The sequence below is a fragment of the Pseudomonas sp. MPR-R2A5 genome (genome assembly GCF_058793055.1).
In genome coordinates this window covers 1-114,201 of the sequence record NZ_JBXAFK010000004.1, presented here as the reverse complement: position 1 = coordinate 114,201, position 114,201 = coordinate 1, and the positions used below count along the sequence as shown (strand labels likewise).

General features: G+C 61.6%; 103 protein-coding genes and 2 pseudogenes (1 of these 105 only partly in view). 53 read left to right on the top strand and 52 right to left on the bottom strand.

Going from position 1 to position 114,201, the window contains the following annotated elements; genetic code table 11:
• The 4 genes from AC1Q6I_RS04540 to AC1Q6I_RS04525 form a co-directional block, all read left to right on the top strand.
• Nucleotides 1–185, top strand: the end of a protein-coding gene (locus AC1Q6I_RS04540) for a response regulator (protein WP_024075447.1). 562 nt of this gene lie to the left of the window's left edge; only the last 185 of its 747 coding nucleotides appear in the window; its start codon lies beyond the left edge, outside the window; its stop codon occupies nt 183–185.
• Nucleotides 182–1,258: an ATP-binding protein gene (locus AC1Q6I_RS04535; protein WP_024075448.1), complete on the top strand. Its 1,077-nt coding sequence runs from the start codon at nt 182–184 to the stop codon at nt 1,256–1,258. Before AC1Q6I_RS04540 ends, AC1Q6I_RS04535 begins: the two co-directional genes overlap by 4 nt.
• A 253-nt stretch (nt 1,259–1,511) precedes the next feature.
• The gene (locus tag AC1Q6I_RS04530) at nt 1,512–1,910 is read left to right on the top strand and encodes a hypothetical protein (RefSeq protein WP_024075450.1); all 399 of its coding nucleotides are present in this window, start codon (nt 1,512–1,514) and stop codon (nt 1,908–1,910) included.
• Nucleotides 1,883–2,803, top strand: coding sequence for an ABC transporter six-transmembrane domain-containing protein (locus AC1Q6I_RS04525; RefSeq protein ID WP_024075451.1), 921 nt, complete (start codon nt 1,883–1,885; stop codon nt 2,801–2,803). The genes AC1Q6I_RS04530 and AC1Q6I_RS04525 overlap by 28 nt, the downstream gene beginning before the upstream one ends.
• Nucleotides 2,804–2,815: 12 nt before the next feature.
• Here AC1Q6I_RS04525 and AC1Q6I_RS04520 read toward each other — a convergent pair whose 3' ends face one another.
• The 9 genes from AC1Q6I_RS04520 to AC1Q6I_RS04480 all read right to left on the bottom strand — a co-directional run bounded on the left by AC1Q6I_RS04520 (nt 2,816) and on the right by AC1Q6I_RS04480 (nt 12,285).
• Nucleotides 2,816–3,757, bottom strand: a complete 942-nt coding sequence (locus AC1Q6I_RS04520) for a helix-turn-helix domain-containing protein (RefSeq protein ID WP_024075452.1) — start codon at nt 3,755–3,757, stop codon at nt 2,816–2,818.
• A 77-nt stretch (nt 3,758–3,834) separates the two neighbouring features.
• A complete protein-coding gene (locus tag AC1Q6I_RS04515) occupies nt 3,835–4,614 on the bottom strand; it encodes a 2-keto-4-pentenoate hydratase (protein WP_102623362.1) in 780 nt (259 codons plus the stop codon).
• Nucleotides 4,611–6,218: a bifunctional 3-(3-hydroxy-phenyl)propionate/3-hydroxycinnamic acid hydroxylase gene (locus AC1Q6I_RS04510; protein WP_024075454.1), complete on the bottom strand. Its 1,608-nt coding sequence runs from the start codon at nt 6,216–6,218 to the stop codon at nt 4,611–4,613. The genes AC1Q6I_RS04515 and AC1Q6I_RS04510 overlap by 4 nt, the downstream gene beginning before the upstream one ends.
• 61 nt (nt 6,219–6,279) lie before the next feature.
• Nucleotides 6,280–6,882: an amino acid synthesis family protein gene (locus AC1Q6I_RS04505; protein ID WP_024075455.1), complete on the bottom strand. Its 603-nt coding sequence runs from the start codon at nt 6,880–6,882 to the stop codon at nt 6,280–6,282.
• 14 nt (nt 6,883–6,896) lie between these two features.
• Nucleotides 6,897–7,355 (bottom strand): VOC family protein, encoded by a 459-nt coding sequence (locus tag AC1Q6I_RS04500; protein WP_024075456.1) that lies wholly within the window; start codon nt 7,353–7,355, stop codon nt 6,897–6,899.
• A gap of 11 nt (nt 7,356–7,366) precedes the next feature.
• Nucleotides 7,367–8,407, bottom strand: coding sequence for a WD40/YVTN/BNR-like repeat-containing protein (locus AC1Q6I_RS04495; protein ID WP_041160939.1), 1,041 nt, complete (start codon nt 8,405–8,407; stop codon nt 7,367–7,369).
• A gap of 12 nt (nt 8,408–8,419) precedes the next feature.
• Complete coding sequence (locus tag AC1Q6I_RS04490; protein WP_024075458.1) at nt 8,420–9,214, bottom strand: SDR family NAD(P)-dependent oxidoreductase; 795 nt, start codon at nt 9,212–9,214, stop codon at nt 8,420–8,422.
• Between the two features lie 27 nt (nt 9,215–9,241).
• Nucleotides 9,242–10,732, bottom strand: coding sequence for an aldehyde dehydrogenase family protein (locus tag AC1Q6I_RS04485; protein WP_024075459.1), 1,491 nt, complete (start codon nt 10,730–10,732; stop codon nt 9,242–9,244).
• 11 nt (nt 10,733–10,743) lie between these two features.
• Nucleotides 10,744–12,285, bottom strand: coding sequence for an acetolactate synthase large subunit (locus tag AC1Q6I_RS04480; protein ID WP_102623361.1), 1,542 nt, complete (start codon nt 12,283–12,285; stop codon nt 10,744–10,746).
• Between the two features lie 248 nt (nt 12,286–12,533).
• Here AC1Q6I_RS04480 and AC1Q6I_RS04475 point away from each other — a divergent pair, with 248 nt between their 5' ends.
• The gene (locus AC1Q6I_RS04475; RefSeq protein ID WP_024075461.1) at nt 12,534–13,292 is read left to right on the top strand and encodes an IclR family transcriptional regulator; all 759 of its coding nucleotides are present in this window, start codon (nt 12,534–12,536) and stop codon (nt 13,290–13,292) included.
• A gap of 10 nt (nt 13,293–13,302) precedes the next feature.
• Here the strand turns inward: AC1Q6I_RS04475 and AC1Q6I_RS04470 are convergent, their stop codons facing one another.
• The 3 genes from AC1Q6I_RS04470 to AC1Q6I_RS04460 all read right to left on the bottom strand — a co-directional run bounded on the left by AC1Q6I_RS04470 (nt 13,303) and on the right by AC1Q6I_RS04460 (nt 17,589).
• Entirely contained in the window at nt 13,303–14,628 is a 1,326-nt protein-coding gene (locus tag AC1Q6I_RS04470) for an alginate export family protein (protein WP_172831350.1), read from the bottom strand.
• Between the two features lie 3 nt (nt 14,629–14,631).
• The gene (locus tag AC1Q6I_RS04465) at nt 14,632–16,062 is read right to left on the bottom strand and encodes an aldehyde dehydrogenase family protein (protein ID WP_102623360.1); all 1,431 of its coding nucleotides are present in this window, start codon (nt 16,060–16,062) and stop codon (nt 14,632–14,634) included.
• 78 nt (nt 16,063–16,140) lie between these two features.
• Nucleotides 16,141–17,589, bottom strand: coding sequence for an APC family permease (locus AC1Q6I_RS04460; RefSeq protein ID WP_102623359.1), 1,449 nt, complete (start codon nt 17,587–17,589; stop codon nt 16,141–16,143).
• Between the two features lie 343 nt (nt 17,590–17,932).
• Between AC1Q6I_RS04460 and AC1Q6I_RS04455 the strand changes: the two are divergent.
• From AC1Q6I_RS04455 to AC1Q6I_RS04445, 3 genes and pseudogenes are all read left to right on the top strand, one after another.
• Nucleotides 17,933–19,126: pseudogene (locus tag AC1Q6I_RS04455) on the top strand (PDC sensor domain-containing protein); the annotation flags it as partial.
• Nucleotides 19,127–19,168: 42 nt separating this feature from the next.
• Nucleotides 19,169–19,984, top strand: a complete 816-nt coding sequence (locus tag AC1Q6I_RS04450; RefSeq protein WP_404943039.1) for a methyl-accepting chemotaxis protein — start codon at nt 19,169–19,171, stop codon at nt 19,982–19,984.
• A 64-nt stretch (nt 19,985–20,048) separates the two neighbouring features.
• Complete coding sequence (locus AC1Q6I_RS04445; RefSeq protein ID WP_069076068.1) at nt 20,049–21,542, top strand: MFS transporter; 1,494 nt, start codon at nt 20,049–20,051, stop codon at nt 21,540–21,542.
• On the opposite strand, the gene AC1Q6I_RS04440 is transcribed toward AC1Q6I_RS04445, so the two are convergent.
• Together AC1Q6I_RS04440 and AC1Q6I_RS04435 are read right to left on the bottom strand one after the other, a co-directional pair.
• The gene (locus tag AC1Q6I_RS04440) at nt 21,539–22,987 is read right to left on the bottom strand and encodes an APC family permease (protein ID WP_102623357.1); all 1,449 of its coding nucleotides are present in this window, start codon (nt 22,985–22,987) and stop codon (nt 21,539–21,541) included. The genes AC1Q6I_RS04445 and AC1Q6I_RS04440 overlap by 4 nt on opposite strands.
• 222 nt (nt 22,988–23,209) lie before the next feature.
• On the bottom strand, nt 23,210–24,184 hold the full coding sequence (locus AC1Q6I_RS04435; RefSeq protein WP_024075468.1) for a helix-turn-helix domain-containing protein: 975 nt from the start codon (nt 24,182–24,184) through the stop codon (nt 23,210–23,212).
• Between the two features lie 192 nt (nt 24,185–24,376).
• On the opposite strand from AC1Q6I_RS04435, the gene AC1Q6I_RS04430 reads away from it, so the two are divergent.
• From AC1Q6I_RS04430 to AC1Q6I_RS04420, 3 genes are all read left to right on the top strand, one after another.
• Nucleotides 24,377–25,753 (top strand): aspartate aminotransferase family protein, encoded by a 1,377-nt coding sequence (locus AC1Q6I_RS04430; RefSeq protein ID WP_102623356.1) that lies wholly within the window; start codon nt 24,377–24,379, stop codon nt 25,751–25,753.
• A gap of 27 nt (nt 25,754–25,780) precedes the next feature.
• Nucleotides 25,781–27,235 (top strand): aldehyde dehydrogenase family protein, encoded by a 1,455-nt coding sequence (locus AC1Q6I_RS04425; protein WP_024075470.1) that lies wholly within the window; start codon nt 25,781–25,783, stop codon nt 27,233–27,235.
• A gap of 82 nt (nt 27,236–27,317) precedes the next feature.
• A complete protein-coding gene (locus AC1Q6I_RS04420) occupies nt 27,318–27,881 on the top strand; it encodes a cytochrome b (protein WP_024075471.1) in 564 nt (187 codons plus the stop codon).
• Between the two features lie 65 nt (nt 27,882–27,946).
• Here the strand turns inward: AC1Q6I_RS04420 and AC1Q6I_RS04415 are convergent, their stop codons facing one another.
• Nucleotides 27,947–29,284 carry an alginate export family protein gene (locus AC1Q6I_RS04415; RefSeq protein WP_069076114.1) on the bottom strand — a complete coding sequence of 446 codons (1,338 nt, stop codon included), beginning with the start codon at nt 29,282–29,284 and terminating at the stop codon, nt 27,947–27,949.
• 237 nt (nt 29,285–29,521) lie between these two features.
• On the opposite strand from AC1Q6I_RS04415, the gene AC1Q6I_RS04410 reads away from it, so the two are divergent.
• From AC1Q6I_RS04410 to AC1Q6I_RS04355, 12 genes are all read left to right on the top strand, one after another.
• Nucleotides 29,522–29,914, top strand: coding sequence for a DUF6152 family protein (locus AC1Q6I_RS04410; protein ID WP_069076113.1), 393 nt, complete (start codon nt 29,522–29,524; stop codon nt 29,912–29,914).
• A gap of 64 nt (nt 29,915–29,978) precedes the next feature.
• Nucleotides 29,979–30,761: a hypothetical protein gene (locus tag AC1Q6I_RS04405; RefSeq protein WP_069076112.1), complete on the top strand. Its 783-nt coding sequence runs from the start codon at nt 29,979–29,981 to the stop codon at nt 30,759–30,761.
• A 35-nt stretch (nt 30,762–30,796) separates the two neighbouring features.
• Nucleotides 30,797–32,287 (top strand): alpha/beta hydrolase domain-containing protein, encoded by a 1,491-nt coding sequence (locus AC1Q6I_RS04400; RefSeq protein ID WP_081329199.1) that lies wholly within the window; start codon nt 30,797–30,799, stop codon nt 32,285–32,287.
• A 21-nt stretch (nt 32,288–32,308) separates the two neighbouring features.
• Nucleotides 32,309–32,800: a DUF6644 family protein gene (locus AC1Q6I_RS04395; RefSeq protein ID WP_069076111.1), complete on the top strand. Its 492-nt coding sequence runs from the start codon at nt 32,309–32,311 to the stop codon at nt 32,798–32,800.
• A gap of 32 nt (nt 32,801–32,832) precedes the next feature.
• Entirely contained in the window at nt 32,833–33,321 is a 489-nt protein-coding gene (locus AC1Q6I_RS04390) for a DUF6644 family protein (protein WP_069076110.1), read from the top strand.
• On the top strand, nt 33,321–34,025 hold the full coding sequence (locus AC1Q6I_RS04385; RefSeq protein WP_102623355.1) for a DUF6162 family protein: 705 nt from the start codon (nt 33,321–33,323) through the stop codon (nt 34,023–34,025). The genes AC1Q6I_RS04390 and AC1Q6I_RS04385 overlap by 1 nt, the downstream gene beginning before the upstream one ends.
• Entirely contained in the window at nt 34,022–34,954 is a 933-nt protein-coding gene (locus tag AC1Q6I_RS04380) for a metal ABC transporter solute-binding protein, Zn/Mn family (RefSeq protein ID WP_069076108.1), read from the top strand. The genes AC1Q6I_RS04385 and AC1Q6I_RS04380 overlap by 4 nt, the downstream gene beginning before the upstream one ends.
• A gap of 23 nt (nt 34,955–34,977) precedes the next feature.
• A complete protein-coding gene (locus AC1Q6I_RS04375; RefSeq protein ID WP_223817865.1) occupies nt 34,978–35,658 on the top strand; it encodes a metal ABC transporter ATP-binding protein in 681 nt (226 codons plus the stop codon).
• Nucleotides 35,655–36,560 (top strand): metal ABC transporter permease, encoded by a 906-nt coding sequence (locus AC1Q6I_RS04370; protein ID WP_069076106.1) that lies wholly within the window; start codon nt 35,655–35,657, stop codon nt 36,558–36,560. The genes AC1Q6I_RS04375 and AC1Q6I_RS04370 overlap by 4 nt, the downstream gene beginning before the upstream one ends.
• Entirely contained in the window at nt 36,557–37,552 is a 996-nt protein-coding gene (locus tag AC1Q6I_RS04365; protein ID WP_256581232.1) for a metal ABC transporter solute-binding protein, Zn/Mn family, read from the top strand. The genes AC1Q6I_RS04370 and AC1Q6I_RS04365 overlap by 4 nt, the downstream gene beginning before the upstream one ends.
• A gap of 29 nt (nt 37,553–37,581) precedes the next feature.
• Nucleotides 37,582–37,905 (top strand): hypothetical protein, encoded by a 324-nt coding sequence (locus tag AC1Q6I_RS04360; RefSeq protein ID WP_069076105.1) that lies wholly within the window; start codon nt 37,582–37,584, stop codon nt 37,903–37,905.
• A gap of 8 nt (nt 37,906–37,913) precedes the next feature.
• Nucleotides 37,914–38,738, top strand: a complete 825-nt coding sequence (locus AC1Q6I_RS04355) for a DUF4198 domain-containing protein (protein WP_069077404.1) — start codon at nt 37,914–37,916, stop codon at nt 38,736–38,738.
• Between the two features lie 112 nt (nt 38,739–38,850).
• On the opposite strand, the gene flgG is transcribed toward AC1Q6I_RS04355, so the two are convergent.
• The 3 genes from flgG to AC1Q6I_RS04340 all read right to left on the bottom strand — a co-directional run bounded on the left by flgG (nt 38,851) and on the right by AC1Q6I_RS04340 (nt 41,829).
• A complete protein-coding gene (gene flgG / locus AC1Q6I_RS04350; RefSeq protein ID WP_024075475.1) occupies nt 38,851–39,636 on the bottom strand; it encodes a flagellar basal-body rod protein FlgG in 786 nt (261 codons plus the stop codon).
• A gap of 80 nt (nt 39,637–39,716) precedes the next feature.
• Nucleotides 39,717–41,033 carry a flagellar hook protein FlgE gene (gene flgE, locus AC1Q6I_RS04345; protein WP_102623353.1) on the bottom strand — a complete coding sequence of 439 codons (1,317 nt, stop codon included), beginning with the start codon at nt 41,031–41,033 and terminating at the stop codon, nt 39,717–39,719.
• 169 nt (nt 41,034–41,202) lie between these two features.
• Complete coding sequence (locus AC1Q6I_RS04340) at nt 41,203–41,829, bottom strand: dTMP kinase (protein WP_102623352.1); 627 nt, start codon at nt 41,827–41,829, stop codon at nt 41,203–41,205.
• 297 nt (nt 41,830–42,126) lie between these two features.
• Between AC1Q6I_RS04340 and AC1Q6I_RS04335 the strand changes: the two genes are divergently transcribed.
• The 6 genes from AC1Q6I_RS04335 to AC1Q6I_RS04310 all read left to right on the top strand — a co-directional run bounded on the left by AC1Q6I_RS04335 (nt 42,127) and on the right by AC1Q6I_RS04310 (nt 48,896).
• Nucleotides 42,127–42,978 (top strand): sugar phosphate isomerase/epimerase family protein, encoded by an 852-nt coding sequence (locus AC1Q6I_RS04335; protein ID WP_024075478.1) that lies wholly within the window; start codon nt 42,127–42,129, stop codon nt 42,976–42,978.
• A 13-nt stretch (nt 42,979–42,991) separates the two neighbouring features.
• The gene (locus AC1Q6I_RS04330; protein WP_102623351.1) at nt 42,992–44,044 is read left to right on the top strand and encodes an isopenicillin N synthase family dioxygenase; all 1,053 of its coding nucleotides are present in this window, start codon (nt 42,992–42,994) and stop codon (nt 44,042–44,044) included.
• 77 nt (nt 44,045–44,121) lie between these two features.
• Nucleotides 44,122–44,925, top strand: coding sequence for an ABC transporter substrate-binding protein (locus AC1Q6I_RS04325; protein WP_102623401.1), 804 nt, complete (start codon nt 44,122–44,124; stop codon nt 44,923–44,925).
• 115 nt (nt 44,926–45,040) lie between these two features.
• Nucleotides 45,041–46,549 (top strand): amino acid ABC transporter permease/ATP-binding protein, encoded by a 1,509-nt coding sequence (locus AC1Q6I_RS04320; RefSeq protein ID WP_102623350.1) that lies wholly within the window; start codon nt 45,041–45,043, stop codon nt 46,547–46,549.
• Nucleotides 46,550–46,786: 237 nt separating this feature from the next.
• Nucleotides 46,787–48,277 carry an arginine-ornithine antiporter gene (gene arcD / locus AC1Q6I_RS04315; RefSeq protein WP_102623349.1) on the top strand — a complete coding sequence of 497 codons (1,491 nt, stop codon included), beginning with the start codon at nt 46,787–46,789 and terminating at the stop codon, nt 48,275–48,277.
• Nucleotides 48,278–48,353: 76 nt separating this feature from the next.
• The gene (locus AC1Q6I_RS04310) at nt 48,354–48,896 is read left to right on the top strand and encodes an Hsp20/alpha crystallin family protein (protein WP_024075483.1); all 543 of its coding nucleotides are present in this window, start codon (nt 48,354–48,356) and stop codon (nt 48,894–48,896) included.
• 87 nt (nt 48,897–48,983) lie between these two features.
• Here the strand turns inward: AC1Q6I_RS04310 and AC1Q6I_RS04305 are convergent, their stop codons facing one another.
• From AC1Q6I_RS04305 to AC1Q6I_RS04275, 7 genes are all read right to left on the bottom strand, one after another.
• A complete protein-coding gene (locus AC1Q6I_RS04305) occupies nt 48,984–50,165 on the bottom strand; it encodes an ABC transporter permease (protein WP_256581233.1) in 1,182 nt (393 codons plus the stop codon).
• Nucleotides 50,123–51,610 carry an efflux transporter outer membrane subunit gene (locus AC1Q6I_RS04300; RefSeq protein ID WP_102623348.1) on the bottom strand — a complete coding sequence of 496 codons (1,488 nt, stop codon included), beginning with the start codon at nt 51,608–51,610 and terminating at the stop codon, nt 50,123–50,125. The genes AC1Q6I_RS04305 and AC1Q6I_RS04300 overlap by 43 nt, the downstream gene beginning before the upstream one ends.
• Nucleotides 51,610–52,497, bottom strand: coding sequence for an efflux RND transporter periplasmic adaptor subunit (locus AC1Q6I_RS04295; RefSeq protein ID WP_024075486.1), 888 nt, complete (start codon nt 52,495–52,497; stop codon nt 51,610–51,612). The genes AC1Q6I_RS04300 and AC1Q6I_RS04295 overlap by 1 nt, the downstream gene beginning before the upstream one ends.
• A complete protein-coding gene (locus tag AC1Q6I_RS04290; protein WP_102623347.1) occupies nt 52,494–53,213 on the bottom strand; it encodes an ABC transporter ATP-binding protein in 720 nt (239 codons plus the stop codon). The genes AC1Q6I_RS04295 and AC1Q6I_RS04290 overlap by 4 nt, the downstream gene beginning before the upstream one ends.
• Before the next feature lie 115 nt (nt 53,214–53,328).
• Nucleotides 53,329–53,583 carry an Lpp/OprI family alanine-zipper lipoprotein gene (locus AC1Q6I_RS04285; protein ID WP_024075488.1) on the bottom strand — a complete coding sequence of 85 codons (255 nt, stop codon included), beginning with the start codon at nt 53,581–53,583 and terminating at the stop codon, nt 53,329–53,331.
• Nucleotides 53,584–53,685: 102 nt separating this feature from the next.
• Nucleotides 53,686–55,506 (bottom strand): DNA polymerase/3'-5' exonuclease PolX, encoded by a 1,821-nt coding sequence (polX, locus tag AC1Q6I_RS04280; protein WP_102623346.1) that lies wholly within the window; start codon nt 55,504–55,506, stop codon nt 53,686–53,688.
• On the bottom strand, nt 55,503–56,141 hold the full coding sequence (locus AC1Q6I_RS04275; RefSeq protein WP_256581234.1) for a c-type cytochrome: 639 nt from the start codon (nt 56,139–56,141) through the stop codon (nt 55,503–55,505). The genes polX and AC1Q6I_RS04275 overlap by 4 nt, the downstream gene beginning before the upstream one ends.
• Before the next feature lie 141 nt (nt 56,142–56,282).
• Between AC1Q6I_RS04275 and AC1Q6I_RS04270 the strand changes: the two genes are divergently transcribed.
• A complete protein-coding gene (locus tag AC1Q6I_RS04270; RefSeq protein ID WP_173903833.1) occupies nt 56,283–57,650 on the top strand; it encodes an erythromycin esterase family protein in 1,368 nt (455 codons plus the stop codon).
• Between the two features lie 17 nt (nt 57,651–57,667).
• Here the strand turns inward: AC1Q6I_RS04270 and AC1Q6I_RS04265 are convergent, their stop codons facing one another.
• From AC1Q6I_RS04265 to groL, 5 genes are all read right to left on the bottom strand, one after another.
• Nucleotides 57,668–58,375 carry a phosphoribosyltransferase gene (locus tag AC1Q6I_RS04265; RefSeq protein ID WP_069076096.1) on the bottom strand — a complete coding sequence of 236 codons (708 nt, stop codon included), beginning with the start codon at nt 58,373–58,375 and terminating at the stop codon, nt 57,668–57,670.
• 57 nt (nt 58,376–58,432) lie between these two features.
• Nucleotides 58,433–59,317 (bottom strand): universal stress protein, encoded by an 885-nt coding sequence (locus tag AC1Q6I_RS04260; protein ID WP_069076095.1) that lies wholly within the window; start codon nt 59,315–59,317, stop codon nt 58,433–58,435.
• A 114-nt stretch (nt 59,318–59,431) separates the two neighbouring features.
• On the bottom strand, nt 59,432–59,971 hold the full coding sequence (locus AC1Q6I_RS04255; RefSeq protein WP_306661580.1) for a Spy/CpxP family protein refolding chaperone: 540 nt from the start codon (nt 59,969–59,971) through the stop codon (nt 59,432–59,434).
• Nucleotides 59,972–60,162: 191 nt separating this feature from the next.
• Nucleotides 60,163–60,720, bottom strand: a complete 558-nt coding sequence (locus AC1Q6I_RS04250; protein WP_102623345.1) for a nitroreductase family protein — start codon at nt 60,718–60,720, stop codon at nt 60,163–60,165.
• A 92-nt stretch (nt 60,721–60,812) separates the two neighbouring features.
• A complete protein-coding gene (gene groL, locus AC1Q6I_RS04245) occupies nt 60,813–62,432 on the bottom strand; it encodes a chaperonin GroEL (RefSeq protein ID WP_024075496.1) in 1,620 nt (539 codons plus the stop codon).
• Between the two features lie 244 nt (nt 62,433–62,676).
• Here groL and AC1Q6I_RS04240 point away from each other — a divergent pair, with 244 nt between their 5' ends.
• Nucleotides 62,677–63,174, top strand: coding sequence for a BCAM0308 family protein (locus AC1Q6I_RS04240; RefSeq protein ID WP_024075497.1), 498 nt, complete (start codon nt 62,677–62,679; stop codon nt 63,172–63,174).
• Nucleotides 63,175–63,185: 11 nt separating this feature from the next.
• On the opposite strand, the gene mgtA is transcribed toward AC1Q6I_RS04240, so the two are convergent.
• A complete protein-coding gene (gene mgtA, locus AC1Q6I_RS04235; RefSeq protein WP_102623344.1) occupies nt 63,186–66,773 on the bottom strand; it encodes a magnesium-translocating P-type ATPase in 3,588 nt (1,195 codons plus the stop codon).
• Between the two features lie 234 nt (nt 66,774–67,007).
• Here mgtA and AC1Q6I_RS04230 point away from each other — a divergent pair, with 234 nt between their 5' ends.
• Nucleotides 67,008–67,577, top strand: a complete 570-nt coding sequence (locus AC1Q6I_RS04230; RefSeq protein WP_102623343.1) for a GNAT family N-acetyltransferase — start codon at nt 67,008–67,010, stop codon at nt 67,575–67,577.
• Here AC1Q6I_RS04230 and AC1Q6I_RS04225 read toward each other — a convergent pair.
• From AC1Q6I_RS04225 to AC1Q6I_RS04190, 8 genes are all read right to left on the bottom strand, one after another.
• Complete coding sequence (locus tag AC1Q6I_RS04225; protein WP_102623342.1) at nt 67,555–69,285, bottom strand: HAD-IIB family hydrolase; 1,731 nt, start codon at nt 69,283–69,285, stop codon at nt 67,555–67,557. The genes AC1Q6I_RS04230 and AC1Q6I_RS04225 overlap by 23 nt on opposite strands.
• 77 nt (nt 69,286–69,362) lie before the next feature.
• Complete coding sequence (locus AC1Q6I_RS04220) at nt 69,363–70,061, bottom strand: dienelactone hydrolase family protein (protein ID WP_069076090.1); 699 nt, start codon at nt 70,059–70,061, stop codon at nt 69,363–69,365.
• A gap of 178 nt (nt 70,062–70,239) precedes the next feature.
• On the bottom strand, nt 70,240–71,346 hold the full coding sequence (locus AC1Q6I_RS04215; protein ID WP_102623341.1) for an NAD(P)H-hydrate epimerase: 1,107 nt from the start codon (nt 71,344–71,346) through the stop codon (nt 70,240–70,242).
• A gap of 14 nt (nt 71,347–71,360) precedes the next feature.
• Nucleotides 71,361–72,395, bottom strand: coding sequence for an alcohol dehydrogenase AdhP (gene adhP, locus AC1Q6I_RS04210; protein ID WP_024075503.1), 1,035 nt, complete (start codon nt 72,393–72,395; stop codon nt 71,361–71,363).
• A 64-nt stretch (nt 72,396–72,459) separates the two neighbouring features.
• Complete coding sequence (locus tag AC1Q6I_RS04205; RefSeq protein ID WP_102623340.1) at nt 72,460–73,896, bottom strand: NAD(P)(+) transhydrogenase (Re/Si-specific) subunit beta; 1,437 nt, start codon at nt 73,894–73,896, stop codon at nt 72,460–72,462.
• Nucleotides 73,897–73,905: 9 nt separating this feature from the next.
• A complete protein-coding gene (locus AC1Q6I_RS04200; protein ID WP_024075505.1) occupies nt 73,906–74,247 on the bottom strand; it encodes an NAD(P) transhydrogenase subunit alpha part 2 in 342 nt (113 codons plus the stop codon).
• Nucleotides 74,244–75,380: an NAD(P) transhydrogenase subunit alpha gene (locus AC1Q6I_RS04195; RefSeq protein ID WP_024075506.1), complete on the bottom strand. Its 1,137-nt coding sequence runs from the start codon at nt 75,378–75,380 to the stop codon at nt 74,244–74,246. Before AC1Q6I_RS04195 ends, AC1Q6I_RS04200 begins: the two co-directional genes overlap by 4 nt.
• A gap of 63 nt (nt 75,381–75,443) precedes the next feature.
• Nucleotides 75,444–76,826: an NAD-dependent succinate-semialdehyde dehydrogenase gene (locus AC1Q6I_RS04190; RefSeq protein ID WP_102623339.1), complete on the bottom strand. Its 1,383-nt coding sequence runs from the start codon at nt 76,824–76,826 to the stop codon at nt 75,444–75,446.
• Nucleotides 76,827–77,224: 398 nt separating this feature from the next.
• On the opposite strand from AC1Q6I_RS04190, the gene AC1Q6I_RS04185 reads away from it, so the two are divergent.
• Nucleotides 77,225–79,078: a response regulator gene (locus AC1Q6I_RS04185; RefSeq protein ID WP_102623338.1), complete on the top strand. Its 1,854-nt coding sequence runs from the start codon at nt 77,225–77,227 to the stop codon at nt 79,076–79,078.
• A gap of 299 nt (nt 79,079–79,377) precedes the next feature.
• Here the strand turns inward: AC1Q6I_RS04185 and AC1Q6I_RS04180 are convergent, their stop codons facing one another.
• The 3 genes from AC1Q6I_RS04180 to AC1Q6I_RS04170 form a co-directional block, all read right to left on the bottom strand.
• Entirely contained in the window at nt 79,378–80,067 is a 690-nt protein-coding gene (locus AC1Q6I_RS04180) for a BON domain-containing protein (RefSeq protein ID WP_024075509.1), read from the bottom strand.
• 121 nt (nt 80,068–80,188) lie between these two features.
• Complete coding sequence (locus AC1Q6I_RS04175) at nt 80,189–81,571, bottom strand: MBL fold metallo-hydrolase RNA specificity domain-containing protein (protein ID WP_102623337.1); 1,383 nt, start codon at nt 81,569–81,571, stop codon at nt 80,189–80,191.
• Between the two features lie 35 nt (nt 81,572–81,606).
• Entirely contained in the window at nt 81,607–82,527 is a 921-nt protein-coding gene (locus tag AC1Q6I_RS04170) for a universal stress protein (RefSeq protein WP_102623336.1), read from the bottom strand.
• Between the two features lie 295 nt (nt 82,528–82,822).
• Between AC1Q6I_RS04170 and AC1Q6I_RS04165 the strand changes: the two genes are divergently transcribed.
• From AC1Q6I_RS04165 to AC1Q6I_RS04155, 3 genes are all read left to right on the top strand, one after another.
• On the top strand, nt 82,823–83,470 hold the full coding sequence (locus AC1Q6I_RS04165) for a BON domain-containing protein (RefSeq protein WP_024075512.1): 648 nt from the start codon (nt 82,823–82,825) through the stop codon (nt 83,468–83,470).
• Nucleotides 83,471–83,550: 80 nt separating this feature from the next.
• Nucleotides 83,551–85,392, top strand: coding sequence for an ATP-dependent zinc metalloprotease FtsH (ftsH, locus tag AC1Q6I_RS04160; protein WP_102623335.1), 1,842 nt, complete (start codon nt 83,551–83,553; stop codon nt 85,390–85,392).
• 8 nt (nt 85,393–85,400) lie between these two features.
• Nucleotides 85,401–85,826, top strand: coding sequence for a potassium channel family protein (locus AC1Q6I_RS04155; protein ID WP_024075514.1), 426 nt, complete (start codon nt 85,401–85,403; stop codon nt 85,824–85,826).
• Nucleotides 85,827–85,837: 11 nt separating this feature from the next.
• Here AC1Q6I_RS04155 and AC1Q6I_RS04150 read toward each other — a convergent pair whose 3' ends face one another.
• On the bottom strand, nt 85,838–88,207 hold the full coding sequence (locus AC1Q6I_RS04150) for a phosphoketolase family protein (RefSeq protein WP_102623334.1): 2,370 nt from the start codon (nt 88,205–88,207) through the stop codon (nt 85,838–85,840).
• A 260-nt stretch (nt 88,208–88,467) separates the two neighbouring features.
• Between AC1Q6I_RS04150 and fnr the strand changes: the two genes are divergently transcribed.
• Both fnr and AC1Q6I_RS04140 read left to right on the top strand, forming a co-directional pair.
• A complete protein-coding gene (fnr, locus tag AC1Q6I_RS04145) occupies nt 88,468–89,208 on the top strand; it encodes a fumarate/nitrate reduction transcriptional regulator Fnr (protein WP_041161215.1) in 741 nt (246 codons plus the stop codon).
• Nucleotides 89,209–89,223: 15 nt separating this feature from the next.
• Nucleotides 89,224–90,207, top strand: coding sequence for a zinc-dependent alcohol dehydrogenase family protein (locus AC1Q6I_RS04140; RefSeq protein WP_024075517.1), 984 nt, complete (start codon nt 89,224–89,226; stop codon nt 90,205–90,207).
• 38 nt (nt 90,208–90,245) lie between these two features.
• On the opposite strand, the gene AC1Q6I_RS04135 is transcribed toward AC1Q6I_RS04140, so the two are convergent.
• From AC1Q6I_RS04135 to AC1Q6I_RS04125, 3 genes are all read right to left on the bottom strand, one after another.
• Nucleotides 90,246–90,500 carry an Lpp/OprI family alanine-zipper lipoprotein gene (locus AC1Q6I_RS04135; protein ID WP_102623333.1) on the bottom strand — a complete coding sequence of 85 codons (255 nt, stop codon included), beginning with the start codon at nt 90,498–90,500 and terminating at the stop codon, nt 90,246–90,248.
• Nucleotides 90,501–90,606: 106 nt separating this feature from the next.
• Nucleotides 90,607–91,527 carry a universal stress protein gene (locus AC1Q6I_RS04130; protein ID WP_024075519.1) on the bottom strand — a complete coding sequence of 307 codons (921 nt, stop codon included), beginning with the start codon at nt 91,525–91,527 and terminating at the stop codon, nt 90,607–90,609.
• A 47-nt stretch (nt 91,528–91,574) separates the two neighbouring features.
• Nucleotides 91,575–92,489 carry a universal stress protein gene (locus tag AC1Q6I_RS04125; RefSeq protein ID WP_024075520.1) on the bottom strand — a complete coding sequence of 305 codons (915 nt, stop codon included), beginning with the start codon at nt 92,487–92,489 and terminating at the stop codon, nt 91,575–91,577.
• A gap of 210 nt (nt 92,490–92,699) precedes the next feature.
• On the opposite strand from AC1Q6I_RS04125, the gene AC1Q6I_RS04120 reads away from it, so the two are divergent.
• Entirely contained in the window at nt 92,700–93,602 is a 903-nt protein-coding gene (locus AC1Q6I_RS04120) for a GGDEF domain-containing protein (protein ID WP_024075521.1), read from the top strand.
• A gap of 9 nt (nt 93,603–93,611) precedes the next feature.
• Here AC1Q6I_RS04120 and AC1Q6I_RS04115 read toward each other — a convergent pair whose 3' ends face one another.
• Nucleotides 93,612–94,568, bottom strand: a complete 957-nt coding sequence (locus AC1Q6I_RS04115; protein ID WP_102623332.1) for a class I SAM-dependent methyltransferase — start codon at nt 94,566–94,568, stop codon at nt 93,612–93,614.
• 176 nt (nt 94,569–94,744) lie between these two features.
• Here AC1Q6I_RS04115 and AC1Q6I_RS04110 point away from each other — a divergent pair, with 176 nt between their 5' ends.
• The 10 genes from AC1Q6I_RS04110 (at nt 94,745) to AC1Q6I_RS04065 (ending at nt 106,574) form a co-directional block, all read left to right on the top strand.
• Nucleotides 94,745–95,491 carry an ABC transporter permease gene (locus tag AC1Q6I_RS04110; protein WP_102623331.1) on the top strand — a complete coding sequence of 249 codons (747 nt, stop codon included), beginning with the start codon at nt 94,745–94,747 and terminating at the stop codon, nt 95,489–95,491.
• Nucleotides 95,481–96,737, top strand: coding sequence for an ABC transporter ATP-binding protein (locus tag AC1Q6I_RS04105; protein WP_102623330.1), 1,257 nt, complete (start codon nt 95,481–95,483; stop codon nt 96,735–96,737). Before AC1Q6I_RS04110 ends, AC1Q6I_RS04105 begins: the two co-directional genes overlap by 11 nt.
• Nucleotides 96,738–96,754: 17 nt before the next feature.
• A complete protein-coding gene (locus AC1Q6I_RS04100; protein ID WP_102623398.1) occupies nt 96,755–98,041 on the top strand; it encodes a polysaccharide pyruvyl transferase family protein in 1,287 nt (428 codons plus the stop codon).
• Nucleotides 98,038–98,763 carry a 2OG-Fe(II) oxygenase gene (locus AC1Q6I_RS04095; protein WP_102623329.1) on the top strand — a complete coding sequence of 242 codons (726 nt, stop codon included), beginning with the start codon at nt 98,038–98,040 and terminating at the stop codon, nt 98,761–98,763. The genes AC1Q6I_RS04100 and AC1Q6I_RS04095 overlap by 4 nt, the downstream gene beginning before the upstream one ends.
• A 167-nt stretch (nt 98,764–98,930) precedes the next feature.
• Nucleotides 98,931–100,805 (top strand): glycosyltransferase, encoded by a 1,875-nt coding sequence (locus AC1Q6I_RS04090; RefSeq protein WP_102623328.1) that lies wholly within the window; start codon nt 98,931–98,933, stop codon nt 100,803–100,805.
• A gap of 4 nt (nt 100,806–100,809) precedes the next feature.
• A complete protein-coding gene (gene wecB / locus AC1Q6I_RS04085; RefSeq protein WP_102623397.1) occupies nt 100,810–101,922 on the top strand; it encodes a non-hydrolyzing UDP-N-acetylglucosamine 2-epimerase in 1,113 nt (370 codons plus the stop codon).
• On the top strand, nt 101,913–103,007 hold the full coding sequence (locus AC1Q6I_RS04080; protein ID WP_102623327.1) for a glycosyltransferase family protein: 1,095 nt from the start codon (nt 101,913–101,915) through the stop codon (nt 103,005–103,007). The genes wecB and AC1Q6I_RS04080 overlap by 10 nt, the downstream gene beginning before the upstream one ends.
• Before the next feature lie 48 nt (nt 103,008–103,055).
• Complete coding sequence (locus AC1Q6I_RS04075) at nt 103,056–104,021, top strand: glycosyltransferase family 2 protein (RefSeq protein WP_256581236.1); 966 nt, start codon at nt 103,056–103,058, stop codon at nt 104,019–104,021.
• Between the two features lies 1 nt (nt 104,022).
• Nucleotides 104,023–104,892, top strand: coding sequence for an NAD-dependent epimerase/dehydratase family protein (locus AC1Q6I_RS04070; RefSeq protein WP_102623326.1), 870 nt, complete (start codon nt 104,023–104,025; stop codon nt 104,890–104,892).
• A gap of 359 nt (nt 104,893–105,251) precedes the next feature.
• A complete protein-coding gene (locus tag AC1Q6I_RS04065; protein WP_024075532.1) occupies nt 105,252–106,574 on the top strand; it encodes an OprD family porin in 1,323 nt (440 codons plus the stop codon).
• A 48-nt stretch (nt 106,575–106,622) separates the two neighbouring features.
• Here AC1Q6I_RS04065 and AC1Q6I_RS04060 read toward each other — a convergent pair whose 3' ends face one another.
• From AC1Q6I_RS04060 to AC1Q6I_RS04045, 4 genes and pseudogenes are all read right to left on the bottom strand, one after another.
• The gene (locus AC1Q6I_RS04060) at nt 106,623–107,207 is read right to left on the bottom strand and encodes a methyl-accepting chemotaxis protein (protein ID WP_256581238.1); all 585 of its coding nucleotides are present in this window, start codon (nt 107,205–107,207) and stop codon (nt 106,623–106,625) included.
• Nucleotides 107,208–107,258: 51 nt separating this feature from the next.
• A pseudogene (locus AC1Q6I_RS04055) lies at nt 107,259–107,456 on the bottom strand (PAS domain-containing protein); the annotation flags it as partial.
• The gene (locus AC1Q6I_RS04050; protein WP_256581237.1) at nt 107,393–107,977 is read right to left on the bottom strand and encodes a PAS domain-containing protein; all 585 of its coding nucleotides are present in this window, start codon (nt 107,975–107,977) and stop codon (nt 107,393–107,395) included. The gene AC1Q6I_RS04050 and the pseudogene AC1Q6I_RS04055, both read right to left, overlap by 64 nt.
• A gap of 124 nt (nt 107,978–108,101) precedes the next feature.
• The gene (locus AC1Q6I_RS04045; RefSeq protein ID WP_024075534.1) at nt 108,102–108,590 is read right to left on the bottom strand and encodes a winged helix-turn-helix transcriptional regulator; all 489 of its coding nucleotides are present in this window, start codon (nt 108,588–108,590) and stop codon (nt 108,102–108,104) included.
• Between the two features lie 107 nt (nt 108,591–108,697).
• On the opposite strand from AC1Q6I_RS04045, the gene fabF reads away from it, so the two are divergent.
• The 3 genes from fabF (at nt 108,698) to AC1Q6I_RS04030 (ending at nt 112,479) form a co-directional block, all read left to right on the top strand.
• Nucleotides 108,698–109,966 (top strand): beta-ketoacyl-ACP synthase II, encoded by a 1,269-nt coding sequence (fabF, locus tag AC1Q6I_RS04040; protein ID WP_024075535.1) that lies wholly within the window; start codon nt 108,698–108,700, stop codon nt 109,964–109,966.
• Nucleotides 109,967–110,038: 72 nt separating this feature from the next.
• A complete protein-coding gene (locus tag AC1Q6I_RS04035) occupies nt 110,039–110,419 on the top strand; it encodes a RidA family protein (protein WP_024075536.1) in 381 nt (126 codons plus the stop codon).
• An 80-nt stretch (nt 110,420–110,499) separates the two neighbouring features.
• Nucleotides 110,500–112,479 (top strand): peptidase U32 family protein, encoded by a 1,980-nt coding sequence (locus tag AC1Q6I_RS04030; RefSeq protein ID WP_102623325.1) that lies wholly within the window; start codon nt 110,500–110,502, stop codon nt 112,477–112,479.
• Here AC1Q6I_RS04030 and AC1Q6I_RS04025 read toward each other — a convergent pair.
• Nucleotides 112,457–113,359, bottom strand: coding sequence for a DMT family transporter (locus tag AC1Q6I_RS04025; RefSeq protein ID WP_102623324.1), 903 nt, complete (start codon nt 113,357–113,359; stop codon nt 112,457–112,459). The two genes, AC1Q6I_RS04030 and AC1Q6I_RS04025, sit on opposite strands and share 23 nt — an antisense overlap.
• 109 nt (nt 113,360–113,468) lie before the next feature.
• Here AC1Q6I_RS04025 and AC1Q6I_RS04020 point away from each other — a divergent pair, with 109 nt between their 5' ends.
• Nucleotides 113,469–113,912 carry an Lrp/AsnC family transcriptional regulator gene (locus tag AC1Q6I_RS04020; protein ID WP_069076117.1) on the top strand — a complete coding sequence of 148 codons (444 nt, stop codon included), beginning with the start codon at nt 113,469–113,471 and terminating at the stop codon, nt 113,910–113,912.
• Nucleotides 113,913–114,201: the final 289 nt, after the last annotated feature.

The window sequence follows — 114,201 nt, the reverse complement described above, 5'->3', positions numbered from 1 at the left end:
AGGCGCCCAAGCGCGTCTTCAGTCGCGCTGAATTGCTGGCCCTGTGTTCGCCCGAGAGTGACAGCCTGGAGCGTACGGTGGACAGCCATATCAGCAAGTTGCGGCGCAAAATCGAAGACCTGGGTCTACAGGGCGTACCGACCAGTATCCGTGGGGTCGGCTACCGGTTCGGGAACAACCCATGAAGATCGCCAACAGCTTGAGCCGACAGATCATCTTGTCGATGTCTACCGTGGTGCTCTGCGTGATCGCACTGTCGGTGGTCGGTTCCTACGTGTTTTACGCGCTGCTCTGGATGTTCTGGCCGCCGTCGGATCTGGACATGGACGAATGGCTGCCCTCCGGCATGGAGTGGGCATGGATGGCACTGATCACCTGCATCAGCCTGGCGGTGGGGGCCGTGGTGGCGATCAAACTGTCCCGACGCATTCTGATGCCCTTGAACTCGGTCGCGGCCAGCCTGCGCCGCCTTGCCGACGGTGACCTCGATGCCCGGGCGACGGCCTCCGACCGCTCATTGGCTGAGGCCTCCCTGTTAGTGGATGACTTCAACAGTATGGCTAAACGCTTGAAACGCATGGCTGAAGAACAATCTTTCTGGAACGCCGCGATTGCGCACGAACTGCGCACCCCGCTGACCATCCTGCGTGGCCGCTTGCAAGGGTTGGCAGAAGGCGTGTTCACGCCGGACCAGGCGCAGTTCTACAGCCTGCTGAACCAGGTGGAAGGCCTGACGCGCCTGATCGAAGACCTGCGGGTCGTGGGCTTGGCGGACAACGGCTACCTCGAAATCCAGATCCAAAGTGCCAACCTGGCCGAGGAAATCGAGGCAGACGCCCGCCTGTTCGAACCAGGCCTTCTTGCCGCCGGGTTCGTGCTGCATCTGGACCTGCTCGAACGGCCCATCCAGTGTGATCCGGCCAGGATCCGCCAAGCGTTACTGGCCATGCTGGACAACCTGAAACGGCATGCAACCCCAGGCAATGTCACGGTGCGCCTGAGCAGCCAGGATGGCCTGAATGCCCTGAGTGTCGAGGACGAAGGCCCAGGGATTGAAGAAGCGTTTGCAGCGCACATCTTTGAGCCGTTCCAGCGCGGGGAAAGCTCGCGATCCCGCGCCCAGGGTGGCAGCGGCCTGGGGCTCGCCGTCGTGCGCGCAATTGCCCTGTCCCATGGGGGCAGCGTGACCTGCCGGAACCTGGACAACGGCGGCACCTTATTCGAACTGAGCTGGCCCGACCAACTGGTCGCCATCTAAACCCAACCGTCCCGGGTGACGACATGCGCTTGTCTATTTTTAGAGTCAATAGCGTTCAGCAGTACCGCCACTTTGCCTTACTCGACACACAGGGACGCTGTATCGCTTTCAAGAGCTGCGAAGGGACTCCACAGAACGGCGAATGGGTGCAAGTCAACGAAGTCAACCTGGCCTGGTTGTACAAGGCGCTGCCTGCGCACGCCTTGGCCAAGTCAAACACCCGCACTTTGTAGTTCAGCCTGGGATTGCATGTATGTCTACTAACTATCGCGATCGAAACTTGATTGACGTGACCCTGCTTGAAGACTCCGTACGGCTCTATAGCGCGAAGCTCAGGAGGCTGCAACGTTTCTGGATTCCCCTGCAGAAACAGGCGCCCCGGCTGGTGCTGTCACTGTGGATCCTCGGTGTTATCGCCTCGCTGGTCAGCCAGTCCTATTACCACTGGCTGTTTACCGCGCCTGCCATTTGCCTGCTGATCATCCTGGAAATCGTTATCGAAGAAGTGCAGATCGACTTGTTACTGATGACCGAGGAGACGCGTTATCTGCTCGACGTCACCCACGGTCTGTATGCCGGAACCCTGAGTTCCCACCCCCGTACTTTGCACAAACCAGGTGGCCCATGCCCTCCGTCACACCTCCACTACTGATTGAGCACAGCCGCAAGCTCGGTCAACAGTCCGCCAGCCAGACGCTCAAGGCGATCGCCAAGGCCTATCCCGGTAAGTTGTTTTGTACCCTGTCGCTGGTGGCGTTGGAAAACGCGCTGCTGCTGGCCTACCCGTTGTTTGCTGGGTTTGCCGTAGACGCCATGCTCCGTGGCGACGCCGGCAACGCCTTGTTCTATGCCGCCGTGGTGTTGGGCTTCTGGGTAGTGGGCGCGGCCCGACGCGCCCTCGACACCCGCACCTTTACGCGTATCTACGCTGACCTTGCGGTACCGGTGATTCTTAACCAGCGCCTGCAACGTCATAGCACCTCGAAGGCCGCCGCACGGGTGGTATTGGCACGGGAATTCGTCGATTTTTTCGAAAAACACGTGCCCACGATTGCCACGGCGCTGGTCTCGATCATCGGCGCGGCCGCGATGTTGCTGGTGATTGAGCCTTGGGTCGGCCTGGCGTGCCTGGTGGCGCTGGGGCTGTGTCTCGCGGTGGTGCCAGGCTTTGCGCGGCGCAACCAGCGCTTGCATGAGCGCTTGAACAACCGCCTGGAAAAGGAAATCAGCCTGGTGGAAAAGGTCGGTGCCCACACCTTGCGCCGTCACTATCAGGTGCTGTCACGGCTGCGTATCTGGCTGTCGGACCGTGAGGCCATCGCCTTCCTCACCATCGGTATCCTCGCGGCCTTGCTGTTTGTGGTCGCCATCAGCCAACTGGCACTGGCGCCTGCGGTGAAGGCCGGGCATATCTATTCGGTGATGACTTACCTGTGGACGTTCGTCAGTTGCCTGGATGAAGCCCCCAGCGTGGTCGACCAATTGGCTCGGCTCAAGGACATCGGCAAACGCGTGGATCCGGGGTTGGATGAGGCGTCTACCTGATCCTTCGTCTGTTCAGACGATCGCCCGCTGGGTTTCCGACGGTGACTGGCCAAACAGTGCGCGGTAATGCGCGGCAAAGTGGCTCAGGTGGAAAAAGCCCATCGTCACCGCTACGTCGCCGACGTTTTGGCTGCAGGCCGGCGTAGCGATCAGGCGTCGACGCACCGCATTCAGGCGCAGGTTTCGCAGGTACTCAACCGGGCGCATGCCGGTCACCGCCTGGAAACTGTTCTGCAGGGTCCGCCGGCTCACCCGCAGCTGTTCGCACAGGTCGAGAATGCTCAATGGCGTATCGCCGCTGGCATCGATCAACTCCTGACTACGCTTGACCAGGTAGGCACTCACGGCGAAATTGCCGCGCCGGCAACGCACCTCATCGGTGGCGTTGCTGAACAGGTCCAGGAAGGCGCCAAGCAGTTCGTCTTCGAGCATCTTTTCGGCGCTCGTGCTGATAGCCTCCGTCTGTTGCAATAGGTGACGAAACAGTGGGTAGATACGCCGCCGTATCCGCAGCAGTAACGCATCGTCCACGCAAATCTGAGAACGGGTGGTTATGCGTTTGAGCTGGTCACTGGACAACTCGAAGGCCGCCAGTTTGGCAAAGCGTACGGTGTCGACGTTAAGCGCGAAGAAATCTGTGCCTTCGGGCGCATGCAACACAAACTCCTCGCCGTCACGCAACAGCACCACGTTGTGCGCCCCCACCTGCTGCCCCTGTACGACCGGCGCACTGCCCAGCGACATGGCCACGCACAGTCGCCCTGTGGGGGCAAAACCGCGCTGCACCACGCGTTTGTCCAGCACTTCCTGGAAGATCTGAAAGCGCTCGGCAGACAACTGGCGCAGCCCGCTCGTCAGGCAACCACGCCCCAGTTGGTCATACACTTGCCGCCAGCCCTGGATGGAGCCGGCATGCAGTTGAGGGTCATTGAAGGTTCGAACTTCAGCAAGCATGGTCGTCGTTCCTCGGGGGCCCCGTTGTCGTCATTGGCCTGAAGGGGACTGAAGTCATCCTTGACGGCAGCGATGGTTCACACCGCGGTTTTGTCCGTGGTGAAAAGCAAAGCCAGTTCCGTGCCAAACATATGCAGGCGGTACGTGGCAGGCTGGATATCCATCGGCGCCAGCAACGCACCGGACAGCACCACCTGCCCGGCCTCCACCGGCTGACGGTCGGCCAGCAGGCGGCGAATCAGCCAGCAAAGGTTGGTCAGCGGCGGGTCCTCGCGGCCCTCGGTATCGCCTTCGCCACAGAGCGCGCCGGTACATTCGAGGCGGTACGCCACATTGGCGTGCTTGACAGGGTCGAACGCGATTCTGGGGCCCAGGCAATAAAGGCCCGCCGCCGCGTTATCGGCGAGAAAGGCCCCCACCCCGAACGTCCAACCCTGCCAACGGCAGTCGGCAATCTCGAACGCCGGTGCCACCTCGGCAATCGCGTCCAGGATCTCCTCATCGCTGTACTCGCCCGGCGCCAGGCTGCGCCCCAACACAATCGCCACCTCGATCTCCAGCTTGGGCTGGATCAACCGCGACAGCGCCACCGCTGTGTTCGGCTGTACGCACATCTGGTCGGTCAGGCCGCCATACACCGGTTCGTCAATGCCGAAGCGCCGTTGCGCGGCGCTACCGGCGAAGGCGATCTTCCAACCGCTCAGTTGTTCGCCCGCGGCCTGGCGCAAAGCCAGCCCCTGGCGTTGCAGCGCGTACCCGGCGTTCAGGTCCAGCGCCTCGGGGGGGAGCGGCGCAATGGCTTGCACCCTGCGTGTGGCCTGGTCCAACTGGCTCAATACGCGATGATCGGCAGTCATGACAGCTGCTCCGCTAACTTGCGCAACACCGATTCAAGCCGCTCAGGCGTGGTAATGGCGGCGACAAACCGATCCGGACGCACCACAACGACGCAATCGCGCACCCTCGAGAACCATTCGCCGAGGCGGTTATCCACGTCCTCCACGCTGATGGCATCCGTGGCCGTCAATGGCTGGTTGCGCCCCATACCACTGCGCGAACGGTTGACCTGGATAAAGCGCGTGTCCCAGCGTGCCCAGAACGTGGCCATTTCTTCGCTCAGTTGCGCGCGCGGATTGACCCGATAACCCAGCACCGCATAGGAATTGCCAAGCACATCATCAAGACGCCGACGCTGCCCCTGGGCATCTTCGATATACGGCTGCACAAACAGCTGGCCGACCAGGTCGTCTTCGCGCAGTTCGGCACGTTCGTGATAGACCAACCCTTTGGTGATGGTGGCCTTGGGTTTGAACTTGAACTCCAACAGGTGCGAGCGCAGGTTATCTACGCTGTTCACCGCCTGGAACAACCAGTCACGCACGCCGGCCATCAACGGGTTGGTCAGCCCCAGTACCGTGCCCATATTGTCGGCCAGGGCGACCAGTTCGGTGGCGTGCCCACGACGTTCCTGGTCATAGGTGGCGAGGATCCCATGGGCAGCGCGCCCGTGGATGATCGCCGCCAGTTTCCAGGCCACGTTGGCCACGTCACGCAGCCCGGAATTGAGGCCCTGCCCGGCCCACGGTGGCGAAATATGTGCGGCATCGCCCACCAGCGCCACGCGCCCTTGGACGAACCGCGCCGCCACGCGGGAATGGTGGGTGTAGGCGCGGATACGGATGATGTTCAACGTGTCCACCGCGTCGCCGATATGCCCACGAATCAGATCGCGGATGGTGCTCTCTTCGCACATCTTCGCCTCGTCTTCGCCCTCCATCAGCATGAACTCCCAGCGCCGCTGCTGGTACGGCAGGTAGATGCATACGAATGGCCGCTGCGGGTCAGCGTGCAGCGCGGTATAAGGCGCATCCAAGGTGTCATTGGCGGTGTCGACCACTACCCATTTTCGCGCATGGGTCAGACCGATCAGTTCAACACCGAGCTTTTTGCGTACGGTGGAGCGCCCGCCATCGGCGCCGATCACATAATCGGCGCGCAGTTGGTAGACCTCGCCCTGGGCATCGCGCACCTGCAAGGTCACGCCCTCCCCATCCTGCTCCAGCTCGAGCATTTCATGGCCTTGGCGCAACACCACACTGCTGCGCTGCCCGAGCGTTTCGCGCAGCGTGCCTTCGAGCAACTGCTGCATGAAGATGTTGCGCATCGGCCAGCCGTAATGGGCGGTACTCGGTTTGACCTCGGCAAAACACACGCCGCGTGCGTTGTAATAGCGCAGCGGCACATCGCAGATCATGTCGCGCACCGCCAGTTCAGCGATGCCGATTGCCTGGAGAACGCGCAGCGCTTCATCATCCATGCCCACCGCGCGGGGGTAAGGCAATATGCAGTCGGCAAGCTCAAGGACGACGCAGTCGACACCGTACATTCCCATATAGTGCGCGGCCGTAATGCCGTTGGGGCCACCGCCCACGATGACAACTTGGGTCTTCTCCTGCTTCATCGCTATTCACCGCTTTTTTTGTTGTGGTTTGAGTCCAGCACCGCTTGATCCTGCGCGCTTATCAGTGCAGACCGTCAAGGCCTTTTACGTCTTCGGCTTTCAGGCCGCCCAAGCGTGCATGCAGGCGTCCGCGCGTGGCGAAGGCCCAGATCACGACGATCTCATCCGGCGAAGGACCGTCGCCGAAGGTCAGCGAGAAACTGTCGTAGTGCGAGCGCACGTACAACGCGTCCTTGTGCGCCAACGGCACGTCGATGGTCGAACCTGGGCCACCACGCTTGCCGGTGGACGGCACCCACGATTTGCCGCCGCCCAGCGCGACGCGAATCGGATCGGCGGCCGGGTTGGTCAGGAACGCATTACCGTGCTCGTACTCGCCTGCGCTGCCCACCAGGATAGCCTTGCCATAGCTTTGAATCTGGCGCGAACCGGCCAGTGCCTGGATGCGCCGGCCAAACTCTTGACCCAACAGCGGCGACGGCTCGATCAATTGCGACAGGTCTTCACTGTAGCGGCCGGCATATGGGTTGGCGATCACAGCAGCGACGGCGTATTTGAACACCGGCTCGCCATCGGCCAACTGCCCGGTTTCATTGGCCAGGGTCTCTTCAACGAAGCTGTACCATTTGCGGATGTGATAGCTGGCGAAATTTGCGGTTTTCATCAGTGTGCCTCTGTTCAAAGGGGTTCGAGTGGATCAAGCGTGATGTTGCGACTCGGCGCACCGGCGGCCTTGAAGCGGGCCTTGCCACACGCATCGTCATGCTCGGTTTCAAGAAAGAATTCCATGCGATTGCAATCGGGGTCGTTGAAATACAGGCCGTTGCCGATTTCGTGATCGGTGATCTTCACCACCTCGACGCCCTTGCTCAGCAACATCCCGTACAGCTGACGCAAGGTTGTCATGTCCCCGGCGATTTCCAGGCCATAGTGTTGCAACCCGAGCCCACCTTGATGGGCACCCGGTTCGGCACGAATCAAGGCGATATCGTGGTGCTTGCCCCCAAATGCCATCATGACCCAGCTCTCGCCTCGGGCACTTTCGTGCATGCCCAGGATGTCGGCGTACCAGCGTGCCGATACGTCAGGGTCACTGACCCAGAGCGATAAGTGAGTACGCAGGATCTCGACCTTCATGGCGGTATTCCTCAGTGTTTTTTGACGATGGATTGGTGCCCGGACTTGATCTGCGCAACCGCAGGCGTCCAGAGCACATCAGCGATCTCGCTGAATTCCCGCCAATGCTTCTGCCAGCCGTCACCGCCGTTGTCGGAGGTGAACAAATGCCCGTACTTGGTGCCCGCCACGATCTGGCGCGGGTTGGCCGGGTTGAAGGCAATCGCCCAGACGCAGGAGTTGGGCTGCTGTGGCAGCGGCAGCACGGTCCAACTGAGCGCGGCATCACGGGAGACCAGAATCTTGCTGGTGGTGCCCGGCGTACCGTCGGAAATACTCAGGTACAGCTCGTTCTGTGTGCCCAACGGCGCGTTCATGGCGCGTATGTAGTACAGGCCGAAGGCTTCCCGGCCGATAATGCCGGTCCAGGTCAGTCCTTCATCCAGGCTGCGATAAACCGCATTGACACAGACCACCACGATGACTTTCTCGCCGTGGTTGGGCAGTACCAGGATGTTGTGGATGTCCGAGTTGTAGTCCCACAGCAGCCGGTCATCGATGCGTGCCCAACTGTCACCGCCGTCGCGGGAATGAAACAACCCGCCCTCCTCCAGGCCGAACCACACCTGGTTGCGGTCGGTGGGGTCATAGGCGAAGGCCAGCAGGCGTGGACGGCTGACGCCGTCGCAGAACTCGGGAATCTCCACCGGGGCGCGATCCCAGCTGGTGCCGCCGTCCAGGGTGCGCCAGAGCACAGCGCGCGAAGGCGCACCCGTGCCGACGAAAATCCGCTGTGCATCCTGGGGATCCACCGCCACCTTCCAGACGGTCTCGCCGTTGAACGGTGAGTCGACCTGCTGCCAGTGCCCGCCGGTGTCATGGCTGACGCACAAACCGATATCGGTGCCGGCATAGATCACTTCCGGCGCGTCGGGGTGCATGCTCAACGAACGGGTGATCGCGTCGAACTCCAGGTCCTGCCCCAGGCCCAGGCGATGCCAGCTCTTGCCGTCGTCGGCACTGCGGATCACCGCTTGGCCGACGGTGGCGACTAAAAGGGTTCCGTTACTCATCACAGATGCTCCTCAGATATAGATGCCACGGGTCAAGCCACCGTCGATACCGATGGACTCGCCCGTCACAGCGGCGGCCTTGGGCGACGCGAGGAAACCAATCAACCAGCCCATTTCAATCGGTGCCAGGGTGCGGCGAATCGGCGTTGCGTCGATGTAGGCCTGTTCGACCTGCTCCGCAGTCTTGCCTTGCTTGACCGCTTCGCGCTCGTACAGCTCTTGGATATGCGGGGTGTCCACCACGCCAGGGTGAATCAGATTGACCGTGATGCCCGAAGGGCCGAGCTGGTCGGACAAGGTTTTAGTCATATGCGCGATCGCCAGGTTGCGCATGCCCGACAACACCTTGCTGCTGCGCCCGGTGAGCCCGCCGATGTTGATGATGCGACCGAAGCCGCCCGCCTTCATGTGTGGGGTCACGGCCTTGGCGCAACGGAAGTAACCGATCACCTTGGTGTTGAGATCCGACAGCAGCTCATCGTCGCCGGCATGCTCGATGTCATTGCGCACGACACCGGACGGCGCCGCGGCACCGTTGACCAGGATGTCGATACGGCCGAAATGCGCGTACGCCGCCTCGACCATCTCCGACACAGCCTTCATGTCATTGGTGTCGCAGAACAGCGGCAGTACTTCATTGCCGGTCTGTGCGCTGATTTCTTCGGCTGCCAGTTGCAGGAACGCCATGCGCCGCGCGCAGATCACCACCTTGCAGCCTTCCTCGGAGAGAAAACGTGCGACTTCCTTGCCGATGCCCATACCACCACCGGTGACAATGGCCACGCGGCCTTTCAATTCCAGATCCATAGCAATTACCTCTTGTGATTATTCAGTTCAGGCCAGATCGACAAACACACTCTTGGTCTCGGTGTAGGCATCGATCACGTTTTTACCCATCTCCCGGCCCCAGCCGGATTGCTTGTAGCCGCCGAACGGCGATGCCGCGTCGACCACGTTCCAGCAGTTGATCCACACTGAGCCAGCCTTGAGCTGCGCCGCCACGCGGTGTGCCGAGCGCAGGTCGCGGGTCCACAGGCCGGCCGCCAGGCCATATGGCGAATCATTGGCGCGCAGCACCAGGTCGTCGATTTCGGTCCAGCTCATGACGGTCAGCACCGGCCCGAAGATCTCTTCGCGGGCGACACAGGCACGCTCGGCGCGGTCAAGAAAAACGCTGGGCGCAATGAAGTGGCCGCGCTCCAGGTGGGCTGGGCGATCGCCACCGCAGATCAGTTCGGCGCCCTCCTCCTGGCCGCGTTGCAGGTAGCCCTTGACCGTGCTGAGTTGGCGCCCCGATACCAGCGGCCCCATGCTGCTGGCCGGGTCCAGGCCGTTGCCGAGCACATGGGCGGCGGCATGCCGCTCAAGCTCTTCCAACACCTGGTCCAGCACGCTGGCGTGCACGTACAACCGCGAGGCCGCGGTGCAGACCTGGCCCTGGTTGTAGAAAATCCCATCGGCGGCACCTTTGGCGGCGCGCACGATATCGGCGTCCGGCAAGATGATGTTCGGCGACTTGCCGCCCAGTTCCAGCGAGACTTTTTTCATGTTGCTGGTGGCCGCTTGCGCGATCAGCCGGCCGACCTGGGTCGAGCCGGTAAAGGCAATCTTGTCGATGTCGGGATGCTGGGCCAGCGGCGCGCCTGTTTCGGCGCCAAGGCCGGTGATCAGGTTGACCACCCCGGCCGGGAACCCGGCGGTCTCGATCAACTGCACCAAGCGAATCGCCACCAGCGGCGTCTGTTCGGCAGGCTTGAGCACCGCCACGCAACCGGTCGCCAACGCTGGGCCGAGCTTCCATACACACATGTTCAGCGGGAAGTTCCACGGCACGATCAGCGCACAGACCCCTACCGGCTCACGCAAGGTGTAGTTGAGCATCGGCGCGCCGCTGGCCGGCGATACCGGCAGCGTGCTACCTTCGATCTTGGTCGGCCAACCGGCGAAGTAACGCAGGATGGTTGCCGCACTGGCGGCTTCACCGCGAGCGGCAGCGATAGGCTTGCCGTTCTCCAGGGTGATCAACTGCGCCAGCTCCTCGCGGTGCTGGTCCAGCAGGTCCGCCAGGCGGAACAGCAACAGGCCGCGCTGGGCGGGAGACTGCAGCGCCCAGGCGCCGGTGAATGCGGCGCGAGCCGCGGCGACCGCTGCATCCACGTCACGCGCATCGCCTTGGGCGACTTCGGTCAGGGTTTCTTCAGTCGCCGGGTTTTCCACGGCAAACCGTCGGCCAGCGGCCGCGTCCTGCCAACTGCCGCCGATAAACAAGCGGCCCGGTTGGGACAGAAAGGCCTGGACAGCGGGTAGCACTTCGAACTGTTTCATCATCGACTCCTTCACAGCGCCATTTCGATCAGGCAAGGACCACCGTCGGCCTTGGCATTGGCCAGTGCCCGTTGCAGTTCGGCATTGGTTTGCACCGTGCAGGCCGGTACGCCGTAGCCTTTTGCCAGGGCTTTCCAGTCAATGCGCGGGCTGTCGAGCACGGTCAGGCGCAGGGCTTGCGGGTCCATTTCGGTCATGCCGAAACGACGCAACTCGTTCTGCAAAATCGCGTAGCGATGGTTAGCGGCAATCAGGATCACCACCGGCAACTGCTCGCGGGCGATGCTCCACAGGGTTTGGATGGTGTACTGCGCACTGCCGTCCGATTGCAGGCAGAACACGCTATTGCCGCGTTCCGCCAAGGCGGCGCCGAACCCCACCGGAATACCCTGGCCAATCGCGCCACCGGTATTGGTCAATACCCGATGCCGCGCGGCACGGGCGGAGGCGGTGAAGAAGGGATAACCGCAGGTGCCGCCTTCAACCGAGACAATGCTGTCGTGGGGCAGTGACGCGGCCAGCACTTGGCCGATGGACTGCGGCGTCAACTCGGCGTGGCCGGGCGGCAGTTCGATACCCTCCGGGGTCGGTACGTAGGCGGGTGCATCGAGGGCATCGGCCAACGCCGTCAGCGCGCCGGCGACATCGTCACCGACTTCGGCCAACGTCAGCAGGCGCTCACGTTCGGCGAGGCGCGACGGGATGCCTTCGTAGCCAAAGTAACTGATGGGCTCGGGCACGCCAGCACACACGACCAGGTCGTACTGCTCAAGAATTTCAATCGCCACTTCCGGGAAATACGGCAGGCGATCCAGATCCGGCAAACCACCGCCACGGTAGCTCAGGCGCGGAAAGGTCTCGGCAAACAGGCGTACACCCGGCAGTTGCGCCAGGCGCCCCGCCGCTTCCAGGCCCGCAACCGACAAACCCTCATCGCCGACGATAAACACCAGCCGCTTGCCGTCACGCAATGCCTGCGCCACGGACTCGACCCGGTCACCGGCAAATCGGCGAACCGGCGCGCACAACGGTGCGAACACACCGTTGTGCGTCACCGCGTGAGCTTGCAGGTCCATGGGCAAAATCAAACTGGCGATCTGACCTTTGGCCTGCCACGCCGCGCGTACCGCTTCCTGCAAATCCTCACCGATACCTGCCGCCGTGCGCGAGGTGCGCACCCAGCCCGAGACAGTGCCGGCCAAGGCCTGGATGTCACTCGCCAACGGTGGGTCGTAGTTCACATGCCATGAGGCGTGATCGCCGATGACGTTAACGATGGGTGTATTGGCTCGACGCGCGTTGTGCAGGTTGGCGATGCCATTGGCAAAGCCGGGGCCCAAGTGCGTCAGGGTCATCGCCGGCTTGCCGGCGATACGGCCATAGCCGTCCGCGGCGCCCGTGCAGACCCCTTCGAAAAGCGACAGCACCGGCTTGAGAGCAGGTGCGCTGGCCATGGCGGCCACCAGGGGAATCTCGGTGGTCCCGGGGTTGGCGAAGCAGTACTCGATACCGCTTGCCGCTGCCGCATTCACTATCAGTTGCGCACCATTCATTTTCAGCCCTCTTGCTTGAGCATTTGCAGTGATGAGATTTATCACACAAAAGCCTACGAGCAACAAGCATTTTATTAGTGTATTTCTCAATAAATGAGATAAATGCAATTTTAATCGGGTAAAACACCTGCCCAAGATTGCGTTTTTCTCTCACTGAGGTAGTGTTGCTCCAGCGCTTGGGGCTCGCGTGGGTGGCCGGATCCCTGCCGGTACGCAACAACCGCCCTTCCCTTTCTTTTAGGAACACAATGAGCAGCCTGAGCAAATTGCTGAGTATCCTGGACCTGTTTGGTCCACAGACGCTGAAGATCGAACCCGACACCATCGCCGAGCGCATGGGCCTGTCACGAGCAACCGTGTACCGCTACGTCAAGGACTTATGTGACGCCGGTATGCTCACCCGCGTGGACGCCGGCAGCTACGGCCTGGGGCCGCGTGTGATTGAGCTGGATTGGATGATGCGTCAGTACGACCCGATCCTTATCGCCGGACGCGAGTTGATGCACGAGCTGTCCGCACAAACGGGCCTGGCGGTGTTTGCCAGCGTGTTTTACGACGGGCGCATCATCAACACCTATATCGCCGAACCCACCGACACCTATCATTTTGCGTTCGGGCGCGGGCAACCGTTGCCGTTTTTCCGCGGGGCGCAATCGAAGGTTCTGATCGCCTTCCAGAAAGGTCGCCGCCTGCAACGCTTGTTCGACGAGCACATGGCCAACGACCCGGACAGCCCGTATGACTGGGCAAGCTTCTCCAAGGCCGCGAAAAAAATCCGCAAGGACGGTTACTGCCTGACCCATGACGAACTCAACCTGGGCCTGACCGGTATCGCCGCGCCGATCATCCAGGCGGACCTGGACGAGGTGGTCGGCAGCCTGTCCGCCGTCGGCAGCAGCCAGAGCTTCAAGCTGCTGCGCCAGGAAACCGTGATCGAAATGGTCATGGATACCACCCGGCGCATTGCCGAAAACATGCGCAACCCGCCGAGCAGCACCACGGCCTAGCCCGTTACGCTCAGAACGGTACGGCCACCGACAACTGGCTATACAGGTTGGTGCCATTGCCGCCGACTTGATTGCCACCGGTGGTCGAGTCCTGGTTGGGTTTGTAGAGCCCCACCAGCGGGGTGATGATCAAGTGCGGGTTGACGGCCCACTCGGCATACACGTCCAACTCGCGGCCATCCAGGTTCAGCGCATTGCTTTTACGCACGGTGGCGTAATCGAAATACAGTGCGCCCAGGCTCAGGTTCTCCAGTGGGGTTGCCTTCAACCCGACATGGTGGATGCGCGTATTGGTGTTGAACGGCCCGGCGTAATTACCGGCCACTTCGCCCTGGAACCAGGTGCCGTAGCCCGTGCTCAAACCGGTGAACAGCGCGTCCCAGTTCTGTGAATAGCGGGTGTAGCGATAAGTCACCTTGGGGGCCCAGGCGGTATCCGCGAAGGTGTAGCCGGCTTCGCCGTACCAGGCCTTCTCAGGCCCCGTATCCTTGTCCTGCCAGGCGTACTCGAACGCCAGGCTGACGTTCTTGATACCTGCATCGCCTTCACCGCGCACGCTGTAGATGTTCATGCCCTTGCGCTGGCGCTGAAAGTCGCTGGCCCATTGATCGTTCACGTCGAGGCCATGCACCCAGGTCAAGCCGAGCGTCCCCGGTTGGGCGGTGTAATCCAGGGTGCCGGCGGCCAATTCGGTCTCGGCCTGGATGCGGTTGTCCGACTTGAGCCACAACACGCTGCCATGCAGGCCATCCTGGCCACCCAGGCGCAACACGGCGGTCTGATCGAACGAGTGCCGGGCCGCCAGGTAGTAAGCGCCACCACGGTTCAAGCTGCCATCGGCCGGGCCCTTGCCCGGATTCAGGCCGTCATCGTTGATCAGGAACCCTCGACCGACCTTGACCACTTGGCGTCCGCCGGAAATATCCACGCCGTCTTTGCCCAACAGCGGAAACAGATCACCGGAGCGCCAGCCCAGGTAGGCGTCTTCAACCGTCGTCTTACGCTCGGTGCCCAGGCTGTTGCCGCCTGGATCCCCATCGCCCCACGTGGCGGAGCTGACCAGGGCGAAAGCCCCGTACGCGGTGCCATTCCCGCCCAAGGCCTGGTCAGCGCTCAAGCCGTACTTGATAAAGCCCTCGCGCCAACTGGAACCGCCCGGCGCGCCATCGTAGTTGTAGCGGCTGTTGAACTGACCGTACACCGCCGTCATGTTGGCGTTGAGATGACGACTGTCATCGCTGTACAGCTCATAAGCGTGCACTTGATTGATGGCGCCAAGCGTCAACAAGCACACCAGTGTGCGACCGAATAGGGGGCGACGTGCTGGATCGTACATGGTTCAAACGCCTTGTTCGTCAGCGCGCTTGCGCACAAACAACAGTTGCTGGCCGGTGAACTCCAGCAGCCCCTCAAGGCCGAACTCGACGCCAAACCCCGACATCTTGCTGCCGCCAAACGGCGTGTTCGGCTGGATCTGTGCGTGGCAATTGACCCACGCAACCCCGCTTTCCAGGCGACTGGCCAAGGCCTGGGCCTGCTCGGTATCCGGTCCCCAGACCGATCCGCCGAGCCCCATGTCACCGGCATTGGCGCGGCGCAGCACATCCTCCACGTCCCGGTAAGCAATCAAGGGCAGCACGGGGCCAAACTGTTCCTCGTCCACCAGGCGATGCCCGTCGGTAACGTCCGCAACCAGCGTGGGCGGATAAAAAAACCCAGGCTTATCCAGGCGCGCACCGCCGCACAACACCCGTGCACCGTTTGCCCGCGCGTCGGCGACCAATGCCTCCACCAGTTCCAGTTGCTCAAGGTTCTGCACGGGCCCGAAGGTCACACCGGCCTCCAGACCATCCCCCACCACCTGGCGCGCGGCAATGTGCGTCAGCGCATCGGCAAAGGCCTGGTACTGCGACTCGTGGATATACAGGCGCTTGAGGGCCGCGCAGGTCTGGCCCATGTTGAGAAAGGCCGCCTGGAAGATTTCCTCGGCCACCGCCTCCACCGACGTTCCTGGCAATACGATTGCCGCATCGTTCCCGCCCAGCTCCAGGGTCAGGCGCTTGAGGTTGCTGGCGGCGCCACGCATCACGCTCTGCCCGGTAGCGGTAGAACCGGTAAAGACAATCTTCTGGATACCGGGGTGCGAGGTGATCGCGCTGCCGAAGCCCTGCTCACCGGTCACGCAGTTGATCACGCCCTGAGGCACGTGACGGGCAATGATTTGCGCCAGACGCAAGGTGCTCAGCGGCGTCAGGCTCGACGGTTTGCTGATCACGCAGTTGCCGGCACGCAGCGCCGGCATGATGTGCCAGACGGCGATCATGAACGGCCAGTTCCAGGGTGTGATCGACGCCACGACACCCAAGGGTTTACGGTGCAGTTCGACGCGTTGCGTGGGGGTTTCCTCCACCAGTTCCACCGCGATCTCCTGAGCGGCCGCGTAGCGGGTCCAGGCGGCAGCTCCCATGACCTCGGAAAACGCCAGCTCCAGCGGTTTGCCTTGCTCCAGCACAATCAGCCGGGCCAGTGAATCGGCCTCCTGCTCGATATCCGCCGCAATCGCCAACAAACGCTCACAGCGGTCAGGGTGGCTGCTGTGGCGCCAGCTTTTGAATGCCTGCTGCGCGGCGTCGACTGCCTGGTCGAGTTGCCCCAGGGATCCTGCCGGGCATTGGGCAAATGCGACACCCGTGGCCGGGTTGATCACGTCAAACTGACCTTGTTCGCCGGCCACTTGAGCGCCATCGATGAGCATCTTGTAGTTGTGCATTTGAAACCTTCCTTTCACGTGCAGACCCACCCTGTCGAGCAACGACAGGCGGTAATTGTCTGATTAACTGGAGCGTTCTTAGAGCTTGTGGCTGCCCAAGGCGAGAAACCGTTGCGGGGAGATCCTTCGCAGCCGCGCGGCGAGCACGATGCCGATGATCAGGGCCGCGGGAATAATCGCGCAGAGGCTGTATGACAGCAGTTGGCTGGCACCGGTCAGTACGTCGAAATGCACCACCGCCAGCACCAGCACCAGGAACAACGCCAGGCAGGAGAAACCGGGCAGGATACGTCCGCGCAAGAGCCCGACGTTAAGCTCGGGATGGCGATGGAAGTAGACGCACACCGCCACAGAGGTCAGTGCCATCAGCAAAATCACGCACAGCGTGGCCAGGTTGGACAGCCAGGCAAACAGTTGCAGGATCGGATCGGCATCCATCGCGGCGAAAATCATTACCACCACCGCTGCGATCAGGCTCTGCAACGCCGAGCCCATATGCGGGCTCTGGTGCACGCGATGGGTCGTGCCCAGCAGGCTGTGCAACAAGCCATCACGGCCGATGGCATAGAAGTAACGCGCGGCGGCATTGTGAAAGGCCAACAGGCCGGCATAGATACTGACCATGAACAGCACGCGAATGATCTGGGTCAGTTGCGGCCCGACAAAGTGGTCGGACATGCCGTAGATAAACGTGGTCGGGTCCTGCAAGGATTGCAGCAGCGGCACGATCTTGTCCGAACCCACGCCCACCACCATCGACCACACCGACAACGCGTAGAAACCACCGATCAGCAACACCGAACAGTAGGTGGCAATCGGAATGCTGCGCTTGGGGTCCTTGGCCTCTTCGCCGTAGATGGTCGTGGCCTCGAAGCCGATAAAGGCAGCGAAACAGAACAACAGGCCGATTGACGGCGTGCCACTGAACACATGGCTGCTGCTGAACGAATCAAGGTTGATGCCGTTGTCGCCGCCAGACTTGAGAATGGCGAAGTCCAGGACCAGGATCGCCAGGTACTCGGCGATCACCACCACCGACAGCACCCGCGCCGACAGGTCAATCTTGCGATAGCCCAGGATCGCGATGCTCGCCATCGCCATCAGCGAGTAAGCCCACCAGGGCAACACCAGGCCAAAGGCGGCTTCCATGGTGCCGCTGACCACCCCGCCGAACATCCCGTACAACCCGACCTGCAGGATGTTGTAGGCAAACATCGCCAGCACCCCGGCGGCACCGCCCGCCAGGCCACCCAGGCCTCGGGACGTGAACGCGTAAAAACCACCGGCATTGGTCACGTGGCGCGACATGGTGGTGTAGCCCACCGAGAACGCCAGCAGCACCAGCAAGGCGAGGATCAGCAAGGCCGGGGTACCGGCACCGTTGCCCAGCATGATGCCGATGGGGAAACCGCCGGCGATCACACTCAGCGGGCTCGCCGCCGAAATCACGAAAAAGATAATGAAGCCCACACCCAGGGCACCACGCTTGAGCTCCGTGGAGCTGTTGACCGGGATAGATACACTCATGTTGTTGACCTTATTCTATGAGGCAGTCGCTTTAGGGTTGGCCCGACCACACCGCATCGGCACCGGTTAGCGTTTTGTTTTAGTTGCGCGCTGAATTTGATCCTATGCCCGCCCTTGAGCCGCTCGCTATCCCAAATCGGTAGCATCCGAAGCCCCGCCCCAAAACAGGTCGAGGCGGCACGCTCAATCCCGGCGCAGTTGCCGATTTGGGATAGCCGCCTGGCCTGTCATGCCTGCAACCTAGCCTCAGCCGTGCTATGCCCGGATGCCGGCAACCAGAATAAGAATGAGGGCTCGCCCCCCAGCCCATCATCGCGAAGCCCACTTGTAGGACGCCCCGACCATGCATCTAGCTCACCTCACCATTCAATGGCGTATCACCCTGCTCAGCGGACTCTGCCTGCTGACAGTAGTGGCGGCCCTGATTGGCGCCAGCGCGTATCAGAATCAAGCCAGTGCAAAGCTGCTTAAAGAGCAGAGCAGCGAGTTGCTCGCCCACGCTGCGCTGGAGCGCTTGCAGGCCCAGGCCATGGCGCATGGCCAACAGGTGGAGCGTTTTTTCAGTGAAACCGCGCTATATGGCGAAGGGTTTGCGCAACAGGTTCTGCAACTGCGCGAGCAAACGCTCAACGGTCGCCTGACGGTCGCGCAATTGCGCGAAGCCCTGATCAGCAGCGCCCGTGAAGCCCTGAAACAGCGCGAAAAAGTGCTCGGCCTGTACGTCATCATGCTGCCGGATGCGTTGGCCGGCACTGACGCCGCCTGGCGCGACCAACGCGCCATGGCAGGCAATGAAACCGGGCGCTTCGCGCTGTATTGGTCACAGAGTCAACCGGGGCAACTGGTGCAAGAGGTACTGAGCGAGGCACAAATCGCCGCGAACACCGCGCCCCCCGGCAGCGAACCGGGAAACGCCTGGTACGCTTGCCCTCAAGCACAAAGACGGGTGTGTGTGGTCGAGCCGTACACCATCGAAGTGGAAGGCCAGAAATCCCTGATGAGCAGCATTTCCATCCCCTTGATCGTCAACGGCAAAGTGCTCGGCGTGGTGGGCATGGATATTAGCCTCGACACCCTACAGAAGCTGGCCGCCGACCTCGGTCAGGACCTGTACCAGGGCAACAACGAAGTCACCATTATGTCGGCCTCGGGCCAAGTGGCAGGACGCAGCGGCAACGTCTCGGGGGACACGCTCGATATACGCCAGCCCCTTCAGCCCGTGGCGGGCAACCCGGCCTGGCAACTGGAGATCAAGGTTGCGCAAGCACGGGTGCAGGCGTCTGCCCGACTGATGCAAAGCGAACTGGACGCTAAAAGCCGCGAGGCCAACTGGCTCAACCTGGGCTTGGGCATTTTTGCCAGCATCCTGGGTATGCTGCTGATCTGGCTCGCCGCTTACGGCGTGACACGTCCATTGATCAAAATGGCCGAGCTGCTCGATGCCATTGTCGAAGGTGACGGCGACCTCACCCAGCGCCTGCCCGCCGGCAGGCGCGACGAGTTGGGGCATTTGGCCACTGGGGTCAATCGCTTCCTGGACACGTTGCAGCCCATTATTCGCGATATCCAGACCGCGTCGATGGACACCCGAAACAGCGCCGATACATCGTCAGGCATTGCCCGCGAAGTCAGTGTTGGCATGCAGCGTCAGTACCGCGAAGTCGAGCTGGCGGCGACCGCTTTGCACGAAATGAGTGCCAGCGCCCAGGAAGTGGCACGTCACTCCCACAGCGCCGCCAACGCAGCTACCACCGCAGAAAGCGCTAGCCGATCAGGCCAGGCGGTGTTCTCAACCGCCGAGCGCGGCATTGAGGCCCTTGATCAGCGCCTGGAAACCACCCTCCAACAAGTCAACGCGCTGGCCCATAGCAGCGCCCAGATCGGCCAGGTACTGGACGTCATCAGCGCCATCGCGCAGCAGACCAATCTGCTGGCGTTGAATGCAGCCATCGAAGCGGCCAGGGCCGGCGAACAGGGCCGTGGTTTCGCGGTGGTGGCCGACGAAGTCAGGCACCTGGCGAGTAACACCCAGAGCTCGGTCGAACAGGTACGCACGGTGATCGAAACCTTGCAACAGCTGAGCCAGGCTGTGGTGCACAGCACCCAACTAAGCCGCGAACAAGCCGGCGGCAGCGTGATCCAGGTACAACAAACCCGGGTGGCGCTGGAGAGCATTTCGAAGGCCGTGGATGTGATCGAACAGATGAATCAGCAGATCGCCAGCGCGGCACTGGAGCAAAGTGGCGTGATAGACGATATCAGCCATCGGGTCAGTGACATTCGTGGCATCAGCGAAACACTCGCCGGCCGGATGAACGAGGCGTCGAAGGCCAGTGATTTACTGCATCAAATGGCCAATCACCAGCAGCAACTGGTCAGGCACTTCCGCGTGTAAAGGGTATGCCGCCTGACTGAGCTACAGTGGCCGCCCTCCCATTCGCCTTCAATGAGCACCACCCATGACTTTTTCACGCCGCTGGCTGATCCTCGCGATTATTTCCAGCGCATTGCTGCTTATCGTCATCGACATGACGGTGCTCTACACCGCCCTGCCCACGCTGACCCGAGAGCTGAATGCTTCAGCCTCGGAAAAGCTCTGGATCGTCAACATCTATGCGCTGATCGCCGCTGGCCTGCTGCTGGGCATGGGGACACTCGGTGACCGTCTCGGGCACAAACGCCTGTTCATCGGCGGGCTCGGTGTGTTCGGCCTGTTCTCGCTGATGGCGGCGTTTTCAACCTCCGCCGCTGTATTGATCGGTGCACGTGGTTTCCTCGCAGTCGGCGCGTCGATGATGATGCCCGCCACGCTGGCGATCGTGCGGGTGACGTTCACCGACCCGCGTGAACAGGCCATGGCGTTCGGCATCTGGGCCTCGGTGGCGTCAGGCGGCGCGGCGTTCGGCCCGGTGATCGGCGGCCTGCTGCTGGAGCACTTCTGGTGGGGCTCGGTGTTCCTGATCAACGTGCCGATTGTGCTGGTCGCGTTGGTCGTCGGCGCGCTATTGATCCCGAATAACCCCGGGGATGCGAGCAAACGCTGGGACTGGCTGGGATCGCTGCAGGTGATGATCGGCTTGATCAGCGTAGCGTATGCGGTGAAGGAACTCGGCAAGCGCACGCCCTCTTTCGAAGGCATGCTGATCGCACTGGTGCTGGGCGCACTGTTCCTGACGTTATTCATTCGGCGCCAGCGCCGCGCGACCCAACCGATGCTCGACCTGGCGCTGTTCAGTTCCTCCGGTTTCAGGAACGCGGTGATTGCGGCGGTTGTGTCGGCTGCTGCGTTGATCGGCATGGAGCTGGTGTTCAGCCAACGCCTGCAACTGGTGCTGGGCCTGTCGCCACTGGAAGCGGCATTGTTCATCCTCCCGCTACCGCTGGGCTCGTTTATCTCCGGGCCGCTTGCCGGTTACTACCTGCCTCGCCTGGGGAACCAGCGGATGCTGTTCTGGACGCTGCTGCTATCCGCGGCGTCGATGCTGGCTTACCTGCTGTTGTATGAGGCGGCGGTGTACCTGCAACTGATCGTTCTTGGGCTGCTGGGGCTTACCATTGGCGCAGCACTGACGGCGTCGTCCAGCACCATCATGCTCAGCGTACCGGCCGATCAGGCCGGCATGGCCGCCTCCGTCGAGGAGGTGTCGTTTGAATTGGGCGGTGCCGTCGGTGTGACGCTGTCGGGCAGCCTGTTGTCGGCGATTTATGCGTACTCGGCGGGCCTGGCGATTCCAGCGTGGCTGAGCCGCAATCCCGCGACATTCGACAGTCTGGACGATGCGCTGGTGGTCGCCGAAACCTTGTCGCCCGAAGGCGCCGCGATGCTGCGCGCATTCGCCCGCTCGGCCTTCGATGCGGGCTTTGTTGCGGTGCTGGTGGCGTCGGCAGCGCTGCTTTTGATCGCAGCGCTGCTGGTCAAGCTGGGCCATCAACCACCGCGGGCCGCGCCTTAGAGCTTGTGGCTACCCAAGGCCAGGAACCGCTCTGGCGATGCCTTGCGCAGCCGCGCCGCGAGGAATACGCCGCCCAGCAAGGCCAATGGAATAATCGCGCAGAGACTGTAGGACAGCAATCGGCTGGCGCCGGTGAGCACGTCGAAATGCACCACGGCAAGGATCAGCACTGCCAACAGGGCCAGGCAAGAGAAACCGGGGAAAATCTGCCCACGCCAAACCCCGACCTTGAGCTGCGGTTGACCTCGGAAGTACATCAGCACCGCTGCCGAAGTGAGCGCCATCAGCAAAATCACGCAGAGCGTGGCCAGGTTGGACAGCCAGGCAAACAGTTGCAGGATCGGATCGGCATCCAGCGCAGCGAAAATCAGCACCACCACGGCCGAGATCAGGCTCTGCAACGCCGAGCCCATATGCGGGCTCTGGTGCACGCGGTGGGTCGTGCCTAACTGGCTGTGCAGCAAACCGTCACGGCCGATCGCATAGAAGTAGCGCGCGGCGGCGTTATGAAAGGCCAACAGCCCGGCGTAGATACTGACCATGAACAGGACGCGGATAATCTTTGTCAGGTGCGGGCCGACAAAGTGGTCGGACATGCCATAGATAAAGGTGGTCGGGTCCTGCAAGGCCTGCAGCATCGGCACGATTTTATCCGCGCCCACGCCCACCACCATCGACCACACCGACAATGCGTAGAACGCCCCAATCAGCAACACCGAGCAGTAAGTCGCAATCGGAATGGTGCGCTTGGGGTCCTTGGCCTCTTCGCCGTAGATGGTCGTGGCCTCGAAGCCGATAAAGGCAGCGAAACAGAACAGCAGGCCGATTGACGGCGTGCCACTGAACACATGGCTGCTGCTGAACGAGTCAAGGTTGATGCCGCTGTCGCCGCCGGACTTGAGGATGGCGAAGTCCAGGACCAGGATCGCCAGGTATTCGGCGATCACCATCACCGACAGCACCCGCGCTGACAGGTCAATCTTGCGATAGCCCAGGATCGCGATGCTCGCCATCGCCATCAGCGAGTAAGCCCACCAGGGCAACGCCAGGCCGAAGGCAGCCTCCATGGTGCCGCTGACCACCCCGCCGAACATCCCGTACAACCCGACCTGCAGGATGTTGTAGGCAAACATCGCCAGCACCGCGGCGGCACCGCCCGCCAGGCCACCCAGGCCTCGGGACGTGAACGCGTAAAAACCACCGGCATTGGTCACGTGGCGCGACATGGTGGTGTAACCCACCGAGAACGCCAGCAGCACCAGCAAGGCGAGGATCAGCAAGGCCGGGGTACCGGCGCCATTGCCCAGCATGATGCCAATGGGGAAGCCGCCGGCGATCACGCTCAGCGGGCTTGCCGCCGACACCACGAAGAAGATAATGAAGCCCACACCCAGGGCACCACGCTTGAGCTCCGTGGAGCTGTTGACCGGGTTAAATACACTCATGTTGTTGACCTTATTGTATGAGGCAGTCGCTTTAGGATCGGTGCAGCCGGCTACGCAGCGTCACCAAACAGCTTGTCGTTCTTATTGCACGCTGGCACTGATCCTATGCCTGCGCCGCAATGCCCCGATATCCCAAATCGGTAACTCAAGCACCCACAGCGAAGCTCCTGCGCATTCAGAGCTGATGACGCAGGCTATTTCAGGTCTTTCTAGCGTTGTTTGTCAGGCCCGCACACAACTCGTGATGGCGGCGCGGGCAGTCTGGGATGGCAATTCCGCGAACAGCTCTTGGTATTCCGCGGCAAAATGGCTCAGGTGATAAAAGCCCCACTGGGCCGCGGCATCGCCAATCGACAGCTCGCAGGCGCGGGTAGACATCAAGGCTCGACGGACACCGTTAAGCCTCACGGAGCGCAAGTAATTCAGTGGAGTGGTCTCGGCGACCGAGCGGAAGCTGTTCTGCACCGTGCGTCGGCTCACCTGAAGGCGTTGGCATAAATCGATCACGCTGGGCACATTGATCATTTCGCCGGTTGCCAGGCGGTGGCATTTCTCTACGATAAAACTGCGCGTGGAGCTGGGACTGCGCTGTTGCTTGTCGCAGGCTGGGTCGATCATCAGTTGCAACAACTCGCTGAGCATCGCCTGCTCCAACGCTGCCTCGCGCTCTTGATCCAGCGTGCTATCGAGATCTTCGTACACCAGTGCCTGGGAGAAAAGCGCCAGCAATCGGCGCCGGGCCTGTGCAAATCGCTGGGGAGAAACCCTGATCACCGGCTGGCGCAGCAACCGGTTGAGTTCCTTGGCCGAAGCGGTCTGCTCCAACGCCTCATCGAATAATTCACGCTCGAAGGTGATGGAAAGCAGCTCCATGCCCATCGGCATATGGAACATGAATTCCTCGCCGCCATGGAGAAAGAACAGGCTGCTGTCATCTACCTCGCGCCCCTGCATGCGAATCGATCCCGGGACGTTGATCGGCACGGCAAAGCACATCTTGCCTTTAGGCGCCACGCCGTTCTGTACCACGCGCTGGTTGATCTGTTCGAGAAACAGGTGGCAACCCGAGGTTGTCAGTTGCATGAGCGTGCTCTCAGCGCAGCCCGAGGTTAACTGGCTGTAGTCCTGGTTCCACTGCTGGATGGTGGCTGCATGGACATGGATATCGCGAAAATGGCTGATCGTTTGGTTTTTCATTGGGGCATGCCTCTACCAATATTTTTGTTTTTTTTAGATCGGCGATCCAATTGATAGTCGCACATCGCAAAAGTCCTGCAAATTGTTTATGTGCTGGAATGCAAGCAAACCATGTGCCGATTCGGGATACCGGCCTGGAACGCGCGCCGGAGATGATCGGCACACTTAAATAGACATTCCAGAGAGACCGTCATGAGTGAAGCCACATTTCAATCCCTGCACTTTGCAGATGCCCCGCAGATTATTTCCGGCGAACTGCCCGGCCCCAAGACCCGCGAAGCCCTGGCGCTGTCGGCGCGCACCGAGTCGATGGCGCGCGGCGGCGGACGTATGCCGGTGGCCATGGACCGTGCCTTCGGTGCGACCTTCAAAGACCCCGACGGCAACACCTACATCGACCTGTCCGCAGGCGTCGGTGTCAGCAGCGTGGGCCGCTGCCACCCCAAAGTGGTGCAAGCGATTCGCGAACAGTCCGAAGTGCTGATGCATGCCCTGGAAATCAACAGCACCCGGCGTACCGAGTTGGCTGCCAAGCTTTCCGAAATCGCGCCCGAGGGTTTGCGTGGCGACTGCGTTACCTTCTTCACGCAAAGCGGCAGTGATGCGTTGGAGGCGGCGATCAAGTTCGCCAAGCGCGTCACCGGGCGGCACCAGATCATCGCCTTCCACGGCGGCTACCACGGCGTGTGGCACGCTTCCGGTTCGCTGACCACCGGCACGGCCTACCGCAAGGGCTTTGGTGCCCAGATGGGTGGGGTGATTCACGCGCCCTACCCTTACGCCTACCGCTTCCCTTTCGACACCACCCACAAGAGCGCCGAGCAGATCGCTGGTGAGTACATCGACTATCTGTTGAACACCCCCTACACCGCGGCCGATGACGTGGCTGCCGTGATCGTGGAGCCGGTACAGGGCGAAGGCGGCTACGTGCCACCCTCTGCGGAGTTCCTGCAACTGCTGCGCAAGGCCTGCGACCGCAGCGGCACATTACTGATTGTCGATGAAGTGCAATCGGGTGCCGGTCGCACCGGCAAGATGTGGGCGGTCGAACATTCCGGCGTGAAGCCCGACATGCTCACCTTCGGCAAAGGCATCGGCAGCGACCTGCCCATGGCCGGCCTGATCATGCGCTCGGACCTGGCGGCGCAGATTCCCGACGGTTCCATGCCCAACACGTTCGCCGCCAACTCGTTGTCGGCCGCGGTGGCACTGACCAACATCAGCATCCTCCAGGACCCGGACCTTGACCTCCTCAACCGCGCCCACACCCTGGGCCTGGAGGCACAGGCGCATATTCGCGCCTTCAACAGCCCGTTGGTCGGCGAAGTGCGCGGGCGCGGCCTGATGATCGGTATCGAACTGATCGAAGACCCACTCACCAAGGCGCCCCTGGCGGGCGAGAAGATCGGCCAACTGATGGGCTACCTGCTCAACCACGGTGTGCTGATGATTCCATGTGGCCGCTACAGCAACGTCATGCGCGTCATGCCTTCGCTGACCATATCTCGCGAGCTGTTCTTCAAGGCCCTGGATATCTTCGGCGACGCCCTGGCTTCTCTCAAAGCATGACCTTGCCCATTACTCGAGGACCGCAATATGACTGAGCACTTGAATCATTTCATCGAAGGTGTGTCCTGCGAAGCCTTCGACCGTCGTCGTATCAACCTGGTCAACCCCGTGAATGAACAGGTGTACGGCAGCTCCGCGCGAGGCACCCGCGAGGATGTCGACCGTGCGGTGGCCGCTGCACGCCAGCAACTGGAACGCGGCGAGTGGAGCCAACTCGACGGCGCCGCGCGTGGCCGACTGTTGTCGAAACTGGCCGACCTGGTTGAGCGCGACACTGAACTGCTGGCCGATCTGGACGCCAACGCTATCGGCCGCTCCCCCATCGAGCCGCGCCGGATGGACCTGCCCAACGCGATCGCCAACCTGCGCGCCGCCGCGGGCTGGGCCAACCAGCTTGAAGGTCGCACCATTCCCACCGGGGGTTACTTCGGCACCAAAACCCTGTCTTACACGGTGCGCGAGCCGGTCGGCGTGGTGGGTGCCATCGTGCCCTGGAACTCGCCGTTGATGATCACGGTGTGGAAGCTCGCTGCGTTGCTGGCGGCGGGCTGTACCGTCGTGGTCAAGCCATCGGAAGAAACCCCGCAGTCGGCTCTGCACCTGGCGCTGCTGGCGCAGGAAGCGGGCTTCCCGGACGGCGTGATCAACGTGGTCACCGGCTACGGCAATGAAGTGGGGCGCGCCCTGTGCGAACACCCGGATATTGCCAAGATCAGCTTCACCGGCAGCCCCGAGGCTGGGCGTGAAATCCAGCGCACCGCCGGTGTGTTGTTCAAGCGCGTGGCCTTGGAATTGGGCGGCAAGAGCCCGCAGATTGTGTTCGATGATGCGTCCTTCGACGACGCCCTGCGCGGCTGTACCCTCGGCCTGTTCGCCAACCAGGGCCAGGTGTGTGCGGCCGGTTCGCGGATCCTGGTGCAACGCAGCCTCGCCGACCGTTTTGGTGCAGCGCTGGCCGAAGCCGCACAGGCAGTGAGCGTGGGCGACCCTCGCGAGCCCGGCGTACAGATGGGGCCGGTGGCCAAGAAGGCTCAATTCGATCGCGTCAACCGCTACATCCAACTGGGCATCGACCAAGGCGCCACGCTGCTGGCCGGCGGCGTCTCGGCACCCAAGCAGGGCTGGTTCGTACGTCCGACGATCTTCGCCAACGCCCGCAACGACATGGAAATCGCCCGGGATGAGATCTTCGGCCCCGTCGGCACGCTGATTACGTTCGACAGCGAAGACGAAGCGGTCGCCCTGGCCAACGACAGCAGCTACGGCCTGGCGGCCACGGTCTGGACCAGCGACCTGGTACGAGCGCACCGCGTTGCTGCGGCGGTGAAAGCTGGCGCCGTGGGCATCAACTGCTGGAGCCCATTGGACGCCAACCTGCCTTGGGGCGGCGTCAAGACCAGCGGTATCGGACGTGAAGGTGGGTTCAGCGGCGCGCTGGCCTACACCGAGGAGAAAGTCATCACCGTCCTCCTGCCCGCCTGAGCCTATTCGTTGTCCTGACCGAGCCACCCTCCAACGTTGAGGGTGGCCATTCAACCGTGCATCGATCCGTGGAGAACCTGACATGAACCCAATAGATCAACCGACAATCGATCGGTACCCGACCTCCCTGCGCGTGTTGCACTGGGTGCGTGCCGTGCTCGTGCTGGGCCTGCTCTGGGCCGGCTGGCATATGACCGGAATGAATGATGAGGTGGCGAGCAAATTCGAGCTGTATTACCCCTGGCACAAGTCCTTCGGGGTGTTGACGTTCCTGGTGGTCCTGACTCAGCTCGCCGTGCGCTTTCGCACCCCCAATTTGCCGCAGCCGCTGGAAACCCTGGCGGGCTATGAAAGGTTCCTGTCACGCCTGATTCAGCGCGCCATGTATGTGCTGTTGGTGATCGTGCCGTTGATGGGGTACTCCATGTCGAGCACGTTCACCATGAGCGACGGCGTGTTCTTTTTTGGGGTTAACCTGCCCGAGCTGTTGCCAAAGAATGACGATTGGTTCGTCGTGTTCCAATGGCTGCACAAAGTCCTCGCCTATAGCTTGCTTGTCCTGATCGTGCTGCATGTGGCGGGCGCCCTCAAGCATCGCTTCTACGACCGCGACCCGCGCAACGATGTGCTGCGCCGCATGCTCTGAATGGATGAGGCGTTGACGCAAAACGTCAACGCCTGCCTGGCCCCGCAACAGCCCTCAATGACAACTCAGAACGTCGCCCACACAATGAACTGCATGTACGTGTTGGTCGACGCGCTGCCGCTCTGCCCGCCCCCGTTGCCTAACCACTTCTCAGGCTTATAGAGGCCGATCAACGGCGAAAGCGTGATGTTATCCGTGACCATCCAATCCAGAAACAGGTCGACCTCCCGCGCCGCGAAGTCCCGTTCATTGCGACGGGACAGTTGGTGGTAGTCGAAGGCCATCGCGTTCAGGGTCAATTTCTCGGTGGGCCGGACAGAGAGCAGCACATCGTTGATCTGCATATTCGACGTCACTGAACCGGCGTAGTTGGACGCGACTTCACCCTGGTAGCGTTTGCGAAAGCCGCCCTGGAACAGGAAGTCCCACCCTTCGGAATAGCGCGAATAGCGATAACTGACCGTCGGCTGCCATCGCACATCGGTGAAGGTGTAGCCCGCGTCGAAGAACATCGCCCGCTGTGAACCGGAACGTTTTTCCTGGCGCGCCACCTCGAATGCGAAGTCGGCGTTCTCAATCCCGGCGTTGCCCTGCCCGCGAATGCTGTAGACATTCATGCCCTTGCGTTCAAGCCGATCTGCGAAGGCATATTTCTCATCCACATCCAGGCCGTGTATGTAGGTCGAACCGATCGAACCGATGGCGGTGGTGTAGTCGATAGTGCCCACTGCCAGTTCGGTCTTGGACTGCCCAGGGTTATCGGATTTCAACCATATCAAGCTGCCGTGCAGCCCTTCCTTGCCGCCCAGCTTCAGCACCGCCGTGTTGCCAAACGCCAGGCGTTGGCCAAGGTAAAAGGCGCCCCCCCTGTCGAACCGGCCATCGCGCACGCCCTCGATGGGGTTGAACGCCTTGCCTGGGTTGTAGCCATCATCGGTGATCAGGAAACCGTCCACCGTCACCAACTGGCGACCGAAAGAGAAATCCACACCGTCCTTGCCCAGGGCGGGCAGCAGGTCGCCTGATCTCCAGCCGAGGAAAGCATCTTCCACGTCGGTACGGCGCTCATTGCCCGCGGTGATCGCCCCTGCGTCCCCGTCGCCCCAGGTGCCGCTGCTGAGCAGGCTGAAACCGCCATAGACGGAGCCCGCGATGATCTTGTCGGTCGTGCCGTTGAGACCATATTTGGCGTAGCCCTCCTGCCAGCGCATGCTGCCGGGCTCTTTCTCCGGGTCACCGATGTAGTTACGAGTACTGCCAAACCAACCAAATGCGGCGCCCAGGTCGGCGTTCAAGACGGTTGCACCATCATCTTCGGTGTAGAGCGTGTAGGCATGTGCCTGCACGCCGACCGCACAGAGTGCAACCATCGACAATAAGGGTGCGTAGGGGGGAATGCGCATAACGTCTCTCCTGTTTTTATAGTTCTGAGGTAAAGCCCAAGTGTTTCGGCTTGGGCCGCCAACGCGGTAACCCAAATCAGCATCTGCAAGGGCCTGCGCGCCGATCTGTCGTTACGGGATACCTCATCCGCGCCAAGCGCCTGAAAACCTTCAACGGTTGCCGTTTTGGGATACGCCTCTGAACGCGAGCTCCCTATGCTCGGTTCATAAGAACCATAAAAAACGAGGCCCCCCGCCATGTCCCCTTTGTCACGCTTCCCGTTGCTCCGTCAGGGGCTTTGTCTTCTAACCCTGATCGGCTGCAGTGCCTTACCGCCTGTTGCCAGTGCCCACCATTCATTTGCGCTGTTCGACCAGACCCAGACGATCACGATCAAGGGTGTCGTCGAGCGCTTCGCCTGGACCAACCCCCACATCACGATTTACCTCGACGTTCCCGGCCCGCCGGCACAGCGCTACAAGATCGAGACGGGCAGCGTCAACGCGCTGCAACGCACGGGCTGGACGTCCAGCTCGGTCAAGGCTGGCGAAAGCGCCGAGGTGTCGTTCAAGCCGTTGAAAAGCGGCGAGCCGGGCGGGTTGCTGGTGGAGATCAAGATGGGTGACGTGGTGCTCTCGGGCGGCGGCTGAACGCAGCCCTTTCCGAATGCGGCAACACCAGAACTGGGCAAACCAGCAACGCGGAGACATTTCAATGAAACGAGCACGTTCTTCCAACACAGCCATGATCGTTCTGGGGGTGGTCCTCATGACGCTCTCCGGGATGAGCAGCGCCGCGACAGCCTCGAAAACCCAAGCCGACAAGCACAGCTCGGCCGCCCGGCCTGACATCAGCGGTACTTGGGAAAGAACCCCGGACGACTGGTTCGGCGAAAACCCCGACGACCCGGTACACCCCGGCGGTCCGATGGACCTCAAGGCGCCCTATGACGCCGAGTACGTCGAGCTCAAGAAGAAACAAGCCGTGGCCAACGCGGCCGGGAAGCCGATCGCCACCACCAGTTCAAGGTGCCTGCCCGAGGGTATGCCGACCATGATGGCGGCGCTCTTCCCGATCCAGATCATTCGCGATGACAAGCAAGTGATCATCCTCGGCGAGTACCTCCAGCAAGTGCGACGGATTCTCTTGAACCAGGCCATGCCGCCAACAGACAAGCTCGACCCCCTGTACCAAGGCCATTCGCGCGGCCACTGGGAGGGCGACACGCTGGTGGTCGAGACACAAAGCGTACGCACCGACGTGCGCTTCTATGACGTGCCCCACGGGCCGGCCATGAAGATCACCGAACGCATCCGGCTGCGCGGGCCGGATCGCTTGGAAAACCAGGTCCTGATCGAAGACCCGCAAGTACTCAACACCCCGTATCGCTTTACGTTTGAGTACAAGCGCTCCAACTACGCCATTCAAGAGTACGTGTGCGAGAACAATCAGATCGTGATCGACAGCGAGGGCAAAGCATCTCTGAGCCTTGAGTGATGACGCCTATCCAACCCCCTGCTGGAGCTTTACGAATGGAACGCCTGACCCCTATCAGCATCAGCGTCGTGCTATGGCTGTGCATCGCGGCGAACACGTTCGCCGAGGTGCCACGCATGCCCACGGCGATCGCGGTGCCGCCTTCCGACAAGGCGCCGCTGTCGTCGGCGACGCGCCCTGGCACCGAATACAGCGACCTCAACCACTACGGCTACATCGAGCAAGAGTACTACCTGCAAGGCGTCGCCCCGGCCATCACCGCCGCTGGCAAAACCCTGTTGGAAGCGCCTTACACCACGCGCATTCTGGTGCGCAAACCGGCGGACCCGGCACGTTTCAATGGCACGGTAGTGATCGAACCATTCAGTTGGTTCGGCGAACGTGCCGCCGGTTGGATCCTGACCCGCGACTATCTGCTGCGCCGCGGCTACGCATACGTCGGGTACACGCTGAATGTGAACAAGCCGGCGGTGGACCCCAAGTTCATCTCCGACACCCCAGAGGCCGAAGCCGAACAGATCGCCCAGTACGGACCGATCGTGAACTTCGAGTTCATGCGCCGCTTCGACTTTGCCCGCTACGCGCCGCTGGGCACCTATTACGACCCGGCACACTTCACGCGGGGCGCCGCGCCCGATCCGTTTGCGCCCCAGTCCCAGGGCATCGGTGCGCAACTGGCGCTGCTGCTTAAAACCAAAGGGGCACAGAGCCCTTTGGCGGGCCTGGATGTGCAGCGCGTCTATGTGAATAGCTGGGCCGTCACCGCGCAAGTCTGGATGGACTATCTCGACCAGGGCCGTCACCAGCAATGGCGCATGCCCGACGAAACACCGCTGATCGACGCCTACATGACCGGCCGCATGGCCTACGGGGAAGTAGGCGGCGACGTGATCCGCGTGCCCCGGCAGATGCCCGAAGGCGTGCCGTTCGTCACCGTCTACAGCCAGTCCGAATTGATGCATGACGTGATCGAAGGCATCCCCCTGCCCCCGGACACCGACTCCCCGCAGGTGCGCTACTACGAAGTCACCGGCATGCCCCACCTGCGTCTGGCCGACCTCGGCACGGAGCACACCGAGAAGCTCGCGGCCGATGTCGGCAAGGGCGACGACCCGCGCTGCCAGACGCTGTATGACGAACCGGTGGAACTGGTGGTCTCGGCGCTGCTGGATGGCATGGACCAGTGGGTACGCGACGGCAAGCCGATGCCCAACGCCCCGCGGGTGATACGCGACGGCAAGGCCGCTGCCCGTGCGCCCGCCACCGGCAACCTGCAAGGCGGCGTGCGCCCGCCGTGGATCCAAGTGCCAAGCGCCACCTACCTCACCGACCAAGAGACCGGCTGCGGGCTGATCTACGACACCAAGGTGCCTTACTCGAAGGAAGTGCTCGGCCGGCGTTATGGAAACTTCAGCCGCTATGCACAGAAGTTCGAAGACGCCAAAGCCGTTTCGATCCAGCAAGGGTACTTGCTACCGGAGGATGCGGCGGGTCTGCATCCGATCGCAAACCCTCAAGACTTCTAACCCATTGCAGGAGAAAAGCCGATGTCCTCTTCACTCATCATTGCCTGGATCTACGGGTCTCCCTTAAGCACCGCCATCCGCGACATCCTGTGGGTCATCCCCACGGTGCAGAGCATTCATATCATCGCCATCACCGTGCTCTTCGGCTCGGCGCTGATTTCCGATCTGCGCCTGGCGGGCGTGTTCGCCAGCGATGAGCCCTTGCGCGGCATCGTCCGCCGTTACTACCCCTGGATGCGCAATGCACTGATCGTCCTGTTGTGCACCGGGCTGGTGATGATCATCGCCGAGCCTGATCGGGTGCTCGTCAACTCGACGTTCTGGCTGAAGATGGTCCTCGTGGTGGCCGCGTTCAGCTTGACCTGGCTGCTTCGTCGCCCGCTGCTGCGGCGCCCCGCCGGCAACGTAGACAGTGACGACGCGCCGGGTTCCGTCAAGGCCTGTGCGTGGCTGTCGATCGGTTTGTGGTGCGTCGTGATCATCTGCGGCCGCTGGATCGCCTACACGATCTAAGCGTTTTCAACCAAAGTTCTCAGGTATTCTCCATGGATATTCAACCTCTGCTGCAAGCCGTCCAGGACACTCAGCTCGCGACGTTCATTCGCGAGTCAGGCTCGGTGTTCCCGATGCTGGAATCGGTGCATGTGATCGGCATCGCCATCGTCTACGGCACCATCGCTGTCGTGGACTTACGCCTGCTTGGCGTGACCGCCCACCGGCGCGGCGCGCTGAAACTGATCCAGGATCTGCTGCCGTACACCTGGGTCGCGTTCATGACCTGTGTGATCACTGGCCTGCTGATGTTCTGCGCCAATGGCACGACCTATGTGCAGAACACCGCGTTCCTTTTCAAAATGGGCCTGTTGATACTGGCGGGGATCAACATGGCAGTCTTCCATCTCGGGGCCTTTCGCCGAATTGCCGAATGGGACACGACACTGCCGCCTCCCCGCCAGGCGCGCGTGGCCGGCTTCAGCTCGTTGCTGTTGTGGGCGGGCGTGGTCTTCCTGGGCCGCTGGATCGCGTTCCTCTGATGGCGCGCCGCGACGCTGCAATCACGCAGGTGCGCCCACGCTCCAGCGGATGGGAGTCGCTGGCGTTGGTGCTGGCGACCCTGGCCGTCATCGCCGGCGTGGCAGGCTATGTGCTGCTGCGCCCCGAAAGAGTTGGCCCGCCCACCCCGTTGAGCTGGCAGGTGCGCTCCTTCGATGGCTTGGGCGCGGTCGATCAGGCCATACACAGCGCGTTGTTACCGGCCGGTGAAGAAATCATCTGGAACAACAACGATACCGGCGGCTGGGTCACCCTGGAGCAGGCGCAGACGCTGTTGCTGCCGCCCTTCTACCGGGATGCCTTCTGGAAAACCAATGGCGAGGTGCACTGGCAATTGATCCTGCCTGGCTCCCACCTGGCCCATACAGGTGGCCATGACGATGATGCCGCTGAGGCGAACCCGCCCGTCAACGCTGTGTCCCAGGCCACCCTGGGGCAAGGTGCAACGGTGTACTACGGCTCTGGCGGCCATGCACCGGGCCAGAGCGCCTACCTGCTGGTCATCGGTCACGCCCATGCGGGGGTGATGTGGGCCAACCAAGCGACGATCTGGGTCCACCGTGACCCGAACGCGCCCTACCCCGCCATCGTCAAGCCCGAATCCCTGGTCGGCGAGGGTTGGCGCCAAGTCATCCCGTACGACGGTGCCAGTGAAATCGAACGCGTAAAAGGAACCCAGCCATGACTGTTTCTACGAAACACCGCGCCTTGTGGCGCCGTTGTATCGCGCTGCTGGTGTTGATACCCGCCATCGCGCTTGCCGGCCCTGCCTTCGCCTCGGCAAAGAAGCTCAAGATCGGCATCACCCTGCATCCCTACTACAGCTTCGTGAGCAATATCGTCGGTGATCGGGCCGAGGTCGTTGCGCTGATCCCCGCAGAGGCTAACCCGCACAACTACCAGCCGCAGCCCGACGACATTACCCGCGCGATGAATATCGATGTGCTGGTGGTCAACGGCATCGGTCACGATGAATGGGCCTTCCAGATCATCAAGGCTGCCGGCCGCACGCAAACGCTGCCGATTATCCAGGCGAATGCCACGGTGGCGCTGATTCCCATCGGTGGCGACCAGGAAGGGGTCAAGGTGGTCAACCCGCACACCTTCGTGTCCACCACGGCAGCGATACAGCAGGTGTTCGAGATCGCTCGCCGGCTGGGAGAGCTGGACCCGGACAACGCTGCGGTGTATCGAAAAAATGCCCTGGCGTATGCGGGCCGTATCCGCGAGCTACGCGCAGGCTTCATGACGCGCTTCGCCGCGCTGGACCTGTCTTCGTTCCGCTGTGCGACGACCCATGCGGGCTACGACTACATGATGCAGGAGTTCGGCCTGTTCGTAAGCGCCGTGATCGAGCCGCGCCACGGCGTCGCGCCGACGGCACGCCAGTTGGCCAACACCATCGAGGCGATCAAGAAGGCCAACGTCAAAGTGCTGTTCGCCGAGAAAAACTTCTCCCTCGACTTGGCCAAACCCATCGAAGCCGCCACCGGCGTGAAGGTGTTCGCCCTGTCCCACATCACCGGCGATACCTACAGCGCGGACGAGTTTGAGGTGGCGATGCGCGAAAACCTCGAAACCCTGGCGCAAGCCGTCGAGTTTACGAAGCAATGAATGCGCTAAAGGAGGAATACGCGATGCGCGGCCCCGCCATTGTGTTCGACAACGTCTCCCTGCAACTGGGAGGTACACAGGTGCTCGATCAGGTGAGCTTGCGCATAGAAGCCGGCGCCTTGCATTGCCTGGTAGGCCCCAACGGCGGAGGCAAGACCTCACTGGTGCGTGCGCTGCTGGGCCAGATGCCGCATTCGGGGACGATCCGCTTCGAGGGTGAATGCGTCACGCCCCTGGGGTATGTCCCGCAACTGCCGGACTTCGACCGCAACGTGCCGATGACGGTCAACGATCTCATGGCCCTGTTGGGCCAACGTCGGCCCGCCTTCTTCGGCGCAAGCCGCGCCGCCAAGGCGGCCCATGTCGAGGCCCTGGCGCGTACCGGTATGGCGGGGATGGGGAAAAAGCCGTTTGGCAGCCTGTCCGGCGGCCAGCGTCAGCGCGTGCTGCTGGCCCAGGCCATAAGCCCGATGCCCTGGCTGTTGATCCTCGATGAACCCACCGCCGGGATCGACGAGGCCGGCGTGCGCCTGGTGGAGACACTGGTAGCGGAGCTGAACAGCCGTGGGGTGACCATCCTGTGGATCAACCACGACCTCGAACAGGTCAAGCGTATCGCGCAGTCCGTCACCCTTATCAACCAGCGGGTGCTGTTTCACGGCCCCGCCGATCAGATCGACAGCCGACTGGAGGCCATTCGATGAATGCCTTTTACGATTTCATTCGCGACCATCTCCAGGCGCTCGCCGCGACTCACGTGTTGCCGCAGCCGTTCGAATACGAGTTCGTGATCAATGCGTTGATGTGCTCAGTGCTGATCGGACCGTTGCTGGGTGTGCTGGGCTCGATGGTGATGATCAAGCGGATGGCGTTCTTCAGTCAGTCCGTGGGCAATGCGGCGATGACCGGCGTGGCCATTGGCGTGCTGATCGGTGAGTCCTATACCTCGCCCTACTTCTCGATGTTCGGCTTCTGCCTGCTGTTCGCGCTGACCCTCAAGTACACCCAACACCGCACCACCCTGGCGAATGACACGCTGATCGGTGTGTTCCTCTCCATCTCCCTGGCGGTCGGCGCTTCATTGCTGCTGTTCGTGTCGGCAAAAATCAACACACACGTCATGGAAGGTGTGCTGTTCGGCTCGATCCTGGCCGTCGACCACACCGACATGAACGTACTGCTGGGCGTGACAGTGATTTGCACGCTGATCGGCCTGCCGCTGTACAACGGCATGTTGCTCTCCAGCCTGAATCCGAGCCTGGCCCACGCACGCGGCGTAAAGGTGCGCAGCGTCGAATACCTGTTCGTGGTGCTGGTCACCCTGGTAACGGTCGCCTGCTTGAAGATCATCGGCGCCGTACTGGTAGAGGCCTTGCTGCTGATACCGGCAGCAGCGGCCCGCAACATCAGCCACTCACTGCCAGGCCTGGTCAGCTGGACCGTGGTCATTGCGACCTTTTCCTGTGTGGTCGGCATTCTGGCACCGATGCAGTTCCATATCCCCGTACCCACGGGCGGCGCCATTGTGATCGTCGCGGCCTTGGTGTTTGCGTTCACCACCCTCATCCGAGGCACCGCGCCGCAGTTCAAAGGGGCCAGCGTATGACACGGTTCAACTCATCCATGCGCCGTGGGCTGGCGCTGCTGGCATTGCTGTTGGGCGGCGCGCCGTCGGCGTTTGCGCAGGTCGGCCAGCAACAAGTGCTGGTCGCCCTGCCGGCGGTGTATGCGCTCACCGCTGCACTCGGTCAAGGCACACACATCGAGGTCGTGCGTGTGCCGATGGACGCCGCCGTGCCCATGGAAAGCCAGGCCAACGCGCTGTCACGCCTGGAGCCGGCCGTCTTCGAGAAGGCCGTCGCCGTGGTCACCCTGAGCAGCCTGTGGCGTGCTGATCCGCTGTATGCGACGGCCCGGCGCCACAACCTGCGCATCGTCGAGATCGATGCGTCGCACTCATGGGACAGCTTCAAGCCCGGCGTGGCCGTGACCCGCATGCCTTCGAACGATGTGCCCTGGGCGGGAGCCCGCGATGGCGACGGCGGCCCGTCACCCTACGCCTGGCTGGGCCCGGTCAATGCCATGCGCATGTCGGCGTTGATTGCGGCCGACCTGGCGCGCCTTTCCCCCCCTGATGCGCCGCAGATCGAGCGCAACCTCGCCGCACTCGACGACCGCTTGCGCCAGCTGAAGGCCGACTACGGTGACCGCCTGTTGAAGGTGCCGGACCTGCGCGTGCTGTCGCTGGCCAGCGAGCCGGTCTACCTGTTCGGCGAGTTTGGCGTGTATGTGGACGGCTGGTTCGTGCGCCAGGACATCGACTGGACCGACGCCGACCTTGCGGCCCTGACCCACTACCTGCGCGAGCGGGATATCCACGTGGTGGTCCATAAGTGGGCGCCTGACGCCAGGATTGCCCAGGCCATCAAGGACGGCGGCGCACGCCTGCTGATCCTGGATATCGGCAACCCGGGCATGCTTGCCAACGCAGCCAACGGCTACGAAGCGCTGCTGAGTTCCAACCTGGATGCCTTGCTGGCGGCCTTCGCGCCGGCCGGCGCTCCCGCGGCTGGCGTTCAAGCCGCGACGCCGCAGTGATCAACGTCGACCCTGGAGACTCAAGCCTGATGAAAACCCGAGATCTGGCCCACCCGCTACTGCTGGCAGGTGCCCTGCTGTTCTGCCAGGCCGCCTTGGCCCACGGCCCCGTTTTCGACTGCTATATCGAGCACGACGACTGGGTGAAGTGTGAAGCCGGCTACACCGACGGCAGTTCCGCCGTGGGCCGCAAAATCCATGTCCAGGACACCAGCAACAAGGTGTTGATAGAAGGCACTGTCGGTAACGACAACAGCTTTACGTTCCAGGCCCCCACCGGCGTCTACTCCGTGGAGTTTCTCGGGGGGGAGAACCATGGCGCCACGATCCAATCCTCTGACATAACCAAGTGAAAACCACCATGCCCATCAAACGACTCCTGCTTCACACCCTCGCCGCCGCGACCCTCGGTTGCATGGCCGGTGCCGCACAAGCCCATTTCCAGATGCTGTACGTGGACGAAACGGCGCTGCCGCGCGCGGACAACCTGGAATTCGCCATCGTATTCACCCACCCGTTCTCTGCCGGGCCGACGATGAACATGGGGCAGCCCCTCGTCTTCAGCCAGGTCAGCGCTCACGGCGGGGAGAAAATCGACCTGCGTAAATACCTGCGACCCGTGCAGTGGCAGAGCCGCGATAATCAGGCGAACGCCTATCGTGCATCGATTCCACGGGAATTGGTGCGCTCCCTGGGGGACCATGTCTTTGTTCTTGAACCCGAGCCCTACCTGGAAACCGCCGAAGACGTGTATATCCAGCAGTTCACCAAGCTGATCGTGAACGTCGGTGGCGTACCCGGCAACTGGTCGGAACCGCAAGGCCTGCCGGTTGAAATCCAACCCTTGAACAAGCCCTATGCCAACTGGACCGGCGGCGTGTTCCGCGCCTTGGTGCTGGCCGACGGCGAGCCCGTGCCGTTCGCCGAGATCGAAATCGAATACCTCAACCATGCGGTCGATATCAAAGGCAACGCCTTCGGCCAGCAGGACTATGTCACGGCCCCCCAAGCCTCGTTCAAATCCCTGAGTACCTATTCGGATGCCCAGGGCGTCGTCACCATCGGCCTTCCCCGTGCCGGCTGGTGGGGAATTGCAGCGCTGAACATTGGTAAGACTAAAACCTATAAAGGCAAGCACCTCTCCCAGGACGCGGTGCTGTGGGTGCAGGCCAAGGATATGAAATAACCTGCTCCAGGGCGGGGCTCCTTGACGGCGCCCTGTCCTGCCTGCCGCCCGTGATGCACCTCCAGCATCGCCCCTCGTATTGCGCTGCAACCGTATTCAAATCCAACCACCATCAGAGCTTCTGGGTAAGGTTGCTCAGCATCCCGTCAGCCGCCTTGATCACCTTGGCGTTCATTTCGTATGCACGCTGCGTCGTGATCATGTTGACCATTTCTTCAACCGTGCTGACGTTGGACGTTTCCAGGCTGTTTTGCAAAAGGGTGCCCAACCCCGCCAGGCCAGGCGTACCGACCTGCGGGGCCGAGCTGGCCGCTGTTTCGAGAAACAGATTGCCGCCGATCGCCTGCAGCCCCGCCGGATTGATGAAGTCAGCCGTTTGAATATTGCCGATGACCTGGGTCGCCGGGTTCCCGGCCACACTGATGGAGACCGTGCCATCGCGGCCAACCGTGAAGGTCTGGGCGTTGGCTGGAACCACAATGGCAGGCTCAAGCGCAAAGCCGTTCGCATTCACGATGCGGCCATTGGCGTCCAGGTGGAACGTGCCGTCGCGCGTATAGGAAGTCGTGCCATCCGGTTGCTGGATCTGGAAAAAACCGCGACCGTTGATCGCCATATCCAAGGGTTGCCCGGTGGCCTGCAGACCGCCCGCCGAGAAGTTTTTCTGCGTGCCCACAATGCGTACGCCGGTGCCCGTTTGCAGGCCGGAGGGCAACTCGCTGTTTTGTGTGGACGCTGCACCGGGCTGTCGATGAGTCTGGTACAGCAGGTCCTGAAACTCAGCGCGGTCACGCTTGAAGCCTGTTGTCGAGACATTCGCAAGGTTATTGGAAATTGTAGTGAGGTTGGTGTCTTGGGCGGACAGACCCGTCTTGGCTACGTAAAGGGCTGGAAGCATGTTGACTCCTGAGCGCGCGACTCAGCGCACACTACCTGGCTGATTGATGGGGATTGAGAACGGCACGACGGGTGAGCGAGTTACTTCATCTGGATAACGGTCTGGAGCAATTTGTTCTGGGTCGTCAGGGTCTTTGCATTCGCCTGATAATTGCGTTGCGCTTGGATCAGGTTGACCAATTCATTGGTCAAATCGACGTTGGACGCCTCCAGCGAGTTGGACACGATTACCCCCGCAGAGCCCGCCCCAGGCGCGTCGATTCCGGGAAGGCCCGAAGCGAATGTCTCCTTCCATCGCGTTCCACCCGCAGGTTGCAAGCCCTGCTCATTGGTGAAACTGGCCAGTGCCACTTGGCCAATCGCCTTGGTTTGCCCGTTGCTGAAATTCGCATTCATGATGCCGGTGGCGTCGATCGTCAGGCCGCTGATCTGCCCGCTGGGATAACCGTCCTGCGCCGGCGCCGTATGAGTAGACGCGGCCGCGAACGAAGTGGTCTTGCCAAAATCAAGCGCTATGCCCGGCACGGCCCCGCGAGCGCCGTTAAGGCTCCAGCTCGGTGGATGACCGCTGGCGTTGTTCATCACGCCGGGTCGCCACCCCGTCAACGTCAGCGTGTTTCCGGTTTTGCTCCAGCCTGTCCCCGCCGTCAGCGAGCCGAGGGTGCCGTTGGCGTTAAACGTGAGGTCGGCTTTGAGGCCCACGGGGGGTTGCTGAACAGGATCTGCCGGACTGCGCCCGTCGATGAAGGTGTGTACCGTCCATGAGTTGGCGAGCGGAAGTTTGACGTAATACTGTTCCATGGCGTGCCTGTTGCCTTGTGAGTCATAGACAGGCGTGGCGACCATGTGGTTGTAGCTGTTGGGATCTGCGGGATTAAATGTCGCCACGCTGGGGAGGCGTTGCGCTGAGTTCAGATTCACGGTCTGTTCGACACGCGTGGTGGCGTGAGGTGCAAGGTGGGACTTGTCGATCTTCAGATCAGCCAGCGCACCCTTGGCGATATTGCCGTTGAGATCCGCGCCATAGCCTTGAAGACGGTGGCCGGTGTTGTCGACCACAACGTTCTCGGCATTGACCTTGAACGCACCCGCCCGTGAGTAACTCAGTGATCCATTGTCGCCCAGCACAAAAAAACCGCTCCCTCGAATGCTGAGATCAAGGGCGTTACCGGTATTTTTGAGGTCGCCTTGGTTGAACTGCTGGGAGACATTCGCCAGGCGCACGCCCCGGCCTATCGCACTGCTGACCGTCCCCAGCAGTGTTGTTGAATAGACATCGGCGAATTCAGCACGGGACGATTTGAACCCCGTGGTTGCCACGTTCGCGATGTTGTTGCCAGCCACGTCCAGTTGCTTATTGGCTGCGTTAATACCGCTAAGACCGTTAGTGAAAGACATGAGCCACTCCTCTGTGTAAGGAGCGATTGTACGGATGGGGTGTGGAGACTCGGCTGAGTGCGTGTGGAGGAACGGTGGAGATCAGACGCCGAGCCAGATCATCCAGCAGCCAGCGACCGCCTTTGCCCAAGGCACGATGTGCAGGTGTGCGGTGTAGGTCTGCACGCCGTTATCCGCCTGGCCCCAGCCCTATCAAAGGGTAAATCCTGGAAATCACCCGCCTCGTGGCCTCTTCGATCGTTCCTTCATTGCGGCATAAAACCCAGTCGTTATCGGCCATCGCGCGTTCAAACGCCTGGGTACAGGCACTATGTTCTTCCAGTGTCTGGGTCACTGTACTGCCCAGCCCACGCCGTCGCGCGGCTGCCCTGCCCCATGAAATCTCGGGGGCGGTGACAACGCCGACATGCAGGTCTGGCACTCGCACGTTTCGATCGATGTTCAATTGCAGGATATGTGCAAACGGGATTATCCGGCGAAACGCGGCATCGGAGGGGTACCAGCGGTCTATCAAAATGATGCTGCCTGGCGGCTGTTTATCCAGCACGTGCTGGGAGATCCAGGCACGGCTATCAGCAAAGCGCTCACACACCTCCCATTCCAGATCCCGGTTGGGGTCCCTGACGAGTTGGTTGACGAGGGCCATTGTTTCACCCCTGGAGGGATCGCTTTTTTTCTCGCACAGGCGGATGACCTTTTGGTTGTCTGCCCTCAGTACTTTCGTCACGGCCTCCAGCAACGTGGTTTTGCCGGCGCCCTTGGGGCCATCGAGAGAAACAAACAGCGGACGATTCATTCTTCACATATCGATAGCGGCATGGATGACCACTCTAACCTTGTTTCCGGCGAAGGGGTCTCAAATCAAGCTGGAGCTGCGCGCAATAGTTTAGAAATCTCTGAACTATCTTTTTGCGCTGCCCTATTCTTTTCGCTCCTCGCCCTTCCCTATCATCGACGCCAATAAAGGAGCCCTCCCCTAGAGATGCGGCCCGAAGTTTGCCTTTTCTGATAGTCACTGCCGTTTGTCGTGCGTTTCGGTTTGCGCCGCAACGCCGCTGTGTCAATCACACGAAGGATTCTTTGGGGCACATCGATGAAACTGGAAATATTCCGCACGCTGTGGGGCTACACCGCAAGCAAGGCGCAAGCGCTCGAGGAGTTGCTTGAGGCCGGTTTCGATGGCATGGAAGCTCGCCTGCCCATGACCGCCAGCGAGCGTGCCGAGTTCGCAGCCTTTCTACGCGCTAACCATGTCAGCTATATCAGCACCGTCTTCAGCGCCTACGACGTCCTGCCGGAACAATCGGCGAGTGTCGACGAACACCTCCTGGACCTGGATAAGAAGCTCAGTTGGGCCGCCGAGTTGTCGCCGCGCTTCGTCAACCTCCTGGCGGGCAACGACCGCTGGCCACTGGCACAGCAAGTCGACTTCTTTGGCCGCGCCATGGACCTCGCACGCAAGCACGACCAGGTGTGCGCCTTTGAAACCCATCGCGCTCGCTCGTTGTTCAACCCGTGGGTCACCCTCGAGCTGATTCGTCAACTGCCGGACCTGCGCTTCACCAGTGACATCAGTCATTGGGTGGTCACCTGCGAGCGCCTGCTCAATGATCCGTTCGACGACCTCAGCGCCTTCGTCGAACGCGTTCACCACATTCAGGCCCGGGTCGGTTATGACCAAGGGCCGCAAGTGCCCCACCCCGCCGCCCCCGAGTACGGCCCAGCGCTGGCCTTCCATCAGCAACATTGGGAGGCCGTCTGGCGCGCCCAGGAACTCCGCGGCTATCAAATCAGCACGCTGACACCCGAGTTCGGTGCCGACGGCTATCTGCATCACCTGCCCTTCACCAATGTACCGGTAGCCGATCTGTGGTCGCTGAACGTGTGGATGGCAAACACCGAGCGCGAGCATTTCCGGCGTTTCACCTGCGCCTCAACCCGATAAGGAGCGTTCCCTCATGCCTGACAAAACGCCCAAGAGCGCCAACTTCAGCCGCATTCCGGTGGTGGACATCGCCGGGCTTTACAGCGACGACATCACACAACGCCAGGCGGTCGCCGAAGAACTCGGTAACGCCGCCCGCGCGGTGGGTTTTCTGTACATCAAGAACCACGGCATCGCGTCGTCACTGATCGACGGCTTGCGCCACGCGGCGAAGGCGCTGTTTGCGCAATCGCTTGAGTACAAGATGCAGCATTACATCGGCACTTCCCGCAGCCACAAGGGGTTTGTGCCTGAAGGTGAAGAGGTCTATGCCAAAGGCAAACCGGATCACAAGGAGGCCTTCGATATCGGTTTTGAAGTGGGCGAAGACGATCCGCTGGTCATTGCCGGAACGCCGTTGATCGGCGCCAATGAATGGCCCGACCTGCCGGGTTTCCGCCCCGCGGTCGAAGCGTATTACGCAGCGGTGTTCGCATTAGGTCGTCGCCTGTTCAAGGGCTTTGCACTCGCATTGGGCCTGGAAGAAGACTATTTCGACGCGTTGGTCACGCGCCCACCGTCGAAGCTGCGGCTGATTCATTACCCATTTGATACGGCGGCACAAGACGCGCCAGGCATTGGTGCGCATACCGACTATGAGTGTTTCACCATTTTGCTCGCCGACAAGCCAGGCCTCGAAGTGATGAACGATCAGGGGCAATGGATTGATGCGCCGCCCGTAGACGGTGCGTTTGTGGTCAATATCGGCGACATGCTGGAGGTCATGACCGCGGGGACGTTCGTCGCCACGGCTCACCGAGTGCGCAGCGTCAGCGAGGAGCGCTACTCCTTTCCACTGTTCTACGCGTGCGACTTCCACACCCAGATCAAGCCGCTGCCGCAATTTCTGGCGGGGGGTGAGGATTACGAGGAAATCACCATCGGCGAACACATGTTCGGCCAAGCGTTGCAGACCTATCAGTACCTGCGCCGCAAAGTCGAACGCGGCGAACTCAAGCTGTATGAGAAGGCACGCAAGCCCTCCAGCTTCGGCCACCTGAAGAACCAGGCGCAGAACGCGTCCTGATGCAACCCTCGACCGGTTCCAACAACCCTGTTTTAAAACCCGCCCAGTCCTACTTTACCGACGTGGAGTCATCGATGATGCGCAATCCAATGAATAATGTTGTTCGCTTGACCCTGCTTGCCGTCGCAATCCTGGGTTCGACTGGCGCCCATGCGGCGACCACGGTGACGCCCGGCGTACTCAAGGTCGGCATGGAGATCACCTATCCGCCCTTCGAGTCCTACGACGAACATAAAAACGTCGTCGGCTCCGACCCCGAACTTGCGCACTTGCTCGCCAAGCACCTGGACCTCAAGGCTGACTTCGTTGACACCAAGTTTTCCAACCTGATCCTCAGCCTGAACGCCGGTCACTACGATGCGATCATCTCCGGCATGTACATCACTCCCCAGCGGCAGACTCAAGCGCAAACCATCGCATACGCCAAGACCGGTGCCGCAATCATGGTGCTGAAGGACAGCCCACTGAAACCGAAAGTACCGGAAGACCTTTGTGGCCTGAAAGTCGGCCTGGAAAAAGGCACCACGTGGGTGGCGCAGTTCAACACACTCTCGACTGACTACTGCACCCCGAATAACAAGGGCGCGATTATGGTCAGCGAATTCCCGTCCGCCCCTGAAGTGACCCAAGCACTGCTCTCCGGCAATGTGCAGGCTCAGGTAGAGATCGACGGCGCTGCCGGCATGATCGCAGAACGTACCAAGGGCCGCGTGGTCGTCAGCACCGAGCACTCGATCTACCAACAGACGCTGGGTATCTACGTCAAGAAAGGCAACGACGCGCTCTATCAGGCACTGCTCAAGGCCTTCGATGCGACGAAAGCGTCGGGGGAATACGCCGCCCTGTTGAAGAAATACAACCTGGAAGCACCGACTAACTGACTCAGTACAGCCATGGCCTTCTGTAGGAGCGAGGGGGACGCCTAGTTCCTACAGAAGGCCATGGCTGACTGGCATTGGGGTAAAGCCCCGTCGGCGCGAGCAGTTGGAGATACACATGCAATTTGAATGGCCCTACTTTTTTTCTCTGTTTTCAGTCTCCGACTTCTGGAGCGCCTGCGTTACCGTGGTGCAGCTCAGCACGCTGGCCTGGTTCATCGGCATGCTATTGGGGTTCCTGCTGGCCTCGGCCAAACTCTCGGCCACGCGTTGGGTCAGCGTGCCGGCGTCGATTTATATCTGGTTCTTTCGCAGCGTGCCGCTGCTTGTCCTGGTGGTGTTCGTCTATAACCTGCCGCAGATGTTCCCGGTCACCCGTGAAGTACTCTCCAACCCCTTCTATTCCGGCCTGTTGGCGCTGGTGGTCACCGAAGCGGCGTACATGGCGGAAATTCACCGTGGCGGCTTGATATCCGTTGCCAAAGGCCAGAAAGAAGCCGGCCGCGCGCTGGGCATCGGCCTGCTCGGGCTACAGCGTCTGATCGTGATCCCGCAGGCGTTTCGCATTTCCCTGCCGACGCTGATCAACGAATACATCACCGTGGTGAAACTGACCTCGCTGGTCTCGGTGATTTCCTTGACCGAACTACTGACCGTAGGCCAGCGCCTGTACGCACAAAACTTCCTGGTCATGGAAACCCTGTCGGCGGTGGCGGTGTATTACGTGCTGATCGTGACCGTGCTCGGCTGGCTGTTTCATTGGCTGGAGCAACACCTGGAACTCAACAACCGCAAACCACACACCCTGGATGACATCAGCGTGCAGCGCCTGCGTGCGTCACAGGTGGCCCCGCCTTCCACGGGCGCTCGTACCGCGTTGGGAGCCGGCTCGGCGCCCGCCCTGCAACTGGTCGATATTCACAAGCGCTACGGCCCGCACGCGGTGCTCAAGGGCATCAACCTGAGCATTGATGTGGGTCAGGTGATTTCCATCATCGGCCCGTCGGGATCGGGAAAAACCTCGCTGATTCGAACGATCAACGCCCTGGAGAGCATCGACCAAGGCGAGATCATTCTGTTCGGCGAAAGTTATATCCACGCCGGTGACAACCCCCATGCGCAACAAGTCCGCCGTGGGGTGAAGCGCATCGGTATGGTGTTCCAGAGCTTCAACCTGTTTCCACATCGCACCATTCTCGACAACGTCACGCTTGCACCGCGCTATCACGGCGTCGACACGTTCGTCAGTGAGCAGCGTGCCTACGCCCTGCTGGACAAGGTCGGGCTGCTGGCGCACGCGCAAAAATACCCGCACCAATTGTCTGGAGGCCAGCAACAACGGGTGGCAATTGCCCGCGCATTGGCCATGGATCCCCACATCATGCTGTTTGATGAGCCAACGTCAGCCCTCGACCCGGAACTGGTGGGCGATGTGCTCAAGGTGATCGGCGACTTGGCCAAAGACGGCATGACCCTGTTGATAGTGACCCATGAGATGGACTTCGCCCTGTCAATTTCCGACCGGGTGATTTTCATGGAAAACGGTTTGGTTGCGCTGGATGCGGCGCCCGAGAGCATTCGTGCCGATCAGTGCGGGGACAGAATCAGGCAATTCATGCAGGTTTGAAGTCGACGGTCTAAAACGCGAGACGGTGGGTGGCTTACACCCTGCGCAAGCCAGCGGGACCCAGATCAGCGATTTTTTTTATAAACCCATTCAATCAGTTAGGTATTCCCACTGACCCGACGACACCTACATCTGATTTAAATCAACCAGGCCCTGGCCCTTCACGCAGAAATTAAGCGCAGCAGTCGCACCTTCGTACTCGATGGTGCAGAAACGCTAGTTTCCTGGAGGTTCGTCATGGCTACGCATCTACAAGGCTCCCAACCGATCGCCCCGCCGTCTGCCCAACCCGTTGCGAGCAGTCTGCACAAGGTTGAACCCAAGCGCCTGTCGTTGAGTCTGTTGATCGCCCTGGTGGTCGGCTCGATGATCGGCAGCGGCATTTTCAGCCTGCCACAAAACATGGCGGCCGGTGCGGGCGCTGGCGCGATCCTGATTGGGTGGTTGATCACCGGCGTCGGCATGCTGTCGCTGGCCCTGGTCTATCAGACCCTGTCCAACCGTCAACCGGCGCTGGACAACGGCGTATTTGCCTATGCCCGTGCGCTGGGCGGTGAATACCTGAGTTTCAATTCCGCCTGGGGTTACTGGATCAGTGCCTGGATCGGTAACGTCAGTTACCTGGTGATCCTGTTCGCGGCCCTGAGCTACTTCTTCCCGCTGTTCGGCGATGGCAATAACAAAGCCGCGATCGCCGGTGCATCCGTGGTGCTGTGGGCGTTGCACTGGATGATCCTGCTGGGGGTGCGCACCGCTGCCCGCGCCAACGCGTTGACGACCCTCGCCAAGATCGTGCCGTTGCTGCTGTTCATCGGCCTGGTGATCGCGGCGTTCCAGCGTGAGACCTTCAGCGTCGACTTCTGGGGCGCGCCCGCCTTGGGCAGTACGTTGGATCAAGTCAAAAGCACCATGCTGGTGACTGTCTGGGTGTTTATCGGGATCGAAGGCGCCAACGTGTTTTCTGCCCGGGCTGCGGAGCGCGCGAATGTCGGGCGCGCCACGGTGATCGGTTTTGTTATCACGCTGTTGCTGCTGATCGCGGTGTCGTTGCTGTCGCTGGGCGTTCTCAAACAACCGGAACTCGCTGCCCTCAAGAACCCATCGATGGCGGGTGTACTGCAGGTAGCGGCCGGGCCATGGGGGGCGGTGCTGATCAGTATCGGCTTGATCATTTCGGTGGGCGGCGCCCTGCTCGCCTGGACGCTGCTGGCCGCCGAGTCGGTATTTACGCCGGCCAAGGAAAAGGTCATGCCGGGCGCGCTGGCCACGGAAAATACCCAGGGCGTGCCCGCCAATGCGCTGTGGCTGACCAACGGCTGCATCCAGGTGTTCCTGCTGTTGACCCTGTATTCGAGCGCCAGTTATCTCGCGCTGATCTCCCTGGCCACGTCGATGATCCTGGTGCCCTACCTGTTCAGCGGCCTCTATGCATTGAAACTGACCTGGCAGGGCACCACCTACGCCGGCCACCGCGCCCTGCAACTGCGCGACATGGCCATCGCGGCGGTCGCCACGCTGTATTGCGTATGGCTGCTCTACGCCGCCGGGCCTAAATACCTGCTGCTCAGCGCCCTCCTCTACGCCCCTGGCTCGTTGATCTACCTGGGCAGCATGAAAGCCCGTCAGGGGCAACCGCTCAGCGGCCCTGAAACCGGGCTGTTGATCATCATCTGGGCGGCCGCTGCCTACGCCGGCTGGATGCTGTGGTCGGGGACACTGACCTTGTAAGAGACCCCGTGTTCTGTCCTGGCAGGCCACGCCATGGATCTGCGTTGCCTGCCTTCTATCTGAGAGGAGTATCAAGATGAGCAATTCCGCAAAAAAAATGCCGGTCACGACCGAACATAAATCCGACCGGCTCCCCATGACGACAGACCTGTGGCGGCCACTGGAAAAACTGCGGCAACAGGTCGACCATCTGTTTGAGGACTTTAATCTCGGTACCAGCCTGTCGCCCTTCAGCCGGGGCCTGTTCGACGTTGAACCGTTCTGGCGTCGCGAACTGATAGGCCATGGCATGCCCGCCGTGGACATCACCGAGAAAGACAAAAGCTACGAAATTACCGCCGAAGTGCCCGGTATGGACCAGAAAGACATTGAGGTCAAACTGTCCAATGGCAGCCTGATCATCAAAGGCGAGAAGCAGGAGGACAAGGAAGAAAAACGCAAAGGCTACCACCTTAGCGAGCGTCACTACGGTTCCTTCGAACGGGTGTTCAACCTGCCTAAGGGAATTGACGCCGATAAGATCGACGCGAGTTTCAGCAAGGGTGTGCTGAGCATCTCGTTGCCGAAAAAGCCTGAAGCCATGAAAGCGGATAAGGTCGTGCCGATCAAGGGCGAGTGAATCCCAGGCCATCTTGCCCCTCGCCGGGAAACCGGCCAGGGGCTTTTTTTGTGTACGCTCCGGCGTGGCCACCGCGCTGCATGCGCCTCAGCCGCGAAAGATATCGTACGGCTCAATCCTCAGGACCTTGCGGATCCCCAGGTAACTGGAAAATCCCGCGATCAACAACACCATGCCAAACGCCAACCCGAGGTTCCAGAAGGTGATGATCGCCGCGTAGTTAGGCAAGTAAGTCCGCGTGACGCTGATCAGCAGGGTCACCAGGGCGATGCCCAGGCCGTAACCGGTCATGGCGGTAAACAGTGCCATGAACAGGATCATGTACACCAACTCCCGGCTCTTGGCACCAATGGCTTTGAGGGCGGCGAACTTGTCCAGGTTCTCCAGGATGAAGGTGTAGAACGTCTGGCCGGAAATCGAGAGGCCGACCAGAAAGCTGATGACAGTCATCAGCAGGATGTTGGTACCCACCCCGGTCTGGTAGATGTAGAAATCGGCAATGCGCTGGTTGAATGCCTCCTTGGTCAAGGCGACATAACCCAGGCGGGCCACTTGCTGCTCGATCGCGGCTTCAGCCGCACGGCTCCTGGGCTTGAGCAAAATGTAGGAGACCGTAAAACGGGTGGTCGGAATGTACTCGATGGCTCGCCGGTAGGTGGTGTACAGCGTCGGTACGCCAGTCAACCCGCCGACCAGGACTTTAGCGATGCCCACGATAGTGCCGCGGTGATCGTTGAGTTCGAACGAGGTGCCGATACGGGGGTTGCCCAGCTTCGAAAACTCGGCATCGTGGACCATGATGAAGGCATTCTCGGCGTAGATGTCCTCGATGGCCCCCTGCTCCAACGCCGGGCGGCCAAACAGGCTCGTATCATCCAGGCCGATCACGCTGACGCCCTGGTACGTCCCGTCGGCCAGCCGCACCTGTGCACTGCCAATGAAAATCGGCACGGCATATTCAACCTCGTCCATGCTGCGCACCGCATCCAGCAAATAGTCCGGCAGAGGAATGACGATGGTGGGCGTGTTGACCGACGGATCGATGATCCACATGGGCGCCCCGATGTTGGTGACCGTCGAATACGCCCGATTCAGAATGCCGGCGAACATCGCGGTCATTTGCATCATCAGGAACACCGAAAAGGTGATCCCGACCAGCAGCGCAGAGAACTTGGCGCGATCATTCACCAGCAGCTTGTAGCCGATGCGCAGGATGCCGGCGTACTTCATGGCGCCGGCCTTTTCGTTGCCGCGTCCGGACGGTTCCACCACCCGCCTCCCAGGGCGACGAACAACCCCACCGTGTCCTGGTGACGTTGGGCCAACGCCTGCAAGTAAGCGATGTTCACCTGGTGCAGTTGCACGTCGGCGGCCAACAGCTCCAGGTAGGTCACCAGGCCCGCCCGGTAGTTGGCTTGCAATAAGCGCAATGCCTCCTGCGCCGTGGCTTGTGCCTCGGCTTGTTTTTGCACGGCCTGGGCATCGAACTCCAAGGCCTTGAGGGCATCGGCGACTTGCGCGAAAGACGCCAGCACCACCTGCCGATAATTCGCCGCCGCTTGCTGATACGCATCGATGGCGGCCTGGCGTCCGTACCACAGGCGCCCGCCCTGGAACACGGGGATATCCATCGAAGGCCCGACACTCCAGAAGCGTCCGGCGCCGGCAAACAGGGAACCGGCGGAAGCCCCGGCGGTACCGTAGGTACCCGTCAGGCTGAAGCTGGGGAACATCGCCGCCGTCGCTACCCCGATATTGGCGCTGGCCTGGTGCAGCTGCGCTTCAGCGGCGAGGATATCCGGGCGCTGGCGCACCAGCACGGAAGGCAGGCTGACGGGCAGGTCCTTGGGCAGGGAAAGTCCGCTCAGCGGGATGTCGGGAAGGAACAGTTGGCTGGGCATCGCGCCTTCAAGCGTGGCGAGTAGATGCTCGGCCTGACTGACTTTCTGCTTCAACGCCGGCAATGACGCCTCATTGCTGGCGATCAGGCTTTGCACGCTCAAGCTCGAGGAATACGGCGCCGTACCACTGCGTACCTGGGCCTGGGTCGATTGAAGTTGCTGCTTTTGCAACTCAATCAGTTGCTGCGTGGCTTCGATTTGCGCGGTATAGGCCGCACGTGCGATGGCCGTGTTGACCACATTGGCCGTCAACGTCAGGTAGGCCGCCTGCATCAGCCACTGTTGCTGGTCGACCTGCGCTTGCAGGCCCTCAACGGTGCGCCGCTCACCGCCGAACACATCCAGCGTGTAGCTGATGGTGCCGCTCAAAGTCAGCACATTGAAGACCGAGCCGGGCGTCGACTGGCCTTGCTGAATGGGCGCACTGCGTTCCCGGCCGGCACCGAAGTGGGCATCCAGCTGCGGGTAGAACACCCCATATCCGGCCATCAGCGTGTCCTGGCTTCGGCGCAGACTGGCCTCGGCGCCCTGCAAGGTCATGTTGTGAGCAATCGCCTGGTCCACCAGTGCGTCCAGCGGCGCGGACTGAAACAAACGCCACCAGTACGGTGACACCTCACTGCCCGGCAAAAACCGTTGTTCCTGCCCCTGCGCCGCGACCGACCTCGGCAGCGCATCGCGCAGGTAGCCGGATGGCGTGGGAGCCGGCGGGCGTGAAAAGTCCGGGCCAACCGTACAGGCGCTGCCCAGCATCAGCAGGCTCAGGGCGAGCCAACCGGCGCATACGCGGCCAAACCAAGCGAGCCTGTGCATTATTTCTGACCTATGAAGACATCCACCAACTGTCCTGGATACACCCTCGGCAGGTCTTTTTTATCAAACCGGAAAATCACCGCTAGCACCCTCAGGTCGACTTTTTCCTGGCGCTGATTGGACAACTCGATCTTCGGCGATACGTAAGGCTGCAAGCGCACGAACTCCAACGGAACCTTGATATCCGTGCCGTGGATCAGCATCTGCGCACGCATGTGTTCGGGGGCCGGCAGCCGGGCAATCAGGATCTCGTCCACGTAGCAGCGAACGGCCAGATACGCCTGGTCGGCACTCATGACCACCAGCGGGCTGAACCCTTGGGTGTAGGTGTCGTAGGCACCTTGGGACGACACATAACTGCCAACGGTGCTGTTGATCGCCAGGATGACCCCGCTCCTGGGGGCCTTGATCACGTATTGCGCCAATGCCGCGGCGGCCACGTTGAGCGATGCCTGCGCCTGGGCCGCCGTGCCCTTCGCGGTATCGAGGGTGTCCTTGCTGATCGACTTGGGATCCAGCGCATATGAGGCCAGGCGTTTGTTGTACTGATCCCGCGCCGTGCTCATATTGGCTTGCGCCAGTTCGAAATTGGCGCGGGGCAATGCGTCATCGATCATCACCAACGGTGTGCCGCGCGTGACCGTCTGCCCCTCGCGCACCAGCACTTGCGTGACCGGCCCGGCGACCTGCGGATAGATCACGATATTGCTGCCACCGGACTGCTCGCTTTCGATGATGCCGTTGGCATAGATGGCGCTCTCGTAGCTGCTGCTCGCCGGCGCAAAGGCCGGCGGCAGCGTTTGAGGGGTGCGTCCGAACAGGTAGGCAGCGACCAGCCCGGCGAGCACGCCGAGTATCGCCAGCGCAAACAGGATCGGCTTTTTCACAGCGCAGCCCTGGTGGGCTCGGAGATACGGCCGTCTTCCATATAGATGATGCGATCGGCGTACTCGTTGATCCGCGCATCGTGGGTAACGATCAGGATGCAGCGCTGCTGATTGAGGATTTTTTCCTTGACGAAAGCGATGATCATTTTCCCGGTGTCGCCATCCAGGGACGCAGTGGGCTCATCCAGGATCAATATCTGCGGGGCGCCGACAATCGCTCGGGCGATGGCGACACGCTGCTGCTCGCCGCCCGACAGTTTGACCGGCAGGATGTCCCCGTGGTCCTTGAGCCCGACGACCTCCAGGCTTTGCCTGGCCTGCGCAATTGCGTCATTCCAGTCGTGGTGCTGGAGAATCAAGGGAATGGCCACATTTTCAGCGGCGGTCAGCCGCGCGAAGAGATGATAGTCCTGGAACACGAAGCCAATGCTGTTGAGCCGCAACTCGGCCAACTGGTCGGTGCTCAGGCTCCAGATATCCTGCCCATTGATCGTCACTGTGCCGGCGTCGGGGCGCAATATCCCGGAGATCATGCTTAACAGGGTGGTTTTGCCACTGCCGGAAGGCCCGACGATAAAGACCATTTCGCCAAACTGCGCGACCAGCGCCACCTGATCGACCGCCGTCATGCGCGCACTGCCCTCGCCAAACCATTTACTCAGACCGTTCGACGCGATGGCCGGGTGTGCGGCGGCAGTGGTGGGGACGCTACTCATGACTTCTCCTGCCCTGCCCGGCACCGGTCGGAATACCCAAGCCTGTGTCGCTGCCGCCCGCGTTGGAGCGGCCTTGCAGCAAGCCCGACGAGGCGTCGGGTGCTGCAACCGTTCACTACTTGCGGCTCGCCTTTTCGAGTACCCGGCTGGCACGCTCATTGGCTTGGTCGGCGGTCTGTTGCGCTTGATTGGCGGCTGCCGCCGCCTGTTCGGCTTTGGAGTAGGCTTCATCGGCCCTGGCTTTCGCCGACAGCGCATTGCTTTGGGCCGACTCCAGGCGCGCATCCAGCTCTTTGGCGGACTTACTGCTGCAACCGGCCGACAGCGCCAACAGGATGCTGAGCAACACAACGGGTAAACGCATATTCATGGGAATCTCCTTGAAGGTCATGGCAGGAAAGCACCTGCTGCGGTTCAAGTATCCGGCGCTGTGGTGGTGGCACTCTGATTTTTGTCAACTATCGACCAACAATCAGTCCCTGGCAGCGTCGGCGCGCCCTCCCCGCGCCTTGGCCAATAAAGACTTCAGCGCCCTCAGTGAGCGGGTATTGAGTACGTCATCCTTACCTAGCCAGGCACGCCGGGCTTGAGCGACGCCGTAGCGCAAATACGAAAAATCCGTGGCGCGATGGGCATCCGAATTGATGCTGATAAGCACGCCCTGGTCTTTGGCGTATTGGCATTGCAGATCGAACAGGTCCATGCGCTGGGGTTGCGCGTTGAGCTCCAGGCAGCAGCCGCGTGCGGCGGCGGCCCTGATGATGGCCGACAGGTCCATATTCAACGGCGCGCGTTCATTGATCAGGCGACACAACGGGTGCGCCAGAATCGTGAAATAACGATGATCCATGGCCCTGAGCAGGCGTTGAGTCTGTTGGCGCAGTGTCAGGCCGAAATGGGAGTGGACCGCCCCCACCACAAGATCCAGGCGCCCCAGGACCGAGTCCGGTAGATCCAGGCTGCCATCTTCGAGAATCTCGACTTCCACGCCCTTGAGCACGGTGATGCCTTGCAGGCGGGCGTTGAGTGCATCGATCTGGTCGATCTGCTTCAACAACCGCTCGCCAGCCAGACCATGGGCCACTGCGAGTGCGCGGGAATGGTCGGTGATCGCCAGGTATTCCAACCCGGCTTCCTGCGCGGCCAATGCCATCTGCTCCAGGCTATTGCTGCCATCGGAGTCGAGGCTGTGCACGTGCAAATCACCCTTGAGGTCACTCACCTCCACGAGCCTCGGCAAACGCCCGCTGAGTGCCGCCGCCACTTCACCGCGATCTTCACGCAACTCCGGCGTGATCCAGCGCAACCCAAGTGCCTGATAAACAGACACCTCCGTGGCCCCCGCCAGCCGCTCCTGCCCCTTGAACACCCCATATTCATTCAGCTTGAGCCCTAGGTCCCGCGCCTGCTTGCGGATCGCGATGTTATGCGCCTTGCTGCCGGTGAAATACACCAGCGCGGCGCCCAAGTCCGCGGGTTTGACGACCCGCATGTCCACTTGCAGACCGGAGTCGAGCACGACGCTGGCCCGTGTACGACCTTTCACCAATACGGTGGAAACCTCCGGGTGCTTGACCAAGTGCGCCGTGACACCCACCGAGGGCGCAGCGGTCACCAGGATGTCGATATCCCCCACGGTGTCGCGCATACGCCGCAGACTGCCAGCCAACTGGGCGTCCTCGACCCCGGGCAGTTGGCGCAAGTATTCGATCAACCGCAGCGCCACGGGCTCGACAACCGCCAGCGGCAATCGGCGATCCTTTCCGAGCCCCTTCTGCGCGGCGCTCAATAAGCGCGCCTCCAGCCGTTCGCCAAAACCGGGAACGTGACGGATATGACCCTGCTGGGCGGCCTCGCACAGTTGCTGCGCGGTGGCGATGCCCAGGTCATGGTAAAGGTGCTTGATGCGTTTGGGCCCCAGGCCGGCGATGGACAGCAATTCCACCAGCCCAGGCGGCAATGTCGAACGCAAGCGCTGACGCAGGGCACAATTGCCGGTCGTGGCGATTTCACTGATCTTGCCCGCCAGGTCCACGCCAATCCCCGGCAGTTTTGGCAAGGGTTCGCCACGTGCGATGAGCGGCGCCAGTTCGACCGTCAGCGCCCTCACGGTGCGCGCCGCCACCCGGTAAGCACGGATGCGAAACGGGTTGGCGTCATCGATCTCGAGCAGGTCGGCGATATCGTCAAACACCGCGGCAATCTCATCGTTACTGATCGCCTGCGAGCGTTCGGCCGTGGGGGTCGGCGCGCCGAGCAACGCTTCCCGAGGCGGTACAGCCGTGAGTTTCATGGCCCCAGCCTCGCCATGTAATGCGCGACCGCCTCGGCATCGGCGTCCGACAGCGTATGCGCAATCTGGCTCTCCAGGTCCCCCCGCTCGCGCAGGTCAGCCTGTTGAAACACCTTGATCTGGCTGATCAGGTAGGCGGCATGCTGGCCGGCCACGCGCGGTGTCCGACCTTGGCCCTGCCCCTCGCTGCCATGGCAGGCGCTGCACTGGGCGATACCGGCTGCCGGCACGCCGTGGCGAAAGATCCATTCGCCCCTGGCATCCGGCGTTTCGCTTTCTGCCTGCATGGGCCGCTGCTTTGAAAAATAGTCCGCCAGGTCAGCGATCTGCGCGTCGGTCAAATGGGTGAAGCCCCACATGTACTGAGTCGCGGCCTTATCCATGCGCACATGGCCTTTGAAATCGGTCAACTGCGCCTTGAGGTAGTCTTTTTGCTGACCGGCCAACTTGGGAAACGACGGCGACACCGACTCCCCCGTCAGCCCGTGGCACAGGGAACACACGTCGTTCACCAAGGCAAGCGCGGGCATGGACGCGGTTTTGTGCGATGCCCGATCACGGGTGCCGGAACAGCCCACAAGCACCACCACGCAGACGGCAAGCGCCAGGTGTGATCGGTTGATAGAGCACCTCATGGCACATGCCTCCATGATCAGCGTCGGTTGTCGGCGCGTAGCGGGTTCAAACACCTTCGCTCAAGGTCGTGCAGGCTTTATTGACAAAACTCAATGATTCGCCTGGGTCAGGGTATAGGAATAGACAAACCCTGGATGAGGATGACGGCCGTGAACACACCCGCCCAACGCCTGCTGGATAAACACTATGGCGCGGCCGACAGGGCGGCCATCGTGCCGGTTCTGCGTCAATTTGCCGAGCCACTGCCGGCACTCGATGCGGCGGCGTTTGGTGAACTGTTCGATCGCTATGGGGAGGCGCGGGTGGTGCTGATTGGCGAGGCCAGCCATGGCACCAGCGATTTCTATCGGACCCGGGCCGCCATCACTCAACGGTTGATCGAGCGGCACGGCTTCACCATCGTCGCCGTGGAGGCCGACTGGCCCGATGCCGGCCATGTCGACCGGTATGTCCGAGGGTTGGCCCCGTCGGCGTGGACCCGCCACATCTTCAGCCGCTTCCCGACCTGGATGTGGCGCAACGCTGAGGTCAAGGCCTTTGCCCATTGGCTGCATCGCTACAATCATCAACGCGCCAGCGAAGATCGCGTCGAATTCCGTGGCCTGGATGTGTACAGCATGCGCAACTCGATTCATGAGGTGCTGCACTATCTGGACAAGGTTGATCCGCCATTGGCCGTGGAAGCACGACGGCGCTATGGCTGCCTGACGCCCTGGCAGGATGATCCCGCGTTGTACGGTCACTTCGTCGAACGCAACGGCCTGATGCCCTGTGAACCTCAGGTGGTCGAACAACTCAACGTGATGCTGGCCAAACAATTGGCCGGGCTTATCCAGGATGACGAAGGGTTTTTCAATGCCGCGCAAAATGCCCGGGTGGTGCGGGCAGCCGAGCAGTATTACCGTGCCGTCTATCGTGGTTCGACCGCGTCCTGGAACCTGCGTGACCGCCACATGTTCGACACCCTTCGCGCCCTGCTTGAGCATCGTGGGCCACACGCCAAAGCCGTGGTCTGGGCGCACAACTCCCACATCGGCAATGCCGCGGCGACGGAAATGGGCTGGAAGGGCCAGTTCAACATCGGCCAGCTCTGCCGCAGCGCCTATGGGCGCAATGCGGTGTTGATCGGCATGAGCACCGACCGTGGCCAAGTGGCGGCGGCCGATGACTGGGACGCCGACATGCTCATCAAGGAGGTGCGGCCCTCTCGTCCCGACAGTTGGGAGCATCAGTTCCTCAAGGCCGGTGTGCCGGCGTCACTGACCGACTGGCGCGACCCGCAGCGCAGCGAGCTGCGCACCGCGTTGTCCAATACCCTGCTGGAACGTGCCATTGGGGTGATTTACCGCCCCGACACCGAACGTGACAGCCACTACTTCGAAGCGGTACTGGCCGAACAGTTCGACGCCATGATCTGGATCGAGCAAACGCAAGCGGTGAAGGCCCTGGCACTGCCCAAAAGCGAACACCTGGAACCGGAGGACGAAACCTTTCCGTTCGGTGTATAGGGTTCGCTCCTCGCGGTTCAGGTTTCGAGGCGGTTCTCCCCCGAGTGCGCTTCAGTCGATTCGCGTTGCCAGGCCAGCTGCAATAACTTGATGACCTCTTGATCGGTGAGCTGCGGGAAATTCGCGTACCAATAACCGATGGACATCATCCGCTCAGGCGTCAGCGGGCAGATCACTTCATTGACGATACAGCGCAGGGTCTCCACCGTCTCCAGCGGCGCTACCGGCACCGCCACGACGATACGCGCCGGGTGCTGCAACTGCACCGCCTGGACCGCGGCGAGCATCGAGGCCCCCGTCGCCAGGCCGTCGTCGATCAGGATGACCACCTGATCCTTCAGTTGCAGCGGCGCTCGGGCGCCCCGGTAAACCTGCTCACGGCGCGATAACTCGCGTGTTTCACGGGCGACTACGGCGTCGTAACGGTCTTGATCAATCGGATGATCGCGCAGCATCTCTTCGTTGCGTATATGGATACCGCCACTGGCAATGGCGCCCATGGCGAATTCCGGATGGGACGGCATGCCGAGCTTGCGTACCACGAGGAGGTCCAGGCGCACCTGCAGCGCGGTAGCCACCTCATATGCCACGGGGACTCCGCCACGAGGTAAGGCGAGGATGATGACATCGGCTTGACCTGCGTATTTGAGCAACGGCTCCACCAGGCCTTGACCGGCCACCGACCGATCGGGCCAGAGGGTTTGCAGTGAAGGGCTATGAATCATGGGGCACCTCATCAGACGCTAGCGCCTGTTGGTTGATTACACCGGGCCTTCGCCGCGCTAGACCGCCAGTACGCTGCAAGGCACTTGGTAGAGGATGTGTTCAGTGGTACTGCCGAGCAGCTTCTCGATGCCGCGGTACTGGACCCGGCCCATCACGATCACATCCACCTGGTGTTCCTTGGCGAATTGACTCAGCACCGCAACCGGGTTGCCCGACACGAAGTGATGACGGTCCGACGGCACGCCATAACGTTTGGCCAGTTCGAGGAATCTTTTTTCCTCGTTGCTCGCCAGCTCCTTGCTGAGGTTGGAAAGCGCCATACCGCCCATGTCGCCCATGTACAGCGCGGACATATCGCAGGCATACAGCATGTGCAGCTCAGCATTGCATTGCAGGGCCAGGTTGATGGCCTGATCAATGATGCGCGCGTTCAGCTCGCTGTTCGCCTGCTGGATATCCGACACGTCAACCGCAGCCACGACGATACGCGGCAAGGCATGGTCCCGGCCGCCGACCAGGTACACAGGAATCGGGCACTCGCGCAGCAACTGCCAGTCCAGCGGGGTGAAAAACGCGCGCCGGAGCGCAGACTCGTGCTGCACCTGTTTGATCAACAGGTCGGGCTGCATCTCGCTGACGTAATCCAGGATGTCTCGCTTGATGTCAGTGGCCCATGCCACCTGCGTGGTCACGTTCAGGCCAAGCGCGTGGAGACTCTTGACCTGGGCTTCCAGCCAGTGGTGGTGATCCTCGAGGTAGCTTTCGCGGGCTCGGTCGCGCACGTCGCCTTCCAGCAACGCCAATATTTCCAGCGGTTTTGCCAACGCGGCAATGTGCAGGCTCGCGCCACTGGCCTTGGCCAGGGCACCGGCATGGGTAATCGCCGAGGCATCCCGCAGGGCGGGGTTGATGATCAGTAACAAGCAGGTGTATTGGCTCATGATCGATCTCCAGACAGGAAGGAAAAACCACCCCGGCGCTTCAACGTATCGGGCCAGGCGGTATCGCGGGAACCCTGCGCAATGTTCATGATGTTCACCCCATGGCGCCGCGCATTACTCTAGGGGCTGGCTTATCTGGCAGGGCATGTCGTTGGTTGTCGGCCATGACATCTGCATGGGCATGTGCATGGGCATCTGCCACGCAGCCTGACCGGCCATTCTGCGGTGCATCACGCGCCAGAACAGGTCGAAAATGGTTTTTTGCTGCGCGTCCAAGGCGTCATAAAAGGTCTGGGTCCGAGCCTGGGCGGCATCCAGGCGCACCAATTGCGCCTGCATCCAGTTGGTTTGCACACGCAGGCGCTCGATGCCGTTTGCCATCCGTTCAGGCGTCGTTTGATTGTTCGAAGCCTGCCTGGCCGGCGCTTGGTCACTGTCGGCGGCCCTGCCCTTGTCGGCTTGCTGATTGGCATCGGTGATGACGCCCGATGCCCAGGTTTCCCACGCGGGCATTTGTTCCGGCTTGAGCATCAGCTTGCCCTTGAGGTCGTCCAGGGTCCGCTGCGTGTGCTTGACCCAATCGAAACCGGCGGCGTGATGAAACATCGGACCAGGACCGGGGCCCGGCATCACCGGGTTGGCGAAGACGCTCATGGACGGTAACAGCAGAATGCTTGCCGTGATCAACAAACACTGGCCAATCAAGCGCGGTCTGTTCATTTCAGTTCATCTCGACGTTATGGGGCATTTCAAGCATAGGAGCCGCCCTGGCAACGGAGCTGATCCACATCAGAAAACCCATAGACAAACCCGACGCAGGATCGACCGTGGCTGCCGCCCTCTGATCAGCCTATCCAGTGAATGGACGGCGCCTTGTGCGCGATAGGCGCGGGCGCAGACTTTGGATGACCGACGATGATTGGGGCCACAGGCGTCCATTCGGCGGGAAGCCCCAATGCGTGCTTACCCTGCGGCGTATTCAGATAGCCCTGGGCGAAACCGATCCAACAGGTTCCAAGCCCCTCGGCATAAGCCGCCAGCATCAGGTTCTCGGTAGCCAGGGCGCAGTTTTCAATACACTGGTTGGGCTCGTTACCGGAGATCAGTACCAATACCGGTGCGTGGTAGAAAAGCTGAAAGTCTTCATCACTGAGCAACGTTTGGAAGTGACTGGAGTGCTCTCCCACCGGAGTCGTGGCAAGCACCCAGGCCTTGGCTTCCTGGGAAATCCGCTCCAGCAGTGCCTGGTCACGGATCACCGTGAACGTCCAGGGTTGTTGGTTCATCGAGCTGGGCGCCTGGACGGCGGCGTCGATCAAACGAAGAATGAGTTTTTCATCGACGGCTTCTGTCGTGTAGTCACGTGTCGAGCGCCGGCCGGCAATGGCTTTGGTCAGGTTCATGTGTGCGGGCCTCCATGAGGGTGTTTCACCACGGTGTCCGCCTGGACGAACGCTCGGGTGACTCGAATAAAAAACCAGGCGCGCCCCGGCGTTCAAGCGTCCGGGAACGACGGTTGGGCTGGCGCTTCTTTTTCTGGGATATCGGTGATGGTGGCCTCGGTCAACAGCAGGATACTGGCCACTGACACCGCGTTCTCCAAGGCAATACGCACGACTTTGGTCGGGTCGATAATGCCGGCTTCATACATGTCGACATACGCATTGGCGGAGGCATCAAAACCAATGTTTCCGGGCTCCGCCAGCATGCGCGCAACGACCACGCCGGCGTCTACCGCCGAGTTTTCCGCAATGCGCCGCGCCGGCGCTTCCAACGCCCGGCGCAGTATCTGCAGGCCGGTGCGCGCATCGCCCTCCACCTGGGTTTCATCGGCGGCGATCAGCGGCACGGCCTTGAGCAGCGCGAGGCCGCCGCCGGGGACAATCCCTTCGGTGATGGCTGCACGGGTCGCCGAAATAGCATCGTCCAGGGCGTCCTTGCGCGCTTTCATTTCAGCCTCGGACGGCGCGCCGACGCGGATCACCGCGACGCCGCCGGATAGCCTGGCCAGCCGCTCCTGCAGCTTTTCACGGTCATATTCGCTGCTGGTCGCCGCCATTTGCCCGCGAATCTGTTGCAGGCGTGCGTCGATGGCTTTGCGGGTACCGGCGCCGCCGATCAGCGCGGTGCTGTCCTTCGAGACCACAACCCGATGCGCCCGGCCCAACTGTTGCAGTTGGACCTGCTCGAGGCTGATCCCCAGTTCGTTGGAGATCACCGTGGCGCCCGTCAATACGGCCATGTCCTGCAGCATGTCCTTGCGTCGATCGCCAAAGCCAGGGGCCTTGATCGCCACGGCTTTAAGCACGCCGCGAATGTGGTTGACGACCAGGGTGGTCAGGGCTTCACCTTCGATGTCATCGGCGATCAATACCAGGGGCTGACCGCTTTTGGCGACCTGTTCCAACAACGGCAGCAAGTCTTTGAGTACGCCGATCTTGTGGTCACAGAGCAGCAGGCAGGCATCTTCGAGTTCGACCTGCATCTTTTCGGTGTCGGTGACGAAATACGGCGAGACATACCCCCGATCAAAGCGCATGCCTTCCATGACCTCGACCACCGTTTCGGTGGTCTTGGACTCTTCGACGCTGACCACGCCCTCGACCCCGACCTTTTCCAGGGCGTCAGCCACCAGTTGCCCGATGACGGGATCGTTATGGGCTGACAGCGTCGCGACCTGGGCCTTCTCCTTGGGCGTACTGACAGGGCGAGACTGCGCGGCAAGTGATTCCACGACCAGCAACAGGCCACGGTCCAGGCCGCGCTTGAGGTCGATCGCGCTGGCCCCGGCCACCACGTTGCGGATGCCATCGGCCAGGATGGCATGGGCCAGCACCGTTGACGTGCTGGTCCCGTCGCCGACCGCCTCACCCGTGCGCTCCGCGGCCTGGCGCAGCATCTGCGCGCCGAGGTTCTCCTCGGGGTCTTGCAGGTCAACGCGCTTGGCGATCGTGACTCCATCATTGCAGACCGTCGGGTTTCCCCATTTATTCTGCATCAACACCGACTTGGACTTCGGCCCCAGCGTTACGCGCACCGCGTCCGCCAGTTGGGTGGCACCACTGAGGATTTTTTCGCGAGCAGGCGCGCGAAACACGATTTTACTGTGAGCCATCAGGGGGTCTCCTCTCATGTCGACGGAACCTGCATGCTTGTCTGAAGCGCCGGCAACCAGGTTGACTTTTATCAACAAAGTCACACGCCTTGCCGACACGGGTCGCGAAGCGCTCACCGACTGTCGCCGGGCGCTCCCCGAGTTGATAAAAATCAACGCGCTCGATGGCAAACAGCGTCCAAATCAACCCGTGAAATCCACGCGGCCTTCATTACTTTTTCCTCGATGCGCCAGGAGAAACGCCATGGACAAATATCAGCAGAGTCAGAAAAACAAACTGTTCAAAACCCAGGCCCATGATCCCTATTGCCTGCAGCGGGTTGAAGGGGCGGCTATGTGCCCGCAGTGCGACGCGGTGTATGAAGCCGGTAACTGGCATTGGAACCGAGCTGAAAATACCGGGGTCCACAACGCGCAATCCGTGACCTGCCCTGCCTGCCGCCGCATTGCGGAGAATGCCCCCGCCGGCACTGTGACGCTGTCGGGCAGCTTCTTGCGAAAGCACTATGACGAAATCATCCACCTGATCAAAAACACCGAAAAAATGGAAGCAACGGAGCACGCGCTGGAGCGCATCATCCACCTGACGGATAGTGAGGACGACCTGGTGGTGACCACCACCGGGATTCATCTTGCGAATCGCCTGGGGCATGCGCTGGAGGCTGCGTTCAAAGGCAAGGCCCAATATCGCTACGGCGACACTCAGTACGGCCTGAGTGTTACGTGGACACGCAATGAATAGTCCCGACGCGGTTAACGCAACGCCGTATCGCGAGCGCGACTCAACCGCTGGCGATGGTAAAACAGCCGCTTGACCCACTCAGCCGCGCCCATGTAGACCAGGCTGATTGCCAGCACTGTCAGCAGGATCGGCAGTGGCAAAGGCACCAGCCCGAACCACGGCGCTATCGGGCTGTAGGGTAACCCGACAGCCAGCAGGCCGATGGCCGCGGCGCTGCCCAGCAGCAGGGGCGCCGGGCGGCTTTGGTAGAACGGCCTGTAGGTGCGCACGATGAATATGGTCAGCAGTTGGGTCAGCAGCGACTCCACGAACCAGCCACTGCGAAATACCTCGGGGCCCTTCTGCGCCATCAGGTACAGGGCCACGAAGGTGAGGACATCGAACAGCGAGCTGACCAGCCCGAACACCACCATGAAGCTGCGGATCTCGCTGATGTTCCAGCGGTGCGGGGTGCTTTCCCATTCACGGTCAACGTTGTCGCTGGCGATGCCCATGGACGGAATATCGGACAGGAAGTTGTTGAGCAGTATTTGCTTGGCCAGCATCGGCAGGAACGGCAATACCAGGGATGCCAGGGCCATGCTGATCATGTTGCCGAAGTTGGCGCTGGAGACGATCGAGATGTACTTCAAGGTATTGGCAAAGGTATGCCGGCCCTCCTCGATGCCTTCGCGCAATACGTCGAGGTTGTGCTCCAGCAACACAAAGTCGGCGGCTTGCTTGGCCACGTCGGCGGCGTTGTCCACGGAAATGCCGATGTCGGCCACTTGCAGTGCCGGCGCATCATTGATGCCATCGCCCATATAGCCGACCACATGCCCGGTCTTTTGCAGGGCGCGGATGATGCGTTCCTTCTGGTTGGGGTCGACCTCGGCAAAGAGCATGGTCAGCGGCGCCAGGTGCATCAACGCTTCGTCCTTCATGCTGGACAGTTCGGCGCCGGTGATGATGCGTTCCACCGGCAGGCCCACTGCCGTGGCCACATGCCGGGCGACCAGATGACTGTCGCCGCTGATGATCTTGACCTGCACCCCCAGCCTGTCGAGGCTGGCGAGGGTGTCCTTGACCCCCGGCTCCGGCGGGTCGAAGAACAACAGAAAGCCGCGAAAGGTCATCTCGGTTTCCACCTCCCGGCCATAGTGCGGCTGGTCCGGCACGGCCCGCGTGGCCAGGCCCAGCACCCGGAACCCCTGCTCGCTCCACGCCGCGAAGCGCTGGGCGATCGTCGCCCGTTCGGCCTCGGTCAGCGCCAGGTCCTGCGCGCCGTGACGCACCTGGGTGCAGACTTCGAGCACGTTATCCAGCGCGCCCTTGGTCACCACCAACCGCTCGGCCTCAGGTGCATGGGCGACCACCACGCTCAGGCGCTTGCGCACGAAGTCATACGGCACTTCATCGAGCTTGCTGGCCGCGGGGCACGGCGCCAGGGTTTTACCGGCCAGGGTAATGGCCTCGTCCATCGCGTTGCGCATGCCGGTCTGCAGGCTGGCGTTGAACACCGCCAATTGCAGCACAGGGGTGGCGGGCTGGCCCTCGACATCCATGGCGCCGTCCAGCACCACGACACCGCGGGTCAAGGTGCCGGTCTTGTCGGTACACAGGATGTCCATTGCGCCAAGGTTTTCAATGGCATTGAGGTGACGCACGATCACGCCCTTGGCCGCCATGCGCTGCGCGCCCTTGGCCAGCGTGATGCTCAGGATCGCCGGCAACAGTTCCGGTGACAGGCCGATGGATAACGCAATCGCAAACAACAGGGTGTCGAGGGTCGGACGGTGCAGCAGGATATTGATGCCGAACACCACGATGGTGATCACCAGCATCACCCGCAACAGCAGGCCGCCGAAGCGTCGCAGGCCGCGCTCGAACTCGGTCTCGGGCGGGCGCAGCGCCAGGGTCTTGGCGATACGGCCGATTTCACTCTGCGCGGCATAGCGCGTGACGAGTACCTCGGCGGTACCGCTGCGCACCGAGGTGCCCATGAACACGCAATTGTGGCGCTGCCCCAAGGTGGCATCCGGCGCGCAGTCCCCCGCCAGTTTTTCCACCGGGAAGGTTTCGCCCGTCAGCAGGCTTTCGCCGATAAAACAGTCGAGTGCCTGCAAGATTCGCCCGTCCGCCGCGATCAGGCTGCCCGCGCTGAGCAGCAGAATGTCCCCTGGCACCACCTCGCTGGCGGCAACGTCCACGGGTTTGCCCGCGCGCCGCACCGTGGCGCGTAGCGCGATCTTGCTGCGCAGTTGTTCCACCGCGTGGCTGGCGCGGCTTTCATACCAGGCGCTGAGTACCGCGCTGATCAGCACAATGCAGCCAACAATCGCCGCATCCAGCCAGTCCCCCACCACCACGGCCACCAGCGCACCCACCATCAGAATCAACACCAAGGGCGTGCGCATTTGCTCCAGCACCAGCCTGCCCAGGCCTTGCGGGCGGTCCTTGGCCTGGGGCGGGGCCCTGCGCAGGCGGGCGCGGGCCTGGGCATGGCTCAAGCCCTGGGGCGTGCTGCGCAGGCTGCTCAATACCTGGCTGAGCGCTGGGCTCCAGTAATCGGCGTCGACCAAGTGCACGGGTTGCCTGGCGGAGGACTGCCATTCCCGATGGGCCAGCCAGAGGCCCGGCAACATCGGTAACCAGAAGGTCAGGCCCCGGAATAACAAGGTGGCGGACAGCGCCACGGCAACATTCACCCCCACCCAATGCAGCGTCACCACCGCCGCGGCTTCGAACGCGCCAAGACCGCCCGGCACAATGCCGATACTGCGCAGCACACTGGCAAGCATAAATCCGGCAAACAACCCCAACGGCGGTGCGGACACCCCCAGCGCACGCACCAAAACCCACAAGGTGGCGCTGTCCAACAGGATGATTGCCAGTTCCAGCACGGTAATGCGCCACAGCAACCCTCGGCTGCGCACCAACTGGCGGTCGGCGCCCGTGAGCAATGAAACGATCCTGGCAACCATCGCAAAGCGTTGCCCCGGTAAACGCGCCGCCAGGTGAGTACTACCGGCCAGCCTGGGCGTGACGACGGCCAATACCAGGCTGACGGCGACAAACACCAGGCACGTCGTCATCACCGTGGGTGTCGCATGCCCCTGCAAGATCACCACCGGCAACGCCACGCCGACCGACAGCGCATACGCGAGGAAATAGCCGGATAGATCCAGCACCAGGCTGGCCAGCACCACCGGTTTGGCAAACCCCAGGCGCACAAACGACGCCACCACCGCAAAGGCGCCACTGATACCGGAGGACGGCAGGGCTTGATCGACAAACAGCTTCATCAGGCTGAGCTTGCCCGCGTCCCACAGCGACAGACGGTGTGCCCCGGCCTTGAGCACCAGCCGAAACACCTGCCCCTGCGCCATATACGTCAAGGCTTGCAAACCCAGCGCAGCCAGCAGCCACAACGGTTCGGCCTGGGTCAGTAACTGGGTGAAGGATTCAACGTCGGTGAACTGCAACGCCACGCCGACCACGGTCGCAAACATCGCCGCGCCCAGCAGCCAGGTCAGCCACAGCGCAGAACGGCTGTAAGGCTGTTTTTCTTCACGCGCAGGGGGATGGGTGACACCTGGAATGGACGGTTTGACAGACATGCCGTGCCCCGGATCGAACCAGCGGAGTGTCCGATTCTGCCGCGGCGGCCAGGCGTGCGTTTGATTCAGGTCAAACACCCCGGATTGACCGTGCCGCTATCGGGATGGCCGGGCCCTTTGCGCCGGGCTTTGTGACTTTAATCAATAAGCCCGCGCTGCCGAAGCCGCACTGTGATGCAGGTCGTTCCGCGAGGCCACCGACTTCACTACCTGCCCTGCACTGGAGCCCCCCCCATGCTGACCAACCCGCACACTGCCGCGCTCATCGCCGAGATGGATCAAGCGTCACCCGAAGAGCACTGGCTGGAGAAACTGCGCGACGGAACGCATGTGCTGATCCGTCCGCTGTCGACCGACGATCACGCACGCCTGCTGCGCTTCTTCCAGCGTTTGTCGCCGCTGTCACTGCGCTTCCGTTTCCTGGGGGCGGTGACCCATGTCGACGAGCGCATCATCGACTCGCTGCTGAGCGTCCCGGGGGATATCAGCCGGGGTTATCTCGCCTTGATCCACCATGACGGCGAATTGCAGGTCATTGGCGTCAGCCGCTACAGGCAAGCCATGGATAGAGACGACTGCTGCGAATGCGCGGTCGCCGTCGCCGACCCCTGGCTACGCAAGGGGCTGGGGCATTTATTGCTGGGGCACCTGATTGACGCGGCCAGGCGCAACGGCTTCAGCGTGATGCGCTCGACGGATTTATCGACCGATTACCCGATTCATGGTTTGTATAAGCAGTCGGGGTTTACCTCGGTGTACCAGGGGCGTGATTTCGATCGCATTATTCATGAGTTGGCGCTGTGACCGGGGCGGCTCCCGGCGCATCAACCTGCTCAAGGTGGTAGCGCGATTGCACGAGGCGGCTGATCTGTTCCAACGCCACCTGGATGGATACCGCGTCGTCGTTTTCAATCAGGCGGGTTTTGTTGGCCAGGACATCGTCGCGAATCACCTCGCGGAACCAGTTGGAAAAATCCCCGGCCCTTCGATGTTCGCCAAACGCCCGAGCGTCCAGCTGCGCCAGCGCGGATAGAAACTCCGTCAGGTTGGACGCGTGCTTGCCCAGCGCGGGAAAGTAAAACGCGCGCCATGCGCCGACATTGCCGGCAGCGTATTTGCCGCTGTGGCGGTGATGCTTTTGATGCGGCTGCAACTGCTCCAGAAGCACAACCGCTTCACCATGATGAAGGTCCCAGAGGCATACCGGTTCAAGCCCCGGTGGGTGTGCCGGGAACGCGGGGCACGTTCGCTGCGTGTGATGGGCGAAGCGTTGGACCAATTCCCTCGCGGTGCTGCCCAGGGTCACCAGCATATCGACCCCTTCGAGCAACGCCGGGCAGACTTGGTCGAAGTCCAGGGCCACGATGATCGCCCCCATATTGGCGAGAAACCCCAAGGGCCACACCGCGCGCTGAGGCAGCATGTAGTGGGCTTCGTCCACGATCAGCCAGTAGGGTCGACCGGATGTGCTCCGTAGACGCTGGATAAACGGCAGCAGTTCGCCAAACAGTTGCACCCGGGCGGGCGGGTCCAGGGCGAGCGTGCTCACTACTACGTTGAGCCGGGCCTGTAACAGAAGGCGCAGTGATTCTTCTGTCGTGGGGGGCGTGGTGAGGCCGCCCACGGTAACCGCGTCCTCCAGGCACAGGTAATCGCCCTCGGGATCGATGATGCAGAAATCCTGGCGCGCCTGGACCATGCGTTCTGTCAGCCAGGTCACGTAGCTCGATTTGCCGGAACCCGAATTACCAATGATCAGCAACACCGAGCCTGGCGGTAGCCAGACCGGACGCTCATCGTCGGTCTGGCCCAACCGCAAGCCGATGCGTTCGATCTTGCCCAGCGCCGCGTCTTGTTGCAGCAGCCTTTCTATCAGCTCGCAGACACCCCGACCATGATCCTGTGTCAGGCAGATATCAGCGCGGGCCTTGATCGATTCAATGGCATTGCTCACCGCCGCCGTACAGCCGCAGAGTGCCAGAAACGCGTGGTCATTTTCAGCATCGCCCACCCCCACCACGTTCAGCTCGCAGATCCCCAGCCTCGACAACGCGGCACTCAGGCCCGAGGCTTTGTTCACACAGGACGGCAAGATCATGATCGCATCCTTGTTGAAACTGATCTGCAGCTCCAGGCCAAGCTCGCGGATGGTACTGATCACCGCCTCTTCGAACGGGTGCCAGGTGGCGACCACGGACCGGCCGACGGACAAGGGCGACACCCCCTTTTCGCGCAGGCGCCCCACCAGTTCGGTCGAGGCGGGATCTGCGATGAGTTCCTCGGTATCGGTAGTGGGGTCATACAAGAGCGCGCCATTTTCCGCGACGACCAGGTCGAACAGCGACAGTTGTGCAAAGTGGTGCTTGAGCGCTTGCAACTCGCGGCCGGTAATCAACAGCAGCTTGCGACCGCTGTGTTTCAGGGCGGCGAGCGAGGCACAGACTTCCGGTGGAACGCTGCCGTTTTCGGCAATAGTGCCGTCATAGTCGACCGCCAAGGCTAAGAAGTGCATGGGTGCTCCTTGAGGGGTTGACCTCGACGAAAACCGGCCGATTGGTGGGCCATTGCTCAGGGGGGCGAACTTCCCGTTCAGGGCCTATGGAGAGGTGGGCAAGGGTTCGGGTGCAGGTACTTTTCAAACCAATTGCCGGTCAACCTCGCCACGTCCGCCAGGGCGCCTGGTTCTTTGAACAGATGGGTGGCCCCTTTCACGACCTCCAGGTGTTGCGTGCAGTGCAACGCCCGGCAGGTCTGTTCATTCACGTGCAGGGTCACCGGGTCCTGCGCGCCGACCACTTGCAAGGTGGGCGCCCTGACCCGGCGCAACACCTGCGCCGCGAGATCGGTGCGCCCTCCTCGGCTGACGACTGCCTGTACCGTGGCCGCACGGGTGGCGGCGACCAAGACGGCGGCCGCGGCCGTACTGGCGCCGAACAACCCCAGGGCGAGCGGGCGTAACTCGGCATCGTGGGCAATCGCCTCGATGACCCTGGTCAGTCGATCGGCGAGCAAGGAAATGTCGAAGCGCAGCACGCCGGTCAGGTTATCCCAGCGTTGCTCGGTCCGCGTCAGCAGGTCGAGCATCAAGGTCCCCATGCCGTGGCGAGCCAGGTACTCCGCAATATAGTGGTTGCGCGGGTTGGAATGGCCCCCGCCGCTCCCATGCACCAGAATGACCAGGCGCTCGGTGCCTGGCGGCAATCGCAAATCACCTGCCAGTTCAAAGCCGGAAAAGTTGAACTTCCTGTATTGGAGCCCAGAGACCGTAACGCCAGCGGGAGAAGCCATTGGTTGAATACCTTCGTATGTAATCTTTTGGGGGGCAAGGTACTTCAGACGTGGCTTCATCTTTGTTCTTTCATCAAGTCGATCACCCTGCCGACCTGGAGCCGCTGCGGGCTAACTTGCCTTTTTTTGGCAAGCGCTCCTTGATAAAAATCAAACCCGCGCCGATCGAGGGGCCAAATCAATTGACCAGGCCACGCAACAGCACGGGCAGCACGGCCGGCCAGTCTTGTGCCGAGAACCCCGGACCGAACTCGGCAATGGCCGCGCCGTGCAGCCACATGCCCGCCGCTGCCGCCGACAACGCCGGCATCCCCTGGGCCTGCAGGCCATGAATGATCGAGCGCGATACGACGCTGGCACCCGCCCGGTTCGAGGGTGTGTTGCTGTTGATGATGGCTTGGCCATCCGGCGCAGCAATGACCGTGTCACCACCTTCAAGGACCACCACCCTTGAGCAGGACTGGGCAGCGGCTCGAGTGCGGGTCAGCGAGTCGCCTGAAAACGCGAATTTCTGTCGGAATTCGTCCTCGTCGAGGGGCAGCACGCCGGCGCATCGGGGGGCACGATCCTGGGTGGCGATGGGCGGCAAGTCGCTCAGCCACAACCGGGGATGGTTCTCATAGGTCTGGGGGACGAGGGTGTCGAGTACCGTTTCGGGGGTACCGATATCGGCAACGACGACATCGCCACACAGTGCCCGCCCAGGTTGCAACAGATGGCCCGGTTTCTTGCGAAAAAACGTCACGGTCAGCACGGCCGCGACCGCGCCCAGGCTTTCACCGGTATCGCCCATGACCCCGCTGGGTATATCGATCGCGATAATTGGAGCATTGCCACGGCCCGCGGCGGTCAGCGTCTCGAGGACCGGCCCTTGCAGGGCGCGGGCAAGGCCGGCGCCGAACACCGCGTCAACGATCAGTTCGGCCCCCTCGAGCACCGCTGGGCTCAGCGTGTGAACCGCGCCCTGCCAGCGTTGTGCGTGCTGCTTGGCTTCGCCCTTCAGGGCCGATGGATCGCCCCACATGGCCAGCGTCACCGGCCAGCCTGCCTCGGCCAGCCGATGCGCGGTGACAAAGCCATCCCCTCCGTTGTTGCCCGGCCCGCAGAGCACCACCAGCGGCCTGGGCGTCCAGCGGCGCTGGATTTCGCGCGCCACGGCCGCACCGGCATTGCTCATCAACGCGAAAGACGACACGCCAGCGACAACCGAGAGCCGGTCGGCTTCCGCCATCTGACTCACCGTCAGCAACACGCTCTGGCGCCGATCTCTGTCAAACGTATGCATGCTTTTTCACGCTCTCAACGGCCACTGAAATCGATCACCACCCGCGCGGGGACATCGCCATGCTCAAGGCGCTCGAACACCTGGTTGATCGCAGACAACGGCTGCAGTTCAATGTCGGCCTTGACCTTGCCCGCGGCGGCGAACGCCAGCGCCTCCGCCATGTCCTGGCGATTGCCGACGAACGAGCCGCGCACCGTAATGCAGTTGGCGACCACGTCGAACAATGCCATGGGAAACTCGCCAGGGGGCAAGCCGACGAGCACGCAGGTCCCCAGTTTGCGGGTCATCGCGACGCCTTGCTTGAACGCGCCGAGCGAAGGCGCGGTAATGAGCACCCCATGGGCACCGCCCTGGGTGGCGGCAATGACCGCGGCCACCGGGTCCGCACCTTTGGCGTTCACCACTGCTTCAGCCCCCAGTTGCGTGGCATGGGCCAGCTTGCGCTCGTCGATGTCGACGGCACACACCCGCAGCCCCATGGCCTTGGCGTACTGAACCGCGAGATGGCCCAGGCCGCCCACCCCGGAAATGACGATCCACTGCCCCGGCCGCACATCCGCCTCCTTGATGCCTTTGTAGGTGGTCACCCCGGCGCAAATGATCGGCGCGGCCTCACACGGTGTCAGGCCGGCGGGGATATGCGCCACATACTCAGGGTCTGCCAGTATGTATTCGGCAAAGCCACCGTTGCGCGTGTAGCCGCCAAACTCGGCCTGGGCGCAAACGGTTTCCCAGGCTTGCAGGCAGTATTCGCAATGGCCGCACGCCGAATACAGCCATGGCACCCCCACGCGCTCGCCCTTCTGTACGGCCGTCACGCCTTCGCCCAGCGCCACCACGATGCCGATGCCCTCGTGTCCAGGGGTAAAGGGTAAGGAAGGCTTGAGTGGCCAATCCCCCCGCGCCGCGTGCAGGTCGGTGTGACACACCCCGCAGGCTTCCACTTTAATCAGGATCATCCCCGGCCCCGGTACCGGAATATCCACCTGGCGCATGACCAATGGTTGTCCAAATGACTCGACGACGGCGGCTAACATCTTACTGTTCATCTCGCGACCCTCTTCCAGAGTGGTGTTTGCCGGCCCGGCGAGTGCCCGGCCAGCCCGAAAAGCCTTAACCCAAACCTCTGACCGCCTCGATCATCTTGACCAGGACAGCCTGTGCATCGCCGTACACCATGTTGCAGTTTTCTGCGTAAAACAGCGGGTTCTGAATACCCGCGTAGCCCTTGCCTTCCCCGCGCTTGACCACATACACGTGATGCGCCTTGTCCACGTCCAGGATCGGCATGCCATAGATGGGCGATGCCTTGTCATTGCGTGCCGCGGGGTTGACCACGTCGTTGGCGCCGATGACCAGCACCATATCGGTGCCGGGGAAGTCGGTATTGATGTCTTCGAGCTGGAAAATCAGGTCGTAGGGCACCCCCGCTTCTGCCAGTAACACGTCCATTTGCCCCGGCATGCGCCCCGCCACCGGGTGTACCGCGAAACGCACAAGGACACCGTGGGCCTGCAACAGCTTCACGAACTCATAGAGCTTTTGCTGGCCCTGGGCGACGGCCAAACCATAACCCGGCACGATGATGACTTTAGCGGCGTAGCGCATGGCGACCCCGGCATCACTGGCGGCGGTCGGCTTCAGCTCGCCCGTGATCACCGCGCCTTTGCGAACGGGCTGATCACCAAAACGGGCAAACAACACATGCGCCACCGTGCGATTCATGGCGTTGGCCATCAACAATGTGAGCAACACACCGGCGGCGCCCACCAGCATGCCCGCGATCATCATGGCCGGAACCTGCAACACAAACCCTTCGAGGCCGACCGCCAGGCCGGTAAAGGCATTGTAGATGGAGATCACCACCGGCATGTCGGCACCGCCGATGGGCAACGTCATCAACACGCCAAACAGCAACGCCCCCGCGAAGAACCCGGCGATCAACCAGGGTACATGGCCAGGCACGCCGTCTGCCGCCTGCATGGCGAGCATCAGCCAGGCGCCGGCAGCCAGGGTCAGCAGCATCACCGCCGCGTTGATCAGTTGCAGGCCCTTGAGGCGCAGGGGTTTATCGAGGCGACCATCGAGCTTGGCCCAGGCGATCAACGAACCCGATAGCGAAACTGCGCCGATCAGTGCGCCAAACAATGTGCCGGCCAAGGTGGGCAGGTCGAGCGCCCGCGCGCCGAACAGTTCCATGGCCGCGATGGCGGCGGCGGCGCCACCGCCCATACCGTTGTAGATCGCGACCATCTGCGGCATGGCGGTCATTGCCGCCTTGCGCCCACTCCACCAGGCAGCGCCGCCGCCCAGCAACAAGGCCACCAGCGCCAGGCCGATGTTGGTGGGCAGATGCGGTCGTGCCGCCTCGCTCACGGAAAACACATAGAGGAAACTCACGATCACCGCGCCCGCCATGCCCCACCCGGCCACATGGATACCGCCGGGGGCCGTGACAGGCGACGACATGCGCCACAACCCGAAGATCAGTAAAAACGCGGCGAAGAAGTACACCAGCCCTATCAGCCATTGCGACGTCATCATCAACATGATCAAACCTCAGGCCTTCTCAGCCTTGCGGGTGGCGGAGTGATGGGCTTTGCGCCGCTTGGGCTCCGGCGCGCTGGTCTGGAACATGGCGAGCATCCGGCCGGTGACGGCGTACCCGCCCGCTGCATTCCCCGCCCCGAGCAGCACCGCGACGAACCCGGCCACTTGCTCTGGCAGTGTCGCGGCGTCGAGCAAGCCGATCAGGCCACCGATCACCACGATGCCGTGGATAAAGTTCGAGCCCGACATCAACGGTGTATGCAGGATCGCCGGGACCCGGCCAATGATGACCCAGCCGGCAAACGCGGCGAGCATGAAAATATACAGGCCGATAAAACCAACGTTGCTCATGAGGTTTTCTCCTTGGGCGCATCTGTCGGGCTCAGCGGTGGCATGAGTTTGCCGGCGTGGGTGAGCGCCGTTTGCGCCAGTAACGGATCGTCCCAATCAATGTGGATGACGTTGTTTTTCAACATCAGCGCCAAGAGGTTGAACTGGTTTTTCGCATACAGCAGGCTGGCGTCCTGGCTCAAGGACGAAGGCAGGTTCAACGGCGCCAACAGCGTGACCTGACCGACCTTGACGGTCTGGCCGGGGACGCAGCCCTCGCAGTTGCCCCCGCCTTCGGCGCCCAGGTCGACGATCACGGCGCCAGGCTTCATCCCGGCGAGCTGTGCGGCGCTGATCAGGCGTGGTGAAGGCCGCCCCGGTACGGCCGCCGTGGTAATCACCAGGTCTGCCCGTTGGATATGCTCAGTCAGCACGAGCGCGACCTGGTGTTTTTCCGCGTCACTCAACTCCCGTGCATAACCGCCTTTGCCCCGCGCATCGACCCCCACGTCGACAAAACTGGCGCCCAGGGAGCGCGCCTGCTCGGCGGTTTCCGGGCGCACGTCGTACCCTTCGACCACCGCGCCCAACCGATGCGCGGTGGCGATGGCCTCCAGCCCCGCGACACCCAGGCCCAGCACCAGCACCCGAGCAGGCCCGACGATGCCGGCCGCGGTGGTGACCTTTGGCAGTATGCGAGACAGATGCACCGACCCCAGTTGCACGGCGTAGTACCCCGACAATGCCGATTGGCTGGACAACGCGTCCATCGACTGGGCCCGCGTGGTCCGCGGCAGCCGCTCCATGGCAAAACACGTGATTTGGCGCTCCAGCAAGCGTTGCACCAGGGCCGGGTTGTTCTGCGCATACACAAAACACAGGAGCAGCGAGCCCGGCTTCATTTTGCCGACCACCTCCTGCGAAGGTGCCTGCACGGCGAGGACCACATCGGCCTCATGCAGCCACTGCCCGTTGCCGGAGACGAACACCACGTCCGTATAAGCCGCGTCGGGCAGGAAGCTCGCGTCCCCTGCCCCCGTTTGCATATGCAGCTTGGCGCCCAATGCACATAACTTCGCACACAGGCTCGGTACCAGGGCCACCCGCCGTTCGTGCGGGTGGGTTTCTTTCATCACAGCCACATTGACGTACATCGCGCGCTCCATGGGGGGCGCCCGCCTGTGTGCGGGCGCCCGGGATAGGGACGGGATAAGGCTTCAGACCGGTGCCTGGGCCGACACGTAACGCACGAGTTTCTTATTGACGAACTGTTGGATGCCCATGTCGCCCAGTTCGCGGCCATAGCCCGAATCCTTGATACCGCCAAAGGGCAGTTCGGCATCGCTCCAACTGATGTTGTTGATAAACATCATGCCGGTCTCGATCCGGCTGGCCACCCGACGTCCCCGCTCCACATCACGGGTGAACACCGACCCGCCGAGGCCAAAGTCGGAATCGTTTGCCAGGGCGATCGCGGCTTCTTCGTCCTTGACGCGGAAAAACAGCGCCACGGGGCCGAAGAACTCGTCGCGGAATGCCGGATTGTCGGGGGCGATATCGGTAAGGATGGTCGGGGTCATGAATGAACCGGCGCGATCGATACGCCCGCCCCCCAGCAGCACCCGTGCCCCGTGGGCCGTCGCCGTGTGCACCTGGCCAAGTAACTGCAACAAGGCTGCTTCCGAAGACAGCGGGCCCAGGGTGGTGCTTTCCTCCATGGGGTCACCGGGTTTCAAGGCCGCAAGCCCGGCCTTGAAGCCTTCCAGGAAGGCATCGGCCATGGATTCGACGACAATGAAGCGTTTTGCCGCGCAGCAGGTCTGCCCGCAGTTATACATCCGCCCCCAGATCGCCCATTTGATCGCCAGGTCCAGGTCAGCGTCCTCAAGCACAATGAACGCATCGCTGCCCCCCAGCTCCATGGAGGACGGCTTCAGGTTCTGTCCCGCCCACGACGCCAGGCTGCGGCCAGCGGCGACACTCCCGGTCAATGCCACCCCACGCACACGCGGGTCGTCCACCACCTGCCTGGACTGCTCGTGGGATATCAGCAGGTTGGTATAGAGCCCCGCCGGTGCGCCGGCTTCGAGCAGGACCTGCTCAAAGGCAATCGCACATTGCGGCACACAACCGGCATGCTTGATCACCAGCACGTTACCGGCCATCAAGTGCGGGCCCGCCACGCGCGCCAACTGATAGAAGGGAAAGTTCCACGGTTCGACGCCGAAGACCACGCCGATGGGGCTGCTCTCCATATGCGCCTCGCCCGCACTCGGCTCCAGCGCCTGCGGCGCCAGGAAGCGCTCGGCGTTCTTGGCGTAGTACGCCATGATATCGGCGCTGAACTTGACTTCGCCGCGGGCCTCGTTGATTCGCTTGCCCATCTCCAATGTGATCTTACGGGCCAGGGTGTCGAAGCGCTGATGCATCAATTCAGCCGCTTTGGCGATGACCGAAGCACGCTGGGCATACGTCTTGGTTTTCCACGCCGCGTAGCACTGCGCCGCGACGGCCAGTTTGCGCTCCAGTTGCTCAGCCGTCAGCGTATCGAATTGTGCGAGCAACTCGCCGTTGTATGGATTGATCGTCGTGTAAGCCATAACGGTTGCCTTCCCCTCAAATTGAGTCATTCAACGCAGAGCGCACGGCCTGCATCCGCCCTGCCCATAAGCCAGGATTACGATGGTCGCTATGGGGGCAGGTGACTAGCGTCGGAATCTACCCATAAGCCTTTATCAAGGGCTGCTGGCGGGTGATTGCCGAGCACCTTAACGGTGCCGGGGGCGCACTTCGGTGGTGCGCAGACGAGCGAGTTGACGTCTCGCACAGGTTGGTGTCGCGCTTCGTCTTTACGCGCTGTCGATTGGCGCCAGGCAGAAGGCCCTGGTAGAGGTGGGAGCTCGGAAAATACTTACATAGATCAATTAAAGCGTCGGACAAACCGCATAGGATTGCGCGGCAGGCAACGCACCATCGGGTCTTGTCAGGAGGGTTAGTCATGCACGTCAACCAATCCATGTCGGAGGACGCCTTACCGCACACGGTATCTGGGAGTGCACCGCCTGCGGCTCAACAACCCTTGGCCCTCAAGACCACGCCCAGCGTCGAACGCCTGCGCGGTATCGACCAGACACTTCGCCAGACAGCACAGTTGGTCTCACTGATCACGGGGCAGCTCGAGGCGAATGAGCTGAATCCGGCGACACCTGCCCAAGGGCTGCTTGAACAATTGGATGCCACGGTGGAGCACTTGTTGAGCCGGTTCAACACCCCGCTCGACCTGCCCTCCTCCCTCACCGAGAGAGATCGGCACGATGCCGTGGACTTCCCCGTGCAAACCCTGTTCAAGGCACTGGCCCAAGACTGTTTACCGTTGGCCGTCGCCCGGCGCATCAAACTGCGGATCGTGCCGTGCTCGGCATGGGTCAGGAGCCTTCCCGAGGGCCTCAGGCAAGTACTGAGCAGCCTGATGTACAACCTCATGCACGCGAACCGCAACAGTCGCCTGACGCTGGGCGCCCGGCGCCATCTGCAATGGCTGAGCCTGGAACTGTGGTGTTCGGGCTGTGAAAGCCGCGAGGCCGCCTTGCGCATCGTGTCGATGCCTGTGCATGCGCCCTTCCTGCCGGATGCCTATGGCCGCGCGGGCGCGCTTTCAACCTATGAGTTGAGCGCAATGCTGGGGGCGCAGTTGCAGGTCCGGTACTCGCCCGGAAAAGCCACGCTCATTTCCATCAGCGTGCCGTCAGCGCGGTCGTCGGTACGCCCAAAAAACGCGATCAAACCGCCGATCACGGCGTCCCATCGGCTGTTGCTGGTTGTCGAGCCGCAGGCCCTGCTCCGCGAGATGCTGTGCTGCGGCTTAGGTTCGTTGGGCTATCAAACGGCTGCGGTCAGTGATGGTGCCGCCGCGTTGGCGTGGCTGGCACGCTCAGGTCTCCAGCCTGACCTGGTCTTGACCGAACATGCGCTGGCCCCCGCCATGGACGGTGTGCAGTTGGTGCAGCGACTGCGCGATCAATTCAACCGAACCACGCCGGCTATCGTACTGACCGCCGACACCCAGCGGCAGGTTGCCCACGCGGTCCTCGCCGCCGATTGCATGCTGCTGCGCAAACCCGTGAGCTTGAATACGCTGCGCGCAACCCTCGGTACCGCACTGAGCGCGGCAGCCACAGGCCATGCGCCAGGTGCCCTGCCGGCGTCTTCGGGCGCGGTGATCTACGTCGTGGACGAGGACGAGGCGTTGCGCAACAACTTGCGCAGGGTATTGGAGGCCCAAGGTTACCCCGTGCGTGACGCTGCTGGCGCCGAGCAGTTTTTCGAGCGCTATCCCGGCGATCAACGGGGCTGCCTGGTGATTGAAGCACGCCCCTCCGGCATCAGCGGGCTGGAGGTGGTTGGGCGTCTGAGGGCACGGGGGGACGAGTTGCCCATCATCATGATCAGTGGCAACAGCCGCGTCGCGGATGTCGTGGATGCGATGAAGGCCGGCGTGTGCGACTTCATCGAAAAGCCGTTCCGTTACCAGCAGCTATTGACCAGCCTGACAAACGCCTTGGCCAACCAAGCGGATACCCAGGGCTTCAAGGCGCTTCGCCAGGCCGCCATTGACCATATCAGTCACCTGACTCCCCGCCAGCGCCAAATCATGGAGATGGTCCTGGACGGCCACCCCAGCAAGAACATTGCATTTGAGCTGGGTATCAGCCAAAGGACGGTTGAGAAGCATCGCGCGTCGATCATGAGCCGGACCGAAGCCAAATCGATTCCCGAACTGGCTCGCATCGCCCTGGCGGCCGGTGAAAAAGCCCTTTCAGCCGCGGGTCATGGTAAGGGGCTCACCCCGTGAGCATGATTTTCAGGCCCTGACAAAATCCCCTGTGGCGAGCGGGCTTACTGTGGTGAGCGGGCTTGTCTGTGGCTAGCGGGCTTGTTGTGGCGAGCGGGCTTGCCCCGCGTTGGGCTGCGCAGCAGCCCCAAAGCCAGGCACTGCGGTGCGTCAGTTAAAAACCCATCGCCGGTAATGGGGCCGCTTCGCGCCCCAACGCGGGGCAAGCCCGCTCGCCACAACAAGCCCGCTCACCACAGACAAGCCCGCTCGCCACAGTAAGCGCCCTCGCCACGGAGGGAGATCCGCTGCCCCGTGAGTCAAGCCGCGCCACCTGGGCCATTCGTTTGTTGGGCGGTGGGCGCGACCACCAGGTTGTCGACAACCTTCTGCACCCCGGCCGTGCTCGAGGCCGTCAAACGCGCCATGTCGCGTTCGGGAAGCGACCCGACAACGCCCGAAAGCGTGACGTCCCCGCCGTCCACGCGCACATCGATACCGTGGGCGTCAATAATCGCTCTGCGGCGAAACGCTGATTCGATATCGGTCTTGATGGTTTGCGCAGAGGCATGGGTCTTGACCACGATATCGTTGCTGATCCCCTTGATCCCCGGCAGATAGCGCACTGCATAGCCTGCCGCCTGGCGCTGATGCTCCGAATCGACTTCACCGCTGAGCACCAGCCAGCCATCCGTCACACTGATGTTGACGCGGTGTTCCGCCAGCGAGGTGTTCCCTTGCAACGCTGAAGCGACCGCGGCGACCAGATCGCTGTCGGTACGCACATGGCTGGAAGGCAGAACCACGTCGATGCGGTTGATCAGGTCCACGACGCCAGCCACATGCGCCACAGCCTGTTCGGCGTGCCAGCGCTCGGCATGACTGGTGACATTGCCAGAGAGCGTGACGATACCATCGGACACCTGGACCAGAATCTGATCGGCTTTCAGCGCCAGGTCCCAGTTCAGTTCGTCGATCACCTGCTGCCTCAGCTTTTCATCGCTATTCATAAAAAAGCTCCGGAATGTTTGCAAACGTCTCAAGCCGCCCAAGCGTAGCGCGTTGCCACCCGCCCGAGCAGGTCGGAAAGTACCTATTCCAAGCACTACCCCGACGCCGCACGTTCATGCGCTAAGCGCTCAATTGCCGCTCCACGGCGGGCAGTTCCACACAGTCCCGATACTCAGGTACCGACACCGACCAGCCCAGCTCCTGGCTGATGCGCCGGCGCAGCACATCCGAGGCGTTGGGTTCACCGTGGACGACATAGGTATGTTTCGGCGCGCGCTTGAAGCCGCGCAGCCATTGCATGATTTCATCAGCATCGGCGTGGGCAGAGAGGGTTTGCATGGGCACGACCTCTGCGCGGATCGGCACGTCCTGGCCATGGATACGGACCGACGGCGCGCCGGCGACAATCTGTGCGCCGCGTGTGCCACCGGCCTGGAAACCGGGGACCAACAGGGTGTTGAGTGGGTTGGGCGCCAGCGCCTTGAGGTGGTGCAACACACGCCCACCGGTGGCCATGCCACTGGCGGCAATGATGATCGCCGGGGTGCGTTGCTGGTCCAGGTCAATCGACTGTTGCACGGAACACACGAAGTGCGTGACATCGCACATGCCCTGGCACTCTTCCAGCGACAACCGATGCTCCGACCGAAAGCGCTGGTACAAACGGGTGACGTCCGTTGCCATCGGGCTATTGAGGTAGATCGGCAGGTCCGGGATCGCATGCCGTTGTTTCAGGCGATACAAGTGATACATCAGCAGTTGCGCGCGCCCGACGGCAAACGACGGTACCAGGGTGATGCCGTGGCGCAGCGCGGTGCGGGTGATTACTTGCGCCAATTGTTCCTCGGGCGGCTCCACGGGGTGTTGACGATCGCCATAGGTCGACTCCACCAGCAGATAGTCGGTTTGCTCGATGGTTTGCGGGGCGAACATCAAGGGATCGTTCGGGCGCCCCAGGTCACCGGAACACACCAGCGTGACGCCATCGGCAACGATTTCGATCGTCGCCGCACCAAGAATATGCCCGGCATCACGCAGCAGGATGCTCAAGCCTGGGGCAATCGCGACGCGGTGCTGCAGTTCGATTGGCCGCAGCAGTTTCAATGCCCGCTCGGCGTCCTGTTCGGTGTAGAGCGGCAAGGCCGGAGTGTGCTTGGAGAACCCGTGGCGGTTGGCGAACTCGGCCTCTTCTTCCTGCAAGCGGCCGCTGTCGCGCAGCAGGATTTTGGCCAGTTCACAGGTGGCGGGCGTGGCGTATACGGGACCGCGATAGCCATTGCGTACCAGCAGCGGCAGGTAGCCGCTGTGGTCCAGGTGGGCATGTGTCAGCACGATAGCGTGCAGGTCGCGCGCCTGCAGCTGGAACGCATCCCAGTTGTGCAGGCGCAGTTGCTTGTAGCCCTGGAACAGGCCGCAATCGACCAGGATGTGCAGGTCTCGATGCTCCAGCAGGTATTTGCTGCCGGTGACCGTGCCAGCGGCCCCCAGAAATGTCATGCGCATGCTTGTCTCCTTGATCGTTTAAAAAATGGGCCGTTTCAATCAGACCGGGGCAGCGGCTTGACGATCATCAAACTGCAGGACGTGCGGTTCAGCACGCTTTCGGCGGTGCTGCCCAGCATCCGATCGAGCCGGTCGCGATAGACCGTGCCGAGCACGACCACATCGAAGGCATGCTGGCGGGCGAACTGGCTGATCACTTTGTGGGGCATGCCGCTGAGCACATGTTGGCGTTTTTTTTCGATGCCATGGCGTTCGGCAAGCTCATCAAAGGCTTCCGCCTGGGCGTCGTTGACGGCTTCGCTCAAACTGCTTTCCAGGCTGTGGGTAGGCACGCTCAGGGCCGTATCGCCCACCACCGCCCAGTTGCTGACATTCAACAGATGCAGTTGCGCTTCGCAGGCCCGCGCCCAGGTGGACGCCATTTCGACGACGCGCTCGTTCAGCCCGAAGGTCAGCTCTTCCAGGTGCGACAGATCAACGGCGGCGAGCACTTTCAACGGCTTTGGGCGCTTGGCGTTGGTCACCAGGTGCAGACAGGCCGGGCAGTCGCGCAACAACAGCCAATCCAGGGGGCGGTGGAAGGTGCGCTCGAGCGCCGAAACATGTTCCACATCCTTGACCACCAGGTCCGGGTGGAAGTCGTTCACGTAGTCCAGCACCTGCGACAGGCTTGGCTTGGCCCACACCACCTCACTGGTCATCTGCAACCCGGTGCGCCGCTGGAAACGTATCTGCTGTTCCAACCAGTGACGGTGGACCTGCAGGTAGCCTTCCCTGGCCTGGGCCATCGCGTCATGGTCAAACACGCCAGCCAGCGCCAGCGGCGTGACATAGTCGAACGCCACAATATGCAGCAATGCCCCGCTGGCAGTGGCCAGTGCCTGAGCCCGATCAAAGGCCGGGGTGCGCGTCATCTCGGAGGGTGCGATCAATAAGATACGTTTGAGTTTGAGCATCACATACCTCAATCCGGGCCGGCGTTACCGCCTGACGGCCACTCAACTGCCTGTCGAGCCCCATGCCCCCTTCATCCAGATTGAAAAAGTCGTGGTTGAAGTATCAGACCCGGAAAGGTACGCACTCTGACTTTTGTCAAATAATGGCTGGCTTTCACGCAAACCGTGGATCGACCTGCGGCTCACTCATCCCTTGTTGATATAGCTCAATGATTTCCCGCGGCGCGGGCGTAGAAACCAGTGACTGGCCACTGACGGCCCGTCATGAGCCACGAACTGGACGGAGGACACCATCATGAGCGACTTGAGTTTGCGCAAAGCCATTTTGGAAGAGCTGGAGTTCCAACCACAGATCGATGCAGCCAACATCGGTGTTGCCGTGGAAAAAGGCGTAGTCACGCTGACCGGACATGTCAGTAGTTATGATCAAAAAGTCCGCGCCGAACGCGCAGTCAAAGCCGTCAAAGGCGTGCGCGCCGTCGCCGAGGAGATCCAGGTCCGGCTGAACAAAGGCGCCGGCACTGCGGACGACACCATCGCCGCCCGCGCCCTGAGCATCATCAGTTGGAGCGCCGACGTGCCTCCCAATGCCGTTAAAGTCATCGTTCAACACGGCTGGATCACCCTTGAAGGGGAAGTTGACTGGCAATACCAGAAGGAAACTGTAGAAAAAGCGGTGCGCAAGCTATCCGGCGTACTCGGCGTAGACAATCGGCTGACCCTGAGCCCCCGAGTGGACATCGTCGATATCCGCAAACGCATCGAAGAAGCGCTCAAGCGCAATGCCGAAGTGGACGCCAAGGATATTCACGTCAGGGTCGACGGTGATGTGGTCAGGCTCGACGGCAAGGTGCACCTGTGGCGTGAGCGCAAGCTCGTGGAGCGGGCGGCCTGGTCGGTGCCTGGCGTCAGGCGGGTGGAAGATCACTTGCTGCTTGCATGAGGTGAGGAATGCCCCAGGGTATCAACCGGGGCATTCAACGGTTGTGTCTGCTTTGCGTGCCTTTTTTTTGAGTCAAGGTCATGAAAAAGAACCATCAATGGAACCTGTCTTACTTTCTGACCGCGTTTGTCGTGTTCACCGTTGCGCAGTTTCTGTGGATGGAACATCGGGTGGTGCAAAGCATCCCCTACAGTCAGTTTCTGCAATTGTTGAACGAGCAGAAAGTCAGCGACCTGCTGGTCGAAAAAGACCAGATCAGCGGCAAGCTGCAGGTACCGATCGATGGCCACAACCTGTTCTCCACCGTGCGGGTCGACCCCGCGCTGGCCGCGAACCTGGCGCAATCGGGGGCGAGTTTTACCGGGGTCAATGACAATACCTTTTTGAACGGCCTGCTGGGCTGGCTGCTGCCTTTTATCCTGATCATGGTGGTCTGGCACTTCCTGTTTCGCGGCGTCGCGGAAAAACAGGGCCTTGGCGGGCTGATGAACATCGGCAAGTCGAGGGCCAAAGTGTTTGTCCAACGGGACACCGGGATCACCTTCGCGGATGTCGCCGGCATCGACGAGGCCAAGGCCGAACTGGTGGAAATCGTCTCGTTCCTCAAGGACAAGGACAAGTACGCACGGTTGGGCGCGCATATTCCCAAAGGCACGCTGCTGGTCGGCCCGCCAGGCACCGGCAAGACCCTGGTGGCCAAGGCCATTGCGGGCGAGGCCGGGGTGCCGTTTTTCTCGATCTCGGGTTCGGAGTTCGTCGAAATGTTCGTGGGCGTCGGCGCCGCGCGGGTCCATGACCTGTTCGAACAGGCGCGGGGGGCCGCCCCCTGCATCATTTTCATCGATGAGCTGGATGCCTTGGGCAAGATGCGCGGCGTCGGGGTCCTGGGCGGCAATGACGAAAAAGAGCAGACCCTTAACCAGCTGTTGGCCGAACTGGACGGCTTCGACCCCCGTGAAGGCGTGGTGCTGCTGGCCGCGACCAATCGCCCGGAAGTGCTCGACCCGGCGCTGTTGCGCGCCGGCCGGATCGACCGCCAGGTCCTGATCGATCGACCCGACCGCAAAGGTCGACAGGCGATCCTCAAGGTCCACCTGCAAAAAATCACCGTGGACCCCGCGCTCGACAGCGAACAGATTGCCGACATCACCACCGGTTTCACCGGCGCCGACCTGGCCAACCTGGTCAACGAGGCGGCCATTGTGGCCACCCGCCGTGGCGCCAACACGGTCGGCCTGGAGGATTTCACCGCGGCCGTGGAACGTCTGGTCGCCGGCCTCGAACGCAAGAGCAGCGTGTTACGCCCGGAAGAACGCCAGGTCGTGGCCTACCACGAGATGGGCCATGCCCTGGCGGCGAGTCACCTGCCGGACATGGACCCGGTGCACAAGGTCTCCATCGTGCCGCGGGCCATTGGCTCCCTGGGCTACACCTTGCAACGCCCGACCGAAGACCACTTCCTGATCAGTTGCCAGATGCTCAAGGACCGCATGGTCGTGCTGATGGCCGGGCGTGCCGCCGAGTTTCTGATTTACGCTCAGATCTCCACCGGGGCCGCCGATGACCTGGCCCACGCGACGGATATCGCCCGGCAGTTGGCGACCCGCTTCGGCATGAGTGCCGAACTGGGTCAAGCAGTGCTGGAGCGCCAGAATATGACGTACCTGGGTGAGCGCATGCAGGGCAGCGGCGAGAAGGATTATTCGGAGCAGACCGCCAGGGAAGTCGACCTGTGTATTCGTGCCCTGCTCGATGAAGCCTATGGGCGCGCCAAGGTCCTGCTCCAAGCGCACCGCGCCGACCTGGATGCCGGTGCGCACTTGTTGATGCAAAAGGAAAGCCTGACCCCGGAGGACTTCGCGCCGCTCATGCCGCAGCAGCAACGGGCACCGCTGAGCATCGGTTCCGACGCCCCCCACTGAGGCTTGCCATGCTGGCTGTCACCCTGATCAACATGCTGGTGGTCATCCTGGCCGTGGTCATTCACTACGAATGCCTGTTGCGGCTGAACGACTGGCTGCCGCGGCTCAGGGTCTGGAGCCGCTTCAGGATGGTCATCGGGGTCTTTGGTGCCCTGCTGGCGCACGCGATCGAAGTGTGGTGCTTTGCGCTGGCTTATTACCTGATGACGCGCTACGGCGAATGGGGCCGCCTGTCGGGGCGCTTCGACGGCTCGTTCATGGACTGTGTGTACTTTTCCTTTACCACCTACACCACGATCGGTTTCGGTGACATCACCCCCGTGGGCCATCTCAAGTACTTGACCGGCCTGCAAGCGCTGACCGGTCTGGTGCTGATCACCTGGACAGCTTCGTTTCTGTTTCTCGAAATGCAGAAGTACTGGAAACGCAAGTAGCGGCCCCTCCACTAGGTGGCCGGCGTCCATTGCCAGTTGAGGACTTCGGGCAGGTCTTCGCCATGCTCGATCAGGTGCAACTTGTGTTTCTCCATCATCGACCAATAGCGCGATTGTGCGGCGTGGCGTTGTTCCTGCAGGCGAGGTACACGCTCGACGACGTCCAGCGCCAATCGGTAGCGATCCAGGTCGTTGATCACCGCCATGTCGAACGGCGTGGTGGTGGCGCCCTCCTCCTTGAAGCCACGCACATGGAAGTTGTCATGATTGGTGCGTTTGTACAGCAACCGGTGTACCAGCGCCGGGTAGCCGTGGAAGGCAAAGATCACCGGTTTGTCGGGGGTGAACAACTCATCGAACGCGGTATCCGACAGGCCATGGGGGTGCTGGGACGGCGACTGCAATACCATCAGGTCCACCACATTGACGACCCGTACCCGCAGGTCCGGGACGTACTCGCGCAACAAGGTCACGGCGGCCAGGGTTTCCAGGGTCGGCACGTCTCCGGCACAGGCCATGACCACGTCCGGGTCCTGATCGTCGCGGCAGGCCCAGCCCCAGCGACCGATCCCCGCCAGGCAATGACGCACGGCCGCGTCGATATCCAGCCACTGCCACTCCGGTTGCTTGCCCACCACAATGACATTGATGTAATTGCGGCTGCGCAGGCAGTGATCGGCCACCGACAACAGGCAGTTGGCGTCGGGAGGCAGGTAGATACGCGCCACGTCGGACTTCTTGTTGGCGACCAGGTCGATAAACCCGGGGTCCTGGTGGGAGAAGCCGTTATGGTCCTGGCGCCACACATGGGAGGTCAGCAACAGGTTGAGCGAGGCCACCGGCTTGCGCCAGGGCACGCTGGCGGCGGTTTTCAGCCATTTGGCATGCTGGTTGACCATGGAATCGACGATATGGATAAACGCCTCATAACACGACAGCAAGCCATGGCGCCCGGTCAGCAGATAGCCCTCAAGCCAGCCTTCACAGACGTGCTCGCTGAGGATCTCCATGACCCGGCCCGAAATCGCCAGGTTCTGGTCGTCGGCCTCCAATGGGTCCATCCACGCCTTGGCGGTGACCTCGTAGACCGCGTCCAGGCGGTTGGAGGCGGTTTCATCCGGGCCAAACAAGCGGAAGTTGCCGGCACCCTGGGCGTTTTTCATCACGTCGCGTAGAAAAAAACCCAGGACCCGAGTGGCCTCGGCGCGCCGGCAACCGGGCACTGGCAGTTCGACGGCGTAATCGGCAAAGCGTGGCAAGTCGAGCGGGCGCAATAACAGCCCGCCGTTGGCGTGGGGGTTGGCGCTCATGCGGCGGTGTCCGGTGGGCGCCAGGGCCGCGATTTCCGGCAGCAAGGCCCCGTCGGCATCAAACAATTCGCCGGGGCGATAGCTGTTCAGCCACTCCTCCAGTTGCTGCACATGGCCCGGCACCTGGAAGTTGGCCAAGGGGACCTGGTGGGCGCGCCATGTGCCTTCGACCCGGCAGCCATCGACAAATGCCGGCCCGGTCCAGCCTTTGGGCGTGCGTAATACCAACATGGGCCACAGCTGGCGCTCCGGCGCCGCGTTGCGTCGTGGCTGGCGAGCCGCGAGCTGGATCTCGCGGATCTTCAGCAGCAGGGTGTGCAAGGTGCGCGCCAGTGCTTGATGGACCTGCGCCGGCTCATCGCCTTCTACGAAGTAGGCATCGTAGCCATACCCATACAGCAGGGCTGACAGCTCTTCTTCGCTGATCCTGGACAGAACGGTGGGGTTGGCAATCTTGTAGCCGTTGAGGTGCAGGATCGGCAGCACCGCGCCATCACGCGCCGGGTTGATGAATTTATTGGCGTGCCAACTGGCGGCCAGCGGGCCGGTTTCGGCCTCGCCGTCACCGATCACGCAAGCGACGATCAGGTCCGGGTTATCAAACACCGCGCCATAGGCGTGGGCCAGGCAGTAACCCAGTTCACCGCCTTCATGGATCGAGCCTGGGATCTGTGCCGAGACGTGGCTGGAAATGCCATAGGGCCAGGAAAACTGTCGAAACAGACGCAGCAACCCGTTGGTATTGCGCTCCACGGACGGATAGCACTCGGTGTAGGTGCCTTCCAGGTAGGTCTGCGCGACGACCGCCGGCCCGCCATGGCCAGGCCCGGCGACGAACAGCAGGTTGACATCGTACTGGGTGATCAGGCGGTTGAGGTGCGTGTAGAGCAGATTGAGCCCCGGCGTCGTGCCCCAATGCCCCAGCAAGCGCGGCTTGATGTGCGCCTGGGTCAAGGGAACCTGGAGCAAGGGGTTGCTCTTCAGGTAGATCTGCCCCACCGCCAGGTAATTGGACGCGCGCCAATACGCGTCCAGCCCTTCCAGTTCCTCGGCACTCAAGAAATCGCTCATAACCCCCTCCCTCCGCCCAGGCTCGAAACATGGATTGTCATTCGTCGATTCTGTGGGCCTCGAATGCGCGAGACTTGATGTACGTCAAGTCTTGAAGCCGGGGCTCAAGCTCAATGAACGTGGGAAGCGGGCAGACCGAACAAAGGGTGCAGAAAGTGCCACTTCCTTTCGTCCCTACACTCAGGCTCAGGCCTGGACGGAGTGCATGTATGACAGTCCATCATTTGTTTGTGGTCGACAATCCGACGGCCTTACGTTCCATGCCTCAAGTGCGCCCGCAGCCACTTCGCCCCCTCAAGACGAAGTGCTCCGACTGCGCCCTGTCGGCGCTGTGCCTGCCGATCGGCCTTGGGGGGCACGAGGTGGCGCAACTGGACACGCTGGTCGCGCAACGCTTCAAGGTAAAAAAAGGCGCAGCCCTGTTCCGTACAGGCGATCCGCTGCGCTCGCTGTACGCGGTGCGTATCGGTTCATTCAAGACCGGCATGGTCTCGGTCGACGGCCGTGAACAGGTCACCGGCTTTCACATTGCCGGCGACATGCTCGGCCTGGACGCGATCAGTGCCGACGCGCATGCCTGCACAGCGGTAGCCCTGGAGGACAGTGAGGTCTGCCCAATCCACTATACCCACCTGGAAAACCTCGCCCGCCAGTTGCCCTCGCTGCAGCACAACCTCACCCGGCTGTTGAGCCGTGAAATCGTGCAGGATCACACCCTGCTGATGCTGATTGGCAAGATGAACTCCGATGAGCGCCTGGCGGCGTTCCTGCTGAGCCTGTCGCAACGCTTGAGTGCTCGCGGGTATTCCGCCCGGCACTTCGTGTTGAAGATGCGCCGCGAAGAAATCGGCTCCTACCTGGGCCTGCGCCTGGAAACCATCTGCCGTGGCATCGCGCACCTGCGCGATCAGGGCTTGGCCCATGTCGAGGGGCGAAATGTCACGATCCAGGACCCGGAGGGCCTCAAGCACCTGGTCGCAGGCTGTCATCGCCCCCTCTAACGCTGGAGATGCGTCATGCGTGCCATGGTCCTGCACACCCCCGGCCAGCCGTTGCAACTTGAGCAACGGCCGATCCCGACGCCTGCCGCCGGGCAACTGTTGATCAAGGTGCTGGCCTGTGGCGTGTGCCGTACCGACCTGCACCTGGTGGACGGTGAGTTGCCGCAAGCGCAACTGCCACGGGTGCCGGGCCATGAAATTGTCGGAGAAGTGACCGCCGTGGGCGCTGCTGTTGACGCGGGTTGGATCGGCCGGCGCGTGGGGGTGCCCTGGCTAGGCTGGACCTGTGGCACCTGTGACTTCTGTCGCAGCGGCCGCGAAAACCTTTGCGATCGGGCGCAGTTCACCGGTTGCCAGCTGGACGGCGGTTACGCCGAATACACGCTGGCTGACCCACGCTTTTGCCTGCCGATTCCCGCCGACCTTTCCGATGTTCAAGCCGCGCCGTTGTTGTGTGCCGGGCTGATTGGCTTTCGCGCCTTGCAGATGGCTGCCGACGCCCGCCACCTGGGGCTTTACGGCTTCGGTGCGGCGGCGCACCTGGCGATTCAGGTCGCCCTGGGCCGTGGGCAAACCGTGTACGCGTTCACCCGCCCGGATGACAGTGCCGGCCAGGCGTATGCCCGCTCCCTGGGCGCGGTGTGGGCCGGCCCTTCGGACCAGGCCCCTCCTCACCTGCTGGATGCCAGCCTGATTTTCGCCCCCGTCGGCGCCTTGGTCCCGCTGGCGTTGGCGGCCACCGTGAAAGGCGGCTGTGTGATTTGCGCCGGGATCCACATGAGCGATATTCCGGCCTTTCCCTATCGGTTGCTGTGGGGCGAGCGCAGCGTTCGTTCGGTGGCCAACCTGACGCGGCACGACGGTGCGGCATTTTTCGAAACCTTGCAGCACACGCCCGTGCATTGCGACATCACCCGCTTTGCCCTGGAGGAGGCCAATCAAGCCTTGGCGCATTTGCGTTCGGGGCAGTTCAACGGCGCGATCGTGCTGACGCCATGAACGGCGGCGCGCCGGCCGCCGAACACAGGCCGCGCCGGCTATTTCCTGGTGGCGGTCGTCAGCATGCGGATCGCCCGTTCATTGGCTTCGTCCGCAGTGCGCTGGGCCTGGCTGGCCAACGCCGCCGCCTGTTCGGCCTTGAGGTAGGCTTCATTCGCGCGCAGGCGCGCCGTGGCGGCCTTGTTTTCCGCGGCTTCCAGGCGCGCATCCAACGTTTTGGCGGCTTGATGACTGCAGCCGGCGGAGGTTGCCAGCAATACTGCCAGCAGTGAAATGGACAGGTATTTGTTCACGGTGCATCCCTCGTTTCAGGTCATTGATCGATCAGCGGCATTCGTTTCCAGTATCTGGTGCTGGGCCTGTGTCCCTCTGATCTTCGTCAACAAGTGGACAGTCGCCCTACCCGTCGATGCTGGCTGGCGGCTGCCTGATCGCCAGAATGCTGCCCGGCACCGAATACAAAGCGCGTTCGGTGTTGCTGCCCACCAGTCGGTCGAACCCGACCCGGTGAACGGTGCCCATGACCACCACATCCGCCAGGTACTGCTCGACAAACTCCTGGATCACTGGCACCGGTTGGCCCATGACAAAGTGCCGCCGCTCCGGTGGCACCCCATAGCGGTCAGCCAACGACACGAACGCCTGATGCAGGGACTGGCGCAACTCTTCGACGAAGTCCACGCTCCAGCCGCCCATCACCAGCGGCGCGTCACCATTGAACGCGGGCGACAGGTCGTAGGCGTACAACAGGTGCAACGGCGCATCGCATTGCAGGGCCAGGGCGTAGGCGCATTGAATGATGGTGTCATTCAAGCCGCTGATCTGCGTGTCGGGATCGAACGGATCAACCGCTGCCACTACGCGGTGGGGCAAGCCATAGCGGGCCTCGCTCACCAAGTGCAGCGGCGTTGCGCACTCACGCAGCAGTTGGCAGTCAAGGGGGGTGATGAACACGCGTTTGAGCAGGGGTTCGAGCTTCACATCCTTGATCACCAGGTCCGGGTTCAAGTCAGCGACGGTGCGCAGGATGTCGAGCAAGGGGTGGGTGGTGAATACCAGTTCCACCGAGACCTTCAGCGCTGTGCCGCCCAGGCGCTGGATTTCTTCGACCAACCAGTGGCGATAGCGGCTCAGGTAGTCCTGATACACCGACTCGTCCACGCGCTCCTCCCACAAGTGGATAATCGGCGCGGGTTCGATGAACGCCCGCACATCGAGGGTCGCATTACACGCCTTGGCCAGTGACACCGCCCGGAGCAGCGCCGGGGAGTGATACAGCGTGCGATCAGTGATCAGCAGCAGACGTTGGTACTGGCTCATTTCACACCTCTTCGGGCGCCGGCCACGTTGGCGGCGGGTTCAATGGCTCAACCCCGTGCGGGTTTAATCGCCCACACACTGCAGGGCGCGCGTTGCAGCAGGCTCTCGGCGGTGGTGCCGAGCAGTTTGTCCAACCCCCAGTGCTGCACAGTCCCCATCACGATAATGTCGCTCTGATGCGTGTGGGCGAAGTCGCAGATGTTGAACAGCGGTACGCCTTCGATAAAGTGGCGCCGTTCAACCGGAATGCCCTGGCGCTCGGCCAGGGACGAGAAAGCTTCGTGCTGCGCTTCGTTGAGCGCCTCATAGAGCCCGGCCGCCAGGGGTACCGCGCCAAAGCCCATGTCCTTGGCGTACACCGCGGCCCAGTCATACACATGCAGCAACTCCAACTGCGCCTCACACTGGGCCGCCAGCTTGACCGCTGCTTCAACGATCTGGTCGTTAAATACCTGGTCCTGTTCCTCACTGCGCAACACGTCGACAATCGCCAGCACCTTGCGTGGCAGCGGATGGCGTGAATCGGTGACCAGGTGCACGGGCACCGGGCAGTCGCGCAGCAGTTGCCAGTCCAGCGGGGTAAAGAACACCCGTTTCAACGCCGGCACTTGCTCGGCATCCTTGATGATCAGGGCCAGCGACATTTCGTTGACGAAGTGCAGGATTTCCTCATAGGGATGCTGCACCCACACCACCTCGCTGGTGACCACCACCCCGTGTTTGCTCATCTGCCCGGCTTGCTCGGCCAGCCAGTGACGGTGTGCGTCCAGGTAGCCTTCGCGGGCCTTGCTGATCTGTTCGGGGGCGAACAGGCCCGCGACCGCCAGGGCCTGCAAATAGTCGAATGCCACGATGTGCAACGGCAGGTGCATCGCGCGCGCCAGTGCGGCGGCACGATCGAACGCCGGTGTGTGCGTCATGGCGGAAGGGGCAATCAACAGTAAACGTTGGGGCTGCAACATGGGGCACCTCGGCGCGCGGTCATTTCACGACGTGACTAGACCTACAGAGTGAGCGTTTCGAGGCGCCATCGATTGATCTTTGTCAGTTTCACGCCGGCTTTTTCGCTGGGCAGGGGCCGATAAAAGTTGATGTTGATCAACCGCAGCCTGGTGCTTTGCCCCTAGCCTGAATCAGGGCCTACGGCATCATTGGCGGTATCGGAGGGGGCAATGAACCACGAAGATCAGCAAGTATTGGTCAGGGCATTGGACGCTGCGACGAACCCGGTATTGATCACCGAGCGCACAGGTTGCATCGTCTGGATCAATAAGGCGTTCTGCCTGCTCAGCGGCTACTCCAAGCCGGAACTGGTGGGGAAAACCCCTCACCTGCTGACCTCCGGCCGGCACACCACCACGTTCTATCGAGAACTGTGGATGACCATCCTCGCCGGCGTGACCTGGCAAGGCGAGATGGTCGAGCGCCGCAAGGATGGCGGCAGTTGTACGGTCAACCAGGTCATTACCCCGGTCCTCGATCCCCACGGGGTGGTGACGCATTTCATCGCCATCCTGCACAACTTCAACGTCATGGACGAAGAGCGTGCCTACATGCAACACCTGGCGTTCCACGACGCCCTCACCGGCTTGCCTAACCGCAACCTGTTCACGAACCTGCTCGATCAAGCGATCAAGCATGCGGCAAAGCAACGTCGGGCCCTGGCGTTGATGTTCATCGATGTGGACCATTTCAAATCGGTCAATGACACGTTGGGCCATGTCTGCGGCGACAAACTGTTGATTGCCGTGGCCGAACGCCTCGGCCAGACCGTACGCCGGTCTGACGTGGTGTGCCGGCTGAGTGGCGACGAGTTCGCGGTGCTGATCAATGGCATGGACCAGGCCGAACAGGTCGAAGGGTTGGCCGGCAAGCTGATCGCCGCGATCGACCAGCCGTTCATGATCGACAGCCATCGGGTGAGCACCCACATCAGCGTGGGCATCAGCCGCTACCCGGCGGATGGCGCGTGTGTCGAACAGCTGCTGGCGCGGGCGGACGACGCGATGTATCAGGCCAAGAAAGGTGGGGGTAATGCCTGTCGCTTGAGTTGGCTGCAAGGGCCTGTTGAATAGGCGACCGGCTCAGGGCGTGGTGTCGGCGGCACGCTGACTGCGCCCGTCGTACTCGAACCAGAAACTGGCGCCGCCGCTTTCGCAGCGACCCCGCATCAATTCCGTGAGCAGTTGGTCATTGAAATGCTTGTGGTAGGCGCTGCCGAACAGCAGCTTGGTCCGCGGGTTATCGATCAGCAGCGCAAGCAGCAGATACTGTTCGGTCCAATAGATCTGATGATCGATCGCCCAGTGCTGCGGCAGGCCGAACGGCAGGAAGACGTCATGGACATGCACCGTGATTTTGCGCGTGATCCGCGGCAATAAGCGCAGGTAGATGTGCGCACAATCGCTGCCGGTCTTGACCGTGTGCGTGGAGTCGATGAACAGGATATCGCCGTCTTCGAGCATCGCATTCAGGGTGTCGGCGGTCACGTCTTGAGCGCGTTGTGTGTGCAGGTCCAGCGCGCCCTCCTGGCCGAGTGCAGTGATGAAGGGACGCGGAAACGGTTCGATACAGCGCAAGCGGCCCATGCCGTTATGACCCAAGGCTTCCAAGGCAATCAGCGAGGAAAAGCCACTGCCGATCTCGACAATGTTCTTCGGGCGTATACGCCGGATATACGCGTAGTAAGACATGGCATCGCTGTACATGAACTGGCCGTTTTCCCAGAAGTACGAACGACAGGTGTCCATATTCCCGACAGGGGCCGGCGTGAAGTCCTGGGAGTAAGGCAGCAGTTCGAGCAGTTCAGCCCGCAGGTTTTCCGGCTCGAATATCCCGCAGTTCAAATAAGGCGGTGTTGACTCCGTGTACTCGTAGGCGCTCAGCGTCTCGGCGATAGAGGGCGTATTCGAATAGAAATTAACCGGAATCAGGTTAATCCCGAGCGCTTGCAGTCGTTCTCGGTCTTGCTGGTGTCCCCACAGCAGTTTCTGCATCACCGGTAGAGCGGCATTGAATTCCCTATCGGTTACGCGCGTCATCTTGTGAATTTCCTTTTATGAACTACTTTTAGTCGATTACCGCCCTCTCTCCAGGCCATACCTTTGATGACCCCGAACAACGCACGCCATATTAGGGACACGACTTGCCAGCTATGATCAAGGCGTCAGGCGGTTTTTTTTCCAGCCCATGGAGGTACCGTGAGCTGCTGATATCGATGATCAGGCGCGATGTGCTCGGCCGTTACCGGGGCTCGGTACTGGGAGTGCTGTGGTCTTTCCTCAACCCCCTGCTGATGCTGCTGGTGTACACCCTGGTTTTCAGTGTGATGTTCAAGCAGCAGTGGCAAGGCGGCAGCGGATCGCGTACGGAGTTCGCACTGCTGGTGTTTGCAGGGTTGCTGGTCTTCAACATCTTCGCGGAATGCGTGCAGCGCGCGCCCAGTTTGATCCTGCATAACACCAACTACGTCAAGAAAGTGATATTCCCCCTGGAGATACTGCCTTGGATGTCCCTCGGCTCGGTCCTGTTGCACGCGACGGCGAGCCTGCTCATCTGGTTGTTGTTCCATTTCCTGTTGATCGGCACTCCGCCCGTGACCGCGTTGTTGCTGCCGCTGGTGTTGTTGCCGTTGATACTGTTTTCCATGGGTATTTCATGGCTGCTGGCCGGCCTCGGGGTGTACCTGCGAGACGTCGGTCAAGTGGTGAGTGCCTTCACCACCGCCCTGTTGTTCGTGTCGGCGGTGTTCTACCCGGTCAACGTATTGCCTGAAGCGTACCGCTCGCTGTTGTTGCTCAATCCACTGGCGATGCTCATCGAGCAGGCGCGCGACGTGCTGTTCTGGGGTGTGCCCATTGAACCGCAGTCCTGGGCGATCAGCCTGGTGACATCGTGTGCGGTGGCGTGGGTGGGCTTCCAGTGTTTCCAGTGGATGAGAAATGGATTTGCCGATGTCCTCTGAGGTTGCCGTACAGATAACAGGTTTGGGTAAGTGCTTCCGGATATACGACAAACCCCGAGACCGGCTGAAGCAATTGCTGTTGCCCGGCGGTAAACCGCTTTACCGCCCGTTATGGGCTGTCAAAGACGTCGACCTGACCATCCTCAAGGGGGAGACGATCGGCATCATTGGCCGCAATGGCAGCGGTAAATCCACCCTGTTGCAACTGATCTGCGGGACGCTCGGCGCGACCACCGGATCCGTGGTGTGCCACGGCCGTATTGCTGCGCTGCTTGAGCTGGGCTCCGGGTTCAATCCCGATTTCACGGGGCGTGAGAACGTCTTTCTTAACGGGGCGATATTGGGGCTCAGCCGCGCCGAGGTCGAAAAACGTTTCGACGAAATCACCCACTTCGCCGCCATTGGCGACTTTATCGACCAGCCGACCCGGACGTACTCCAGCGGGATGCTCATGCGCCTGGCGTTCGCGGTCTCCGTATGGGTGGACCCCGATATCCTGATCGTCGACGAAGCCCTCGCCGTTGGCGACGCTTCCTTTCAGTTCAAGTGCTTGCAGCGCCTTGAAGTGCTGGCCGAGCGCGGCACGACATTACTGTTCGTTTCCCACGACATGAGCATGGTCAAGCGCTTCTGCAAGCGGGCGCTCTACCTTCGTGGCGGCGAAGTCCGCGCCAGCGGGCGGCCCGAGGACGTTGCCGAGCGCTACCTGCTGGATATGCGTGATGAGCAGCGCCGCGGCGCCAGCGAGGATACCGTGGCCGTCGTGCCCAAGGTGCATTTGAGCAAGGCGGACGGCATCGCATTCGGCACCGACGAAGGCGGCATTCTGAGCGCCTGCTTCACCAACACCGGCAGCCTGCACTCCACCTTTGTGCATGATGAAGTGATTGAGTTGAGGGTCGAGGCTCGGGTGCGGGAGTCGATCACGCTGCCCAGCCTGAGTATCACCATCCAGGAACCGCGCTTGCTGGTGATTGGCGGTGCCAACCTGGCCCTTGTGCTCGAGCAACCCTGTGACGGTTGGTGCAAGGCCCACCTCACGGCCAGGTTCCGCTCGCGCTTTGCCGCCGGCAAGTACCACATCACGTTGAAACTCATGAATGGCCATACCGAGGAAAGCGCTCACTTGATCGAGAAACAGGTCGCGCTCCTGACCTTCGACACCCTGACGCTCGACAGCGATTTTCTCGGCATCGTCGACCTCGGTATCGAGGCGATAGCCCCTACAGAGCCCACAGCCCAGTGAACAAGGACACCACTCGCGTGCATAACGATAAAGACAACGTCTGGCAGATAGCGATTCACGGCACATTTGACGTGGAGAACTACGGCGACCTGTTGTTCCCGATCATTGCCGAGGCGGAGCTGGCCCGGCGCCTGGGCGCGGTGAATATGCACCGGTTTTCCTATCACCGGAAGTCCGCACGCAAATGGCCCTATGCCGTGACCTCGTTGACCGAACTGCCTGCGCTTGCCCACCAGATGGATGCGACGCTGATCGGCGGTGGCTTTATCATTCGATTCGACAAGTGTGTCGCCGACGGTTACCTGCCGCCCGATCCGTCTATCCATCACCCCACCGGGTATTGGCTGGTACCCGCGCTGATGGCGTTGCAAAACGGCGTGCCACTGATCTGGAATGCCCCCGGCATGCACTGCAATGAAATCCCCGAATGGGGCCGGCCGCTGTTGGCGCTTGCTGTCGAGCACAGCCCCCATGTCAGGGTACGGGATGCTTTGACACAAAAGGCCCTGCAAACATTGAGCGCGCATGCCGATATCAAGGTACTGCCCGACACGGCCTTCGGTCTGGCCCAAGTACTGGATGTACACACCCCGTCGGCTGAATTGCGCGATATCTTCAGGCGCTACGACCTGGCAGGCCCCTACGTGGTCGTACACGCCACCCAAGGCTTGCAGAGCTTTCTCGCGCTTTGGCGCAGCAACAGTGATGTGTTGGCCGGGGTGAAATTACTGGTCCTGCCCATTGGACCGGTCCTGGGCGATCACCCGTCAGCCCTCGGGGCACCGCTGGACCGCGCAGTCACCCTACCGTTCTGGCCGTCGCCGTTGCTGCTGGCCGAACTGATTGCGCACTCGGCAGGCGTGGTGGGCCACAGTTACCACCTGGCAATCAGCGCAATCGCTTTCGGCCTGCCGGTCTTCTGCTCAGCGGACCTGGAAGTCGGCAAATTCACGGCCTTGCCTGCCTACGGGCGGGTCTTCCAGCTGCGTCATGACCAGACGTTGGACCCGCAGTGGCTGGTCGATCAACTTGGCAGGCGGCCCCTCTCCGCTGCCACTTGCCAAGCCGTCGAGCAGTTGCGTGAACACTGGGACCAGGTGGCGCAGCTCATCGTTTCCCGACGGGCGGCCGCCCCGGAAGTCATCAACCGCCTCTGGCAATTCCTGCCAGCACTGCTCGAAAACATGCAAGGGCCACAGCAGGCGGCGGTGGAAACCCCGCGCCCGTTGGCGCAGGCCACGCAGCCCGATTGGCGCAGCGCCTACCACCGCTTTAAACGACTGATTTCAAGGAGCACGTCATGATCAACCTGGAGAAGATCGCCCGTCATCACCTGCACCACCAACCGTTCCGTTGGGCCCAGGTCGACGGCTTATACAGCCCGCAGGATGCCGCAGCACTGGCCGAGACCTACCCCTGCGATCATTTCAAAGTGGTCAAGGGCTACGGCGGAGAAAAGGACTACGAGTACGAAGCCAGGCAATTGATCGCCATGACCACCGGCCAAGTGGTCAACCCTCAGGCCCTCAGCCCGCATTGGATGGCACTGGCGCAGGATCTGCGCTCATCGGCCTACCGCCAGGCATTGAGCGCATTGACGGGGCTGGACCTCAGTGTCGCGCCCATGGAAGTCAACCTGTTCCATTACGGTCCCGGCGCCAACCTTGGCCCGCATCCGGACCTGGCAGACAAGGTCGTCACCCATATCCTCTATTTCAATGACAGCTGGAACCCGGCGCGCGGCGGTTGCCTGCAAATTCTCGGTTCCAGGGACCCCGACAGCGTCTTCGAGCAGATTCCTCCCGTGGTCGGCAACTCGGCCGTGCTGGTGCGTAGCGACACCTCCTGGCATGCCGTGTCACGGGTGGTCGACGACAGCCCGGTTTCCCGGCGCAGTATTACCGTAACGTTCTATCGCCCGGGCTCGACCAGTTCCATGTGGCCAGAGGGGGACGACACCCCGCTGCATGACTACTCGCCCCATCGCCAAGGCGTTACGCATGGCGGAGCGAATTGGTATGCGTAAGGTGGCGACAGCGCTGATGACGGGTCTGCTCACGTGGCTGCGTGGGTTGCCGTTGCCCCCTTGGCTGCGCAGGCGTCTGAGCGTGATCTACCGTGGCGCCTGGTTCCGGCCGGTGCGTCGGTTAAGCCAGTGGCCGCAGGTGCGCGACCCCCCCCCCGGTCAAGCAGTTGCAACTGCTCGCCGACACCCAGTACCCGGACTACATCATCTGGGGGGTGATCGACTGGAGCTTCCGCCATCAGCGGCCGCAACAACTCGCCCAGGTACTGAGTGCCAGTGGGCGGCGGGTGTTTTATGTCTCCAGCACGCTCAAGGCCTCGAATCAGCCGGGTTTCTCCATCTATCCGCTCAATGAGAGGGGGAACCTGTTCGAAGTCCAATTGCACCTGAGCGACCCGCCTTCCATTTACTCCACGGTCCCCTCATCGATCCAGGTGGCGCAGCTGCGCTATGGGTTGGGCGAACTCTTGCTGTGTACCCGGCCCCGCGCGGTGGTCGGGATCGTGCACCACCCTTTCTGGCTGGACGTGGCCAAGGCCGCGCCGAATAGCCGCATGGTCTATGACTGCATCGATCATCACCAAGGTTTCAGCAACACCGATGCCGGCATTCTGAAGCTTGAGCAGCAGTTGGTGCTGGAGGCCCAGGCAACCGTGTTCACTTCCGACCGGCTCGCCCAGCAATGGGGGCAGACGCCCTCCGCGCAGCGCACGGTGATTCGAAACGCGGCGGACTTCGGTTTTTTTTCAAGGCGCCCCGTCTCGCTGTTCAACGACCCGCAAGGGCGCAAGATCATCGGCTATTACGGCGCGATTGCCGAATGGTTCGATACCGAACTGGTTTCAGCCATTGCCGATGCCTTTGCGCACCACCTGGTGCTCCTGGTCGGTGAGGACACCACCAACGCCCGGCATCAGCTGCGCCACCATCCCAATGTGCAATTCACCGGCGAGGTCAGCTACAGCACCCTCCCCAGCTACCTGTATGCGATGGACGTGTGCCTCCTGCCGTTCCAGGTCATACCGTTGACCCTGGCGACCAACCCGGTGAAAGTCTACGAATACCTCAGCGCCGGCAAGCCGGTGGTGGCCATCGATTTGCCAGAAACCCACCAGTTTGGCGCGCTGATACGTCGGGCCCAAAACCCGGCTGAATTTATCGACGGTATTGCCCACGCGCTGGCCGAACCACCTGACGAACACCGTGCGGCGCGCCAGGCGTTCGCCGCCGCCCAATCCTGGGAACAGCGCCGTGACGCCTTGCTCAGCGTCACCGAACCCCAGCACGTGCCGCGCGAGATCAGTGTGATTGTGGTCACCTACAACAATCTGGCCCTGACCCAGGCATGCCTGGCCAGCCTGACCGCCAATGCCCAGGCCGCCGCGCTGGAAATCATTGTGGTCGACAACGGCTCCAGTGATGGCACACCGGCGTTTCTCGATCAGTGGGCCAAGGCCAATGGACAGGTCGTCATCCTCAATGCCGACAACCGTGGTTTTGCCGCCGCCAACAATCAGGGGCTGGCAGTGGCTACCGGGGACTACTTCGTACTGCTCAACAACGATACTCAGGTGACCCCAGGCTGGGCAGACACCCTGCGCAGGCATCTGGACCGCAACCCCGGTATCGGCCTGGTGGGCCCCGTCACCAACAATATCGGCAACCAGGCCAAGATCGATCTCACGTACTCACTGGCAGACATGCCTGATCGGGCCTACGGGTATACCTACAGGCACCTGGGAGAGTGGTTCGTACTGCCGACCCTGGCTTTTTTCTGTGTGATGTTGCGACGCAGCACCTATGCTCAAGTGGGACCGCTGGACGAAGCGTTCGGCTGTGGCTTCTTCGAAGACGACGACTACTGCCGGCGCGTCGAGCAAGCGGGTTTTTTCAATGCCTGTGCTCGGGATGTGTTTATCCACCATCACCTGTCGGCGAGCTTCAACCTTATGGATGTTGACCAACGCCAGGCCCTGTTTGATCGGAACAAAGCGATCTACGAGAAAAAATGGGGCACCTGGATACCCCACCGTTATGGATAACGACATGCCCGTAAGCAAGATAGTTGTAGTAGTGGGCACGCGACCGGAAGTCATCAAGATGGCCCCGGTCATCCATGCCCTCAAGCGTTCGCCCCAGTTCGCCTGCCACGTCGTCGCCACCGCGCAACACCGCGAACTGATGGACCAGGCATTGCGCGAGTTCAATATCGAGCCCGACCTGGACCTGGACCTGATGCAGCCCCAACAGTCGCTCAGTGCCCTTACCTGCCGCCTGCTGACGCAGGTCGAGCGACTGCTGCTGGAGTGGCGTCCGGATGCCGTGCTGGCACAGGGCGATACCTCGACGGTATTCGCCACCGCCCTGTCGTGTTTCTACCAGCAGGTTCCTTTTGGCCACGTGGAAGCCGGGTTACGCACTGGCGACCTGGGCAATCCGTTTCCCGAGGAACTGAACCGGACAGTCACCAGCCGCATTGCCAAATGGCACTTCGCACCGACCCCGAGGGCTCGCGGCAATTTGTTGGACGAAGGCATTGCCCCCCAGGCCATCCACCTCACGGGCAATACCGTGATCGACGCGCTGCACCAGAGCCTTCGCCGGGGTGACGAACCGACCGAGGGCGCCCTCGACGGTGAACGCCGCCTGCTGGTGACCTTGCATCGCCGGGAGAGCTTCGGCGCGCCCCTGCTCGACATCTGTACCGCGATTCGCCACCTGGTCGACCGCAATGAAGATTTGCGCGTGATTTTCCCGGTGCATCCGAACCCCAGCGTCAAAGTGCCTGTCGAGGCGGCGCTGGGAGGACATCCACGGATCGAGCTTTGCCCGTCCCTGGGCTACCACCACTTTATTCGCGTCATGAAGAGCGCCTTCCTGGTACTCAGCGATTCGGGCGGCATTCAGGAAGAGGCACCGGCCCTGGGCGTGCCCGTGCTGGTGTTGCGCAACGAGACCGAACGCCAGGAAGCCATAGAGCATGGCATGGTGAAGCTGGTGGGTACCCGAACTGCCGATATCGTCCAGGCAGTGCAGCATCTGCTCGACGACGAGGGGCTCTACTCGAGCATGATCAAGGATCAATCCCCCTATGGGGATGGCATGGCCGCAGAGCGGATCGTGCAGGTATTGACGGCGCATTTCTCCACATGCGCCTGATCTATCTCTCACCGATGCGCTGGCATAGCTTCAGCCAGCGACCACATGAACTGGTGCGCTGCTTCCATGAAAAAACCGGCGCCCCCGTCCTTTGGATAGACCCCTACCCCACGCGTTTTCCCACACTCAGCGATTTCAGAAGGCTGCGGCCTGCACCTGCCGTCGCACAGGCGCCCTTGCCGGCATGGTTGACCGTGCTCGAGCCTCGCGCCTTGCCAATCGAGCCGATGCCTGGCTCAGGCTGGATCAACCGCCCGCTCTGGCAATCGCTGATTGTGAAAGCGCGGGAGTTTGCGCAACAGCCCACGGTGCTGGGAATTGGCAAGCCTTCGCACCTGGCGTCGAGACTGCTGCAGGAGCCTGTTTTCGAAGCCAGCTTTTACGATGCCATGGATAATTTTTCCGAGTTCTATACAGGGCTGTCACGCCGGGCCATGGAACGCCGCCAACGCCACACGGCTCAATCGGTGTCCACGGTACTGGCTTCTTCCTCGGCGCTGCTGACGCAAATGCTGGCCTGCTCGGACAACGTCAAGCTGCTCGGCAATGCCTGCGCCATCGAGCGCCTGCCCAGTCGCCAGCATTCGCATGCAGGCCGAGGGAATACACCCGTCCTGGGCTACGTCGGCACCATCGCCAAGTGGTTTGCCTGGGATGTCGTGATTGCCCTCGCCGAGGCGTTTCCGCATGCCGACATACGCCTGGTCGGCCCGCTGCACACCCCTGTGCCTGCTGGTCTGCCCGGCAACATCCACTTGAGTGGCGAGGTATCCCACGAGGACGCCTTGAAAGCCATGGCGGCGTTCGATGTCGGGTTGATTCCCTTCACCAGCGACGCGCTGACACGGTATGTCGACCCGATCAAGTACTACGAATATCGGGCGCTTGGCCTGCCAGTGATCAGTACGGTATTTGGCGAGATGGCCCACCGAGGTACGTGCCCGGGCACTTTTCTCGTGGAGGGGCCCGGGGACATCCGGCAGGCCATGGACAAGGCGCTGAACTTCAATGAATCAGAAGCATACACGCGCAGGTTTCGCCACGAAAACTCCTGGACGACTCGATTTTCCGTGGCGATACCTTGAGCGACCGGGCGTGTACGTGAATCGATAACCAGACGGGACGAACAGGGAGTGACACCGTTGGAAGTACAGGAAGTACAGGTTTTCGATACGCAGGCCAACGCGCCGCCAACGCGCGAATGCGATGTGATCATCGTCAATTACAACGCGGGGGCCCTATTGCAGGCATGTGTGAAGTCGGTGCTTGACGCCGGTGCAACCCGAGTCATCGTGGTGGATAACCACTCCCATGATGACAGCCTGGCCAGGTTGCTGAGCACCTGTGCGGTGGGCGATGCCCTGCACATCATTCGTAACGACGCGAACCTGGGCTTCGCCGTTGCCTGTAACCAGGGCGCACGGCTTGCAAGTGCACCCAACCTGCTGTTCCTGAACCCGGACACGGTTATTGCTCCGCAAGCCATCGAGCGCTTGCTGACGGCCTTGCACGGGGCGGCCGATATAGGTGCGGTAGGCGGCCTGCTGTGCAATCTCGATGGTACTGAGCAGGCCGGTGGCCGACGCGTATTTCCCACGCCCAGGCGCGCATTCATGCGGGCGTTCGGGCTGTCGCGTCTGGCCAGGTTCTGGCCAGCGCTGTTTTCCGACTTCCTGCTGCATCAGGAAGCACTGCCCCCGCAGCCCATTGCTGTCGAAGCCATTTCCGGGGCGTGCATGTTGGTCAAGCGCGAGGCGATCGAACACATTGGTTTATGGGACGAAGACTATTTTCTGCACTGCGAAGACCTGGACTGGTGCATGCGTTTTCACCATGGTGGCTGGAACGTCCTGTTTGTACCGGATGCCCAGGTGACGCATGTGTTCGGAGGCTGCAGTCGGAACCGCCCGTATTTTGTGGAGTGGCACAAGCACCGTGGAATCCTGCGGTTTTACCGCAAATTTTTCCGCCGGCAATATTCAGTGTTCTTGTGGGTGTTCGTGGTGATTGGCGTCTGGTTTCGATTCGGCCTGATGGTCGGGCGTCACGCGTTCATCCGGTGTCTGGCGGCGTTGAACAACCGCCCCAGGAAGCAATGAGGTGCGCATCGGCGTACTCGGTGGTTCCAGCTTCCTCGGTGAGCATCTGTTGCGGGCCCTGGCGCGGGAAGGCCATCAGGTCGTCGCGTTCAGCCGTCAAGGCGGCAGACCCTGCCAGGAACACGTGACCTGGCTGCCGGCCGAGACCTGGCCGGAGCTATGCCTGGACGCGTTTGTTTCGCTGGCCCCGGCCTGGGTGTTACCTGACTACCTGGAACGTTTGGCCAGCGCTCACGTAAAGTGCGTCGTGGTCCTGTCTTCGACAAGTCGCTTTACCAAGCAAGCCTCGCCTGATCCTCGCGAGCGAGCCCTGGCGCAACGCCTGGTCGATGCCGAGCAGCGCTTGCAGCAGTGGGCGGACGAACACAACACGCAGTGGGCTGTTCTACGCCCGACCCTGATCTACGGGCATGGGAAGGACAAAAGCATTTGCGAGATAGCCCGGTTCATTCAGCGCTACGGTTTCTTCCCGTTGATCGGTAACAGCGCGGGCCTGCGTCAACCGGTCCACTGTGACGATATTGTCCAGGTGTGCGTTGCCGCCCTGGAAACCAGGGGCTGGCCAAGTGGCAGCTACAACCTGTCAGGCGCACAAACCTTGCCCTACCACGCCATGGTCAGGCGAGTGTTCCAGGCCGTAGGGCGGCCGGAACGGACGCTCAACGTTCCGGCCTGGCTATTGCGCCAGGTGATCGTGCTCGCACGCTGCCTGCCGCGTTATCGCCACCTTTCAAGCGCCATGGCGCAGCGCATGAGCCAGGACCTGACCTTTGATCATTCAGCGGCGCGTGAACAATTCGGCTTTGCGCCGAGGGCGTTTGATTTGAGCGCTGAAGACTTGCCCCCGTCGGCTAAAAAACCTGCGCCTTGAACTTGGCAGCGAGCTGCCCGACATAAAGGCCGCAGAACTTATCGATCAACCAGGCACAGAAAAAATCCGCCGTAGCGACTACGGCGGCAACCAAAGGTTTTTGTCGAAGCAGAGCGGCTAAGACACCTTCAACGCTACACCCATGACCGATTAAAAAACGTGAAGTTTAATTAATCGAGTTTAATCAAATGCCGGCTGCAGGCCACGGAAACTGTGCTTAGAATCGGCTTCGACAAACACGTCGAGCACAATAAAAACCAGTCTCTCTTACCTGAAACATCTGCCCAATAAAACTTCATGCGCCCTGTAAAAAGTGCGGTGTTTCTGTGCGCGTCAATCATTTCGGGGAAGTAAATAACATGGTCAAACAGTGGAGCCTGTTAACACTGGCGATATGCGCCAGTATCAGCCAGGTGGCCCTCGCCGAGTCCGTGACGGACCAGGCCGACGCCAAAGGTTTTATCGACGGCAGCAGCGTCACCGGGCTGTTGCGTAATTACTACATGAACCGCAACCGCGAAGGTGGCCGGGCCGACAACCGTGACTGGACTCAAGGCGCCATGCTCAATTACGCCTCGGGCTTCACCCAGGGCACCATTGGTTTTGGCGTGGATGCCTACGCCTTTGGCGGGTTGAAACTGGACGCCACGCACCAGGATGCCGGTACCGGTAACTTGCCGACCGACCGCCACGGCGATCCGGAAGACGCCTATGGCTCCGTGGGGGCGGCGGTGAAGGTGAAAATATCCAAGACCCAACTGAAATTCGGCGACATGCAACCCACCGCGCCCGTCTTCGCCACCGGTGGCACTCGCCTGTTGCCGCAGACGGCCACCGGCTTTGACCTGACCAGCAGTGAAATCGCGGGGCTGGACCTGGAGGCCGGGCACTTCACCAGCACCAACAGTGGCATGACCAGCAACCATGACCACGACATCTACGCCACCTACGCCAACGTGCCGGCTTCCAGTGCGAGCTTTGTCGGTGGCAAATACACCTTCAGCCCGTCGCTGAGTGCAACCGTGTATGCCGGTGAACTGGAAGATATCTGGCGCCAGTACTACACCAACCTCAACTATGTGCTGCCGTTGGGGCATGACCAGTCGCTGGCGTTGGATGGCAACCTGTATCGCACCCTCGATACGGGCAGCGCCAAGGCCGGAGCGATCAACAACACCACCTATTCGCTGGCGGCGGCCTATTCGTTCCTGACGGCCCATACCCTGACGCTGTCGTTCCAGAAAGTGCATGGCGACACGCCGTTCGATTACATCGGTACCGGCAACAACGGCGCGGGTGAAGGCGGCGATTCGGTGTACCTGGCCAACTCGGTGCAATGGGGTGACTTCAACGGCCCAGGCGAGCAATCCTGGGGGATTCGCTATGACCTGAATCTGGCCAGCTACGGCGTGCCGGGCTTGAGCTTCATGGCCCGCTACATCAACGGTTCGGACATCGATGGCACCCACACACCGGCCAACAGCGCCTATGCCGGTGATTACGGTGCCGATGGCGCGCACCACGAAACAGATGTGGAAGCCAAATACGTCGTCCAGAGCGGCCCGGCGAAAAACCTGTCACTGCGCGTGCGCGATGCCATCGTGGCGTCGAATGCCGACCAAGGTGACGGCAACTTGAACGAACTGCGGCTGATCGTCGACTACCCGTTCACCCTGTTGTAAGCGGCGGCTGCGCGCCGGCCAGCGTCATCGCTGGCCGGCGCACAGCGGCTAACCCACCCAGCCGACCGCTGTTTTCGGAATCACTTCCGACTCATCCATCTTGGACGCAAACATACTCACGGCTTTCACCGCATCACTGGTGCTGGTGCGGATCTGCAGGATCACCGAACCCGCCTGGTCAGCCAGGCTGACCCCACGCTGCGCGCCTTCCTGGGTGGCATTCATGCTGGTGACTGCATCTCGGGTCTCCGACAGGATCATGCCGATCATCTCGGCAATCTCTGCCGTGGAGCGGCTGGTACGTCCCGCCAGTTGCCTGACCTCGTCGGCCACCACGGCAAACCCGCGGCCCTGGTCGCCGGCCCGTGCCGCCTCGATGGCGGCGTTGAGCGCCAGCAGGTTGGTCTGGTCGGCGATGCCGCGAATGGTGTTGACGATGGCGGTAATCTGCTCGGAACGATCACCCAGTTGCCCCACCAGTCGCGCCGAGGCACCAATGTGCTCGGCAATCCGGCGCATTTCCGTGGCCGTGTCGTGGATCACCTGGGTACCGTGCTCGGCGAAGCGTTCGGTTTCGGACGAAATATGGTAGGCACGGGAAGCGCCGCGCGAGTCTTCCTCGAACTTCTCCACCCGTTCAGTGATGTCACTGGCAAACTTGACGATCTTGACCAGTGTGCCGTCGCCGTCGTAGACCGGGTTGTAACTGGCCTCCAGCCACGCGACACGGCCATGCTTGCCGAGGCGCTTGAATTGCCCGGTGAAGAATTCACCGTTGTTCAAGCGGCGCCAGAAATCGGTGTACTCGCTGCTGTTGATCAGGCTGGGCTCGCAAAACAGGCGGTGGTGTTTGCCTTTGATTTCGGCCAGCGTATAGCCCATACGTGCAGAAAGTTCTCGTTGGCGTCCAGTACCTGGCCGTTCAAGTCGAACTCGATCACTGCCATTGCCCGGTCCACTGCGGCCAGTTTGCTGCGGGTCGCCGCCTCCTGTTCGACTTTTGTCGTGACATCCAGGGCGTACTTGACCACTTTCAGCACTTGGCCACGCTCATCCAGCACCGGGTTGTAGCTGGCTTCCAGCCAGACGGTCTTGCCGTGGGCATCCACCCGCTTAAAAGTGCCCGATACGAACTTACCGGCCTTGAGCTCACCCCAGAACTGGCTGTAGGCCGGGCTGTTGGTCAGCGCTGGCAAGCAAAAGTCACGGTGGGATTTCCCCGCCAACTGGTCGCGGCTGTAACCCAAGGTTTTCAGAAAGTTGTCGTTGGCACGCAGTACCTTACCGTTGAGGTCGAATTCGACCACTGCCATGGAGCGTTCCAGGGCGCTGATCAGTCCTTTGAACTCGGTGACTTCGGCCGTCCTGGCCGCCAGTTCGGTTTTGAGCGTTGTGTTGAACATGACGTACCTCAGCCGTGCGGAAAAAACCTATGTCTTCATTCGCTATCGGCTGGGAAATACGCGACTTAACCGCGCAAAAATGATTATTTTCTGACGTCAAGTTTTTTGCGCGAGCCAGCATGGTTCAAGGCTTTGCGGCGAGCGAAGCCAACCGCTCACGCATGCCGGTGCTGGCCGCCGGGCCGGCCTGCAACACACAGCGATCCAAGGGCACGATGTGGCCCTCGGCGCTCGCCAACATCGGCTGTAGCGGTCGCCCGGTGTCCCGCTCGACCAACTCGACACTGGTGCCCTCTTCGGCGTAATGCCGGTTGCCCCACGCCACCAGCGACATCAGCACCATGCGGAAATCCTCGCCCTTGGCGGTCGGTACATATTCGTAGCGCGGCGGCCGCTCGCTGTAGGCCCTGCGTTCCAACATCCCCGCCTCCACCAACGCAGTCAGGCGGCGCGTGAGCATGTTGGGAGCGATGCCCAAGCTGCGCGAAAACTCATCGAAGCGGCGCAGCCCCTGCAGCGCGTCGCGCATGATCAAAATGCTCCACCACTCCCCTACCCGGTCGAGGCTGCGGGCGATGGGGCATTCGTCGCGGGTCAGGGACTTGCGTTGCATAAAGGTTCCTAGGGGCCGGTGCAAAGTTGTGTGACGCCATGTTACTTTCATCATGATAGTGACGTCCATAGGGTCTGAACCCTCAATGCAACCGGAGTCGATTGATCATGAGTAAACGTATCGTTGTGACAGGCATGGGTGCGCTGACACCGTTGGGCGCTGACGTGGAGTCAACCTGGAAACGCCTGTTGAACGGGCAGTCGGGCATTCGTCGCCTGCCTGAAGACCTGATCGGCGACCTGGCCATCAGCATCGGCGGCCAAGTGCAGAGTGTGTTGCAGGACCCCGAAGCCGGGTTCGATCCTGATCGCCTGTTGGCTGCAAAAGAGCAGCGCAAGATGGATCGTTTTATCCTGTTCGCACTGGCGGCCGCCGATGAAGCGTTGAAGCAGGCCGGCTGGGCACCGAAGACCGTGCAGGAGCAGGAACGCACCGCAACCATCATCGCCTCGGGCGTCGGCGGCTTTCCGGCCATCGCGGAGGCGGTACGTACCACCGACAGCAAGGGGCCGCGACGCTTGTCGCCGTTCACCATCCCATCGTTCCTGAGCAACATGGCCGCCGGGCATGTGTCGATCAACTATGGCTTGAAAGGCCCGTTGGGCGCACCGGTCACTGCCTGTGCGGCGGGTGTGCAGGCCATTGGCGACGCCGCGCGGATGATCCGTGCGGGCGAAGTGGACGTGGCAGTGTGCGGGGGAGCCGAAGCGGCGATCCACCGGGTCAGCCTGGCCGGCTTTGCGGCGGCACGGGCCTTGTCCAGCGACTTCAACGACGCCCCCGAGCGCGCCTCGCGCCCGTTCGATCAGGCACGCGACGGCTTTGTCATGGGCGAAGGCGCCGGCCTCCTGGTGATCGAAGAGCTGGAACACGCCCTTGCACGCGGTGCCCAGCCGATTGCCGAACTGGTGGGCTACGGCACCAGTGCCGATGCGTACCACATGACGGCTGGCCCGGAAGACGGTGACGGCGCGCGCCGGGCGATGACCCAGGCGCTGCGTCAGGCGGGCATCGAGGCGTCCGAGGTGCAGTACCTGAATGCCCACGCCACCTCGACGCCGGTGGGCGATAAAGGCGAATTGGCAGCCATCAGGACCGTGTTCGGTGACGGTGGCCGCCTGGCAATCAGCTCGACCAAGTCCGCCACCGGCCACTTGCTGGGGGCTGCGGGCGGCATCGAGGCCATCTTCACCGTGCTTGCCCTGCGCGATCAGGTCGCACCGGTGACCCTCAACCTGGAAAACCCGGATGAACTGGCCGCCGGGTTGGACATGGTGCGCGCAGATGCGCGGCCAATGGCGATTGAATACGCGCTGTCCAACGGCTTCGGCTTTGGTGGCGTGAATGCCAGCGTGCTGTTCCGCCGCTGGGTATAAGCCGGCGGTTTGCCCCTGGGATTATTTTCGGGGACCATGGCGCCTTTCTGTCACTGCCAACAAGAGGCGCCCATGGCTAACCACGACCTGTCCTACACCCCCGATCCGGATGCCGACTCGATTTCCTCAGATGTCGTCGGCTTCAACGGCATCCTGGTCTCCACCCAGATCCCGACCCGCGCCGACGGCAGCCTGGAACTGGGGGATATCACCCTGCAAAGCGAATGCACCCTGCAAGCGTTGAAAGTCGCCCTGGAAAAGGCCGGCAGTTCCATGGACCGGGTCATGCACCTGACCATCTACCTCACGGACATGGCCGATCGCGGTGCATTCAATGAGGTCTACAAGCGTTTTTTCGCCAAGCCATGGCCCGTGCGCGCGGCGGTTGGGGTGGCTGCACTGGCGGTTGAAGGGATGCGCGTGGAAGTTACGGCGATGGCTGCCAAGGCCTGACAGCCCTGTGGTAGATGCCGGTCAGGCGTTTCGCAGCTACAATGCCCGCCTCGACCGTGACAAGCCTGACTAAAAAAACTATGTCCTTGCCCAAGCATCACCTGGAATTGCTCAGCCCTGCCCGCGATGTCGCCATCGCACGCGAGGCCATCCTGCATGGCGCCGACGCCATCTACATCGGCGGGCCCAGCTTCGGCGCCCGCCACAATGCCTGTAACGACGTGAGCGATATCGCTCACTTGGTCGAATTCGCCCGGCGCTACCACGCCCGTGTCTTCACCACCCTCAACACCATCCTGCATGACAACGAACTGGAACCCGCGCGCAAGCTGATCCATCAGCTCTACGACGCCGGCGTCGATGCGTTGATCGTGCAAGACCTGGGCGTGATGGAGCTGGATATTCCGCCCATCGAGCTGCACGCCAGTACCCAGACCGATATCCGTACCCTCGGGCGCGCCAGGTTTCTTGATCAGGCGGGTTTCTCGCAGCTGGTCCTGGCCCGTGAGCTGAACCTGCAGGAAATCCGCGCCATCGCCGATGAAACCGATGCCGCCATCGAGTTCTTTATCCACGGCGCGCTGTGCGTGGCGTTCTCCGGGCAGTGCAATATTTCCCACGCGCAGAATGGCCGCAGTGCCAACCGTGGCGACTGCTCCCAGGCCTGCCGCCTGCCATACACCTTGAAAGACGACCAGGGCCGCGTCGTGGCCTTTGAAAAGCATCTGCTGTCGATGAAAGACAACAACCAGAGCGCCAACCTGCGCGCCTTGGTGGAAGCCGGTGTGCGTTCGTTCAAGATCGAAGGCCGCTACAAGGACATGGGCTACGTGAAGAACATCACGGCCTATTACCGCCAGCGTCTCGACGAGATCCTCGAAGACCGTCCGGACCTGGCCCGCGCGTCCAGCGGCCGTACCGCACACTTCTTCCTGCCCGACCCGGAAAAAACCTTCCACCGTGGCAGCACCGACTACTTTGTCAGCGACCGCAAGATCGACATTGGCGCCTTCGACACCCCGACCTTTACCGGCCTGCCGGTGGGTGTGGTGGAAAAAGCCGGCAAGCGCGACTTGCAAGTGGTCACCCATGAGCCGCTGTCCAACGGCGATGGCCTCAATGTGCTGGTCAAGCGTGAGGTGGTCGGGTTCCGCGCCAATATCGCCGAGCCCAAGGGTGAATTCGAGGAAGACGGCGAGAAGCGCTACCGCTACCGCGTCGAGCCGAATGAAATGCCGGCCGGCCTGCATCAGTTGCGCCCGAACCACCCGTTGAACCGCAACCTGGACCATAACTGGCAGCAGGCGTTGCTCAAGACCTCGGCCGAACGCCGTATCGGCCTGTCATGGGTCGCACGTTTGCGCGAAGAACAGCTGGAAGTCACCGCCACCAGCGAAGAAGCCATCCGTGCCAGCGTCACCCTGCCCGGCCCGTTTGGCGTGGCCAACAAACCGGAACAGGCGCTGGATACCCTGCGCGACCTGCTTGGCCAACTGGGTACCACCGAGTATCACGCCACCCGTATCGAGCTGGATGCACCCCAGGCGTTCTTCATTCCCAACTCGCAGCTCAAGGCATTGCGCCGCGAAGTGATCGAAGCGCTGACCGCCGCCCGTGTTGCCGCACACCCGCGTGGCGGGCGCAAGGCCGAGGCCACGCCGCCGCCGGTGTACCCGGAAGCGCACCTGTCGTTCCTGGCCAACGTGTACAACCAGAAGGCTCGCGACTTCTACCACCGTCACGGCGTGAAGCTGATCGACGCGGCCTTCGAAGCCCATGAAGAGACCGGCGAAGTGCCGGTGATGATCACCAAGCACTGCCTGCGTTTCTCGTTCAACCTGTGCCCTAAACAGGCCAAGGGTGTCACGGGCGTGAAGACCAAGGTTGCGCCGATGCAGTTGATTCATGGCGACGAAGTGCTGACCCTGAAGTTCGACTGCAAACCCTGCGAGATGCACGTGGTGGGCAAGATCAAGGGGCACATCCTTGGACTGCCGCAACCGGGCAGCGTGGTGGAGCATTTCAACCCGGAAAACCTCATCTATCAGGGCACACACTGACCCTGTGGGAGCGGGGCCACCACCAGCCCCGCTGCAACCCCGCCGCTGCCAGCAGAATGGCCGCTACCCCGAGCCATTGCAGCCAGCCCAGGCGATGCCCGAAGGCAATCCAATCGACGAAGATCGCCGCAATCGGGTAGATAAACGACAGTGCGCCGGTGATGGCGGTGGGCAGTTTCTGGATCGCGCCATACAGCAACACATACATCAACCCGGTGTGCACCACGCCGAGCGTCGCCAGTGCCGCCCAGGCGTTGGTGGTGACCGGCAAGCTATGCCAAGGCACCAGCGGCGCCAGCAGCAGTGCGCCCGTCGTCACCTGGATCAACGCCATCAAATGCGGCGGTACGTCCTTCAAACGCTTGATGATCAGCGCGGCAATCGCGTACAGCAATGCCGCGCCCAGCGCCAAGGCGATGCCTGCCAGGTAATCGTCGCCGGTTGGCTGGTCGCCATGGGCGGTGACAATCGCCAGCATTCCCAGGAACGCCACGCTCAGCCACGCCAGTTTCTGCACGGTGATTTTTTCACCTAAAAACACGGCCGCCAGCATCACCAGCATGAACGGCTGCACGTTGTACACCGCCGTGCTGATGGCGATCGATGCGCGGGAATAGGATTCGAACAACAGCAACCAGTTGCCGACGATGGCCACGCCACTGAGCATCGCCAAGCCCAGCTTGGTCCAACTGAGCAGGTCCAGCCGCAGGTAACCCAGCAGCGCGCACACCAGCAGCAGCGTCAGCCCACCGATCAAACAGCGCCAGAACACCACTTCGATGACCGACACGCCCGACACCAGCACAAACCAGCCGATGGTCCCCGAGATCAGCATGGCGGCGACCATTTCCCACGACCCGCGACGGATGGATGTATCCATGATTGAAGCTCCTCAAGTGAGGCTCAATTATGGCAATCTGCTCGTGATCGGCTCCAGCGACTAAAAAAGGCAAAAACCCGAAATTACCTTTTCTTATTAGGCGAACTCCATGATCGACACCATCGACCAGCAACTTATCGCCGCCTTGATGGATGACTCGCGGTTGTCCCTCAAGGCCCTGGCGGGCATCACCGGCCTGTCGTCGCCCAGCGTCGGCGAACGCCTGCGTCGCCTCGAAGAGCGTGGCGTACTGACCCACTACACGGTCGATATCGACCCCAGGCATTTTGGCTACCTGCTGCAAGCCATCGTGCGCATCCGCCCCTTGCCCGGCAAATTGCAGGAGGTGGAGCGCCAGATCCAGGCGATCCCGGAATTCACCGAATGCGATAAGGTCACGGGCGAAGATTGTTTTATTGCCCGCTTGCATGTGCGCACCATGGACCATCTCGACAACCTGCTGGACCGGATCAACGCCTACGCGGAAACCAATACCGCCATCGTCAAGAAAACCCCGGTGAAACGGCGCCTGCCGCCGCTGAGCAACGACTGAACCGTAACAAGCCGATTCCTGCACCTGGGGGGCTGTGGCAAGCGGGCCTGTTGTGGCAAGTGAGTCTGTTATGGCGAGCGTGCTTCCTGTGGCGAGCGGGCTTGCCCCGCGTTGGGCTGCGAAGCAGCCCCAATAAGGTCACCGCGCTTATCCAGGTACATTAAATCGCCAGGTTTTGGGGCCGCTTCGCAGCCCAACGCGGGGCAAGCCCGAATGCCGTTCAGTTAAGCGTACATCGCCTTCTGTAGGAGCGAGCTTGCTCGCGAAAAACGTCAACGATCACGCGTGT

Bases quoted from the DNA above. Each gene is read 5' to 3' on its own strand.
- AC1Q6I_RS04535 (WP_024075448.1), top strand. From the start codon at position 182: ATGAAGATCGCCAACAGCTTGAGCCGACAGATCATCTTGTCGATGTCT.
- AC1Q6I_RS04530 (WP_024075450.1), top strand. From the start codon at position 1,512: ATGTCTACTAACTATCGCGATCGAAACTTGATTGACGTGACCCTGCTT.
- AC1Q6I_RS04525 (WP_024075451.1), top strand. From the start codon at position 1,883: ATGCCCTCCGTCACACCTCCACTACTGATTGAGCACAGCCGCAAGCTC.
- AC1Q6I_RS04520 (WP_024075452.1), bottom strand. From the start codon at position 3,757: ATGCTTGCTGAAGTTCGAACCTTCAATGACCCTCAACTGCATGCCGGC.
- AC1Q6I_RS04515 (WP_102623362.1), bottom strand. From the start codon at position 4,614: ATGACTGCCGATCATCGCGTATTGAGCCAGTTGGACCAGGCCACACGC.
- AC1Q6I_RS04510 (WP_024075454.1), bottom strand. From the start codon at position 6,218: ATGAAGCAGGAGAAGACCCAAGTTGTCATCGTGGGCGGTGGCCCCAAC.
- AC1Q6I_RS04505 (WP_024075455.1), bottom strand. From the start codon at position 6,882: ATGAAAACCGCAAATTTCGCCAGCTATCACATCCGCAAATGGTACAGC.
- AC1Q6I_RS04500 (WP_024075456.1), bottom strand. From the start codon at position 7,355: ATGAAGGTCGAGATCCTGCGTACTCACTTATCGCTCTGGGTCAGTGAC.
- AC1Q6I_RS04495 (WP_041160939.1), bottom strand. From the start codon at position 8,407: ATGAGTAACGGAACCCTTTTAGTCGCCACCGTCGGCCAAGCGGTGATC.
- AC1Q6I_RS04490 (WP_024075458.1), bottom strand. From the start codon at position 9,214: ATGGATCTGGAATTGAAAGGCCGCGTGGCCATTGTCACCGGTGGTGGT.
- AC1Q6I_RS04485 (WP_024075459.1), bottom strand. From the start codon at position 10,732: ATGAAACAGTTCGAAGTGCTACCCGCTGTCCAGGCCTTTCTGTCCCAA.
- AC1Q6I_RS04480 (WP_102623361.1), bottom strand. From the start codon at position 12,285: ATGAATGGTGCGCAACTGATAGTGAATGCGGCAGCGGCAAGCGGTATC.
- AC1Q6I_RS04475 (WP_024075461.1), top strand. From the start codon at position 12,534: ATGAGCAGCCTGAGCAAATTGCTGAGTATCCTGGACCTGTTTGGTCCA.
- AC1Q6I_RS04470 (WP_172831350.1), bottom strand. From the start codon at position 14,628: ATGTACGATCCAGCACGTCGCCCCCTATTCGGTCGCACACTGGTGTGC.
- AC1Q6I_RS04465 (WP_102623360.1), bottom strand. From the start codon at position 16,062: ATGCACAACTACAAGATGCTCATCGATGGCGCTCAAGTGGCCGGCGAA.
- AC1Q6I_RS04460 (WP_102623359.1), bottom strand. From the start codon at position 17,589: ATGAGTGTATCTATCCCGGTCAACAGCTCCACGGAGCTCAAGCGTGGT.
- AC1Q6I_RS04450 (WP_404943039.1), top strand. From the start codon at position 19,169: ATGGACACCCGAAACAGCGCCGATACATCGTCAGGCATTGCCCGCGAA.
- AC1Q6I_RS04445 (WP_069076068.1), top strand. From the start codon at position 20,049: ATGACTTTTTCACGCCGCTGGCTGATCCTCGCGATTATTTCCAGCGCA.
- AC1Q6I_RS04440 (WP_102623357.1), bottom strand. From the start codon at position 22,987: ATGAGTGTATTTAACCCGGTCAACAGCTCCACGGAGCTCAAGCGTGGT.
- AC1Q6I_RS04435 (WP_024075468.1), bottom strand. From the start codon at position 24,184: ATGAAAAACCAAACGATCAGCCATTTTCGCGATATCCATGTCCATGCA.
- AC1Q6I_RS04430 (WP_102623356.1), top strand. From the start codon at position 24,377: ATGAGTGAAGCCACATTTCAATCCCTGCACTTTGCAGATGCCCCGCAG.
- AC1Q6I_RS04425 (WP_024075470.1), top strand. From the start codon at position 25,781: ATGACTGAGCACTTGAATCATTTCATCGAAGGTGTGTCCTGCGAAGCC.
- AC1Q6I_RS04420 (WP_024075471.1), top strand. From the start codon at position 27,318: ATGAACCCAATAGATCAACCGACAATCGATCGGTACCCGACCTCCCTG.
- AC1Q6I_RS04415 (WP_069076114.1), bottom strand. From the start codon at position 29,284: ATGCGCATTCCCCCCTACGCACCCTTATTGTCGATGGTTGCACTCTGT.
- AC1Q6I_RS04410 (WP_069076113.1), top strand. From the start codon at position 29,522: ATGTCCCCTTTGTCACGCTTCCCGTTGCTCCGTCAGGGGCTTTGTCTT.
- AC1Q6I_RS04405 (WP_069076112.1), top strand. From the start codon at position 29,979: ATGAAACGAGCACGTTCTTCCAACACAGCCATGATCGTTCTGGGGGTG.
- AC1Q6I_RS04400 (WP_081329199.1), top strand. From the start codon at position 30,797: ATGGAACGCCTGACCCCTATCAGCATCAGCGTCGTGCTATGGCTGTGC.
- AC1Q6I_RS04395 (WP_069076111.1), top strand. From the start codon at position 32,309: ATGTCCTCTTCACTCATCATTGCCTGGATCTACGGGTCTCCCTTAAGC.
- AC1Q6I_RS04390 (WP_069076110.1), top strand. From the start codon at position 32,833: ATGGATATTCAACCTCTGCTGCAAGCCGTCCAGGACACTCAGCTCGCG.
- AC1Q6I_RS04385 (WP_102623355.1), top strand. From the start codon at position 33,321: ATGGCGCGCCGCGACGCTGCAATCACGCAGGTGCGCCCACGCTCCAGC.
- AC1Q6I_RS04380 (WP_069076108.1), top strand. From the start codon at position 34,022: ATGACTGTTTCTACGAAACACCGCGCCTTGTGGCGCCGTTGTATCGCG.
- AC1Q6I_RS04375 (WP_223817865.1), top strand. From the start codon at position 34,978: ATGCGCGGCCCCGCCATTGTGTTCGACAACGTCTCCCTGCAACTGGGA.
- AC1Q6I_RS04370 (WP_069076106.1), top strand. From the start codon at position 35,655: ATGAATGCCTTTTACGATTTCATTCGCGACCATCTCCAGGCGCTCGCC.
- AC1Q6I_RS04365 (WP_256581232.1), top strand. From the start codon at position 36,557: ATGACACGGTTCAACTCATCCATGCGCCGTGGGCTGGCGCTGCTGGCA.
- AC1Q6I_RS04360 (WP_069076105.1), top strand. From the start codon at position 37,582: ATGAAAACCCGAGATCTGGCCCACCCGCTACTGCTGGCAGGTGCCCTG.
- AC1Q6I_RS04355 (WP_069077404.1), top strand. From the start codon at position 37,914: ATGCCCATCAAACGACTCCTGCTTCACACCCTCGCCGCCGCGACCCTC.
- flgG (WP_024075475.1), bottom strand. From the start codon at position 39,636: ATGCTTCCAGCCCTTTACGTAGCCAAGACGGGTCTGTCCGCCCAAGAC.
- flgE (WP_102623353.1), bottom strand. From the start codon at position 41,033: ATGTCTTTCACTAACGGTCTTAGCGGTATTAACGCAGCCAATAAGCAA.
- AC1Q6I_RS04340 (WP_102623352.1), bottom strand. From the start codon at position 41,829: ATGAATCGTCCGCTGTTTGTTTCTCTCGATGGCCCCAAGGGCGCCGGC.
- AC1Q6I_RS04335 (WP_024075478.1), top strand. From the start codon at position 42,127: ATGAAACTGGAAATATTCCGCACGCTGTGGGGCTACACCGCAAGCAAG.
- AC1Q6I_RS04330 (WP_102623351.1), top strand. From the start codon at position 42,992: ATGCCTGACAAAACGCCCAAGAGCGCCAACTTCAGCCGCATTCCGGTG.
- AC1Q6I_RS04325 (WP_102623401.1), top strand. From the start codon at position 44,122: ATGCGCAATCCAATGAATAATGTTGTTCGCTTGACCCTGCTTGCCGTC.
- AC1Q6I_RS04320 (WP_102623350.1), top strand. From the start codon at position 45,041: ATGCAATTTGAATGGCCCTACTTTTTTTCTCTGTTTTCAGTCTCCGAC.
- arcD (WP_102623349.1), top strand. From the start codon at position 46,787: ATGGCTACGCATCTACAAGGCTCCCAACCGATCGCCCCGCCGTCTGCC.
- AC1Q6I_RS04310 (WP_024075483.1), top strand. From the start codon at position 48,354: ATGAGCAATTCCGCAAAAAAAATGCCGGTCACGACCGAACATAAATCC.
- AC1Q6I_RS04300 (WP_102623348.1), bottom strand. From the start codon at position 51,610: ATGCACAGGCTCGCTTGGTTTGGCCGCGTATGCGCCGGTTGGCTCGCC.
- AC1Q6I_RS04290 (WP_102623347.1), bottom strand. From the start codon at position 53,213: ATGAGTAGCGTCCCCACCACTGCCGCCGCACACCCGGCCATCGCGTCG.
- AC1Q6I_RS04285 (WP_024075488.1), bottom strand. From the start codon at position 53,583: ATGAATATGCGTTTACCCGTTGTGTTGCTCAGCATCCTGTTGGCGCTG.
- polX (WP_102623346.1), bottom strand. From the start codon at position 55,506: ATGAAACTCACGGCTGTACCGCCTCGGGAAGCGTTGCTCGGCGCGCCG.
- AC1Q6I_RS04275 (WP_256581234.1), bottom strand. From the start codon at position 56,141: ATGAGGTGCTCTATCAACCGATCACACCTGGCGCTTGCCGTCTGCGTG.
- AC1Q6I_RS04270 (WP_173903833.1), top strand. From the start codon at position 56,283: ATGACGGCCGTGAACACACCCGCCCAACGCCTGCTGGATAAACACTAT.
- AC1Q6I_RS04265 (WP_069076096.1), bottom strand. From the start codon at position 58,375: ATGATTCATAGCCCTTCACTGCAAACCCTCTGGCCCGATCGGTCGGTG.
- AC1Q6I_RS04260 (WP_069076095.1), bottom strand. From the start codon at position 59,317: ATGAGCCAATACACCTGCTTGTTACTGATCATCAACCCCGCCCTGCGG.
- AC1Q6I_RS04255 (WP_306661580.1), bottom strand. From the start codon at position 59,971: ATGAGCGTCTTCGCCAACCCGGTGATGCCGGGCCCCGGTCCTGGTCCG.
- AC1Q6I_RS04250 (WP_102623345.1), bottom strand. From the start codon at position 60,720: ATGAACCTGACCAAAGCCATTGCCGGCCGGCGCTCGACACGTGACTAC.
- groL (WP_024075496.1), bottom strand. From the start codon at position 62,432: ATGGCTCACAGTAAAATCGTGTTTCGCGCGCCTGCTCGCGAAAAAATC.
- AC1Q6I_RS04240 (WP_024075497.1), top strand. From the start codon at position 62,677: ATGGACAAATATCAGCAGAGTCAGAAAAACAAACTGTTCAAAACCCAG.
- mgtA (WP_102623344.1), bottom strand. From the start codon at position 66,773: ATGTCTGTCAAACCGTCCATTCCAGGTGTCACCCATCCCCCTGCGCGT.
- AC1Q6I_RS04230 (WP_102623343.1), top strand. From the start codon at position 67,008: ATGCTGACCAACCCGCACACTGCCGCGCTCATCGCCGAGATGGATCAA.
- AC1Q6I_RS04225 (WP_102623342.1), bottom strand. From the start codon at position 69,285: ATGCACTTCTTAGCCTTGGCGGTCGACTATGACGGCACTATTGCCGAA.
- AC1Q6I_RS04220 (WP_069076090.1), bottom strand. From the start codon at position 70,061: ATGGCTTCTCCCGCTGGCGTTACGGTCTCTGGGCTCCAATACAGGAAG.
- AC1Q6I_RS04215 (WP_102623341.1), bottom strand. From the start codon at position 71,346: ATGCATACGTTTGACAGAGATCGGCGCCAGAGCGTGTTGCTGACGGTG.
- adhP (WP_024075503.1), bottom strand. From the start codon at position 72,395: ATGAACAGTAAGATGTTAGCCGCCGTCGTCGAGTCATTTGGACAACCA.
- AC1Q6I_RS04205 (WP_102623340.1), bottom strand. From the start codon at position 73,896: ATGTTGATGATGACGTCGCAATGGCTGATAGGGCTGGTGTACTTCTTC.
- AC1Q6I_RS04200 (WP_024075505.1), bottom strand. From the start codon at position 74,247: ATGAGCAACGTTGGTTTTATCGGCCTGTATATTTTCATGCTCGCCGCG.
- AC1Q6I_RS04195 (WP_024075506.1), bottom strand. From the start codon at position 75,380: ATGTACGTCAATGTGGCTGTGATGAAAGAAACCCACCCGCACGAACGG.
- AC1Q6I_RS04190 (WP_102623339.1), bottom strand. From the start codon at position 76,826: ATGGCTTACACGACGATCAATCCATACAACGGCGAGTTGCTCGCACAA.
- AC1Q6I_RS04185 (WP_102623338.1), top strand. From the start codon at position 77,225: ATGCACGTCAACCAATCCATGTCGGAGGACGCCTTACCGCACACGGTA.
- AC1Q6I_RS04180 (WP_024075509.1), bottom strand. From the start codon at position 80,067: ATGAATAGCGATGAAAAGCTGAGGCAGCAGGTGATCGACGAACTGAAC.
- AC1Q6I_RS04175 (WP_102623337.1), bottom strand. From the start codon at position 81,571: ATGCGCATGACATTTCTGGGGGCCGCTGGCACGGTCACCGGCAGCAAA.
- AC1Q6I_RS04170 (WP_102623336.1), bottom strand. From the start codon at position 82,527: ATGCTCAAACTCAAACGTATCTTATTGATCGCACCCTCCGAGATGACG.
- AC1Q6I_RS04165 (WP_024075512.1), top strand. From the start codon at position 82,823: ATGAGCGACTTGAGTTTGCGCAAAGCCATTTTGGAAGAGCTGGAGTTC.
- ftsH (WP_102623335.1), top strand. From the start codon at position 83,551: ATGAAAAAGAACCATCAATGGAACCTGTCTTACTTTCTGACCGCGTTT.
- AC1Q6I_RS04155 (WP_024075514.1), top strand. From the start codon at position 85,401: ATGCTGGCTGTCACCCTGATCAACATGCTGGTGGTCATCCTGGCCGTG.
- AC1Q6I_RS04150 (WP_102623334.1), bottom strand. From the start codon at position 88,207: ATGAGCGATTTCTTGAGTGCCGAGGAACTGGAAGGGCTGGACGCGTAT.
- fnr (WP_041161215.1), top strand. From the start codon at position 88,468: ATGCCTCAAGTGCGCCCGCAGCCACTTCGCCCCCTCAAGACGAAGTGC.
- AC1Q6I_RS04140 (WP_024075517.1), top strand. From the start codon at position 89,224: ATGCGTGCCATGGTCCTGCACACCCCCGGCCAGCCGTTGCAACTTGAG.
- AC1Q6I_RS04130 (WP_024075519.1), bottom strand. From the start codon at position 91,527: ATGAGCCAGTACCAACGTCTGCTGCTGATCACTGATCGCACGCTGTAT.
- AC1Q6I_RS04125 (WP_024075520.1), bottom strand. From the start codon at position 92,489: ATGTTGCAGCCCCAACGTTTACTGTTGATTGCCCCTTCCGCCATGACG.
- AC1Q6I_RS04120 (WP_024075521.1), top strand. From the start codon at position 92,700: ATGAACCACGAAGATCAGCAAGTATTGGTCAGGGCATTGGACGCTGCG.
- AC1Q6I_RS04115 (WP_102623332.1), bottom strand. From the start codon at position 94,568: ATGACGCGCGTAACCGATAGGGAATTCAATGCCGCTCTACCGGTGATG.
- AC1Q6I_RS04110 (WP_102623331.1), top strand. From the start codon at position 94,745: ATGATCAGGCGCGATGTGCTCGGCCGTTACCGGGGCTCGGTACTGGGA.
- AC1Q6I_RS04105 (WP_102623330.1), top strand. From the start codon at position 95,481: ATGTCCTCTGAGGTTGCCGTACAGATAACAGGTTTGGGTAAGTGCTTC.
- AC1Q6I_RS04095 (WP_102623329.1), top strand. From the start codon at position 98,038: ATGATCAACCTGGAGAAGATCGCCCGTCATCACCTGCACCACCAACCG.
- wecB (WP_102623397.1), top strand. From the start codon at position 100,810: ATGCCCGTAAGCAAGATAGTTGTAGTAGTGGGCACGCGACCGGAAGTC.
- AC1Q6I_RS04080 (WP_102623327.1), top strand. From the start codon at position 101,913: ATGCGCCTGATCTATCTCTCACCGATGCGCTGGCATAGCTTCAGCCAG.
- AC1Q6I_RS04065 (WP_024075532.1), top strand. From the start codon at position 105,252: ATGGTCAAACAGTGGAGCCTGTTAACACTGGCGATATGCGCCAGTATC.
- AC1Q6I_RS04050 (WP_256581237.1), bottom strand. From the start codon at position 107,977: ATGTTCAACACAACGCTCAAAACCGAACTGGCGGCCAGGACGGCCGAA.
- AC1Q6I_RS04045 (WP_024075534.1), bottom strand. From the start codon at position 108,590: ATGCAACGCAAGTCCCTGACCCGCGACGAATGCCCCATCGCCCGCAGC.
- fabF (WP_024075535.1), top strand. From the start codon at position 108,698: ATGAGTAAACGTATCGTTGTGACAGGCATGGGTGCGCTGACACCGTTG.
- AC1Q6I_RS04035 (WP_024075536.1), top strand. From the start codon at position 110,039: ATGGCTAACCACGACCTGTCCTACACCCCCGATCCGGATGCCGACTCG.
- AC1Q6I_RS04030 (WP_102623325.1), top strand. From the start codon at position 110,500: ATGTCCTTGCCCAAGCATCACCTGGAATTGCTCAGCCCTGCCCGCGAT.
- AC1Q6I_RS04025 (WP_102623324.1), bottom strand. From the start codon at position 113,359: ATGGATACATCCATCCGTCGCGGGTCGTGGGAAATGGTCGCCGCCATG.
- AC1Q6I_RS04020 (WP_069076117.1), top strand. From the start codon at position 113,469: ATGATCGACACCATCGACCAGCAACTTATCGCCGCCTTGATGGATGAC.